The organism is Rhodanobacter sp. OR87 (assembly GCF_000473345.1).
In the GTDB taxonomy this organism is placed as follows: Bacteria; Pseudomonadota; Gammaproteobacteria; order Xanthomonadales; family Rhodanobacteraceae; genus Rhodanobacter; species Rhodanobacter denitrificans.
Genome location: NZ_AXBJ01000007.1, coordinates 1 through 109,674 on the forward strand (window position 1 = coordinate 1; position 109,674 = coordinate 109,674).

The window sequence follows — 109,674 nt, forward strand, 5'->3', positions numbered from 1 at the left end:
CGGCGCCTGGCCGATCGACAACAACCCCATCGAAAATGCCATCCGGCCGATCGCCATCGGTCGCAAGAACTGGCTGTTCGCCGGTTCCCAAAGCGCCGGCCAACGTGCCGCCGCCCTCATGAGCCTGCTCGCCACCGCCAAAGCCAACGGCCTCGAACCCCACGCCTGGCTCACCGACGTCCTCACCCGCCTGCCCACCACCAAAGACCGCGACATCACCACGCTGTTGCCGTTGGCATAGCCCGTGACATCCTTCAAGGTGGGGTGGGCGGACGCTTACGGTAGTGCGGCTGCTTGCCGCTGATCAGGCTGAACAGCACGAAGCCGGGCACGAACGCGGCCGCCACGAAGCGGTCCAGCATCCGGCTGCCACCGGCTGCGGCAGCCTCGCCGCGCCCGATTGCCGCCACCCACGGCAGCAGCATCGCCGGCAGGATCGGCAGGTACCACCACCACGGCCGGGCGTGCGCGAAGCTCTGCACCACGCGGCCCAGCGTCTGGCGCAGGAAGATCGCGTCCGCGTACTGCGTGCCGCTCGCCCTGGCCGCGGGCAGCGCCCAGGCCAGCGCCAGCAGCACGGCGCCGAGCAGCGCGGCGAGTAGCCGCAGCCAGGTCGCCAGCGGCCGCGTCTGCGGCCGCCACCACGGTGCCAGCAGCGCCGGCACGCCGCCCACCAGCAGCGCGACCGGCCCCTTGACCAGCGTCCCCGCACCCAGCGCCAGCGCCATCGCCACCACCGCGAGCGGCCAGCGCCGGCCGGTCAGCGCTGGCGTGGCCCGCCACGCCACCAGCGTGCACAGCGTGAGCAGCATGTCGAACATCACCGTGCCGGCGTACACCGCGAACGCGGCGCAGCCCAGCCACAGCCACAACGAGGCCTGCACGGCGGCGGGTGCGGCACCCAGCCGCCGGCCGAGCGAGGCGAGCAGCGGCAGCGTGGCCAGCGCCAGCAGCAGCTCTAGCAGGCGCGCCGCCCAGGCATGCACGCCGGTTACCGCCCACACCAGGTTGATCAGCCAGAACAGCAGCGGCGCCTTGTCCGAGTACGGCGCGCCGTCCAGCCACGGCACCAGCCACTGGCCGCTGAGGCGCATGTTCCACGCCACGGCGAGGTAGCGCGTCTCGTCGATCGGTACCGGAAACAGGAAGAACACCGGCGGCAGCAGCAGAAGCAGCGCCGCGAGCGCCTGCAGCCGTGGCTCCTCGCGGAACCGGCCGATGAAACCCGTGTGCGGTGCTGCCGTCATGGCGCCCCCCCCGGAACTGCGCGAGAATCCTCGCCGGCGCTTGCGTGCGGGCATCGGCGGAGCGGCGAGGCGGCGCCATTCTTGCGGGTGGAAGATTTCGTCCGCGTGAAATGCCGGCGGCAGCCGCGGCGCCGCCTCAGCCGTTGCCGAGCACGCCGCAGATCGTCTCGAAGTCCGCGTCGGTCAGCCACGGGCTGTTGCCGAGGCTGAGGCTGCGCGCGGCCAAGTCGCGGGCGTGCGGCACGTCCGCGGCGGGAACCACGTCGGCGAGATAGGGGTAGTCGGGCAGGGCGTGGATGAACAGCCGGCTGGCGCCGTAGCCGGCCGGCCACAGCTGCGCTAGCGCGGCGTCGCGGCGCCGGCGGTCGGGCAGCAGCAGCAGGAAGAATGGCCAGGTGCCGCAGGCGCCGGCGGGGTCGTCGAGCACGTCGATGCCGCGGATCTCGCGCAACCGCGGCAGGCGACGTTGCGCCTGCGCGGACAGCTGGGCGAGAAACGCCGGCAGCCGCGGCGCGGCATGCGAGCCCACCGCCTGCCGCCAGCGGCCGACGCGGTGCAGCGGGATCGTCGGCGGGAAGTCGTCGCCCACCGCGGCGATCTCGTCGCCGTGGCGCAGCGCGCGGCGCAGCGGCGCGCCGTAGGCCAGGCGCAGGCCCCACGGCCGGTACAGCGCGGCGTAGCCGAGCAGTTCGAGGCGGCGCCGCCACTCCCAGTCCGGCCGTTGCGGCACGCCCGCGGCGGCGCGGGCCAGCCGCTCGCGCAGCGCGGGGTCGCGCGCAGCGAGCAGGCCGCCCTCGTAGATCGACAGGCCCTTGCCGGCGGCCAGGCTGAAGAAGCCCGCGTCGCCGGCCAGCCCCACGCTGGTGCCGTCGGCCCGGCGTGCGCCCAGCGCCTGCGCGGCATCCTCGATCACGTACGCGCCGACCTGGCGCGCCACGGTGAGCGCGTCGTCCACGTCGGCGACGCGGCCGGCCAGGTGGGTGGGCACGATCGCCAGGGTGCGCTCGTCGCAGGCCGCGCGCAGCGCGGACGGGTCCATGTCGTAGTGGCCGGGCCGCAGGTCGCACAGCTGCAGCTCCAACCCGGCATGCCGCACGGCGATCGCCACCAGCGGGCAGGTGTACGCCGGCACCACCACGCGGCGGCGGCGCGGCGCCAGCTCGCGCAGCGTGGCCAGCGTCAGCAGCAGCGCCGCGGTGCCGGAACAGGTCAGCTGCAGCGGCGGCGTGCCCAGCAGCGCGGCGATGTCGTCGGCCAGCGTCGGCGCCCCGGGGCGCAGGTCGGCGAGGCGCAGCGGCAGGCCGGCGGTGGGCGGCAATTCGTGGCGGCGACGGAGCAGCATGCGCGCAGCGTAGCGCGGGCGCCTAGCCGCGCGCCGGCTCGGCATCGGCTTCCGCTGGGTGTTCGCGGCTCTCGGCCAGCCCCAGGCAGACGATGCCGGCGATGATCGCCAGCGCACCCAGCGCGCGGGCAAGGGTGAGCTGTTCGTCGAACAGCCAGATCGACAGCAGCATCACCGACACCACTTCCAGGTGCGAGGCGGCGAAGGCGGGGCCGATCGGCGCACGCTTGAGCAGGGCCATCCAGGTGAAGAAAGCGCCGATGTAGCCGATCACCGCGCCGTAGACCCAGGGCTGGCCGAACACGCGCAGCAGCCACGCCAGGCTGGCCTGCACCGGCAGCGCCTGGCTGCCGGCATACTTGAAGCTGATCTGGGCGAGGGTGTCGAAGCCCATCAGCAGCAGGAAGCCGAGCAGGTAGAAGCGCTTCACGTGCCCAGCCCCACGATCGCCACGCCCAGCGTGACCAGCAGGATGCCGGTGACCCGCAGCCGGGTCAGCTTTTCGCCGAACAGGAAGCGTCCGGCGACCATGATCGCCACGATGTTGATCGAGCCCAGCAGCACGCCTTCGGACAGCGGGATCAGCGACAGGAACGCGATCCACACCAGGAACTCGATCACGTAGCTGGCCACGCCCAGCCATAGCCAGGGCCGTGATGCCATGTGCTTCCAGCGCGCCAGGCCATCACCGGCCGCTTCATCGCCGGCGGCGGCCTTGAACGCCAGCTGGCCGCCGGTGTCGAGCACGATGTTGAGCAGCCACAGGCCCGCCACGAGGGTGGAGATGGAGCCTTCCGCCGGCATCATCAGGCAGCGACGCGCTGCGTGCCGTTCGACGCGACGATGCCGTCGAAGAATGCCGCCGAGCGATCGATCAGGGTGCGCCGCTGCTTGTCGATGGTGATCATGTGGTAGCTGTCCTCGAGCAGCAGCAATTCGGTCGGTGCGCTGACTCCGCGCACCACCAGCTCGGCGTTCTTCGGGCTGGCGACGTCGTCGTCGCTGGCATGGGCGACTAGGCACGGCGCGGTCACCTGCGGCAGCTGACGCCGCACGCTGGCGGCCAGGCCGTACATTTCGGCCAGCGAGTACCACGGATTGCCGGGCAGGCCGGCGGCGGCGCTGTCGCCGCCGAGCATCGCCGCGCTGACCTGCGCGCGCAGGCGCTCGTCGCGGATGCCGTAGGGTGGCTGCTCCATGAAGCTGCGGTCGCGGCCGATGCCCAGTTTCTTCAGCAGTGGCAGCAGGAACGATAGCCGTGCCAGTTTCGGGATGCTCCAGCCGTCGTAGCGGAAGGTGGCGCCGTAGACGCCCACGCCGGCGATCCGCCCGGGCCGGTCCGCGGCCAGTTTCAGCGCCAGCAGCGCACCCATCGAGAGGCCGCCGACGAACAACTGGTCGACCTTGCCGAGCATCGCGTCGGCCGCCCGCTCGACGCTGGCATACCAGTCGCGCCAGCCGGTGGCGAGCAGGTCCTCGACGTTGCCGCAGTGGCCGGCCAGCTGCATGCCGTGCACGGTGAAGCCGGCGTTGTTCAGGCCCTTGCCCAGCAGCTTCATTTCCATCGGCGTGCCGGTGAGGCCATGGATCAGCAGCACGCCGCTGCGCCCGCCCTCGAGGAAAAAGTCGGTCTGCTGGATCACGCGCTTGCCTCGCTGGAACGAATTACGGCGATTTTCATGCCTGGCATGGTCGCAGCGGGCGGTTTCCTCAGTCTTTCGGCGCGCTGGCGGTGCCGAAGCGCACCGTCACGCGCTGGCCGATGCGCAGATCCCGGGTCGGCTCGGCGTCGGGCTGGTCGAACGCCAGCACGCATTCGACCGTGCGCGCGTTGGCGCGCACCTGCGGGTCGTTCTCCAGCGTGGCCGGCCCGTAGACCTGGCCGATGCGCAGCACGTGCGCGCGCCAGCGCGCGTGCGCGCCGCCGCTGTCGGCGACCACCTCGGCCGGCATGCCCGGGCGCACTGCCGCGGCGAAGCTGTCGTTGAGCTCGGCGCGGACGATCCGCGGTTTCTGCGGCAGCAGCACGAACAGCGGCCCGGACGCGGGCGACACGCTGGCGCCGGGCTGGGCCGACACCCGCACCACGTCGGCGTCGAACGGGGCGAGCAGGCTGCGCTGTTTCAGCTCGTAGCGGGCCTCGTCCAGTTTCTGGCCGGCGACGCTCAGGGCCGCGCGGGCGGCCTGCTGCTCCGCGTCGACCTGTGCCGCCGCCTCGTTCGCGTCGTCGGCGCTCTGGCCGTCGCCGGCACCGGCGTCGGCCGCGGCGGCCAGCCGCCGGGCGCGTTGCTTCGCCGCGGCCAGCTTGATCCCGAGCAGCTTCAGCTGCGCCTGCGCCTGTTCGCGTTGCGCCTGCGCCGCTTCGACTGCCAGTCGCGCCGGCTCGGTGTCCAGCGCCGCCAGCAACTGGCCCTGTTTGACGTGGTCGCCTTCATGCACGGCCACCGCGGCCAGCGTGCCCTCGCGCGGCATCGCCAGGCTCAGCAGGCCGCCTTCGATGTCGACCTTGCCGCGTGCCACCGCGACGTAGGCGGCCGCGGGCGAGGCGCTGCTGTCGGTCGGCGCCTGGCCGGCGGGCGAACAGGCCGGCAGCAGGCACGCGACGGCCAGCGCGAGGCCGCCGCGGCGGAGCAGTCGCGCGGCTTGCGTGCGCCGCGACGGGTGGAAGGCTGGCGGCTTCATGCGGGGTTTTCCTTGCTGTCGATGACCGCGGCGCGATTGCGCCGGTCGCTGAGGATACGGCCGTCTTCCATGGCCAGCACGCGATCGGCGTGGACGACCAGGCGCGGGTCGTGGCTGACGCACAGCACGGTGGTGCCGTGGGTATGGGCGATCCGGTGCAGGATGTCGATGATGATCTGGCCGTTGGCGGCGTCCAGCGCGCTGGTCGGTTCGTCGGCGAACAGCAGCTCGGGCTGCTTGGCCAGCGCGCGGGCGATCGCCACGCGCTGCTTCTCGCCGCCGGACAGCTCGGACGGACGCAGCTGCATGCGGTGCGCCAGGCCGACTTCCTCCAGCGACTGCTGCGCGCGCCGGCGTGCCTCGTCGCGCGACAGGCCCATGTGGTTCAGCGGCAGCTCGACCTGCTCGAACGCGGACAGCGCGGGAAACAGGTTGAAGCCCTGGAACACGAAGCCGGTGTGCTGCAGGCGGAAGCGTTCCAGCGCGCGCAGGTCGAGCTGGCCCAGCTCGCTGCCGAGCGCCCGCACGCGGCCGCTGTCGACTTTCTGCAGGCCGCTGAGGATCGCCAGCAGGGTGCTCTTGCCGCAGCCGGACGGGCCGGAGATCAACGTCAGTTCGCCGGCGTCGATGCTCAGCGACAAGCCGTCCAGCACCTGCGTGCGCTGGTGGCCGGAGACGAACGCCTTGCTGACGTTGTCGGCCTGCAGCGCGGGTGTGCCCAGCGGTTCGGCGACAGGGGCGGGATGCATCGCGGCTACCTCAGCAAGGTCGCGGGGTCGGCGCGGCGCAGGCTGCGCATCGCGGCCAGCCCGGAGACGGCAGCCAGGCCCATCACCAGGATGATGCAGGCCAGCGCCGCCGGAACATTGAGGATCACCGGCACGTCCTGGCTGCGGGCCAGCAGCATCAGCACGATGCCGAGCACGCTGGCGCCGAGCAGGCCCAGTGCGCCGACCCAGAACGCCTGCTCCAGCACCACCTTGCGCAACGCGCTCACGCCCACGCCGAGCGCGTTGAGCGTGGCGTATTCGCGGACCGAGCCGTTGACCGCGGCGATCAGGGTCTGGCTGGTGATCGCCGCACCGACCAGGAACACGATGCCGGCCAGGAACAGCACGCCGGCGCCGGCGCCGGTATCGAACAGCCAGTAGCGCACCGAGAGCCGGGCGAAGTCGCCGGCGCTCCATGCCGTGTACGGGCCGAAGGCGGTGTCGCCGCGCAGGCGCGTCGCCACCACGTCGGCCTGGGCCGGGTCGCGCAGTTTCGCCACCAGGTAGGTCGGCCCGGCATCGGTCGGGTCGTTGTCCAGCCGGCGCGCGGTGTCCAGCGAGCACAGCACGTTGACCCCGCCGAGTGCGCGCAGCCCCGTGCTGATGCCGACCACGCGCACCTGCTGGCCGTTGATGGTGGCGGTCTGGCCGACGTCGACGCCAAGCTGGTCCTGCGCGGAGCGGTCGATCACGATCGCGTCCGGTTCGGCCAGTCGCGCGCGCAGCGCCGGCGAAAGTGCCTTGGAGAACATCAGCCCGTCGGCGGCCGGATCGATGCCGGAAACGAACACCGAGACGCCACCGGTCTCGCGCGGCCCGCGCCAGTCGCCGTCGACCCACAGGTACGGCTCGACCTGCTGCACCGCCGGGTCCATCAGCAGGCGCGACTCCACGTCGGGGTCGATCGCGCGGCCCAGGCTCACGCTCTGCGTGCCGGGGTAGCCCACCCACACGTCGGCCGACGAGCCGGTGATGTACAGGCTGGTACTGCCGAAGATGCCCAGCACCAGCGCGATCTGCAGCAGCTGCAGCAGGCCGGCGAAACCGACCGCCAGCATCGCCGGCAGGAAGCGCCGCCACTCGTAGATCAGCGTCTTGCGCGCCAGGGCCACCATCAGCGGGAACCTCGGAAAACCAGCCCATTCCGCGTCATTCCTGCGAAAGCAGGAATCCAGCGTCTCTTGCCTTCAATGGTCCGACGGCAGTGGACCCCGGCTTTCGCCGGGGTGACGGCGTTGTTCGCGGTTCCCATCAGCGCGGCGCTCCGTGGGCGTCGGCGGGCGCCGGCGAGGCGGCCTGTTCGGTATCCGGCGCGGGCAGCGGTGCGCCGCCCAGCGCCTTGAACAGCGCCACGTAGGCGAGGCCGTGCGCGGCGCGCGCATCGGCCAGCTCGAGCGCGGCCTGGTCGGCGGCGACCCGGCTTTCGACGCGATCGAGCGGGCCGTCCAGGCGCAGCCGGGCGCGCACCTGCACGGCCTGGTCGGCGCGCTGCAGCGCCTGCCACGCCTGCCTGTCCTGCTGTTCGCGCTGGCGTTGCTGCTGCAGGCTGCCCAGCGCGGTTTCCACCTCGGCCACGCCCTGCAGCACGGCCTGCCGGTAGGCCAGCACGCTGGCCCTCAGCTCGTGCGCCTTGGCGTGCGTGGCGGCCAGCCGCATGCCCCAGTCGAACAGCGGGATGTCGATCATCGGGCCCAGCGAGGCGATGCCGTTCGGGGTGGTCGAAATGCGATGGTTGTTGTTGATGTCGGTGGCCCAGACCATCGAGGCGCCGAAGCCGACGCTGGGAAACAGCTCGGCGTGGGTCAACGCCAGTTCGCCGGCGGTGCGCAGCACGTCCGCCTCGGCGCGGGCGATCTCGGGCCGCGTGCGCAGCAGCTCGGCCGGGGTGCCGTCGAGTCGCCAGGCGCCCAGCTCGGGCGGCGCGCCCGCCTGCAGCCACGCCGGGTCGGGGTGGTTCTGCCCGAGCAGGACGGCCAGCCGCTGTGCACTGGCGTCGATCGCCTGACGTGGTGCCGCCAGTGCGGCTTCGGCCTGCGCCCAGGCGGCCTGCGCCTGGTCCACCGCGCCGGGCGCCGCCAGCTGCAGGCGCTGCCGCGTCTGCTGCAGTTCCCACGCCTGCCGGCGCTGCCGGCTGATCTGCTGCAGCAACTGCTCCTGCTGCTGCGCGGTGCGCAGGCCGATCCATTCGCGCACCACTTCGGCGACCAGGCTGACCCGCGCGGCGTGCAGGTCCGCCACGCCGGCATCCAGGGCGCCCTGCGATTCGCGCCGGGTGCCTTCGGCGCGACCGAACAGGCCCAGTTCCCAGCTGGCATCGAAACCGGCCATCAGGAACGAGGCGCTGGCGTCCGGATCGATCGCGTCATGGGTGCGCGCGTGCAGCTCCGGCAGATAGCGGGCGTGGGCGCGTTCGTGCAAGGTGCGCACGGCACGCAGCCGCTCGACCGCCTGCGCCACGTCGAGGTTGCCGGCCAGCGCGCGATCCACCAGCGCATCCAGCGCGGGGTCGGCAAAGGCGTGCCACCAGCCATGCAGGTCGGTCGGTCGCGCCGGATCCGCGGCGACCGCATGCTGCCAGCGCGCAGGCACCGGCGGCGCCAGCCGGGGCAGCGGCGCGGCGCAGCCGGCCAGCCCGCAGGCCACGGCACCGAGCAGGCAGGTAAGCCACCCGTGCTTCGAGGTTGTCTTGCTCAGTGGCCGTGGCACGGCGTGCGCTTTCCCGGGGTCATGATCGGACGGGATACCAAGGGAGGAGTGGATGGGAGGTCATCGCACGCCATTGTTGCCGAAAAATCTTTCTTCGTCCTGACGACCGCCGTAGCGGCGCGGCCGGCTCGCGGGGCGCAGCGGATCATCGCCGGTCGTTCTCATGCCGGTCGGTCGAGGATCGCCGGCGGGGCGGGGAAACGCACTTCCACGCACAGACCGCGCGACTCGCCGGGCCGGTAGACCACGTCGGCGTGATGCCGCTCGGCGATGCGCTGGACGATCGCCAGTCCCAGCCCGCTGCCTTCCTCGTTGTTGCTGGCGGCGCGGAAGAAACGCTCGCTCAGTCGCGGCAGCAGCTCGGCGGGCACGCCGGGGCCGTTGTCCTCGACGCTGAGGCTGGCGCCGCCATCGGCGCGTGCCGCCAGCCTGACAGTGACGGTGCTGCCGCGGCCGGCGTAACGCACCGCGTTGTCGATCAGGTTGTCCAGCAGGTCGTGCAGGCTGGCGGCGTCGCCGAGCACGAACAGTGCCTGCCCGCCGCCTTCGTAGCCCAGGTCCACGCCGGCCCGGATGGCCTCGTGGACCCGTTCCGACACCGCTCCGGGGATGAACCGGGCGAGGTCGAGCAGGGTGCGCTCCCCGGTCTCCAGCGACGGTGCCTGCGCGCGCGTCAGCGCCAGCAGTTGCGCGGACGTGCGCGCGGCGCGCCGTACCAGTCGCTGGATGTGGAGCAGGGCGTCGGCCACTATCTCCGGCTGCGGGTTGGCCATGGCATGTTCGACGTGCAGGCTCAAGCCGGTCAGCGGCGTGCGCAACTGGTGCGCGGCATCGGCGATGAAGCGGTCGTGCAGGATCAGCATGCCGCGCAGGCGGCCGAACAGCGCATCGATGGTCTGCGTCAGCGGCCGGATCTCCAGCGGTACGTCGGAGCCGTCGATCGGCGTGAGTTCGTCGGTGCGCGCGGCGAGTCGGGCGGTCAGCGGGTCGAGCACGTGCAGGCCGCGGCCGACGCCGAACCAGACCAGCGAAAGCACGCCGGCGATCAGCAGCGTCTGCGTCACGCTGGCCAGCAGCAGGATTTCGCGCGCCTGCTGGTGCCGGTCGTGCAGGGTTTCGGCGACGGTGACGACCAGGCTGTCGCCGGGGTCGCTGCGCATGGCGATGTGTACCGTGGCGGCGCGCAGGGCGTGCTTCGCCAGCTGCGCGTCGTACAGCGTCGGGCGGGCGCCGATGGCCGGCACCTGCGCGGGCTGCGGCAATTGCCCGTTGCTGGCCAGCAGGCCATGCCGGGCACTGCTCACGGTGAAGTAGCTGTGGCCGCCCGGATCGTATTCGAGCAGGAAGCGCGCCTGCGGGGTCAGTTCGCCATCGAACCGGTCGTTGCCGAGCATCGTGGCCAGGGTCAGGGCGTCGTTGCTGAGGTCGCGGTCGTGTACCCGGTTGGCGTAGGTGAGTGCCACGCCATAGGTCAGCAGCGCATCCAGCAGCAGCAGCACGCCGACCGGGACCAGCAGCGCCAGCAGCAGGCGCCGGCGCAGGCTGGGGCGCAGCGGACGCATGCGTGGCCGGTTCATGCCTGGCTGTTCCCGCTGTCGTCGGTTTCTTCCAGCAGGTAGCCCAGCCCGCGGATCGTGCGCACGCCGGTGCCGCTGCCTTGCAGCTTGCGGCGCAGCCGGTGGATCGCGATGTCCAGGCCGTTGTCGGTCAACTCCTGGTCCCAGTTGCACAATGCCGCGACCAGTTGGGCGCGACTGGTGACGCGATCGACCCGCGTGGCCAGCGCCTCGAGCAGGCCGAACTCGCGTGCGGTCAGTTCCAGCGGCGTTTGGCCAATCCAGGCGCGGTGCCCCGGTAGGTCCAGCCGCAATCGGCCCAGTTGCAGCTCCGGCTTGCCCTGGCTATTGGCCCGGCGCAGCAGTGCCCGCACGCGGGCTTCGAACTCGGCCAGCGCAAAGGGTTTCACCAGGTAGTCGTCGGCGCCCAGGTCGAGCACGCGGATGCGTTCGGCCAGGCCCTCGCGGGCGGTCACCACCAGCACCGGCATGCCGGTGCCGCGATGACGCAGGCGGCGCAGCACTTCGGTGCCGTCCAGCGCGGGCAGGCCCAGATCCAGCACCAGCAGGTCGTAGTCGTGATCGCGCAGTGCCACGTCGGCCAGGTTGCCCCGCGCGGCATGGTCTACCGCATGGCCGCCATGGCGCAGCGCCGCACAGAGGCCGTCCGCGATGGAAGGGTCGTCCTCGGCCAGAAGAATGCGCATGCGCTGGGTGCTCCCGGGATGCATGGAGATGGCTCGGCGCCAAGCTCGATGGGTTTGTTGAGATTGATTCTTGTTTGCGGTCTAATGATCGCCGGTGCAACCCGGGACACCGGATTCTGCGCTCATCGAGACCATCCATGCCGGCCGCAGTTCCCCGGGTGGCACGGGTGTGCGAATCATGGACAAGCATGGGTCAGTCGTCATCATCCGCCAACTTGCTTGAACCACGGCGCGGTACCTGCCGCGTGGGGGCGCGGCAGCCGTGGCCGCGATGAGCAGGCACGACGCGGCGATGGCATGGCGCGCGGCGCTCGGCAACGCGATCCTGCCGGCCGGGTGGGCGCTGCTGCCGGTGGCGCTGCTGCTGTGGCACACCGATGCGCGCGATCCGGACGCCGCACGCTGGCTTGGTGCGGCGCTGGTGCTGGCGGCGTGGCTGGGCCTGCTCGGCTGGTGGCGTCTGCGGCGCCCGCCGGCGCCGCGCAAGCCGCTGGCCGTGGCCGATACCGCCGCCGCTCGCGATCCGGTCGCGGTGGTTGCCGCGGCGCCGGTCGACGCTTCGCAGGCTGCGGTCGGCGTTCACGTGGTCTACGCCAGCCAGACCGGCTTCGCCGAACAACTCGCGCGGCAGACCCTGCAGAGCCTGCAGGCCGCAGGCATGCCGGTGCGGCTGCATGGCATCGACACCTTGACGCTCGAGGAGCTACGCCACGCCGGTCGCGTGCTGTTTGTGGTCAGCACCACCGGCGACGGCGAGCCGCCGGACAGGGCGCAGGCGTTCAGCCGTCTGGCCATGCGGCAACCGGCGCAGCTGGGCGGTTTGCGCTACGGCCTGCTCGCGCTGGGCGACAGCGACTACGAGAACTTCTGCGGCTTCGGCCGCCAGTTGCAGCGCTGGCTTGAGGCCAGCAACGCGCAGGCGCTGTTCGATCCCGTGGAAGTGGACAGCGAGGACGAGGCCAGTCTGCGTCACTGGCAGCACTGCCTGGCGATGCTCACCGGCATCAGCGACCTGCCGGACTGGCAGGCGCCGAAGTACCAGCGCTGGCGGCTGGCCGAACGGCGCCTGCTCAACCCCGGCAGCGTGGGCGAACCCTGCTTCCATCTCGAACTGCAGCCGCTGCAGGGGCGTGCGGACTGGCAGGCCGGCGACCTGGTCGAGATCGGGCCATGCCACGCGCCGGACCGGGTGGCGAGCTGGCTGGCGGCCAGCGGACTGGATGGCCGCGTGCCGGTGGCGTCGGGCAGGGAGCGGCTGCCGCTGGCCGAACTGCTGGCGCGCTGCCGGCTGCCCGAAGCTCACCAGATCGACGGGCTGGACGAGGAAGCCGTGGCGGCGACGCTGCAACGACTGCCGCACCGCGCGTACTCGATCGCCTCGCTGCCGGGCGACGGTGCGATCCACCTGCTGGTGCGCCAGATGCGCGGCCGCGGCGGCTACCTCGGGCTCGGTTCGGGCTGGCTGACCGCGCACGCGCCGGTCGGCGCGGCGATTGCCCTGCGCGTGCGCAGCAACGTCAATTTCCACGCACCGGCGAATGCGCGGCCGCTGCTCCTGATCGGCAACGGCACCGGGCTGGCCGCGTTGCGTTCGTTGCTGAAGGCGCGCATCGCCGCCGGCCACCGGCGCAACTGGCTGTTGTTCGGTGAGCGCCATGCGGCGCACGACTTCCTCTATCGCGAGGAGATCGAGCGCTGGCTGGCGGATGGCCGGATCGAGCGCGCCGATTTCGCCTGGTCGCGCGACCAGGCCGAGCGCATCCACGTGCAGCAGCGGCTGCGCGAAGCGGCCGACGAGCTGCAGCGCTGGGTCGACGCCGGCGCGGCGGTGTATGTCTGCGGCAGCCTCGATGGCCTGGCGCCTGGTGTCGATGCAGTGTTGCGCGACGTGCTGGGCGATGCGCGGGTCGAACAGTTGCGGGCGCAGGGTCGCTATCGGCGCGACGTCTACTGAACCCCGCGGCATGACCTATGGCCTATGCCCGGCATGGCCGCTTGGGTGCACTCTGCGGGGATTGCTCAGGGGAGTGGCAAGATGCGGCGAATCGTACGCAAGTGGGGGCGTCTGTGCGCTGTGGTCGTGTTCTGGCCCTGGCTGGCGGCGGCGCAACAGGTCGCTCCGGCCGCATCGGCCACGCCGCCGGCCAGTGCGGCCAGCGTAGCGCTACCCGACATTCCCTTTGCGGCCGCCGACGCCGCCGCGGTCAGCGTGCCCAGTGCTGCGGATGCCTGGGGTGGCGAGCGCAGCGGCAACGAGCCGACCCTGTCCGACCGTGTGGTGAGCTATCGCATCGACGCCACGCTTGACGCGGGGAAACATGTGGTAAGCGGCCAGCAGCACATGACCTGGCGCAACCGCAGCGACCGTCCGGTCAGCAAGGTCTACTTCCACCTGTACCTCAACGCGTTCCAGAACGAGGCCAGCACCTGGTTCGCCGAGCGCAAGGTGCTCACCGCGCACGGCAGTTCGCGTGGCGCGGCGGTGCTGAAGAAAGGCGAGTGGGGCTGGATCGAGCTGAAGCAGGTGAAGCAGGGCGACGCCGCGCTGAAATGGCGCTTCGTGCAGCCTGATGGCGGCCCGGCCACTGACCAGACCGTGGCGCAGGTCGAGCTGGCCGAGCCGGTGCCGGCCGGCGGCACGCTGACGCTGGACATCGATTTTCTGAGCCAGCTGCCGCGGGTGGTCGAGCGCACCGGCTGGTTCGGCGACTTCAACCTGGTGGCGCAGTGGTTCCCGAAGATCGGCGTGCTGGAACTGCCCGGCGAGCGCGGCGCCACCGCGCCGCGCTGGAACGTGCACGAGTTCCATTTCAACAGCGAGTTCTACGCCGACTTCGGCCTGTACGACGTACGCCTCACCGTGCCCGGCGACTACACCGTGGGCGCGGTCGGCAAGCTGCAGGGGCCGCCGGAGACGGCGAACGGCAAGAGCACCTACCACTTCGTGCAGGGCGACGTGCACGATTTCGCCTGGGTCGCCGCCAAGGGCTACAAGACGCTGGACGGCAGCTGGCAGGGGCCGGGCAGCCCGAAGGTCGACGTGCGGGTGATCTACCCCGCCGAATACGCGGCCAGCGCCGGGCCGGTGCTCAAGGCCACCACCGATTCGCTGACGTACTTTTCGAACTCGCTGGGCGCCTACCCGTACCAGACGGTGACGGCGGTGGTGCCGCCGTACAACGCGTCGGAGGCGGGCGGCATGGAGTATCCGACCTTCTTCACCGCCGATGGCTTCGCCAAGGTCGAGCCGGGCACGCTCACGCAGTACGCGATCGATTTCGTCACCATCCACGAGTTCGGCCACGGCTACTTCTACGGCCTGCTCGCTTCCAACGAATTCGAGGAGCCAATGCTCGACGAGGGCATGAACGAGTACTGGGACGGTCGCATGACGCGCGCCAGCGGCGAGAAGATCGTGCTGGCATCGGGCTGGATGAAGCGCCTCGGCATCACGCCGGCGATGACCGGCTTTGAAGCGGAGCGGCTCAGCGCCGGCCTGCATCAGCCGCCCGATCCGCTGGGCGCGAATGCATGGGATCGACTGTCCAGCAGCAGCTACGGCACGGTGTATTCGCGCACCGCCACTGCCATGCACGACCTGGAGGAGCGCCTGGGCACGCCGGTGCTGGAGCGCGCGATGCACGCGTACTACCGGCGCTGGCGTTTCCGCCATCCGTCGACGGCCGACCTGCGCGCCACCCTGGCCGAGGTCTCCGGCAACCCGCAGGCGGTCAACGAAATCTTCGACCAGTACGTCTACGGCACCGCGCAGATCGACGACCGGGTCGCCAGCATCGACGCCACCGAAGTGCTGCCGTTGGCCGGCAGCACGCTGAAGGACGGCAAGCGCAGCGAGCTCGACGACGATGCCCTCGACAAGCAGGTCGACGAACAGCGCAAGGCCTGGAACAAGGCCCATCCGAACGCGAAGCCGGGCAGCGGGCCGTTCCCGTGGCACAGCACCGTCACCGTGCGCCGTGACGGCGTGCCGGTGCCGCAGCTGCTGCGGGTGAAGTTCGCCGACGGCAGCAGCGAGGACGTGCACTGGAACGACGGCCGCCGCTGGGCCCGCTTCGATTTCACCCGGCCGTCCAAGGTGGTCGCAGCCACGCTCGATCCCGAGCAGAAGATCTACCTGGATGCGAACAAGCTCAACGACAGCCGGACGGCCAAGGCCGACGGCAGCGCCTCGCGCCGCTGGAGCGCGGACGCCGCGTCGCTGTTGCAGGTCTTCTACGCCTTGATGGGGTCACTGTGATGATGAACAGACACGCTTCCCGGCGGGTGGATCTCGGTGCCGTGGCACGCGCGCCGCTGGCCGCCATGCAGTGGCGCCTGCTGCTGCTGTGGACGCTGTTGCTGCTGCTGCCGACCGCGGTGGTCAGCCTGCCGCTATGGCGCAGCCTGAGCGGGCTGCTCGACCACTCCGTGCAGGCGCCGGCATGGGCTGCGCAGTTCAGTCCGGTGATGTTCGGCGACACCCTGTCGGCACTGCGCGACGATACCGGCTGGCTCAGCGGCGTGGCGATCCTCGGCCTGCTGCTGACCCTGTTGCTGACGCCGTTCCTCAACGGCATGTTGGTCGGCGGTGGACGCGCCAGCCGCGTGCTGGGTTTCGGCCACCTGCTCCAGTGCGGCATCGTCGAGTACGGCCGCATGTTCCGCCTGATGCTGTGGTCGATCGTGCCGTACGCGGTGATGGCGGCGCTGATCGGTGTGGCGTTGCACATGGCCGACGGAGTCGGCGACAAGGCGGTGCTGCAAGCGCAGGCCGACCGCGCGACGCACCTGGCCTTGTTCGTCGCTGGCGTGCTGTTCGTGCTGGCGCAGGCCATGGTGGAGTCGGGGCGGGCCGCGTTCATCGCGGACGGCAACCTGCGTTCGGCCACCCGCGCCTTCGGCCGTGGCTTCATGCAGCTGCTGCGGCGCCCGTTCAGCACGCTGCTCAGCTACGTGCTGATCAGTGTGATCGGTTATGCGGCGGCGCTGGCCCTCGGCGTGGGTCGCGTGCACACCCCGGTGCTCGGCACGACCGGCCTGCTGCTGGCGGTGCTGCTGACGCAACTGCTGGTGCTGGTGCTGGGCTGGGTGCGCGTGGCCCGGGTGTTCGCCCTGGCCGAAGTGGCGCGCTCGCTGTCGTCATCCCGGCGCGGCGGCTTGCCGCAGGCGCTGTAGGTCGTTCTTCACCGCCTTGCCGGCACCTGCCGGCGGGGCGCTGGGTCAGCCGTAGGCGCGGCGATGTTCGCGATGCGGCGGATAGTAGGCGAACACGTGGCTGTGGCTGCCGTAGAAGTCCATGTCCTCGATGTGTTCGCCGCCGAGCCGCTCGGCGACCCGGTCGGAGGCCTCGTTGCCGATCCGCACCAGGCTGATCACGCGCGGGGCGTGCAACTGGTTCCAGGCGAAATCGAGCACGGCGTTGCCCGCCTCGGTGGCGTAGCCGTGGTGGCGGTGCTCGGGCTTGAGCATCCAGCCCATTTCCAGGTCCGGCCAGCCGTCGGGATACATCAGGCCGGCGCGGCCGATGAACTCGCCGGTGGACTTGAGCTCCAGCGCCCACATGCCGAAGCCGCGCAGTTGCCAATGGCCCAGCAGCATCGCCAGCGAGCGCCAGGCATTGGTGCGGTCCAGCGGCTCGCCGTCGCCGATCCAGCGCGTGCTGTCCGGGTCGGCCAGCATCGCGGCGTAGTCGTCGAAATGGCGCTCGGTGAGCGCGGTGAGGCGCAGGCGCGCCGTTTCAAGGGTCGGGATATCGAACATCACGCTCAGCGGTGGGCGGCAGCCAGCAGTTCGGCCAGTACACGGGTGCTGTCGGCGAGGCTCTCCTGCCAGGTCAACCCGGTAATTGTCTCACCTGTGACCGAATCGACAAAATCCTCGGCCTGGCCGGGCGGCAGCAGGTGCCGGTAGTCCACCGTGATCTCGCTGCCGGCGGGCAGTTCGGCCAGCGCGAACACGAAACCCAGGTGCCACAGCCCGTTCGGCGTGAAGCTGTGGTTGATGTAGCACTCGTCCGGCCAGTCCGGCGACAGCGTGTAGTGATCCTCGAACCAGCGTGCGCTGGCGTGGAACTGCGCGCGGAGCTCAGGTGAGGCCATGATGTCGGCGTAGCGGAAGGTCTGCTCGATGCCATCCGGCGCGGTGATGATGCGCCCCGCCGCCACGGCTTCGTCGAGGAACAGGCCGTTGCCCGCACCGTGGATGGCAGAGGCGGCGATGTGGTAACGCGGCAGGATCATGGCGGCACGGCGACGGATTGGGCGCGCGAGTGTAGCGCAAGCGGCGCGGCCTGCCGTGGGTCGCGCCGCCCGGCTCCCGGCCGGCGGGAACCTTGGGCCGTGGCCTACTCCTCGGCGGCGGTCTCGGCCATGGCGGCCTTCTTGCTCCGCTGCGCTTTCTTGGCGGGGGCGTCCGCTCCGGCGGTGGCCGCGGCGGCGGAGCCATCGTCGGCGAGCAGGATGGCGGCGCGGTTGCGCTCGATGGTGGCCTTGCCGATGCCCTTGACGTGCTTGAGGTCGTCGGCCTTCTTGAACGGGCCGTGGGCTTCGCGCCAGGCCACGATGGCCTCGGCCTTGGCCTGGCCGATGCCGTCCAGCGACTTGGCGATGGCGGCCGCGTCGGCCTGGTTGATGTTGACCGGCGTGGCGGCCAGCAGTAGCCCGGGCAGGGCGAGGGCGAGCGCGAGGGTGGCAGCGACGAGTTTGTTGAACATGGCTTTTCTCCTTGGGCGATGGTGGTGGCGGCGTCCCGGGGCCGCCGGCGCACTATGGCGCCGCGGCGCCGGGACGCGCAGTGGGAGGCGCCAAGGGCCAGGCGTACGCGGTGGGAGCTTTCGCCTGTGGGCAGCTTCCGCTCGTGTGTCGGTGCACCGGAAGCGCGCTGTTACAATGCCGCTCTTGTCCGCCTGATGGAGTGAGCCATGGATACCGCCCGCCTTTCCCGCTACGTCAGCGGCCTGTGGGACGACGAGATCGTGCCGCAGCTGGTCGAATACATCCGTATTCCCAACAAGTCGCCGATGTTCGACAAGGACTGGGTGGCGCACGGCTACATGGATGCGGCGGTCAGGCTGATGGAAACCTGGGCGCGTTCCAAGCTGAGCCAACTGCCCGGCGCCACGCTGGAAGTGGTGCGGCTGGAAGGGCGCACGCCGCTCATCTATATCGAGGTACCGGGCCAGGGCGACGACACCGTCATGCTGTACGGCCACCTGGACAAGCAGCCGGAGATGACCGGCTGGGCCGACGGCCTGGGCCCGTGGACGCCGGTGCTCAAGGGCGACAAGCTGTACGGCCGCGGCGGCGCCGACGACGGTTATGCGATCTTCGGCTCGCTGGCGGCCTTGCTGGCGCTGCATGAGCAGGGCGTCCCGCATGCGCGCTGCGTGGTGATGATCGAGGCTTGCGAGGAATCAGGCAGCTACGACCTGCCGTTCTATGTCGACCACCTGGCCGCGCGCATCGGCAGCCCGTCGCTGGTGGTGTGCCTGGATTCGGGCTGCGGCAACTACGACCAGCTGTGGCTGACCACGTCCTTGCGCGGCATGACCGGCGGCAACCTCAGCGTGCAGGTGCTGGAAGAGGGCGTGCATTCGGGCGACGCGTCCGGCGTGGTGCCGTCGAGCTTCCGCATCCTGCGCGAGCTGCTGTCGCGGCTGGAGGATCCGGAAACCGGCACGATCAAGCCGAAGGAGCTGTACGTCGAGATCCCGCCGCAGCGCATCGAGCAGGCGAAGCTCTCGGCCGAGGTGCTGGGCGAGGACATCTACAGCAAGTTCCCCTGGGCCGAGGGCATGCAGCCGGTCACGAAAGACCTGGCCGAGCTGGTGCTCAACCGCACCTGGCGCCCGCAGCTGGCGGTCACCGGCATCGGCGGCATCCCGCCGCTGGAAAGCGCCGGCAACGTGCTGCGCCCGTTCACCGCGGTGAAGCTGAGCCTGCGCGTGCCGCCCACGCTGAACGGCGCCAAGGCCGGCGAGTTCGTCAAGCAATTGCTGGAGAAGGACCCGCCGTATGGCGCCAAGGTCAGCTTCACGCTGGAGAAGGACGGCTCGGGCTGGAACGCGCCGGCGCTGTCGCCGTGGCTGGAGCGGGCGGTGGCCGACGCTTCGCAGAACTATTTCGGCGCACCGGTCGCCTGCATGGGCGAGGGCGGCAGCATTCCGTTCATGGGCATGCTGGGCGAGAAATTCCCCAAGGCGCAGTTCCTGATCACCGGCGTGCTCGGCCCGCATTCCAACGCGCACGGCCCGAACGAGTTCCTGCACATCCCCACCGGCAAGAAGGTCAGCATGGTGGTGGCCGAAGTGGTGGCGAAGCACTTCAAGCAAGGCTGAGGGCGAGGAGTGAGTAGTGAAGAGTGAGAGATAGCCGCATCGCATGCCTCCGCTCCTCTCACTCCTCACTCCTCGTTTCTCACTCCTTGTTTTCCGCGCGGAGTCCGCAAGATGACCACCCCCTCCCACCTCGCCGCCAACTGGTCCGACATCCGCCGCCGGGTGGACGAGGCCTGCCGTGCCGCCGGCCGCGACCCGGCCGGGGTAGCCATCCTGCCGGTCAGCAAGACCTTCGGCCCGGAGCTGATCCGCGAGGGTGTGGCGCTGGGTATGCGCCGCTTCGGCGAGAACAAGGTGCAGGAGATCCGCGACAAGGCACCGCTGTTGGCCGACTGCGGCATCGCCTGGGTGATGATCGGCCACCTGCAGACCAACAAGGCGAAGGACGTGGCGCGGCTGGTCAGCGAGGTGCAGTCGCTGGACCGGCTGGAACTGGCCGAGGCGCTGGATCGCCGCCTGCAGCACGAGGGTCGCGCGATCGACGTGCTGGTGCAGGTGAAGACCTCCACCGAGCCCAGCAAATACGGACTGCTGCCTGAACAGCTGGCCAGCTTCCTGGACACCCTGCGCGGCTACGCCACCTTGCGCGTGCGCGGCCTGATGACCCTGGCGATCCACTCCACCGACCCGGTCGAAGTGCGCGGCTGCTTCCGCCGGCTGCGCGAACTGCGCGACCGGGCCATCGCGCAAGGCCATGACATCCCGCGGCTTTCCATGGGCATGAGCGGCGACTTTCCGCTCGCGATCGCGGAAGGGGCGACCGAGGTGCGGATCGGTACGGCGATCTTCGGCAGCCGGCCGTATCCGGACGCGTATTACTGGCCGGAACCGACAGCGAAGCCATAATTCAAGATGAATCAATGGCTTGGACGGAATGTGCGCGGTGTCGCCGTTTTTTGAAACGACAGGGTTCAGTTAACCTCGATCCAACATCTGGGCGTCCCCTTCTTGTTAAGTTCACCACTTCGTCACGTCGTCGGCTTCTGTCGGGCGGCCAATCCTGTGAACAACAAGGGATTTTCCCTGGCATGCCCATCAAGCCACTGACTGCCGCCGCCGCGCTCGTCTTCGTGTTGCTGGCATCCGGCCCGCTTCAAGCCAAGAGCCTCCCCGCTTCACCCGCCACCGGCAGCACGCCGGCCGCCACCCTCGATTCGCCCCTGCCGGTCCAGCTGCCGATCCTCGACCCGGCGACCGCGCTGGCGCGGTCGGTGCTCCCGGACGCCGCCTCGCTGCAGGCGCCGGCACAGCCGCTAGCCGATGCCGCGGACGAGCAGGACGCCGCCACGGCGGCGGCCAGCGCGAACATCACCGACCTGCGCAAGTCGCTGATCGCGATGGCGATGAAGCTGCGCGACACGCGCTACGTGCGGGGCGGTCGCGACCCGTCCACCGGTTTCGATTGCAGCGGCTTCGTCCGCTACGTGTTTGCCCACGCGGTCGGCATGCAGCTGCCGCGCAACTCCGCGTCGCAGTTCCTGGCCGGGCTCAAGGTCAATCGTGCCGACATGCAGCCGGGCGACCTGGTGTTCTTCCGCACGCATGGCAAGCGGCGCATTTCGCACGTGGGCATCTACATCTCGAATGGTCGCTTCATCCACTCGCCGGCCAGCGGCAAGTCGGTGGAGATCTCCAGCCTCAACGAGGGGTACTGGGCCAAGCGCTTCGCCGGCGCCAAGCGCCCGGAAGCGATGGCGCAGGTGGTCGACAAGGGCTGAACCTTGCCGGCGCCGGTGCCTCGCCAGGCCGCCGCAAGGCGGCTTTTTGCTGACCGCGGCGGATGAACCATCGCCGCCGGGCGCGGTCTGCCGGCGGTTGCGCCGTTATGCTGCTCCCTGATTCCACGGAAACCGCCCGATGCCTCTGGACCTGCCGCCTGTCACCCGCAACCTGCTGATTGCCAACGTGGCGGTGTTCTTCCTGCAGTTCGTGGCGGGCCAGTTCCTGCTGCTGCACTTCGCGCTGTGGCCGCTCGGCTCCGGCCTGTTCGAGGTATGGCAGATCGTCACCAGCGCGTTCATGCATGGCGGCGTCACCCACATCATGTTCAACATGCTCGCGCTGTACATGTTCGGCGGCACCATCGAGCGCACCTTTGGCGCGCGCGAGTTCACCGTCTACTACTTCGTCTGCGCGATCGTCGCCTCGCTGCTGCAGCTGGCGGTGCTGTGGTTCTTCCCACCGGCCCAGTACGGCCCCACGCTGGGCGCGTCCGGCGCGATCTTCGGCCTGCTGCTGGCGTTCGGCATGCTGTATCCGCACGAGAAGGTCATGCTGATCTTCCTGCCGATCCCGATGCCGGCGTGGTTGTTCGTGATCCTCTACGCCGCCGCCGAGCTGACCATGGGCGTGACCGGGATCGAGCCGGGCGTGGCCCACTTCGCCCATCTCGGCGGCATGCTCGGCGGCCTGGTGCTGATCCAGTACTGGCGCGGGCGGCTGCCGTGGAAACCGAGGCGCCGCCTGCTACGCTGAGCGCTTCCACGCCACGAATGCACCCATGACCCAGACCCTGCAGCGCCAGCTTACCCCGCGCCACATCACCTTCATGGCACTGGGCATGTGCATCGGCGCCGGTCTGTTCCTCGGCTCGGCCAGCACGATCCAGCTGGCCGGGCCGTCGCTGCTGTTCGCCTACCTGTTTGGCGGCACGATGATCTTCATCATCATGCGCGCGCTGGGCGAGATGGCCGCGCACGAGCCGATCGCCGGCTCGTTCAGCGCCTACGCGCACAAGTACCTCGGCCCGTTCGCCGGCTACCTCACCGGCTGGAACTACTGGATCCTGATGATGGGCGTGGGCATCGCCGAGAGCACGGCGGTCGGCATCTACATGAAGGCGTGGTTTCCGGCATCGCCGCAGTGGATCTGGGCGTTCGCCAGCGTGGCGATGATCGGCGGCCTGAACCTGATGGCGGTGAAGGTCTACGGCGAGCTGGAGTTCTGGTTCGCGCTGATCAAGGTGCTCACGGTGGTGGCGATGATCGCCGGCGGCTGCGCGATGATCTGGCTGGGCTGGGGCAACGGCGGCAAGCCGATCGGCCTCAGCAACCTGTGGACGCACGGCGGCTGGTTCCCGAACGGCATCACCGGCATGGTGCTGGCGCTGCCGGTGCTGGTGTTCTCCTTCGGCGGCATCGAGACGATCGGCATGGCTGCCGCCGAGGCGGCGCAGCCGGAGCGCACCATTCCGCGTGCGGTGAACTCGGTGATCTGGCGCATCCTGATCTTCTACATCGGCTCGCTGTTCGTGATCATGGCGATCTACCCGTGGAACGCACTGGGCACGCAGGGCAGTCCGTTCGTCACCACGTTCGCCAGGCTGGGCATTCCGCAGGCGGCGGGGCTGATCAACTTCGTGGTGATCACCGCGGCGCTGTCCAGCTTCAACTCAACGATGTTCAGCGGCAGCCGCATGCTGCACAGCCTGGCCACGAAGGGGCAGGCGCCGATGGCGATGGGGCGGCTGAGTGCGCAGGGCGTGCCGGTGCGCGGGGTGCTGGTGACGCTGGTGTTCCTGCTGTTCGGCGTACTGATGAACTACCTGGTGCCGGGGCGCATCTTCGGCATGATGATGTCGATCCTCGCCTTCAACACGGTGTGGACCTGGGGCATGGTGCTGGTGGCGCACTGGCGCTTCCGCCGCCAGCAGCCGGTGCCGCTGGCCTTCCGGTTGCGCTGGTTTCCGCTGAGCAGCGTGGTCTGCCTGGCGTTTCTGGCGTTCGTGCTGGTGATGCTCGGCTACAGCGCGGACACCCGCGTGGCACTGTACGTGGGCGTGATCTGGCTGGCGCTGCTGACGGTGGGCTACCGCGTGGGCGGCATCGAGCAGCGCATGCGCATGGCGTCGGCTTGAGCTGAGGGGTGCCGCGGCCTTCTCCGCACACCGGGGCGGGGTGGGCCTCAGCGCAACGCCAGGAAGTCCGCGCTGACCACGAAACGCACCGCATCCAGCCGCAGCCGCGATTGCGGCAGCGCGGCCAGCAGGGCGGCGCGCTCGGCGGCGATGGCGGCGATCTCCGCTTCGCTGACCGACGGGTTCACCGCACGCAGCGCCAGCAGGCGCGAGAGCTCGGCGTCCAGCGCCGCGGTGGCCAGCGCCACCGCCTCGTCGATGCGCGCCTGGCCGCGCGTGCCGGCCAGCGCCTCGGCGCGCTCCAGCATCGGCGGCACCAGCTTGGCCAGGAACTTGCGGTAGCGCGGTACCTCGATGTTGCGGTCGCCGGCCTTGCGCAGCGCGACCTCGCTGGGTGCGAAGTCGGCGCGCTCGGCCAGCCGGGTGTCGACGGTGACCGCGATCGGCAGCACCGGCAGGAAACGTTCGGCGTCGAGTTTCCGCTCGGCCACGCATTCGAGCAGGAACACCGCCTGCAGCAGCGCGGTGCGCGGCGGCAGCACGTCGTCGACCATGAAGGCGGCGTTGCCCTGTTCGCCCGACAGGGCCAGGTCCAGCGCGCCGGCGACCAGCGGGTGGTCCAGCCGCAGCAGCGGCAGTTCCTCGCGCGCCAGCGCCACCTCGCGCGCGAAGGTCACCGACTGCGGACCCTCGGCGAAGCCGGGCAGGGCGTCGGTGGACAGGTATTGCGGGTCGAGCAGCAGCACCTGGCCGCCGAGTTCCTCGGCGTGGATGCCGAACGCCTCCAGCAGGCGCTGCACGAAGGCATCGCGGCCGGGGTCGCGGTCTTCGCGGGCGAACGCCTGCTGCAGCTCGTCGGCGTGCAGGTCGCGGCTGGCGGCCAGCTCCAGCAGGCGGTCGCGGCCACCGCGGATCAGCGCGGCCATCTGCTCGTGGCTGGCGCGGGTCTCGGCCAGCAGCGCGTCCAGTTCCTGGTCGCGGTTGTCGTCGTCGCGCGCATGCTCGTCGGCCAGCCGGGTCAGCGGCTCGCCGTAGCGGCGCAGCAGCTCGCGGCCGTCGGCCGGGCTCGAGCGGAACGCGTCGACGCCCTCGTCGTACCAGCGCGCCAGCACGTGCTGGGCGCTGTCGGCCACGGCCAGGATGTGGATCGCGATGTCGTGCTGCTGGCCGATGCGGTCGAGCCGGCCGATGCGCTGTTCGAGCAAGTCCGGGTCCAACGGCAGATCCCACAGCACCAGCCGGTGCGCGAACTGGAAGTTGCGCCCTTCCGAGCCGATCTCCGAGCACAGCAGCAAGCGTGCGCCGTCGGGCTGGGCGAAATACGCGGCGTTGCGGTCGCGCTGCACGATGCCGAGGCCTTCGTGGAAACGTGCCACGCCGACGCCGCTCCTGGTGCGCAGCGCTTCCTCCAGCGCCAGCACCTTGGCCTGGCTGCGGCAGATCAGCAGGAACTTGTCCTGCGGGTGGGCGTCGAGCAGGGTGACCAGCGCATCCAGGCGCGGGTCGGCGGCGTAATCGACCTCGATCAGCGCGGGCGGCTGCTGGATGTCGGCGTGGAATTCGGCCAGCAGCGCCTGGCGTGCGCTGTCGTCGAGCGTCGTCATCGGCAGCAGGTGCCATTCGGGTCGGCGCTGCGGGAAGCCGCCGACGCCGGCGCGGTTGTTGCGGAACATCGCGCGGCCGGTGCCATGGCGGTCGATCAGCGCGGCCAGCAGTTCGCGCGCGTTGTCCGCTTTGGTCGGGTCGGCCAGCCGGGCGGTGAGCGCCTGGTCGCCATGGAAGGCCTCGGCCAGCGCGGCGCGCTGCGCGTCGTCCAGCGGCTGGCCGTCCTGCAGGCGGTCGGCGATCTTCGACAGCGCCAGGTAGCTGTCCGCTTCGGCCAGATAGCCGTCCAGGTCGTGGTAGCGCTGTGGGTCGAGCAGGCGCAGACGGGCGAAGTGGCCGCTGCGGCCGAGCTGTTCCGGGGTGGCGGTGAGCAGGACCACGCCGGGAATCGCCGCGGCCAGTTGCTCCACCATCGTGTAGCGCGGGCTGGCCGCTTCCGGCGACCACGCCAGGTGATGCGCCTCGTCCACCACCAGCAGGTCCCACGGCGCGTCCAGCAGCTGCCGCGCGTACTTCGGCGAACTTTCCAGGAAGCCGAAGTCGGCGATCACCAGTTGCTCGTCCTCGAACGGGTTGTCGGCGTCGCCGGATTGTTCCAGTGCTTCGCAGCGTTCCTCGTCGTAGATCGCGAAGCTGAGGTTGAAGCGGCGCAGCATCTCCACGAACCACTGATACACCAGCGTGTCGGGCAGCAGCAGCAGCACGCGCGAAGCACGACCGGCGGCGAGCTGACGCGCGATGATCATGCCCGCCTCGATGGTCTTGCCCAGTCCGACCTCGTCGGCCAGCAGCACTCGCGGCGGGCGACGGGCAGCGGCGATGCCGGCCACGCGCAACTGGTGCGGTACCAGTCCGATCCGCGCGGCGCACAGCCCCCACATCGGCGAACGGCGTGCCTCGGCACGTCGCTTCAGCCCTTCCAGACGCAGCTCGAACTGCGCCACCGCGTCGGTGCGCCCGCCTATCAGGCGGTCGTCGGCCTGGCTCACGCTCTGCTCGTCGTCGAGCTGGCCCTCGTGCAGTTCGCGGCCTTCGCCGCGGTAGATCAGCAGCTCGTCCTTGATCTCGACGCGCTCGACCAGGAACGCAATGCCCTTGCCGGCGACGCGCTGGCCGGCGCGGAACTCGGCGCGCAGCAGCGGCGCCGAATCGACCGCATACGGGCGCAGCACCCCGGCCTTGGCGAACAGCACCTGTACGCCGCGTCCCTCGACGCGCAGCACGGTGCCGAGGCCTAGCTCGGGTTCGGCGGAGGAGATCCAGCGTTGACCAGGGACGAACATGGGGCGACCGTGCGGCATCAAGGGCCGCCGATTATCCGCTCCACGGCCCGCGCTGGGAACCGCCGCGGCGCGGCCGCGCGCGGTTTCGGGGTGCCGCGCGGCGGCCAGCCGTCGGCATCGGTGCCGCCTGGCCCCGGCATGCGCAGGCGACGGAAAGAAAAACGCCGCGCAGTGGCGCGGCGTTTCCGGGCTGGCGAGCTGGCCGCCACGGCGGATGCCGTGGCGGCCGCGGACTCACCAGATCTTCACTTGCTTGTCGTCGGCACGCACCATGGCGTCGCCCGGCTTGCACTGGAACGCACTGGCGAAGGTCGGCATGTTCGACGGCGCGCCCATCGCGCGGAACTTCATCGGCGAGTGCGGATCGGCGTTCAGATAGACCATCTGCGCCTTCTCGCGGATGTCGCCGCGCCACACGCGGGCCCAGTTGAGGAAGAAGCGCTGGTCCTCGCTGTAGCCCTCGATCTTCTTGCCGGCTTCGGCCGGGTTCTTCTTCAGCGCGGTCTGCAGCGCGTCATAGGCGATGTTCAGGCCGCCCAGGTCGGCGATGTTCTCGCCCAGGGTCAGCGTGCCGTTGACGTGCAGTTCGGGGTGGTCGGCCAGCGGCGCGTAGGCGTTGAACTGGTCGACCAGCTTGCCGGTGCGCGCCTCGAACTGCTTCTTGTCGGCGTCGGTCCACCAGTTGACGTTGTTGCCGTCGCCGTCGAACTGGCTGCCCTGGTCGTCGAAGCCGTGGCTGGCTTCGTGGCCGATCACCGCGCCGATGCCGCCGTAGTTGATCGCGTCGTCGGCCTTGGCGTCGAAGAACGGCGGCTGCAGGATCGCGGCCGGGAAGTTGATCGTGTTGTCGGTCGGGTTGTAGTAGGCGTTGACCGTCTGCGGGGTCATGCCCCATTCCTTGCGGTCGGTCGGCTTGCCGATCTTGGCGATGTCGTACTCGTAGTTGAACTTGCTGGCCGCCTGCATGTTGGCGTAGTAGCCGTCCTTGCTGATGCTCAGGCCGTCCCAGCTGCGCCAGGTTTCCGGGTAGCCGATCTTGGGCAGGAACTTGGACCACTTGTCCAGCGCCTTGGCCTTGGTCTCCTCGCTCATCCAGTCCAGGTTCTGGATGCGCGTCTTCAGCGCGTCGCGCACGTTGGTGACCAGCTCTTCCGCGCGGGCCTTGGCCTCGGGGGTGAAGTACTTGGCCACGTAAAGCTGGCCCAGCGCCTGGCCCATCGCGCCGTTGACCGCGTTCAGCGAACGCTTCCACTGCGGCTGCTGTTCCGGCTGGCCGCGCAGGGTCTTGCCGTAGAAATCGAACTGCGCGTCCACGAACGGCTCGGACAGGGCGGTGGCGGCGTTGGAGATGGTGTGCGCCTTCAGGTAGGCCTTCCATTCGTCCATCGGCGCGCTGGCGACCAGCTTGTCGAACTCGGCGAAGAACTTCGGCTGCGACAGCGAGAAGCCCTTCTCGACGGTGACGCCCTGCCCAGTGAAGAACGCATTCCAGTCGAAGTGCGGGGTGACCTTGTTCGCCTCGGCGACGGTCGCGAAGTGGTACTGGTTCTCCGGCTTGCGCATTTCCACCCGCGGGATGGAGTGCTGCGCCAGGTCGGTCTCGAACTTCATCGCCAGCGCGGCCTGCTTGCTTGCGTCGGCGGCGCTGCTGCCGGTCATCTCGAACAGCTTGGCCAGGTACTTGACGTAGCTGTCGCGGATGTCCTTGTACTTCGCGTCGGTGTAGTAATCGGTGGTGGGCAGGCCCAGCCCGCTCTGCTCGGTGTAGGCGATCTGCACCTTGGCGTCCTTGTAGTCGGCGCCCGAGCCGAAGGCGAACACCGCGCCGTCACCCTTGGCGAAGGACTGGCTCAGCCATGCCGGCAGGTCCTTGTTCGACTTCAGCGCGTCGATGCCGGCGAGGTCGGCCTTGATCGGATCGAAGCTGGCCTTGTTGCGTGCGTCCATGTCCATGCTGGCGTGGTACAGCCAGCCGATCTTCTGCTCGATCGAACCGGCCTTGGCGCTGTCGGCGTTCTTTACCGCGTCGTCCACCAGCTGGTGCTGGTCGGCCAGGCTCTTTTCGTGCAGCAGGCTGAAGGCGCCCCACACGGTCTGGTCGGCCGGGATCGGGTTGGCCTTGACCCACTTGGCGTTGACGAAGCCGTTGAAGTCCTGGCACGCCTGCGCGCCGTCGCCCAGCTCGCTGACGTCGAAGATGCTCTTGCCGAGGTCGGCGGCGGCGGTGGTGCCGGCGGCGGCCGGCGCGGTGCTGGCCGGAGCCGGCGCGTTGCTGGCTGCCTCGTGCTTGCCGCAGGCGGTCAACGCCAGGCTGACGGCCAGCGCCAGCGCCAGCGGCTTCAGAAACTGCTTGGTCATGGATATCCCTCTGTGAATGGTGGGTGGTGTCATCAGGCCGCGTCGTCGGGTCCCCCCCTCGCAACGCGGACGTGGCCGTTCACGCTAGGCCAAACGTCATGGGGGGCACAGTGTCAAAGGTCAGGGTTGCGACGGACTGGAAGCGGTTGCCGAGGGCGCCAGTTGCCGCCACGCCGCCGCGTCCAGCCGCAGCACCGGGTAGGCGCCCACGTTTTGCGCGGCGTACCACGGCGAGCGCTCGAAGAAGTACATCAGCCGGGCGCGGCTGTCGGCGGCGAAGGCGGGGTCGTCGTGCAGCTTCTGCGCGAACGTGGCCTTGAGCGCCGGGTCCCGCGCCAGCATGTCGCGCGCCAGCTGTTCGACCACGCGCGGCTCGCCGTATTCCTTGGCCTCGAACACCGCGTCCAGAAAGCCCCAGCGCAGCAGCGAGTCCGGCGCCTGCGGCTCCAGCAGCTCGATCGCCACGTTCGCCGCGCGCTGGTCCAGCGGCACGATCGCCGAGCCGGCCGGCAGGGTCACCTCGCGCGGCACCGCGCGCAGGCGGAAGTCGCGCAGCATCAGGTGGCCCTCGAACGGCTTGCTCGCCCACACCGGATCGTCGAGCTGGTAGCCCTCGGCGCGGATCGTCAGCGGGCGCGCGGTGCGCCGGTAGGCGATGCCGTGCGCGTCGAGCCGCTCGATCACCGCCGTCCACGGCGCCGGCACCGCGTAGGCGGCCGGCGGCGCGATCGAGACGCCCGGCAGCAGGCCGTTCCAGTTGTCGATGGTGTAGCGCTTCGGCGTGCGCGGGTCGTAGCGGATCCACTCGCTGCCGGAAATGTCGCTGTGGCTCAGCGTGAAGGCGTAACCCTTCAGCTCGAACCTCGTCGGTTGCGGATCGGGCTCGAAACTCAGCGCCACCCGCGCGTTCGCGTCATGGGCGCGGGCGATGGTGGCGGCATCCGCCTGTGCGGTGGCGGCGAGCAGGGCGGCCGGGTGCGCGCCGACCTGTTCCAGCAGCAGCTCGACCAGGTCGTACACGGCGCGCACGCGGTTCGCGTACGGCTTCAGCATGTGCGTCTCGATCAGCAGCGCGGGGCGGTTCTGCAGCGCCGCGTAGCCGGTGGAGAAGCGCGGGCCGGAACCGAAATTGATGATGCCCTTGCGTGGGTCGCGGCCGTCCTTGAACTCCAGGTAGATCGAGGCGAGGTGGCCGCGCTTCTCGTACGCCGGCATCACGTGCTTGACGATGGCGTCGCGCTGCCACGCGCTCAGCGCGGGGTCGAGCTTGTGCGGGTCTTCGGTGTACCAGGTGAGGTCGTACTGGTAGTCGGCGCCGTCGGTGGTGTGCACGTCGATCAGGAAGTCCGGCAGCCAGCGCTGCCACAGCTTCAGCCATGCGCGCATTTCCGGCGCGTCGGCCTTCACGTAGTCGCGGTTGAGGTTGAGGTACTGCGCCTGGCCGCGGAAGCCCATGCGCTCCGGGCCGTTCTGGTTGATGCGGTGGTACGGCGAAGCATTCTCGTGGCCGTCCACGTTGAACACCGGGATGTAGACCAGCACCACCTGGTCGAGCAGGTGCGGGACCTTGCCGGTGACCGCGATATCGCGCAGCAGCATCAGCCCGGCGTCCTTGCCCTCGATCTCGCCGGGGTGGATGCCGGCCTGCAGCAGCACGACGGGTTTGTGCGCGGCGCGCGCGGCGGCCGGATCGAAGGTGCCGTCGGCGCTGGCGATCACCACCGTCATCGGTCGCCCTTGCGGCGTGCTGCCGAAGGTCTCCAGCCGGATCACGCCCGGCGCGGCCCGCTGCAGCCGCTGCAGGTACGCGAGCGTGTCGGCGTAGCTCGGCGTGGTGCGGAACTGCGCGGCCTCGGCCGGGGTGGTCCAGTCGGCGGCGCTTGCCGCAAAGGCGGCGAGCCCGAGCAGGGCAGACAACAGCAATCGGTGCATGGCGAGTCTCGGCTTGCTGCAGGAGCGCGCTTGCGCGCGAAGCTTTCCGGGGGTCGACGAAGAGCATCGCGCGCGAGCGCGCCCCTACGGGTTTTCGGCAGGCAGGCGGTGCGAGGCGGGCAACGTGTCCGGCGCCACCGCGCCGCCGGAGATGATGAACGCCATCGCCTGGTCCATGGTCCAGTCGGTCGGCGTGAGTTCGTCCAGCGGCACCACTTCCAGATAGCCGCCGGTGGGGTTCGGCGTAGTCGGGATGAACACCGCCGCCATCTCGCGGCCGCTGCCTTCCTCGATCATCACCCGGGTGACGAAGCCGACCACCGTCATGCCGCGACGCGGAAACTCCACCAGCACCACGCGCTGCACGCCGGACGGCTTGTTCTGCAGCACCGCCATCAGCTTCTTGGTGCCGCCGTAGATCGTCTGCACCAGCGGAATGCGCGCCAGCAGGGCGTCGAAGGCATTGAGGAAACGCTGGCCGATCACCCGGTTCGCCACGAAGCCAAGCAGGTACAGCGCGACCAGGGTGATCAGCAGCGCCAGTATGAAAACCAGCCATTCCACCTTGAGCGATTCGGCCGTATGCGGCGCCACCAGCGCCAGGCCGTTCAGCAGTGCAGCGACCATCGGCGCGCCGATGCCGGCCAGCAGCCCCAGCACGAACTTGAACACCAGCCAGGTCACCCACAGCGGCAGGAAGGTGAGCAGGCCGGTCAGCAGGTAGCGTTTGAAGCGCAGGCGGGGCATGGGGGTCCGGGGCGTGGGGGTTTCCCGGCATTGTAGGCCAGGCCTGCGGCGGGCTGTTTCCTGTTCTTTCCGGCTGGCCTGAAAAGAGGGCAGTTGAAACGCGGAAGCACGACAACACTTGTGTTGTGCGCAACACGAATGTTGTTATGCTGCGTGCGTGCCGACAAGGAAGAGGCCGATGAAGTACAGCGAGTTCCAGCGGTGGCTCAGGCAGCAGGGAGTGAGCTTCGAGCCCGGCAAGGGCAGCCACCAGCTGGCGCGCTACAGAGGCCGGACTTCCGTCTTTCCCTTCCACGGATCGAAAGAGATGCCCGAGCCGCTGCGCAAGAAGATCCTGAAGGACCTGGGTCTTTGAGTATTCGCGACACCACAGGATCAGGAGCCACGATGAAATTCCCCGTCAAGCTGACCCGTGCCGATAGCGTGGTGATGGTGACCTGTCCGGACCTGCCGGAGTTTTCCAGCGTCGGCGACACCGAGGGCGAGGCTCTGCGCGAAGCCGTCGACGGCATCGAAACCACACTGCAGGCGTACATGCAGGACCGGCGTGACATTCCGCCGCCGGGCGCGCGCAAGCGCGGCCAGCGGCTGGTGGAGCTGCCGCCGCTGGCGGTGGCCAAGCTCGGTCTGTACCGGGCCATGCGCGAACAGGGGTTGCGCAAGGCTGACCTGGCCCGCCGGCTCGACGTGCATCTGCCCCAGGTCGACCGCCTGCTCGACCTGCGCCACAGCTCGAAGCTGGAACAGGTGGAGGCGGCGCTCAACGCGTTGGGCTACCGGATCGAACTGGCGGTGCTGGCGGCGTAGGGCGGTGCCGCCCGCCGGCCTTTGCCCTGCGGTGTCGTGCCCGGAGCGGCGGATTGCCGCTCACACATACCGCACCGCTCCCCGCAAACGCGCCGTCGGTGTCGAGCTTTTCGCCCAGCATGCGCAGGTGGTTGAACTCGTGGGTGATGCTCTCGGCTGCCTGCAGCGCGGGAGAGCTTCAGAGCCAGGAGCTTTCGTCAGCCTGCGACAGCGTCAGCCACACCAGACGCGAGAGGGCCTGCGTTGCCTCAACTCGGGCATCCATGCCCTCGCCATGGCCCGCACTCGGTGTGCAACCGCTGCGCGGTTGCAGGAGCAGGAGAGCGGAGCGCGCCAAAAAGCGACGGCGCAGCACGGCCTGATGTGGTGTATGTAGACGTCATCAAAGGTTGATGAAATAAATCTCCGACGCGCTGCAGTCAGCGCACTCGCGATAGAACTGATCGCCCGCTTTTCGCAGTCGCGGCTTGTGGCCCGGTTGACAGGTGAACTTGATCGCGGTGTTGGCATTGCATGCCGCGCATTTGAAGTAATACCCGTATTTGCCGTACTCGATGCGGCCATCAACACTCTGACAACCCTTGCATCGCGGCCCGCTGCTTGAAGACAGCGTCGCCGGCGCAACGGCGGGGGCCACGCCATACGGTGCTGTCGGGGGTTCGCCGATTTTTTCGGAGCGGCCGTGTGCAGTTGCCGGGTTACCCACCGATGCCGTTGCTCCCGGCGTGGGCTGCATGTTGCCTGGTCGATGCAGTCTGGCCAGTTGCTGCGCCACATCGCGCACCGTATCCGAAGACACGATTTTTGCGACGGTCTTCGCGATGCCAACCAGCCCGTTCTCGTTGTCGATGTCGCGTGAGATTCGCTCGCGCAGTTGATCGGCTTTGATCACTCGGCTGGCGTCAAACTTTTTGGGTCGGTCAATACGTGCGGTCGGCGACACCAGCACCAGCGATTGAAAGGCGAGTTGGATACGTATGCCCAAGCGGGTAGGCAGATCTATCGCCTTCATCGCATCGCGCAGTACGGCGATATGCCGGTCGTTCTGCTCCAGCGGCGATGGCATCCCCTCGAAGGTGTGCTTGAAGCCGTTCCAGCGCATGAACTCGCCGTCCTCGGTGATCTTGACGCCGTCGCGAAAGTGCTTTGTCTCCAGCACATAGCACTCCATCCAGCGGTTGATCAGCAGATGGTCGATTTGCGCCACGCGGCCGTCGTACTCGATGCGAAGGTCATGGATCACCGTCCAGTTGGTCGATGACCCGAAATGGAAATCGATCAGGTAAGCCGACTCGGTCTCGCCCTTCATGCCTGCGCGGCGGATCGCGAGCTCCTTCTTTGCATGTATCGCCGCGTCCCCGCGGCCCGTCATGGTCAACCGTTCAAGTTCTGCCAGTTCTTCGCTGTGGTCGTCGGCTTTCTTGATCAACATGGGGTTTTACCCTCCTTGGCGGCTTGGGGTGGCCGCGTGCGTGCGCACGGGGCCTCAGATTATTCACACATACCGCAGCCGCTCCACCGCAAACGCGCCGTCGGTGTCGAGCCTCTCGCCCAGCTTGCGCAGGTGGTTGAAGGTGGCTTGCCCGCGTTCGCGGCCGACCATGAAGACCGGGCCGTAGTCGGTGTGGCGGGCGGTGGCTTTTTCCACTTCTTCGGTCTTGCCCCAGAACTGGTTGCCTTTGACTTCCAGCAGGGCGATGCCGCCGGGCGTTTCGCGCTCGGCCAGGCTCACCACGAAGTCGGGATAGAAGCCGTCGCCGTCGTCCCAGCGGTACAGGCCCAGCGCGTCGGGGTATCGGTAGTCCGAAGCGTTGCGGTGCCACCAGCGCACCAGCGGGCTGTCGTCCAGCAGCCGGGCCACGGCCTGCTCGTCGTCGTTCAGGCCCGCAGGCATCACGCCGTACAGCGCGCGTCGCGCGCTGGGCAGGCGCAAATCACTTTGCAGTTCGGCCCGCAGCGGCGCGTCCACGTCGACGACCTGATCGTGTCGCGCGCGCTTGTAGGCGGCGGCCAGCAAGGTCGGGTGGCGCACCAGCACGAAGTCCAGTTGCTGCATCAGGGTCTCGTCGTCGGCCGGTGCCTCGGCACCGGCCAGTTCGATCGCGCGGCGGAAGCGCTCCAGCAAGCGCAGATGCAACTCGCGGTCGTTGGACTCCTTCAGCCGCAGCCGGATCTGCTCGGCGCGTTCGGCCACGGCTTCGGGGGCGAGGTCGGCAAACAGATCCTTGCCGTCGTCGCCGACGTGGTTGCCCTGGAACAGATCGCGCTCGTCGCGGCTGACCCGCTCGCGCGTGCGGGTGCGGCTGTTCAGCACCTCGCCGCTGAAGTCCACGAAGTCGACCAGCCGCGCCTCGAAGTCGGACGGCGCCGGCGGCAGCCGTTCGCTGCGCAGCACGCTCGGGGCATCCGGCCGGCGCGGGTAGCGGTGCACGCTGGCGCGGGCCAGGGTCAGCAGCGGCCGCTGCGCATCCGGCGTCGCCGCCGGGGCGGTGCCGGCGACGCCGGCCAGTTGCAGCAGGTCGTGCGCTGCCGGCACCCACAGTTCGCGTTCGCCGCCGGCCACGTCGCCGCCGGTGGCGTCGGCGTTTTGTACCGATCCTTCCGGCGTCGGCGCGGCCTGCGTCTGCACGCCCTGCGGCGACACCAGCAGCGCCAGCGGCTCGCCGCTGCGCGCCACCTGCACCTGCGCCGTGTCGCCGATCACCGTGATGACGGTCTGCGTGCCTGTCTCAGGTGCGTGCGTGGTCAGCGCGTTGATCTGCGCGCCAGCGTCGAGCAGGCCTTCCTGCGACTCGGCGTTGGCGAGGAACACGTAGCCCTGGCTCAGCATCTCCGGCAGGTCGTCGCGTTCCTGCAGCAGCGCGTGCCGGCGCACGATGCGGCCGATCACCTGCACGCCGAACGCCTTGTCGCGCGCACCGCGCAGCGCGGCGAGGGTGAACGCACGCGGCGCATCGAAGCCCAGCGCCACCGCCATCTTGAAGATCAGCACCTCGACGGTCGGGTCGCTGGCCAGCGCGATCAGGTCCGGGTCGGGTTCCGCGGCGGTGTGCACGCGCACGGCGCTGTCGGCAAAGCCGAGCACGTCGACCAGGTAGCGATGCGCGTCCTTCTGTGCCTGCACGCCGTCGGGCACCTGCACCAGCATCAGCGGCGTCAGCGCGATGCCGGCCGTGCGCAGCGTGTGGTGGATGTGCCGGTGCATCGCCGCGCATTCGCGCAGCGCCAGGTGCTCGAAGTCGATCAGCTGCGCTGCATCGCCGTCGCGCGCCAGGAAGCGCACGATGCGCACGCCGCGCTTGAGCAGGCCCGCTTCCACGGCGGCGTGACGGCTCACCGAGGCCCAGTCGGCCGGCTCGCCGATGCGGTAGCCGGTGTCGCGCTCGAACGCCAGCGCGTCCGCATCGCGCGGGGTGGCGGTCATCATCAGCGTGTAGTCCGGCTTCAGCACCTCGCTGAAGAAGGCGCGCGCCTGCGCAGCCTTGTGGAAACCGTGGTGCGCCTCGTCCACCACGCAGCCGATGCGCACGCCATCCAAGCGCGCCTGCACGATCAGCGCATCCAGCGATTGGCCGTCGTCGCCCTTGCTGCGCGCGCGCCGACTCTCCGCGTTGCGCGCGGCCACCGAGCCCCAGGTGGTGACGAACACGCCGCCGCCGTCCACCGCGCCCAGCCGGCGGTCGCTGTCCAGATCCAGCAGGCGCAGCGACGGCGCGTGTGCGGCGATTACCGCGCGCGACTGCTCCACCAGCCCGGCGAACGGCGCAAACCAGAACCACAGTACGCGCCGCTCGCGGCTGAAACGCGCCAGCGCCTCGATCGCGATGATCGTCTTGCCGGCGCCGGTCGGTGCCTGCAGCACCACCGCGCCGTCGCGCTGGCGTACTTCGTCCACCACGGCGCTGTCGCCCAGGCGCGGGTCGTCGTACAGCGCGCGCACGTTGTCGAAGCGGGCCACGATGCCCGCGCACACTTCTTCCTGGAAGGGTTTGAGATTCAACGGCATGTCAGCGTCCAAAGCGTGCGCGCAGGGCTTGCGGAATGGGTTGCCAGTCGGCGTCCGGCGCCAGTTCGCGCACGCGCTCGGGTGACCAGCAGTAGATGGTGGGGCGGGCTTTTATTGAAGAGTGCGGCGACGGATCGCCGCCCTTTGACGTTTGCGCGCAGGGATGCGCGCACGGGTATGCCGCCAGCCAGTCGCGCAGGTGCGCGACGTGCGCCTCGCGGAAGTCGGCCAGATAGGCCAGCGCGCCGTCGGCGGCAAAGCCGATGTTTGGCCACGGCGACAGCGCGTGATCGTGCAGCAACTGCAGCGCGTGCCACACCTCGGCGTGCTCCAGCTTCACGCTCAGCCGGTGCGGTGCGATGCGCCGCGCGCGCAGGTAGGCGAAGCTGCCGCTTAAGCCCGCCACCGCTTCGCCCTTGGCATTGGTATAGCCGCCCATCACCCGGCGCACGCGCTCGGCGCAGACGTCGCGGCACAGGTTCTTGTCTGGCTGCTCGTCGGTGGCCTCGGTGCTGGAGACCAGGATGAAGCGTCGCTCGCCGCCGTCTTCGGCGTTGAGCTTGGCCACCGCCTGCGCCAGCGTGCCGGAGCCGGCGAAGAAGTCGAGGATGGTGTCGCCCGGATTGCTGGCGATGCGCAGGATGCGTTCCATCAACTGCACCGGCTTGGGGGTGGAGAACACCTCGCCGGACGACTCGAAACGCAGCACGTCGAGGAGCTGCTTCTTGGCATCTTGCGTATGACCCACTTCGCCGTAGGTCCAAAGCGTTTGCGGGACAACGCCCTGCTTTACTTCGGAGAGGAAGCGTTTGATAGCCGGAACGTTGTCGCCGTTCTTCCCCCACCAAATTCGATTGTCTACATCTAGTTCCGCAAATTTTTCCCGCGATACACGCCAGTACATCCCAGAGGGCGGTGCATTTATAAGGCGCCCGGAAGGACACTCGATCGAATAGGTTCCAGCGCCGTAGTAGTTGCGTGCAGACAAGTCGCTTGGCTTCCAAGGTCCCCTTGGATCGTTGTCCGGATTCTTGTAGGCCCTGTCTTGTGCCGCGTTGCGTGGAACCGGGTTCGGATGCCATTGATTCCGGTTGCGCGCATAGACCATCACGTATTCGTGATCGTCGGAGAAATGCTGCGCAGTGTTCTTGGGCGAATACACCTTCTGCCAGATCACATTGGCGATGAAGTTCCCCTCGCCAAACACCTCATCCATCAGCATCCCCAGCCGGAACAGCTCGTTGTCGTCGATGCTGACGAAGATCACGCCGTCGTCGGCGAGCAGGTCCTTGGCCAGGCGCAGGCGCTTGTACATGAACTCCAGCCACAGCGAGTGGCGGAAGCGGTGGCTCTTGTCGACGAAGCGGTCGTTGTAGACGAAGTCGCGGTTGCCGGTGTTGTACGGCGGGTCGATGTAGATGCAGCGGATCTTGCCGGCGTGGCTCATGCGCAGGGCGCGCAGGGCGTCGTAGTTGTCGCCCTCGATGATCAGGTTGCGCCAGGGCGCGTCGCCGTGGCTGAGCGCAGAGTCGAGGTCCAGCGCCACGTAGTCATCGTTGATCGCGGTGTCGGGGTCGATGTCATCCCTTTCCCACACCAGGCCGAGTTGACGCTCGGTGTCGCGACGGGTCAGCAGGCGTACCAGCGCGTCCTTGCCCAGGTGGTCATAGCGGGATGGCTGCGGCATCGCGCCGGGTTGGTTCGATGCCTTCGTTTTGTCTGGCGTCGCGGGTGACGGTGTTGGAGCCTCGACGCGATGTTCGGCGGCCTGCTCGGCCACGCGCGAGGTGAACAGGCCATGCTGCGGGTCACTGGAACCTGGCTGCCATTCCTCGGGAGTGGCGCGGTCGCGCAGGTCGGCACGCAACCCGTCGCTACAGCCGGACAGAAATGTTTCCCAGTCATGTGCCGATTTCAGGGTGGTCGGTGCGGCGGAGCCATGGATCAGCACGGCGGCCTTGCCGGCGCGCACAAGGCGCAGGACGTTCAGCACGGTGCCGGGGCTCTTGCCATCCCAGATCATCAGACCGAAGTCGGCAGCCTGGGCCATTTCGCGATCCTTGGCGGCATAGAACTGGAAGCCCTTGGCGGTCTTCGGCGGCGTGACGACCTGCAGGTTCCACTGCCCGAGGTTGTTGCGCGGGCGAGGCCCTGAGCAGTACACCGTGACCTTGCGGTAATCCGCTTCATGCAGGAACTTCTGCACCGCCCGGTCGGCACCGTTGGCGTCACCGACGACCACGTCATGGCCCTTGCTCATGACGTTGTCCAGCCGTTCCCTGACCTGACTGGACAGGTGCGACACGTGGCGCGAGCCACCGATGAAAATGGTGCTCAATGGTGACTCCGTGTGCGGGTGATGGTGAGCACGCTGACGCTCATTGCCTGACCAGCTTGCAACAGCACGTCCGTAATGGCGTTCAAGGTCGAACCCGAGCGGAACAGGTCGTCGAACAGCAGCACTCGCTTGCGCGCCGTGTGTCGGGCATCCACGGTGTAGAGCCCGTTCAGCAACTGCGCACGCTGGGTCGGATCTTCGACGCCCTTGAGCTGGGCGGGTGCCCGCGTGGTGCCAACACAGTCGATCACCGGCAGGCCGACAGCGGCTCCGATGCCGTGCGCCAGCAGGATGACTGGCTGCAGGGCGCGTGGCGTGGAAGGCGGGACAGGAATGATCACGTCGAATTTCGACCGGTATGGCTTCAGGTAGTTGGCAGCCGTAGTGATGATAGCTTGCGCAGCGCTGCGATCCTGCCGGTACTTGAGCCGGTACAGGAGTTCGGCGATTTCCGGCCGGCTGGTATCAAATTGCATGTGGCCCTGTGCGTTGGGGCCAATCGGTGTGCTGCGGGTCGTATGGAAATCAAGAGCCATGCCGGCCAGCCACTTGCCGGTGATTTTCTGCGGGTTGATCGCGATCATGGAAGCCCTCCTAGCCTGGGTGAACGCGATTCGATTGTATCCATCCGGGTTCCGCGCGGTTGCCCGTGGATTTGTGTGTGCGGAATCGCGGCAAGACCGATCCCCCGCCTCAGCCATCGCCTACATCACATCGCGCCCCAAGCCCGCAGCGGCCGGTTGCTAACCTCCTTCGCGCCGCCAATCGGGCGGCGTGAATCACGACAAGGAGTGTTTCCATGTCCAGCGACAATCGTATTTCGGCGGTGCTTTCGGATGAGGACGTGACGGCGGTGCAGGGTGCGCTGGCGGCGGCCCGCGCGGTGCTGCCGTTCCTGGTGACGCTGTCGGCGCAGGAGCGGCAGGCCTTGCCGCGGCTGGGGCCGAAGTCGGTGGGGTTCGACGAGAAGTGCGTGACCTACATGACGAACCGGGCGCAGTTCGTGCCGGGCTTCGTGGACCTGGCCGAGGTGCAGAAGGATCGCGCCCTGCGCAGCCAGCTGCTGCGTTTCGCGGCGGAGCTGCAGACGCTGGCCGCCAGCGTGGATGACACGCTGCAGCTGGTGGCCAGCGAGGTGTGGATGGCCGACCTGGCGTACTACCAGAGCGTGCGCGAGGCGGCCCACCGCGGCCGTGACGGCGCGCAGGACGTGTACGACGACCTGCGCCAGCGCTTCCCCGGCCCGCGCGCCAACCGTGCCGTGCCGGAACCGGCGGCGGCCTGAGTCGTGAACCCCGGCGGGGCGGTCGCCGACCGCGCCGCCGGGACTTTGCCGGTCGACACGGACCTGCGCTACCGCAGTCTCGCGGTTCGCCACCCCGGCGCCGCGCTTCGCCACCGCCCCGTCGACTTTCCGAACCTCCCCGCCGACCTGGGGCACGTCCCCGTCGAGGCTCGGAACCTCCTCGTCGCGCTTCGCTACCGCCCCGTCGACTTTCCGAACCTCCCCGCCGGCCTGGGGCACGTCCCCGTCGAGGTTCGGAACCTCTCCGTCGAGCTTCGCGACCTCCTCGCCGGGGTTCCGTACCTCCCGCCCGACCTGTGGAGCCTCCCGGTCGGGGTTCGCCATGTCCTCGCCGACCTTCGGAACCGCACCCGTTTCCCCATCGGTGTCCTGTGATTTTTTTCCGTACCCTGCGAATCATGGGGTGAACCGCGAGGAAGCAGGCGTCCATGACCGGCAGACAACACCAGCAACGTTTCGAGTCGCTGCTGCACGAGCATCGCAGGATCGTGTTCAAGGTGGCCGGCCTGTACAGCCGCAGCACCGCCGACCGCGACGACCTGGTGCAGGAGATCGGCGCGCAGCTGTGGCGGTCGTTCGGCGGCTACGACCCGGCGCGGGCGAAGTTTTCCACCTGGCTGTACCGCATCGCGCTGAACGTGGCGATCTCGCAGGCGCGGCGCTGGCCCGAGGCCGACCGCTTCGAGCCGCTGGACACGCACCACCTGGAAACCGTCGGCGGTGGCGAACCGATCGCCGAACAGGACGAGCGGCTGACCGCGCTGCACGCGTTCATCGGCCAGCTCGATCCGCTGAACCGCGCGCTGATCCTGCTGTACCTGGAAGACCGCAGCTACGCCGAGATCGCCGACGTGCTCGGCCTCAGCGAAACCAACGTGGCGACCAAGCTCGGTCGCATCAAGCAGAAACTGCGCGGCCAGATGACCGCCGCGCAGGCCACCGGAGCATGACGATGGAACTCGATGAGATGAAACAGGCGTGGGCACGCATGGACCTGCGCCAGGACGGCATGGAGGCGCTGTTGCGCCAGGACTTCCGCGACCGGCGGATGGACAAGGCGCGTTCGACGCTGCGCTGGAGCCTGCTGGGGCAGGCGGTCGAGATCGCCTGCTGGCTGGCCTTCGTGGTGTTCGTCGCCTCGTTCTGGGTGGCGCACCGGCAGGTCACGCACCTGCTGGTGATCGGCCTGCTGCTGCACGCCTACGGCATCGCCGGCATCTGGTCGAGCGTCACCCAGCTGTTCCTGCTCAGCCGCATCTATCTGTTCGATGCGCCGGTGCTGGTGCTGCAGCGGCGGCTGGCGCAGCTGCGCCGCTTCCGCATGGTCAGCACGCTGGCGCTGGGCCTGCCGTGGTGGTTCCTGTGGCTGCTGCTGCCGCTGGTGGTGCTGACCTGGTGGTCCGGGACGGACCTGTTCGTCGGGGCCTCGGGCTGGATCGGGGCCAACATGGCGGTCGGCGCCGTTGGCGTCGGCTTCAGCCTGTGGCTGGCGCGTCGCCTGGCCGGTCGCCCGCTCCGCTCGCCGTGGCTGCAGCGCGTGGTCGACGACATGAGCGGTTGCAGCCTGGCGCGCGCTTCGCGCCAGCTGGACGAGATCGCCCGCTTCGAGCAGGAGTGAACGGATGCGGCGGATGACCGCCGGCTGAATCCGTGCCGGCCATCGGCGTCATCCGCGCGCGGGGTCGCCTCGTTTGCTGCCTTCAACCCGCCACGGTGGCGGTGCGAGGGAGGGAACACCATGAACAGGTTCTACAGCAGGTGGCTGGCCGCCAGCATCGTCGTCGGCATCGGCCTGGGTGGCGCCATGGCCGCCGCGGCGCAGACCGCGGCCGGCAGCACCCAGCGTGACGTCAACCAGCAGCAGCGCATCGAACAGGGGCTGAAGTCCGGCCAGCTGAGCACGGCCGAGGCGGCGCGGCTGGAACAGGGCCAGGCGCACGTGGACCGCATGCAGCAGCACGCACTTGGCGACGGCAGCCTGAGTGCGGGCGAGCAGGCACGCCTCACGGCGGCGCAGAACCGCCAGAGCCGGGCCATCCATGCCGAGCGGCACGACGGCGTCGGCGGCAACCCGGCGTCGCGCTCGTCCGAGCGCATGCAGCGTGACGTGGCGCGCGACGCGCACCAGCAGGCGCGCATCGAGCACGGCGTGCAGTCCGGCGCGCTGACCGCGCACGAGACCGCCCGGCTGGAGGGGCGCCAGGCGCACGCCGCGCAGGTCGAGCAGCGCGCCGCCCGCGACGGCCACGTGGGGCCGCACGAGCAGCGCCACATCCAGCGCGTCGACCAGCGCGACAGCCGCAGCATCTACCGCAAGAAGCACAACGGGCGGGTGGTGGGCTGAGCGGCGGCGGCCATCCGCGTCAGGTTCGCGCCCCCGTGCCGTGCGCGGCGGGTGCGAACCTGGCGCTCAACGCGCCTTCGGCTTCAGCCGCACGTAGAGCTGCTTGCGCACGCGGGCGATGAGCTGGCCGGAAGCGGTGGTCACCTCGGTCTCGAACCAGCGCAGCACCTTCTCGCCGCCGGCGGCTGCGGTGCGCAACTCGTCGACCACGCTGGCCTCGAGTTTGAAGTGCGCGTAGACGTCCTCGTAGCCCGGCGCGACGAAGTCGATCGCGCCGGCCTTGTCCCACACGTAGTAGTCGCGGCCGAGCTGGTGCATCGCCAGCAGCATCCAGAACGGGTCGACCATCGCGAACAGGTTGCCGCCGAACTGGCTCTTCACGTAGTTGCGGTTCCACGGCCGCAGCCGCAGTACCACTTTCGCCTCGGTGTAGTCGTCGCTGAGCGACTGCAGGCGGATCGCGTTGACCAGGAACGGCGGCCACAGGTTGAGCAGGCGGCGGAAGGTCGATGCGCGCATGGGGAGGCTCGTTGGGGCGGGAAGGGGGCATCTTACCTAACCGTACCTTGCGGTATGGAGGCCCGGAAAAACTCCATGCAGCATGAATCCCGGCGAAGACCGGTAGCCAGTGACTTCAGCTCATTGGAAACGCAACGTCACGGGATTCCAGCTTTCGCTGGAATGACGAGCCTGAGGCGGGAGCGATGCGGGGTCAGAACAGCAGCGAGGCCATCCGCCGCCGGTAGCGGCCGACCAGCTCGGCGTCGTCGAGCGTGGCGAAGGCAGCGAGCAGGCGTTTCTTGGCCTGGCCGTCGTTCCAGTCGCGGGCTTTCTGCAGGATGACAAGGAACTGTTCCAGGCCGGCTTCGACGTCGCCTTCGAGCAGCAGATGCACGCCGAGCTGGTCGCGGGCGGCCCAGTCGCCGGCGTCGGCCTGCACGCGCTGCCGCAGTTCGGCGATGCCCGGCGCGTCTTTCAGTGCGTGGGCCAGCTCCAGCTCGCTGCGCAGGCGCACGGCGCGGGCGTCGGTGGCGAGGTTGGCCGGCAGCGCGGCCAGCTCGGCCTTGGCCGCGGCGACGTTGCCGGCGCGCATCAGCGCCAGCGCCAGATCGAGTTTCAGTTCGGGCCGGTTCGGTTCGGTGGCGATCGCCTGCTGCAGGCGGTTGATCGCCTGTTCGGCGGTTTCCGGCACGGTGGCTGCTTCGGCGGGTTCGGCTGATGCTTCCAGCGGCTGCACGTGGCGCGACAGGAATTCGCGCAGCTGGCCTTCGGGCAGCGCGCCGGTGAAGCCGTCGAGCACCTGGCCGTCCTTCACCAGCACCACGGTGGGGATGCTGCGGATGCCGAACATGCCGGCCAGCTCCTGCTGCGTGTCCACGTCGACCTTGCCCAGCCGGAACGCGCCGTGGTACTCGGCGGCGAGTTTTTCCAGCATCGGGCCGAGCGTCTTGCACGGCTCGCACCAGGTCGCCCAGAAATCCACCAGCACCGGCGTGGTCAGCGAGGCCTGCAGCACGTCGGCTTCGAAGGTCTGCTGATCCACGTCGAAGACGTGGGAAACGGCGGCGGCATCGGTCACGGGAAACTCCAGCTCGGCAGGTGCCGGTTCAGATCGGGGTTGCCGGGCAGCATATCAAGCGGCGCGTTCACGATAGATTTGCGAGAATCTGCGGATCGTCACGCCGAAGCAAGGCACCGGCTGCATGGGCACGAGCTCACCTGAAACGCTGCTGGTCTGCGAGCACTGCGACACGGTCTACCGCCGTCGTTCGCTGGCCCGCGGCGAGGTGGCGACCTGCGCCCGCTGCGGAGCGGAGCTGGAGCGCCACCACGCGTTGAGCGTGAACGCGATGCTGGCGCTGATCCTGACCGCGATGATCGTGTTCGTGCAGGCGAACATGTGGCCGATCGTGACGCTGGGCCTGAGCGGGCAGCAGAGCAGCACCACGCTGTGGGGCGTGATCCTCGCGATGTGGCGCGAAGAGGCCAAGGTGGTCTCGGTGCTGGTGGCCGCCACGCTGTTCTTCTTTCCGCTGCTGAAGATGTTGCTGCTGGGCTGGCTGCTGTGGTTCGGCAAGGCCGGGCGGCGCGCGCCGGGCTTCGTGCCGCTGATGGTGGTGCTGCACCGGCTCGGGCCGTGGACGATGAGCGAGGTGTTCGTGCTGGGCGCGCTGGTGGCGATCGTCAAGGCGCATACCTATTTCGACGTGACGCCGGACCCGGGCATCTACGCTTACGCGGCGCTGACCCTGCTGATCACCATCTTCGCCGGGGTGGACCTGCGCCAGCTGTGGGACCAGGTGCCGGAGCACGCCGCGTGAGCGCCCTGCCGCGCGCCGCCGAACTGGGCCTGATCGCCTGCACGGTGTGCGGGCAGGTGTGCCGCAACGTGCCCGGCGACCCGCAGCTGGACGGCGACGGCGTGGACGACGCGATGGCCTGCCCGCGCTGCGGCAGCACGTTGCGCCGGCGCAAGCCGCACAGCTACGCGCACACCTGGGCGCTGCTGATCGCCGCGTTCCTCCTGTACATCCCGGCCAACGTGCTGCCGATCATGCGCACCGCCAGCCTCAACGACGTGGACGACAACACCATCATCAGCGGCGTGGTGGAGCTGTGGGTGAAGGGTTCGCCGAACCTGGCGATCATCGTGTTCACCGCCAGCATCGTGGTGCCGGTGCTGAAGTTCCTCGCGCTGGGCACCTTGCTGGTGAGCAGCCAGCAAGGCAGCGACTGGGCGCGGCCGCAACGTGCAAGACTCTATCGGCTGGTCGAGCTGATCGGCTACTGGTCGATGCTGGACGTGTTCGTGGTGGCGTTGCTGACGGCGCTGGTGCGCTTCAGCGTGCTGAGCCTGGTGGAACCGCTGCCGGGCGTGATCTTCTTCGGCCTGACCGTGGTGCTGACCATGCTGGCCTCGATGAGTTTCGACCCCCGCCTGATCTGGGATGGCAAGGATACCGATGACTGACGACAACCCCATCGAACAGGCCCCGCCGGGCGGCGAGCTGCCGCGGCCGGTGGTGAAGCGGCGCCGCTTCAACGCCTCGCTGATCTGGCTGGTGCCGGCGCTGGCGGCGTTGGTCGGGCTGTCGCTGGTGATCAACAACTGGCTGCAGGCCGGGCCGCAGATCACCATCAGCTTCCAGAGCGCCGAGGGCCTGGACGCCGGCAAGACCCCGGTGAAGTACAAGAACGTGGTGATCGGGCGGGTCAACAAGATCCATCTGAGCAGCGACCGCAGCCACGTGCTGGTCAACGTGGCGCTGGAGAAGAGCGCCGAGGGCTTCGCCACCAAGGACACCCGCTTCTGGGTGGTGCGCCCGCGGATCGGGCTGGGCGGCGTGTCCGGCATCGACACCCTGCTGTCGGGCGCCTTCATCGGCGCCGACGTGGGCGATTCGAACGACTACCAGGACGAGTTCAAGGGGCTGGAGCTGCCGCCGGCGGTGAACCACGGCGCGCCGGGGCGCAGCTTCGTCCTGCACAGCGGCGACCTCGGCTCGCTCGACATCGGCTCGCCGGTGTACTACCGGCGCATCCAGGTCGGCCGGGTGGCGTCCTACCAGCTGGACCCGGACGGCAAGGGCGTCTCGCTGCAGATCTTCGTGGACGGCCCGAACGACAAGTTCGTCACCCGCTCCTCGCGCTTCTGGAATGCCAGCGGCGTGGACGTGTCGATCGGCGCGAACGGGCTGAAGCTCAACACGCAGTCGCTGGCCACCGTGCTGGCCGGCGGCGTGGCGTTCCAGGACCCGCCCGGGCCGCACGACAGCACGCCGGCGCCGGAGGACAACGCGTACACCCTGTTCGGCGACCAGGCCACCGCGATGGCGCCGCCGGACGGTACGCCGCACTACATCCGCATGCGCTTCGAGCAGTCGGTGCGCGGGCTGGCAGTGGACGCGCCGGTGGAGTTCCTCGGCATCAACATCGGCAAGGTGGTGTCGGTGCGGCTGGACTACGACGAGCAGAAGCAGCGCTTCCCGGTGCTGGTCGGCGCGGTGATCTATCCGCAGCGGCTCGGCGCCGCCTATGACAAGCTGGAGGCGCTGGCCAAGGCGCACGGCGAGAATCCGGACCTGTCGCAGATGATCGGCCGCCTGGTCGAGCACGGCCTGCGTGCGCAGGCGCGCACCGGCAACCTGCTCACCGGCCAGTTGTACGTGGCGCTGGATTTCATCCCGAAGACGCCGAAGGTGGCGTTCGACCCGGCCGCGAAACCGCTGACCATTCCGACCGTGCCGGGCAGCTTCGACAAGCTGCAGGAGCAGATGGCCGGGATCGTCGACAAGCTCGCCAAGGTGCCGTTCGACAGCATCGGGCAGAACCTGGACCGGAGCCTGGCCGGGCTCGACCGCACGCTGAAGCAGGTCAATGGCCAGACGCTGCCGGCGCTCGGCGACACCCTGCACGGCGTGCAGCGGACCATGGGCACGGCGAACGAGGCGCTGGCCGGCGACTCGCCGCTGCAGCAGAACCTGGGCGCCACGCTGGAACAGCTGCAGCGCATGGCACGCTCGCTGCGCGTGCTGACCGATTACCTGGGCGGCCATCCGGAGGCGCTGATCCGCGGCCGCCGCGCGGATGCGAAACCGGCCGACGCGAAACCCGTCACCACGCCCGCGGCGATGCCGCCGACGCAAGGGAGCAAACCATGATTCGTAGCGGAAGGCATCTGCTGGGCGTGGCGGCCGGCGTGCTACTGGCGGCCTGTGCCTCGGCGCCGTTGCACTACTACACCCTGGTTGCGCCGGCCGACGAGCCGGCTGGCGGCCTCGTTGCGCCGGCGGACGAGTCTGCCGGCGGCCTGGTGGCGCCGACGACTAGCGCGCCGTCGCTGCCGTTCGAGCTGCTGCCGGTCGGCGTGCCGGCGCAGGTCGACCAGCCGCAGCTGGTGGTGCGCGAAGGCGGGCAGGGCGTGGCCCTGCTCGGCAGCGAGCGCTGGATCGCCCCGCTCGGCGACGAGGTGCGCAGTGCGCTGTCGGCCGACCTGGCGCGCGAACTGCACAGCGCGGACGTCAGCGGCCTGCCCGGCAACGATAAGCCGCTGCTGCGGATCAAGCTGGACCTGCGCCGGTTCGACTCCGCGCCCGGCAGCTATGCGTTGATCGAGGGCGCATGGAGCGTACGCCTGCTGCACGGCGCACGGCCCGCCACGCTGGCTTGCACCAGCCGCGTCAATGAAGCGGTGAGCCCGGGTTATCCTGCCCTGGTACAGGGCCATCAGCGCGCGATCGCCCGGCTGGCGGCGCAGATCGCCAGCGCGGCGCGGGCGCTCGGCGAAGGCCAGGCGCCTGCCTGCCCGCCCGGCTGAAGGCCGCAAGCTTGGCGCCCGGCCTGCGCTGGGCTAGTCTGCCCAGTTCACTCAGCCGGCCCGGGCCGGCTCGCACCACTCGCACAACGGCAACGGAATCATGCAGGACATTCAAGCCCCGACCTCGCCCGAACAGGATGAAGCTGCCTATCGCCCCCAGGCGGTGGAAGCCGCCGCGCAGCAGTACTGGAATGCGCAGCGCGCCTACGAAGTGAAGGAGGATGCCTCGCGGCCGAAGTTCTATTGCCTCTCCATGCTGCCGTACCCGTCCGGCGCGCTGCACATGGGCCACGTGCGCAACTACACCATCGGCGACGTGATCAGCCGCTACCAGCGCATGAACGGCAAGAACGTGCTGCAGCCGATGGGCTGGGACGCGTTCGGCCTGCCGGCGGAGAACGCCGCGATCAAGAACGCCACCGCGCCGGCGAAGTGGACCTACGCGAACATCGAGCACATGCGCCGCCAGCTGCAGTCGCTGGGTTACGCGATCGACTGGAGCCGCGAGTTCGCCACCTGTCGCCCGGACTATTACCGCTGGGAACAGCTGATGTTCACCCGCCTGCTGAAGCAGGGCCTGGCGTACCGCAAGAACGCGGTGGTGAACTGGGACCCGGTCGACCAGACCGTGCTGGCCAACGAGCAGGTGGTCGACGGCCGCGGTTGGCGCTCCGGCGCGGTGGTCGAGAAGCGCGAGATCCCGCAGTGGTTCCTGAAGATCACCGACTACGCGCCCGAGTTGCTGGACGGGCTGGACACGCTGCCGGGCTGGCCCGACGCGGTGAAGACCATGCAGCGCAACTGGCTGGGCCGCAGCGAGGGCCTGGAGATCCACTTCGCGGTGGATGGCGAGGCCGCGCCGCTGACCGTGTTCACCACCCGCCCCGACACCTTGATGGGCGTCACCTTCGTCTCGATCGCCGGCGAGCATCCGCTGGCGCACAAGGCGGCGCAGGGCAATCCGCCGCTGGCGGCGTTCCTCGACGAGCTGAAGCACGGCGGCGTCTCCGAGGCGGAGCTGGAAACCCAGGACAAGCGCGGCATGGCCACCGGCCTGTTCGCGGTGCATCCGATCACTGGCGAGAAGCTGCCGGTGTGGGTCGCCAACTTCGTGCTGATGGGCTACGGCACCGGCGCGGTGATGGCGGTGCCCGGCCATGACGAGCGCGACTTCGCGTTCGCGCACAAGTACGGCCTGCCGATCAGGCAGGTGATCGCCGCCGGCGACGAAAGCTACGACCCGGCCGTCTGGCAGGACTGGTACTCGGACAAGACCCGCGTGGACATGCGCGTGGTGAACTCCGGTGCGATGGACGGCAAGGATTACCGCGCCGCGTTCGACCACATCGCCGGCGTACTCGAGGCCGAGGGCAAGGGCCAGCGCCGCGTGAACTGGCGCCTGCGCGACTGGGGCGTCAGCCGCCAGCGCTACTGGGGTTGTCCGATCCCGGTGATCTACTGCTCCGCCTGCGGCGCGGTGCCGGTGCCCGAGGATCAATTGCCGGTGGTGCTGCCCGAGGACGTGGCGTTCAGTGGCGTGCAGTCGCCGATCAAGGCCGATCCGGAGTGGCGCAAGACCAGCTGCCCGCAATGCGGCGGCGCGGCCGAGCGCGAAACCGACACGTTCGACACCTTCATGGAGTCGAGCTGGTACTACGCGCGCTACACCAGCCCCGGCGCGGACGCGCAGATCGACGAGCGCGCGAACTACTGGCTGCCGGTCGACCAGTACATCGGCGGCATCGAACACGCGATCATGCACCTGCTGTATTTCCGCTTCTATCACAAGCTGCTGCGCGACGCCGGCATGGTGCATTCGGACGAGCCGGCGCGGAACCTGCTGTGCCAGGGCATGGTGATCGCCGAGACGTTCTATCGCGACAACGCCGACGGTTCGAAGGAGTGGATCAACCCGGCCGCGGTCGAGATTCGTCGTGACGAGAAGGCGCGCGTGATTGGCGCGACGCTCAAGGCGGACGGTCAGCCGGTGCACATCGGCGGCACCGAGAAGATGTCGAAGTCGAAGAACAACGGCATCGACCCGCAGACCATGGTGGACAAGTACGGCGCCGACACGGTGCGCCTGTTCTCGATGTTCGCCGCGCCGCCGGAGCAGTCGCTGGAATGGAGCGAGGCCGGCGTCGAAGGCATGGCGCGCTTCCTCAAGCGGCTGTGGCGCGAAGTGACCACGCACGCGGCGGGGCCGGATCATGCGGCGACCGATCCCGCCACGCTGGATGCGGGCCAGAAGGCGCTGCGCCGCCAGCTGCACGAGACGATCCAGAAGGTCAGCGACGATTTCGGCCGGCGCCACGCGTTCAACACCGCGATCGCCGCGCTGATGGAACTCTTGAACGCGCTGGGCAAGTTCAACGACCAGAGCGAGCAGGGCCGCGCGGTGCGCCACGAGGCGCTGGAGGCGATGGTGCTGCTGCTCAATCCGGTGGTGCCGCACGTCAGCCACGCTCTGTGGCAGGCGCTCGGCCATGCCGAGAGCGTGCTGGAGGATCAGCCGTGGCCGCCGGTGGATCCGGCCGCGCTGGTGCGCGACACGGTCACCCTGGCGGTGCAGATCAACGGCAAGTTGCGCGCTACCATCGAGCTGGCCGCGCAGGCTTCGAAGGAAGAAGCCGAGGCGCTGGCGCTGGCCCAACCGCAGGTGGCGCACTTCCTGGCCGGCATGACGGTGCGCAAGGTCATCGTGGTACCCGGCAAGATCGTCAACATCGTCGCAGGATGAAACCCATGAGCTTCATGAAGGCGCACCGCCTGTTCCAGGTCTCGCTGCTGCTGGCCGCAACGCTCGTACTGGGCGGCTGCGGCTTCCATCTGCGCGAGAACGCCACCCTGCCATCCGAGATGCAGCGGGTGCACCTTGCCGCGAGCGGCGGCGGCGAGTTCGAGCGCCACCTGGCCCGCGCGCTGCAGACCTCCGGCGCCACCGTCGAGGACGACAGCGGCGCCGGCATCGCCGAGCTGCGTGTGCCGGTGGCGGCCTTCAGCACCGAGACGCTGAGTGCCGGCGGCTACGTGCGCGTCACCGAATATGCGGTGCGCTACCAGGTGCAGTTCGACGTGCTCGGCCCCGACGGACAGGTGCTGGTGCCGCACCAGCGCATCGACATGTCGCGCGAGTACAGCTACGACGCCGGCGACACCGTCGGCAACGCCTCGCAGGTGGAAGAGATCCAGCGCAGCCTCAACGACGACATGGTGCAGGCGATCCTGTTCCGCCTGCAGGCCGCCGGCAAGCATGAGCTGGCCGCACCGGCCGGCGCCGCCAGCACGCACTGATGCCGCTCAGCCCCGGCCAATGGCAGAAGGCGCTGGCGGCGGACAGCCTGCAGCCGGTCTACCTGCTCGCCGGCGAGCAGTTGCTGGTGCTGGAAGCCGCCGATGCCTTGCGCGCGCAGGCGCGCAAGCTCGGCTACAGCGAACGTGAAGTGCTCGAAGTCGGCCAGCATTTCGACTGGAACGACCTGGCCCGCGCCGCGGCGGGCATGTCGCTGTTCGCCAGCCGCCGGCTGCTCGACCTGCGCCTGCCCAGCGGTCGTCCCGGCATCGACGGCGCCAAGGCGATCGGCGCGTTCTGCGCCGACCCGCCGCCGGACGTCACCTTGCTGATCACGGCGATGGAATGGAGCAGCAAGCACGACGGCGCCTGGAGCAGGAAGCTCGACGCCAGCGGAGCGATGGTGGTGTTCAGTTCACCGCGGCCGGACCAGTGGCGGGTGTGGATCGGCGCGCGGCTCGCCTCGCGCGGACTCACCGCCACGCCCGATGCGGTGGCGCTGCTGGCCGAACGCGTCGAAGGCAACCTGCTCGCTGCCGCGCAAGAGGTCGACAAGCTCGCCGTGCTGCACGGGCAGGGCCGCGTCGACGCCGCCGAGATGGAGAACCTGGTCGCCGACAGCGCCCGCTACGACGTGTTCAAGCTCACCGACGCGGCCCTTGCCGGCGACGGCGCACGCGCGCTGCGCATCCTCGCCGGGCTGCGTTCCGAGGGCGACGAACTGCTGGCGCTGATGGGCTGGCTGGTCAATCAACTGCAGCTGGCGCTGCGCCTGGCCAATGCCGCGGACTTCGCCGCGCAGGCCAAGGCCGAGCACCTGTGGGACAGTCGCGCGCAGCAGTTCCGCCAGGCCCTGCGCCGCGCGCCGCGCGAGCACTGGCTGCAGTGCCTGGCCCGCGCCTCGCGCATCGACCGCATGGTCAAGGGCCGCGAGCAGGGCAACCCGTGGCAGGAAGCCGAACGGCTGATCGCCGCCATCGCCGAGCCGCGCGCGGCCCGGGCGCTCGCATGACATTTGACCGCCCCGTCGGGCAGCAAGGGGCCGTGACTTGCTCCCGCCCCTGCCTGCAGCGGCGGGTTGGGGAGGGGTAAGGCTCTTGCCGCAGACATCTGCCAGGCCACTCGCCATCTTCGGCGGCACCTTCGACCCGGTGCACCTGGGCCACCTCAGCGTGGCGTGGGAAGCGGCCGAACTGCTCGACGCCGAGGTGCGCCTGCTGCCGGTCAGCGTGCCGCCGCACCGCGCACCGCCGATAGCCACCGCGGCGCAGCGGGTGGCGATCCTGCGTGCCGCGCTGCGCGGCCAGTCACGGCTCGTGCTGGACACCCGCGAACTGGATCGCGAGGGCCCGTCGTACACCATCGACACCTTGCACGAGCTGCGCGCGGAGCAGGGCGAGCGCCCGCTGGTGCTGCTGCTCGGCGCGGACGCGTTTGCAGGCCTCGCCAGCTGGCATCGCTGGCGCGAGCTGTTCGCGGCGGCACACATCGGCGTGCTACGCCGGCCGGGTGTTTCCGCCAGCCTGTCGGAGGAACTGGAACGCGAAGTGGCCGGCCGCCGCATCACCGAGCTGTCGGCATTGCGCAGGTTGCCCGCCGGCAAGGTCGCCGAGCTGGCAGTGACCCCGCTGGAAATCTCCGCCACCCGCATCCGCGAACTGCTCGCCGCCGGGCGCGACCCGCGCTACCTGCTGCCGGCGGGATTGTTCGACGATCCCGCACTTTTGGCGCCTTACCGGTGCTGATCCGCCCACACGCTGTTCGCTGCGCCGGTGCGGCCGCGGCGAGCCGTCGCACGTGCCAGTGCGCCGAAACCGATGGCCAATGCCAGCGTGCCGATGTCGATGGCAAACAGCGCGCCGTGTCCGGCCGCGGCGCTGCGCCAGAACCACCAGCCTGTGGCGAGGCCATGCGCCAATGGAATGAGCGCGGTGACGAGGGCAGCCAGCCACAGCAGTTCCTGCGCCGCGTGCAACGGCGCGCGCCACGACGCCCATAGCGCGCACAGCGCCCAACTGCCGAAGCAAACCCAGCGCTCGCCCGCGCCCGCGTTCCCGCCCAGCCAGGGCAGCAGTTGCGCCGCGACGAAGGCGGCGGAGACCGCCACGCAGACGCCGATGCAGATGCCCACGGTGGCCCGCGCCATGATGATCGACGAGCGGCCCTGTTCCGGCTGGCGGCGCTTGCGCCGCGATTCGATCCACAACAGGTTGCCCGAGTAGAACAGGAACGCGCCGCCCAGCCCGAGCAGGAAGTACAGCCATTGCACCGCGACGTTGCCGTAGTCGCCGAAGTGCAGCGCATACACCGCGGCCAGGGTGGCGTGGTTGGCGTCGCGTGCGCCGGGCAACTGGGTGGCGAGTACGGTGCCGCTGGTGGCATCCAGCGCCACCGCGCCGCCGCCCAGCCCGCGCGGCGCGGTGCCGGTGATCTCGACCACCGCGTGTGCGTTGCCGGCATGCGCCAGCTTGAGGTAGCCCGGCGCGAAGTCCGCGATGCCCTGGTCGCGCGCCACCTCGATCGAACGTGCATGCCAGCTCGCCAGCGGCGACAGCGGCCTAGTGATGTCGGCCTTCTGCATGATCGGCGCGGTGTTCATCGCCGCCGCCGAGGCGGCCATCAGCTTGCCCTCGTAGATCAGCGGGTTCAGCGCCAGCATCAGCACGAACATCAGGCACAGCAGCGCGCCGGTGACCGCGAACACGATGTGGAACGGCAGGCTCAGCACGCCGATCACGTTGTGCGCGTCCTGCCAGAAGCGTTTGAGGTTGCGCCCGGGCCGCAACGCGAACAGGTCCTTGGCCAGCCGCGGCAGATGGATCACGAAACCGGACACCAGCGCGATGCCGTACAGCAGGCTGACGACACCCATCAGCCAGGTGCCCGCGACGGGAATGCCCAGCGTGTAATGCAGCTGGTTGATCAGTTCGGGCAGGTTGGCACCGGGCGGGGTCGAGCTGCCGGCCAGGTTGTCCGGGGTGGCGAACAGCCAGGTGCCATGGTGGTCCTGCCAGTACGCGGTGGGCTGGGCCAGTTCGTAGCCGGGGAACGTCATGCCCACGTGCTCGCGCGTTTCCGGATGCCGTGCCAGCACATCGTCGAGCAGACGTTGCGTGTCGTCGAGTGAGCCGATGGCGGCGGTGTGCGGTGTCGCCCATTGCTGCAGCGGCTGATGGAACACCGTGATCGCGCCGGCGTAGAACGCCACGAACAACGCGAAGCCGGCGACCAGCCCCATCCACGAGTGCAGCATGGTGAAGGTGCGCAGGGTGGCGGGTTGCAGTTTCATGCGGCCGATCTCAACGAACCCAGCCGGACGTCTGCAGCAGCCACAGCAAGCCCAGCGCGAGCAGCGCCCATCCGCCCAGCCATCGCCATGCGCGTCTGCCGCTGGAGAACCGGAACGCGGCGCAGATCAGCCCGATCCACAACGGGAAGAACGCGGCCAGCCCGGCTACGATGGTCGATTCCCACGGTCCGGGAAGCAGCCAGCCGACCAGGCCGACCAGGGCGGCGGCAAGGAAGAAGCCCGGCAGCACGCCGGCGCTGGCACGGGCCCACATCAGTCCTTCTCCACCGCGGCGACATCCGCCTCCGGCGTGCCGACGAACCATGCCAGGTACGGCTGCACCATCAACGCCAGCATCCAGCTGGCCAGCATCGCGCACAGCCCGACGGCGGCGCCGAGCGCGCCGATCCAGCTGGCCAGCGACAGCAGCGCCAGCACGCTGCCGGCGCCGCACGCCGCACGCGGGTGGCCGCGCAGCGCGAGCCACATGCAGTGCGGCGAGGCGGCGTACCACGCGATGGCGGAACACGCTGCGAACACGAAGGCCAGCAGGCTGATCATGCCTTACCAGCGGTAACGCGCGCTGGCGGTAACCGTGCGCGCGTAGCCGTAGTAGCACCACGCGGCGCTGTTGCAGGCCGAGACGTACTCCTTGTCGAACAGGTTGCTGGCATTCAACTGCAGCCGCCAGCCGCCCACGTCGTAGTGCACGGCGGCGTCGAACAGGGTGTAGGCCGGCGTCTTCCAGTCGTTGTGGATGTCGCCATAATGCTCGCCCACGTAGCGCACGCCGCCGCCGAAACCGAGCCCGGCCAGCGGACCGCCGACGATGGTGTAGTCGGCGCCCAGTGCGGCCTGCTGCTTCGGCAGCAAGGCGATCTGCTTGCCCAGCGAGGGCAGGTCGTTGGTGCGGGTGACTTTCGAATCGCTGTATGTGTAGTCGCCGTACACGCTGAGGTTGGGGCCGATGTTCCAGCGCCCTTCCAGCTCGACGCCGCGTAGGCGGGTCTCGCCCTGCTGTACCTGGAACAGCGTGTGGTCGGGGTCGATCGTCAGCGAGTTCTGCTGGGTGATCTGGTAGGCGGACAGGGTAAGCAGGCCGTTGCCGCCGGCCGACTGGTACTTCAGGCCGGCTTCGTACTGGTTGCCGGTGGTCGGCTTGAAGGCCTTGCCGGCGAAGTCGGTGCCTACGGTGGGCTGGAACGAATGCGACCACGACACGTACGGTGCCAGGCCATTGTCGAACAGATAATTGACGCCGACGCGGCCGGAGAACGCGTCGTCGGTCTGGTGCGCAGTGCTGCTGCCGAGCAGGTTGTCGGTATCGGTCTTCACGTGATCCTGGCGGCCGCCGACGGTGATGCCCCAGCGCCCCAGCTTGATCTGATCCTGCAGGTACACGCCCAACTGCGACTGCGTCTGCACGGTGTGGCTGGTGTACGCGGGAACGGCCACCGGGCTGCCGTAGACCGGGTCGAACACGTCCAGCCCGGCGACATTGAAGCCGAATGCAGAGGCGTAGTCGTCCTTCGCGCGGCGGTAGTCGACGCCGGCCAGCACGATGTGCTGCACGCTGCCGCTGTCGAAGACGTATTGCAGGTTGTTGTCGACGCCGAACGTTCTGGTGTGGTTCTCGTTCGGGAACAAGTAACGCAGCAGGGTGCGGCCGTCGCCGAGCAGGCCGAACGCGCCCACGTTGCCGCCGTCGTTGTCGACGTCGGCCTTGCCGTAGCGCAGGTTCTGGTTGAACGCCAGGCCGCTGGCGAAGTCGTGGTGGAACTCGTAGCCGATCGAGGCGATGGTCTTGTCGTAATCGTTCTGCCCCGGCTCGCCGGTGAAGCGGTCGCGCGGAATCTTGCCGTTGGGGTTCGGCAGCAAGGTGCCCGAGGCCGGCAGGAAGCCGCCGCCGGAGGCGGTCTCGGCTTTCTGGAAATGCGACAGCACGGTCAGCGAGGTGGTGTTGCTGGGCTTCCAGGTCAGCGCCGGCGCGAGGTAGTAACGGTCGTCCTTGATATGGTCGACCATGGTGTCGCTGTTGCGTGCCAGGCCGGTGAGCCGATACAGCAGCGTGCCCGAATCGTTCAGCGGGCCGGCGAAATCGAAGGTGCCCTGGCGCAGGTCGAAGCCGCCGACCTCGACGCCCACTTCACGCAGTGGCTGCCCGGTCGGCCGCTTGCTGACCATGTTGACCATGCCGCCCGGCGGCATCGCGCCGTAGACCACCGACGACGGCCCCTTCAGCACTTCCAGCCGCTCCAGCCCGTACGGCTCAATGCGGGTGATGCCGGTGCCCGAGCCGTCGGCCAACGCCAGCCCGTCCATGTAGCGCGCGGGGGTGAAGCCGCGCACCAGCAGCCAATCGCTGCGTGAGTCGGGGCCGTAGCCGCCACCCTGCGCACCGGCGGTGTACCACACCGCTTCCTCGATGCCCTGGATGCCGCGCAGGCTCATCTGCTCGTCGGTGATCACCGAGACCGACTGCGGGATCTCGATGATCGGCGTCTCGGTCTTGGTCACCGAGTCGCTGTCCTTGGCGATCGGCGCGGTGACCTGCACGCTTTCAAGCGTTTTTGCGGCTTTCTGCTGCGCGTCGGTCGTTGCGTCGGCAGCGTACGCGGGCAGCGCCAGTGCCGCCAGCAATGGCAAGCCGGACAGCGCCGCGCGGATCGCACGCGGCAATGCGGAAGGGCGGCGCGTGGCTGCGGCGCTCGGAACGGACAAAAAGGGAAACGGTGACATCGGGAACCTTGTGGGCAGGCTTGCGTGGATCGGGCTGGCTGTTCGCGCCGGTGCGGGTCATGGTCGAGATCGGCCAGCCGCCACCGTGCGATGGCTGTCTTTCTGCACTGGCTGGCGCTGCTCGCGGGTACGAGGCTGCGCCAAGTGAGAATGATTCTTATTGTAGAGAGGGGCGCGCCGTTCAGCAATCAGGCTCTTGAGCGTGCGTCGGCGGACAGTCGCGGGCTGGAGCGTGACGCGCGTTCCCGGTAACGCGAGCACACCGCAAGCTTGGACAAGTTCATGGCCCGTCGATGGCGCTGTTCCCGCGAAGCCGTGAAGCGAAATTTCGCCGAAGCCGAACATCATCGCCACGACGATGGTGGTCCGCAGCAGGGGGAGACCGCTTTCTGGGCACGCTCACCCGCGTTCCAGCTGTGCCGTCACCTCGTTGATCGAATCGCGGATGCGCCGGGAGAACATCGAGTCGAGGTGGTGGATCAGCAGCAGGTGTTCGGTGGCGCGGGTCATGGCGACGTAGAGCAGGCGCGCCTCGTCGGCTTCGGACTGGCCTTCCTTGGGCAGGCCACCGATGCCGGGAATGATCACGAACGGGAATTCCAGCCCCTTGCTGGAGTGCATGGTGACCAGCTTGACGCTGTCCTCGACCGCGAACAGGCTCTGCTTGCCGGTGTTGTCGGCGAGCCGGCTGGGGATGCCCAGGTCGCCCAGTACCTCGTGCAGTTTTTCGCCTTCCCACTGGTTGCGGTAGATCACCGCCATCTCGGAATACGGACGGCCATGCGCGTGCTCGTCGCGCAGCCGCGCAATCAGCACATCCATCTGCGCACGGGCGGTGTCGGTGCGCACCAGTTCGGGCACCGCGCCGCGGCGGCCGGCGCTTTCCGGCGCGACCAGCGGCACGCCGTCGCCGTCGGCGTCGTCGCTGCGCGAGGCGAGCAGGTCCTGCGCGAAGGTGCGCGCGACCGAGAGGATTTCCAGCGTGTTGCGGTAGTTGAGCTTGAGGATGGTGGTGCGGCCTTGCGCCTGCACGCCGAGGCTCTTCCAGCTGATCCTGCGGCGGTTCGGGTTGCCGTAGATGTTCTGCGCGTCGTCGTACAGCACCAGCAGCGAGTTGGTGACCGGGTCGATCATCTGCACGATCAGCTTGTACCAGTCCGGCTCGAAGTCGTGGCCTTCGTCGACCAGCACCGCGCCGTACTGCGCGCGCGGAATCCGGCCGCGGTCCACGCCGGCGATCACCGCCGGCGGCAGCGCTTCGACGAAGGCCTTGCCGCTGCCCGGCGGCAGCGGCTCGTGGTAGGCCACCAGCATCTTGCGGCACCACTTGTGGAAGTTGTAGACCTGCACCTTCTCGCTGAGGCCGCGCTCGCCGATCAACTGTTCCAGTCGTGCGGCCAGGGTCTTGTTGTAGCAGAGCACCAGGATCGGCTTGGAGAGCTCACGCGCGAGCTGCATGGCGCGGAAGCCGAGGATCATCGTCTTGCCGGAGCCGGCGACGCCGTGGATGATCCGGTGCTCGCCGCCGATCGAACGGGCGAGCTGTTCCTGCTGCGCGTCCATCACCTTGACCAGGTCGGGGATTTCCAGCGGCCGCACCGCGGCGTCGGTGGGACCGAACAGGCCGAACTGGCCGCTGCCGGCTTCCACCCGCAATTCCGGGAACAGGTGCCAGCGCACGCGATCGATCTGCGGCAGGGTCAGCGCCACCGGATACACCTGCGGGAACATCGCCCACAGCCGCTGCTGGAACGCTTCGGCGTCGACCGTCTCGTACAGCTCGTCGCGGCAGATCACCAGGTGCTCGGGCAGCACCTCGCCCAGCGCGCCCTCGTCGAACTGCTTGCGGGTGATGTTGGCCAGCACCACGCCCCAGCCCCACGGCATGATCAGCTTGCCGGCGTAACGCGAGCCTTCCGGGTGGCGCAGCGCGGGGTCGCGCTCCAGCACCACGCCGATCTCCAGCGCGTAGGCGCGCGCCTGCAGCAGCGGGTTGTTCTCCTTCACCAGGCCGCGCTCGGTGACCAGGGTGAACTGGGTGCTGTCGGCGTGGCGGAGGGTGTCGGCCTTCCAGTCCTTCACCTCCAGTACCAGCAGGCCGCGGCGCGGGTGGAACACCACGAAATCCGGGTGGCGCTGCTTCAGTCCGACCGGCACGTCGTACCACAGCAGGTAGTCGTCCTCCAGCTTCTGTTCCAGCCGCTCGGAAACGCGCTTCTCGCCGCCGGTCATCCGCGGCAGGCAGCTGTTGCGGGTCGGAATGAGTGTCGCCACGGAAGTCCTCGACTGACGCTGTCGCACGACGTTAGCCGATGGGATGACGCTGTCAATGCCGCCGGGCGGCGCAGTGCTACGCCCAGTGCCGCAGCTGCTCCGGCGGCATCTCCATGCGCCGGCAGGCGCGGCTGGCGATGCCGTCCTTCAGCGCGGCATGGAATACCGGCGCGATCGACCACAGCGCGTGCGCCGCCAGCCGCGCCTGGCGCCGCTGCCTTGGCGTGTGGTGCAGCAGCGCGAGCGCCCACTCTGGCAGCAGCGCGTGGCCGGCGTACAGGAACAGGTCGCGCGACAGCCCGGCCGCCGGCACCGGCAGGCGCACCTGCGCCAGCAGGCCGAGCACCACGCGCGAGCGTTCGGTGAAGGCCAGCTCGGGCCGGATGCGCCGGAAGTATTCCGCCACCTCGTGTTCGCTGGCCGGCACGTCGCGCGCGCCCAGCGCCTCGGCGATCTGCCGCACCTCGTCGTAGTAGCGGTCGGCCGCGCCGGGCGGCAGCGCGATGTGGCCGTAGCGGCGGTAGCCCTGCAGGAAGCAGCACGCCTCGCTGACGTGCACCCAGGTCAGCAGCTCGGGGTCATTGGCGCTGTAGGGGCGCCCGTCCTCGCCATGGCCGGCGATGTGGTCGTGGATCTGCCGCACGTGCGCGATCAGCGCCTCGGCCTGCGCGCGCGGCGCGTAGGTGGTGCCGCCGACGAAGGCGGTGGTGCGGCGCAGCCGGCCGAGCAGGTCGCCGCGGAAGTTGGAGTGGTCCCACACCCCGGCCAGCGCCAGCGGATGCAGGGTCTGCAGGGTCAGCGCGGCGAGGCCGCCGGCCAGCATGCCGGGGAAATCCGCGTGCACGCGCCAGGTCGCGCTGTGCGGACCGAACAGGCCCGGATCGCCGTGCGGATGGTCGTAGTCGAGGCCGCCGCTGTCGGCGCGAGGGAAGGCGCCGAGCACCCAGCGGCGGACCGCTTCGCGGGCAGGTCGGGTCAGCAGGTCGAGCGGCGAAGGCATGCCGCCAGTCTAGCCTCGTGCCGGCGGGGAGTTTGATTTGGACGTCCATTGTGTTATCAATGGCGACATGTCCTCTGCCACCGCTCGCCTGTATTTCTGGTTTTACGGCTACCCGAAGCCAATGGCGGCGGCGCGGACGCGATCGTTTTGATCTGATCGAAAGAACCACACCGAACCGCCATCCCAGGGCGGTTTTTTTATGGCCGCCACCTGAAAAACCTCCAGGAGAGCCGCCATGCACGCCACCGACGACCTGCGCATCCGCACCATCACCCGCCTCGGCACGCCGGCCGAGATCATGCGCGACTGCGCCGCCACCGAGACGGCGATGGCCACCGTGGAGGCTTCGCGGCGGGCGCTGCACGCCATCCTCGCCGGTGCCGACGACCGCCTCGCGGTGGTGATCGGCCCGTGCTCGATCCACGACCCGCGCGCCGCGCTGGAATACGCCACGCGACTGGCGCCGCTGCGCCGCGAGCTGGGCGACGCGCTGGAGCTGGTGATGCGGGTGTACTTCGAGAAGCCGCGCACCACGGTCGGCTGGAAAGGGCTGATCAACGATCCCGACCTCGACGGCAGCTTCCGCATCGACAAGGGCCTGCGCATCGCCCGCGGCCTGCTGCGCGACATCAACGCGCTGGGCGTGCCGGCCGGCTGCGAATTCCTCGACATGATCACGCCGCAATACATCGCCGACCTGGTGGCGTGGGGCGCGATCGGCGCGCGCACCACCGAGAGCCAGGTGCACCGCGAGCTGGCCTCGGGGCTGTCCTGCCCGGTCGGTTTCAAGAACGGCACCGATGGCAACGTGAAGATCGCGGTGGACGCGGTGCAGGCCGCGTCGCAGCCGCACCATTTCATGGCGGTGACCAAGGACGGCCAAGCTGCCGTGGCCACCACCAGCGGCAACGGCGACTGCCACGTGATCCTGCGCGGCGGCAAGGCGCCGAACTACGATGCGGCCAGTATCGACGCGGCTTGCACCGCGATCGGCAAGGCCGGCCTGCCGGCCCGGGTGATGATCGACGCCAGCCACGCCAACAGCGGCAAGAACCCGGAGAACCAGCCGCGGGTGGTCGAGGACATCGCTGCGCGGATCGCCGCCGGCGAGCAGCGCATCCTCGGCGTGATGGTGGAAAGTCACCTGCTCGGCGGTCGCCAGGACCTGCAGGCAGGCCAGCCGCTGCGCTACGGCCAGAGCATCACCGACGGTTGCATCGACTGGGACTGCTCGGTGCGGGTGCTGCAGCAGCTGGCACAGGCGGTGCGCCAGCGGCGGCGGGTCGAAGCCGGCGCGAGCCGGCCTTCCGCGCAGGAGATCGCCGCCTGAGTCAGCTTTCCAGCCGGGCGTCCAGCGTGATCGTGGCCTTCAGCAGCTTGGACACCGGGCAGGCCAGCTTGGTCGCCCGTGCGATACCGTCGAACGTGGCCGTGTCGATGCGCGGCACCCTGGCCCGGCAGGTCAGCGCCACTTCGGTGATGGCGAAGCCGTCGCCGTCCTTGAGCAGGGTCACCACCGCCGTCGTGTCGATGCTGTTGGCGGTGAAGCCGGCGTTGCCCAGCCCCAGCGACAGCGCCATCGAGTAGCAGCCGGCGTGGGCCGCCGCGATCAATTCCTCCGGATTGGTGCCGGGGCCGTCCTCGAAGCGCGATTTGAACCCGAATGGCGACTCTCGCAACACGCCGGTATCGGTCGACATGGTGCCCTGGCCGTCCGTGATGCCGCCGGACCAGTGCGCGGATGCGGTTCGTTTCATGGGACTCTCCCGTGGGTGGTGGCAGGCAGGCGCCCACGATGCCCGGCGCCACATGCAGCCGATGCGAATGAAGCAACGCGATCGCTTCACGCCCGTTTGCCTCGCGCGGGTCGTATGCTGTGGGGATTGTGTTCCGGCCAGGAGTTCGCATGCCGTTCGCCATCCTTCACGATCGCATGGCCCGTCGTTTCGAGACCCGCGTGGACGGCGTGCCGTGCCTGCTCGAGTACACCCTGGCCGACGGCGTGATGACGATCACCCATACCGGCGTGCCGGCCGCGGTGGGTGGGCGCGGCATCGCCGCCGCCCTGGTGCAGGAGGCGCTGGCGACGGCGCGCGCCGAAGGCTGGAAGGTGGTGCCGGCCTGCTCGTATGCTGCCGCGTGGATGCAGCGGCACCCGGAATACCACGACCTGCTCGGCTGAGCCCCTGACGCGGAGACAAGCATGGACGAATCATCAGGGCGCGCGGGCGAACGCGCGCCGCAGCGGCGCGGCTGGCGGCCATGGCGTTTCGTGAAGGGCCGCCGGTGGACGCTGCTGTCGCTGCTGATCTTCCTGGTGGCGCTGGCGCTGCTGCTGCATGCCGGCGTGCGTCCGGCCAATGCGGTGCTGCTGGGTTTCGACCTGGCCGCGCTGGTGTTCCTGGGCGTCTTCGCGCGCCTGTTCAGCCGGGCTTCGCCGAGTCACATGCGCATCCAGGCGCGGGCGCTGGACACCGGCCGCTGGGGCGTGCTGTGGGGCGGCGTGCTGCTCTCGGCAGTGGTGCTGGCGGCGCTGGGCAACGAACTGCATGCGGCCCGGGGCGGTGGCGTGCCGGCGCTGGCCGTCGGCGTGCTGAGCGTGGTGCTCAGCTGGCTGTTCCTCAACGTGATGTTCGCGGTGCACTACGCCCACGGCTACTACGGTGATTTCGGCGAGAAGCATGCCGGCCTGGAGTTTCCCGATACGCCCGAGCCGGACTACTGGGATTTCGCCTATTTCTCGATCGTCATCGGCATGACCTTCCAGGTCTCCGACGTGCAGATCACCAGCAAGTACCTGCGTCGCGTGGTGCTGCTGCACAGCGTGATCGCATTCTTCTTCAACGTGTTCATCATCGCCATCACGGTGAATATCGTGGCCGGGCAGGGCGGCTGAGCCGAGCGAGGTAACCGCCGGCCGGCGGGCGGCGAAGGAAGCGAGGGGGCGGCGTGGCCGTTCCCCTTTCTTTCTCCCGAGGATCTTCCGATGAACGCACGACTTGCCACTCTTCTCGCCGTATCCATGGCCTGCGGCCTCGCCACCGCGTCCGCGCTCGCACAGGACGCGATGGCCGCCAGCTCCAGCACCGCCATGGCGCACGACGCCATGCAGAAAACGACCATGAAGCATGACGGCATGAAACACGGTGCCATGAAGCACGATGCGATGAAGCACGAAGCGATGAAGCACGAAGCGATGAAGGGTGACGCGATGAAGAGTGACGCGATGAAGGGTGACGCCATGCAGGGCGACGCCATGAAGGGCGCGGCGATGAAGTCCGGCGGCTGAGCGCCTGCCGCCGGCAGGCGGAGCTGCCGGCGGCTTCTGCTGCGCGTGGCAGTGGCGGATACTGTGTCCGTTTCCGCCACGGGCCGCCACGCCATGGATACATCGTTCGCCAGCCGGCTCGGCATCGAGCATCCGCTGATCCAGGCCCCGATGTCCGGCTCGACGCCGCCGGCGCTGGTGGCGGCGGTGTCCAATGCCGGCGCGCTGGGCTCGCTCGGCGCCGGCTACCTGGAGCCGCAGGCGATCCTCGACCAGGCGGCGCAGATCCGCGCGCTCGGCGAGCAACCGTATGCGATCGGCCTGTTCGTGCTGCCGGACGAATTCGAGGCCGGCATGGCGGCGGTGGCGAAAGCGTGCGAGCAGCTTGATGCGCTGATGGTGCGCGAAGGCCTCGACGTGCGCACCAGCGTTCCGCCGCGCTGGGCGCCGCTTTTCTCCGAGCAGTTCGCCGCGCTGTGCGAGGCGCGTCCGGCGGCAGCGATCTTTACGTTCGGGGTGATCGCCCCGGCGCAGTTGCGCGAGCTGCATCGGCGCGGCATCTGCGTGATCGGCACCGCCACCACGGTGGCCGAGGCACGCGCCTGGGCCGGCGCCGGCGCCGACGCGGTGTGCATGCAGGGCGCCGAGGCTGGCGGCCATCGCGGCACCTTCCTGCACGAGGCGGAGGACGCGATGATCGGCCTGTTCGCGCTGCTGCCGCTGGCCGTGCGCGCGATCGACATCCCGGTGATCGCCGCCGGCGGCATCATGGACGGCCGCGGCATGCTGGCGGCGGAAGTGCTCGGCGCGGCGGCCAGCCAGCTCGGCACCGCCTTCCTCACCTGCCCGGAGTGCTCGGCCGCCGAGGCGTGGAAGCAGGATCTGCCGCAGGTCGAGGAGCACCGGGTCACCACCATCCGCGGCTTCTCCGGCCGCGCCGCCCGCGGCCTGCGCAACCGCTTCGTCGAGGCGATGCCCGAAGCGGCGCAGGGCTTGCCGTATCCGGTGCTGAACGCGCTCACCGCGCCGCTGCGGCGCGCGGCGGCCGCCGCCGGGCGCGGCGACCTGTTGTCCGAATGGTGCGGCCAGGCCGCCGCGCTGGTGCGCCCGCAGCCGGCCGCCGAGCTGGTGGCGCGACTGATGCACGAATACCGCTTGGCCAGGCGCTCGCTGGCGCACTGAACGGGCCTGTCCGTGACGGTGGGCACCTTGACGTGACGTTGCGGTTGCGCGGTTATACTGCGCCCGCGCCATTTTGCGCTGCGATCCCGCATCGAGGCCCACCCTCTTGAGCACAGCCCGTAGCAACAAGGCCGTCACCACGGCTACCCTGCGCAAGTCGGTCATCGACGCGCTCGAAGAACTGAAGGCCAAGGACGTGCGCGAGATCGACGTCCGCGGCAAGACCTCCATCGCCGACCTGCTGGTGATCGCCTCCGGCACCTCGGCCCGCCACGTCAAATCCATCGCCGACGAAGTGGGCAAGTTCGCCAAGAAGGCGGGCGTGATGCCGCTGGGCGTGGAAGGCGAAACGGAAGGCGAATGGGTGCTGGTCGACCTGGGCGACGTGATCGTCCACGTGATGCTGCCGCGCATCCGCGAGTTCTACGGCCTGGAGCGGCTGTGGACGGTGGGTGACCACGGGCAGGAAGTCGACGCTGCGCAAGCCAGCTGAGGCGAACCCACGGCATGCGCGCGCGCCTGATCGCCGTCGGTGAACGCATGCCCGGCTGGGTGGCGGAAGGCTTTGCCGAATACCGCAAGCGGCTGTCGCACGAATTGCCGCTGGAGCTGGTCGAGCTGAAACCCGGCAACCGCGGCAAGGGCCGCGACGATGCGCGGGCGATCCAGGACGAGGGCGCTGCGATCCTCGCGGCCTTGCCGCACGACATCCACGTGGTCGCGCTCGATGGCCGGGGCAAGAGCTGGTCCAGCGAGGAACTGGCCGCCCAACTGGCAGGCTGGCGCATGGCCGGGCGCGACCTGGCGTTCCTCGTCGGCGGCCCGGACGGCCACGCGCCCGAGGTGCTGGCGCGCGCCGACCAGCGCTGGTCGCTGGGCCCGCTGACCCTGCCGCACATGCTGGTGCGGCTGGTGCTGGCCGAACAGCTGTACCGTGCCACCACGATCGTGTCCGGCCACCCCTACCATCGCGCCTGAACTCCACGGAGCCCACCCGCCATGTCCTTCCACGTCCGGCAAGCCACCCTTCTCGACCTCGACCAGCTGGCGCCGCTGTTCGACGGCTACCGCCAGTTCTACGGCCAGCCGGCAGACCTGGCACGGGCGCGGGATTTCCTGGCGGAGCGCTTGCGCCAGCACGAATCGCTGGTGCTGCTGGCGCTGGACGAGCACGGCGCCGCGCTCGGCTTCACCCAGCTGTATCCGCTGTTCTCCTCGGTGCGCACCGTACGCACCTGGCTGCTCAACGATCTGTTCGTGGCGGCGACGGCGCGGCGGCAAGGTGTGGGAGCTGGGTTGCTGAAGGCGGCGGCGGAACATGCGCACGCCCTGGGCGCGGCCAGCCTTTCGTTGTCCACCGCACTGGACAATGCCCCGGCGCAGGCGCTGTACGAAGCGCTGGGCTGGCAGCGCGACTACCAGTTCTGCGAATACAGCCTGACGCTGTGAGCCCGAGGCTTTATCTCGCCTCGCAGTCACCGCGCCGGCACCAGTTGCTGGAGCAGCTCGGCGCGGACTTCGTCGTGCTCGACGTCGACGTGCCCGAGCAGCGTGCGCCGGGCGAATCGCCGCGCGACTACGTGAGCCGGGTGGCGCGCGACAAGGCGTGCGCCGGCCTCGCCGCGCTGGCGCACGCTGGCGACGCGCTCGTGCTCGGCGCGGACACCGAGGTGGTGCTGGACGACGACGAAGTGTTCGGCAAGCCGCGCGACGCCGCCGACGCGGCGGCGATGCTGCGCCGGCTGTCGGGCCGCACGCATGCGGTGGTCTCGGCGGTGTGGCTGGTCGGCAGCGGCGGCGAGCGGTGCGAGGTGTGCGTGTCGCAGGTGCGCTTCGCCACGCTGGACGAGCCGGCGATCGCCGCCTATGTCGCCACCGGCGAGCCGTTCGGCAAGGCCGGCGCGTATGCGATCCAGGGCCGCGGCGCGGCGATGGTCGAGCATCTCGACGGCAGCTATTCCGGGGTGATGGGCCTGCCGCTGTTCGAGACCGCGCGACTCCTGCGCCGCGGCGGAATCAGCCCGGCGGGTTGATCGCCACGAACCAGACGGCGACGGCCAGCAGGTTGTTGACGCCATGCGCCAGCACCGCCGGCCAGATCGAGCCCGAACGCAGCCGCAATCCGGCCAGCAGCAGCGCCAGCAGAAGCAGGTTCGGCAGCGCGTACCACTGGTAGTCCAGCCCCGGCAGGTGGACCAGCGCAAACAGCAGCGAGCTGCCGGCCACCGCCCAGCCGACATGCACGCGCTTCATCAAGGCCGACAGCAGCACGCCGCGGAACAGCAGCTCTTCCACCAGCGGCCCCACGCACACCACCACCAGCACCAGCGGAATGCGCAGCCCCAGCGGGGTGTTGCCGCCGATCTGCTGGATGTCCTGGGTCACCGTGTGGCCGTGGGCCAGCCACTCGGTCAACAGCGCACCGAGGAACGGCGCGGCCAGTCCGACCAGCACCGCCAGCGCGAAGAACAGGGGCTGGCGCGGAGGCACGAAGCCGAACCCCGGCGGCTGCGCCTGCGGCCACAGCGCCGGCCAGCTGCGGCGCATCAGCCACAGGGTCAGCGGCGCGGCCACGCCGAGCGAGAGGATCGCCAGCAGCGCCTGCATCGCCGGCTGCGCCAGCGTGGTGCGGATCGCCGTCTCGATGCCCGCGCCGTTGTTGCGCAAAGCCGCCGTCGCCGCGATCGCCGCCCCGAACAGGAAGCTGACGGCGAACTGCAGTGCGAAGTAGACGACGATGATGCCCACGCTGGCGCGCAGGCCGGGCGCGGTGCGGCCGGCATGCGGTGGGGGTGGCGAATCCGGAGGCGACAGGGGCGAGACCTCGGTGCTGCTGATCTGCATGCGGTGACCATGGCCTGTGGCAGGGAACGGTGCGAGCCCAAGCTAGTGGTTTGCAGGCCTGCCGCGCAAGCCGGTCGGCCGCCAGGATTGCCCGCGGCCTGCGGGCCGCGGGCTCAGACTAGCATCGCGCGGCCCACGCCGACGCAGGCCAGCACCAGCAGCGCGGCCCAGCCGAGCATGCCGACCATATAGCCGGGGCCGCGTTTGGCGGGATCCTTCAGGTAGGCCAGCGCGTACCACACGCGGCCGACGATCCAGACCAGCCCCGCCACGCCGGCCCAGCCGCTGAAGCCGTAGTTCGCCGCCAGCCACAGCGTGGGCAGGAACATCACCGTGCTCTCCAGCGTATTCATCTGCACCCGATAGGCGCGCTCGAATGCGGGGTCGCCGCTGGTGGCCGGTGCCTTGATCCCGTACTTGCCGCGGGCGTGGCCGACGGCCCACATGGTGCCGAACAGCAGCAGCACGGTGAGCAGGGTGACCAGGGCGGGCAGGTGGGTCATGCTGAAATCCTCACAAAAGGTCACCTACTTTAGCGGCAGCGCATGCCGTGGCGTGATCCCGGTCGACGCGCTATCGTCGCCACGCGGCGTCGGGGCGCGTGCATCGGTCAGCAAGGGATTCCTATGGATTGGCGAAAAGGCGGCAGCAGCAGCAATGTCGAGGTCGACAACGGTGGCGGCGGTGGCCCGCGTTTCGGTGGCGGTGGCCGCATGGGCCTGGGCGGCCTGATCGTGCTGGCGCTGCTGGGCTGGATCTTCTTCAAGAATCCGCTGGCACTGCTGGACCAGAGCGGCACCCCGCCGGGCGCACCGACACAGACCGGGCAGCCGGTCCAGGTCGATCCCGAGCAGCAGGCCTTCGTCAGCGCGATCCTGCATTCGACCGAGCAGAGCTGGGGCGCGATCTTCCAGGCGCACGGTGCCACCTATGTCGAGCCCAAGCTGCACCTGTTCAGCGGTGGCGTGAACACGGCCTGCGGCGGCGCCACCACGGCGGTGGGCCCGTTCTATTGCCCGGGCGACCAGAAGGTGTACCTGGACCTGACGTTCTTCCAGCAACTGCAGGACGAACTGCATTCCTCCGGCGACTTCGCCCGCGCCTACGTGATCGCGCACGAGGTCGGCCATCACGTGCAGAAGCTGACCGGCGTGTTCGACAAGGTCGACGAGGCGCGTCGCCGCGGCGTGCCGATGGATGGCGCCGATGGCCTGTCGGTGCGGCAGGAACTGCAGGCGGATTGCTACGCCGGCGTGTGGGCGAACCACAGCCAGCAGGAGCTGAACTGGCTGCAGCCGGGCGACATCGAATCGGCGCTCAACGCGGCCAGCCACATCGGCGACGACGCCCTGCAGCAGCAGGCGCAGGGCCGGGTGCGGCCGGATACGTTCACCCACGGCACCTCGGCGCAGCGGGTGAAGTGGTTCAAGGCCGGCTTCGGCAGCGGCGACATCGCCCGCTGCAACACCTTCGCCGGCGAGCCATGAGTAACCAAGCCGGCAGCCGCGCAGCGGTTGCCGGCTTTCGGAATCTCCTCCCCTGCTCGGCAGGGGAGGGCAGGGAGGGGTAGCGCTTGCTTCCCTGCTGCGCACCGGACGTCCGCTGCACTAGAATCCGCCTCCTGCGCGCCTCGGGGCGCCCACGGTCGATTCGATGCAACATCCCTGCCTGCGTTGCGGTGCCTGCTGCGCGTACTTTCGCGTGGCGTTCCACTGGTCGGAAGCGGAAGCCTTCCTCGGCGGCAACGTACCGCCGGAACTGACCGAGAAGCTCGACCCGCACCGCTTGGCGATGCGCGGCACCAACGCCGCGCAACCGCGCTGCGTGGCGTTGCAGGGCACGGTGGGCGAGGCGGCGCATTGCGGCATCTACCCGCAGCGGCCGTCGGTGTGCCGCGAGGTGCAGCCGTCGTGGGAGTTCGGCACGATCAGCCCGCAGTGCGACAAGGCACGCCTCGCCCATGGCCTGCCGGTGCTGACGCCGGAGGACTGGCTCGACCCGTTCGACGCCGGCGAACCGCCGCTGCCGCAGAGCGCCTGAGCGCGCTGCCGCGTCCGAAACAGCAGGAGAGAGCTGCCCGCCACCGCGATGGGTGACGGGCATGCTGGATAACCGGAACCGGTTTATTGGCAACCCGGGAACTTGAACGACGCAAGGCGCGTGTTCCAGTTGAACGAGCCGGTGCTCTTCAGGTACTCGGTGGTGTACCAGAACGTGCAGTCGTCGACCGGATCGACCGTCATCGCGCTGTAGTCGCCCCAGCGCGACAGGTTGCTGCCGCTTTGCGAGCCCTGGCCCTCGATGATGCTGTTCTCGGCCTGCATGGTGCTCAGCGCGTCGGTGCTCAGTCGCCCGGTGTAGCGGATCGCCGGGTGCAGCGCGCTGCTGGATGCGCTGTAGCCCAGCGCCATGTTTCCCTGCTTGTCCATCGCCACCGAGCCCATCCAGCGATAACTGGTGTCCGGCGAGAAGGTGGACTGCTGGTAGACCACCGGCGTGGTGCCCGGGCTGCGGATCTCGTACCAGCGCACCCCGGTGTAGGGGTTGTTGTGCTTGGCGCCGACCTGCACCGAATGGTTGACCACCAGCGACTCGTGGTCGCCGAAATTGCGGTAGGCCAGGCGGAACATCAGGCGATCGCCCAGCGAGTCCAGCTTTTGCCGCGTGCCGTACTGCGGGATGCAGCTGCCGCCCCGGCAGGCGGTGGCAAAGGCAGCCACCGGGATGTTGATCGGACCGCTCAGCGAGGTGTTGGCGCTGTTCGCCCAGTCCACATGGAATTTCCACAGGTTCAGCGAGTTGCTGGTGAAGTTCAGCATGTAGTTCGGCGCGCCGGCCGGCGGCGCGGTGGCGCCGTCGAGGTCCGCCGGCAGCACGCCGCCGTAGCTGGTGGACAACTGGAAGCACTGCTGGGTCGCCGCTTGGCCGCTCAACATCGCAGTGCGGTCATAGGCGCACAACTTGGCGCCCTGGAAGGTATTGGTGAACATGTTGAAGGTTTCGTAATAGCCGTCCGGCCAGACGCCCATCTTTGGATAGTCGGGAAAGACGCTGCCGTAGGAGAAGGCGTAGCGGTAGTACGCGCCGGTGGCGTCACTGGTGGCCGACACGGCCACGCACTGGTAGTACGGCGTGGCGCTGACGGCGAATTGCGAGACGACCCAGCGGTTGGCGGCCTTGTCGTAGACCACCACGGCGTCGCCGTCGTTGTCGGCCTCACAGGGGCCGCCGAAGCCGGACCATAGGGTGTTGCTCGGCACCGGACCGTAGATCACCGCCTTGCTGGCTTTGTCGAACACCGCGAAGCCGGTGTTGACGATCTGCAGGTACTGGGTCGCGCCCACGGCGCCATTCGTATCCGGCGGCGCGCTGTTGACGGTGAAGGTGCCCTGCGGGCCGCTGAAGCCCTGGCCGACGCCTTCGAAGCCGGCGCCCAGCGCGGGCGCAAACGCCCCGGTGACGGTGTGCTGCACGGCGCCGTCGGTCTGGTTGCCCGGAGCCAGCGGTGGCAGCGGATGCAGCGGATGAATGCGTGGACTCTTCGAGAAATCTTCCGGGCGCGGCATGGTGCCGCGCAGGGAGCGCAAGGTGTCGTGCTTCACGGCAGGCGTCACTTCCACCTTCGGCGCCGCGTTTTCGGCGAAGGCCTGGTGGCTTGCCGCCAGGCCGAAAACGGCGCCCAGCGCGATGCTCAGGCCGGTCAAGTTTCGTGATGACATGGGTTCCCCTCCACGAGGTAACGGCATCGGAAAGGATCGGCGCGTGCGACTGGCGTTGCGCTGCTTTTGTGGCCAGGCACGACGGGGATCCGACAACCGTTCCACCATCACGCGACGTCGGCATCGCACGCCCCCGGACTCCCTGGTGGAACGGCGGAGTCATAGCGCTTCGACGGGAATTTTTCGTGAAGAAGTCATCCGGCGCTGGATGGCGGACCGCCGCTTATCCCGCAAGCCGATAGATGTCCAAGGCCAGGAAACCCGTGTCGATGCCGGCGTCGATCCGTTGCGAAGGGGGCGTTCGCAGCGGCGGCGCCGCGTGCCACGAACGGCGGCAGCAGGTGTTCGTCGGTGGAGTGCACGCGTTTGGCGAACGCTGCGTTGCCTGCGCGAACGACCGGCGTGGGCTCCTAGCGGCTGAGCATCGGCAGGCCGAGGCCCAGGCGCAGCGGGTCGAGCCGGGCGCCGTAGCGGTCGGCGCGTGCCGTGTCGCGTTGCAGCGGCTGGCGTACCTGCGCGGCGCTGGCCGTGCGCACGCTGCGGCTGGCCTGGTGGTAGGCGAGGCAGGCCGGGTCGAACGGCAGGCCGCAGAATGCCAGCAGCGCACGGATCTCGCGCTCGGGCTCGGCCAGCAGCGCCTCGTAGCGCTGGAGGCGGATGCGCTGCGGCTCGGCCGCCTGCCACGCGTCCATGATCCGCTGGTAGTCGCGCAGGTAGGCGGCAATGTCGCTCAGCGTGCAGGCGAAATGCGGCAGCCGGTAGAACTGCTGCTTGTAGCAGGACCAGCCGGCTTCCAGCGCATCGCGCCGCGCGTCGACGATGCGCGCGCCCGGCAGCATCGCGCCCAGCACGCCGGCTAGCAGCCAGTTCGACGGCAGCTTGTCGGTGTGCCGCGGCTTGTGCGCTCGCCAGCGTGCGGTGCGTTCCAGGTAGCGTCGGCCCAGCCGCTGCCAGTCGTCGCCCGTTGCCGTGGCGAACCACTGCAGCAGCGGCTGGCGGCGGCGGGCGGATTCCTCGCCGAGCACCTGTTCCAGGTCCGGCAGCTCGCTGGCGCCTTCGACCTCGGGATGGGCGGCGAGGATCTGCTCGAACAAGGTGGAGCCGGAGCGCGGCAGGCCGACGATGAAGATCGCCTCATGGCCCAGGGCCGGATCCCTCGCCGTCGGCAGCCCGCTTGAAGCGGCAAACAGGGCATCGGCATGCGCCCGGAACGCGGCGGCGTTCCATGGATGGAGCTGGCGCAGTGCGGCATTGGCCTGGTCCAGGGCGGCGAAGGCCTGCTCGTAACGCTGCTGGTCCTCGCACACCTTGCCCAGCGCGAAGCCCATCGCGATACGGTCGGCGGGGTTCAGCCCGGGCAGGCGCAGCGCGGCCGTCAGGCGTTCGCGGTCGGCGTCCGGCAGCGGTCGCGTCTTGATGTTCGCCAGCCCGCGCCAGGCGTCGCCGCAGGCCGGGTGCAGCGCCAGCGCGGCACGGTAGCGGGCAGCCGCATCGTCGAAGCGGCCGGTGTGTACCAGCGCGTCGCCGAGCAGGATGAGTGCCGGCAGGAACTCCGGTGCCAGCGCGTGGGCCTGCTCAAGCGCCTCGATCGCCGCGGCGGTGTCGCCGTGCAGTTGCAGGTTGCGGCCGAGATTGAACCACGGCATCGGCGCGTGCGGCGCCAGCGCGCAGGCGCGCCGCCAGCTGGCAAAGGCCGCGTCCGCCTCGCCGGCAGCGAGCTGCGCGTTGCCCAGGTCGGCGTGCGCCAGCGCGTAGTCCGGCCATTGCGCCACGGCCTGCTGCAGGGCCGCGCAGGCTTCGGCATGGCGTTGTGCGCGGGCGTGCAGCAGGCCGAGCATGCGCAGCAGTTCCGGATGCGCCGGGGCGAGCGCGAGCGCCGCATCCAGCGCCTGGCGCGCGACCGCTTCGGCACCGTCGCGGATCGCATGGGCCGCCGCCTGCAGGTGCGGCAGGGCGGCCGGAGCCAGCCCATCGAGCCGCGGCTCGGCGCCGCGGGATGGGTGATGTTCGACGGTGGGGGTGGGCATGCGACGGCTTCACGGCGGCGGCGATGGTGCCGATCTTACGGGGCCGCGCCGCGGCTCATCGAGTGGCGGCTACTTGCGCCGCGGTGGCTTGCCGGCGCCGGGCCGCGGCTTGACGCCGGCGGGCTTCCTGAAGCCGCCCGGCTTGTGTGCCGGCGGCGCGCCGTTGCCGGCGTCGTTGCCGTCCCACTCGTGGATGCGCAGCTGCTGCTGCACCACCCACACCTTCTTCAGGTGCTCGAACACTTCCTGCGGCATGCCGTCGGGCAGGTCGATCAGGCTGTAGTGGTCGCGGATGCTGAGGCGGCCGATGTACTGGCTGTCCAGGCCGGCCTCGTTGGCGATCGCGCCGATGATGTTGCCCGGCTTCACGCCGTGCTCGTGGCCGACCTCGATGCGATAGGTGCGCTTGCCCTGCTCGGTGGCGTGCGCGCGCAGCGGGCGCTGGGCGGACTCGCGCGGCGGCGCACCCTCCTGCGGGCGCGGCTCGTGCGTACGCGGCTTGTGTTCGCGTGGGACCCGTGCGGGCGTGCCTTCGCGCTCGCGCGGCTTGTGTTCGCGCGCGGCCGGTTCGTACTTCTCGCGCTTCGGTGGCGGCGTCAGCAGCAGCGGTTGGTCGCCCTGGGCGATGCGCGCCAGCGCGGCGGCGATCTCGACCGCCGGCACGTTGTGTTCCTGCTCGTACTGCTCGATCAGCTGCTGGAACTGCTCCAGCTCGCCCTGCGCCAGCATGTCGCTGATGCGCTGCTTGAACTTGCCGATGCGCACGTCGTTGACCACCTCGACCGACGGCAGCTGCATCTGCTCGATCGGCTGCCGGGTGGCGCGCTCGATCGCGTGCAGCATGCCGCGCTCGCGCGGGCTGACGAACAGGATCGCCTCGCCGCTGCGCCCGGCGCGGCCGGTGCGGCCGATGCGGTGCACGTAGCTTTCGGTGTCGTACGGGATGTCGTAGTTCAGCACGTGGCTGATCCGCTCCACGTCGAGGCCGCGCGCTGCCACGTCGGTGGCGACCAGGATGTCGAGCTTGCCGTCCTTCAGCTGCTGGATCACCCGCTCGCGCTGCGCCTGGGCGATGTCGCCGTTGATCGCGGCGGCGGCCAGGCCGCGCGCCTGCAGCTTCTCGGCCAGCTCCTCGGTGGCCTGCTTGGTGCGCGCGAAGATGATCATCGCGTCGAACGGCTCGGCCTCCAGGATGCGGGTCAATGCATCGAGCTTGTGCATGCCGCTGACGAACCAGTAGCGCTGGTGGATGTTCGCCGCGGTGGTGGTCGAGGACTTGATGGTGACCTCGACCGGCTCCTTCAGGTGTCGCTGCGCGATCTTGCGGATCGGCGCCGGCATGGTCGCCGAGAACAGCGCGACCTGGCGCCCGGGCGGGGTGGCCTGCAGCACTTTCTCGACGTCGTCGATGAAGCCCATGCGCAGCATCTCGTCGGCTTCGTCGAGCACCAGGAATTTCAGCTCCGAGAGATCCAGCGTGCCCTTGTCCAGATGGTCGATCACGCGGCCCGGGGTGCCGACCACGACGTGCACGCCGCGCTTGAGCGAATGCAGCTGCGGGCCGTAGCTCTGGCCACCGTAGATCGGCAGCACCTGAAAGCCGGGAACGTGCGCGGCGTAGGTCTGGAACGCCTCGGCCACCTGGATCGCCAGCTCGCGCGTGGGCGCCAGCACCAGCGCCTGCGGCTTGCCGGGCCTGCGCTCGATGCGCGACAGGATCGGCAGCGCGAACGCGGCGGTCTTGCCGGTGCCGGTCTGCGCCTGGCCGAGCACGTCGCGGCCTTCCAGCAGCGGCGGAATGGTGGCGGCCTGGATCGGCGAGGGCGACTCGTAGCCGACGTCGGCCAGCACGCGCTGGACGTCGGGGTGCAGCGCGAGTGCGCCGAAGCCGGACGACACCGGGGTGTGGTCGGGAGCGGGGGACGACATGGGGGAACCTCGGGAAGGCAGCGCCGGGGTTGCGGCGCGCGGGTCGGCCATTCTACCAGTGTCCTCGGATGCGCGTGGCGATTCTGGCTGAACGCGAAAGGGCCGGCCGCGCGGTTATGCTCCGCGTTGCCTTTGCCAGCGGAGCGAAGACCACGATGGGCATGCTCGAAACGATCTCCGAACAGCGCTGCCACGGCGGCATCCAGGGCTTCTACCGCCACCACTCGGAAGCCTGCGCCGGCGCCATGCGTTTCGCCGTCTACCAGCCGCCGCAGGCCGGCCGGCAGTTGTGCCCGGTGCTGTATTTCCTGGCCGGACTGACCTGCACCGAGGAAACCGCCACGATCAAGGCCGGCGCACAACGGCTGGCCGCCGAACTGGGCCTGGTGCTGGTGATGCCCGATACCAGCCCGCGCGGCACCGGCATCGACGGCGCCACCGACGACTGGGAGTTCGGCGAGGGTGCGGGTTTCTACCTCGACGCCACCGAGGCACCGTGGTCGGCGCGCTTCCGCATGGCGAGTTACGTGGTGGACGAATTGCCCGCGTTGATCGGCGCGCAGTTCCCGGTGGATGCCGCGCTGAGCGGCATCTGCGGCCACTCGATGGGCGGTCATGGCGCGCTGACCCTGGCCCTGAAGCATCCGCAGCGCTACCGCTCGGTGTCGGCGTTCGCGCCGATCGTGGCGCCCAGCCAGGTGCCGTGGGGGCGCAAGGCCTTGCCGCGCTATCTCGGCGACGATCCGGCGGCGTGGGCCGACCACGATGCCTGCGAACTGGTGCGGCGGCAGACCTTTCCCGGCAGCATCCTGATCGACCAGGGCGAAGCTGACGGCTTCCTCGAGGCGCAGCTGAAACCCGAGCTGTTCGACCAGGCCTGCGCCGAGGCGGGGCAGCCGCTGCTGCTGCGCCGGCACGCCGGCTACGACCACAGCTACTGGTTCATTGCCAGTTTCATCGACGACCACCTGCGCCATCACGCGGCCGTGCTGGGTCTGCTCTGAATTTCCGGACGCCCGAGACGAACGTGGCGACCATCAGGCCGCCACGTTCGGTGTCATTCAAGCCATCGCTCAGGCCTTGGCGGCCGGACGATGGTTCGAGCGACGGCGCTGGTTGCCGGCGGCGTGCTCGCCGCGGCCCTGCGGCGCATAGCCGTTCGGCCGCGCCGCGCCGGCGGGCTTGCCCTGCCGCGGTGCGCGTTGCTGTTGCCGCTGACCGCCGCCGCCCTGCTTCGGACGCGGCGCGCCGGCATCCAGCCGCAGCGGGGCGGACGGCTCGTAACCGGCCACCGGGGTGATCGCGATGTCCTGTTTCAGCAGCTTGCGGATGTCGAACAGCAGCCCGGACTCGTCGTGGCTGACCAGCGACAGCGCGAGGCCTTCCATGCCGGCGCGACCGGTGCGGCCGATGCGGTGCACGTAATCCTCGGCCACCGATGGCAGGTCGAAGTTGATCACGATCGGCAACTGCTCGATGTCGATGCCGCGCGCGGCGATGTCGGTGGCCACCAGTACGGTGACGCGGCCGCTCTTGAAGTCGCTGAGCGCGCGGGTGCGTGCGTTCTGGCTCTTGTTGCCGTGGATCGCGGCGCTGCGCAGGCCCGAGGCGTTGAGGAAGGTGACCAGTTTGTCGGCGCCGTGCTTGGTGCGGCTGAACACCAGGCTCTGGCGGCGGCTGTCCTGCGACAGCACGTGCAGCAGCAGGTCGCGCTTGCGCGAGGCGTCCACTGGATGCACCTGATGGCTGACCAGGGTGGTCACGGTGTTCGGCGCCGAGACCGAGATCTCGCGCGGGTTGTGCATGAACTCCATCGCCAGCGTCTTGATCGCCGGCGCGAAGGTGGCCGAGAACAGCAGGGTCTGGCGCTTCTTCGGCACCGACTGCAGGATGCGCTTCAGTGCCGGCAGGAAGCCCATGTCGAGCATGCGGTCGGCTTCGTCCAGCACCAGCGTTTCCACCGCCGACAGGTCCAGCGTGCGCTGCTGCATGTGGTCCATCAGCCGGCCGGGGGTGGCGATGACGATGTCGACACCGCGACGCAGTGCGTTGATCTGCGGGCCCATGCCGACGCCGCCGAAGATGGTGGTGGCGCTGACCTGGATGTGCTTGCCGTAGTCGCGCATGTTCTCGTGGATCTGCGCCGCCAGCTCGCGGGTGGGAGTGAGGATCAACGCGCGCGGGCGGCGGGTCATGGTCTGGCCGCTGGTCGAGAGCTTCTGCAGCAGCGGCAGCGCGAACGCGGCGGTCTTGCCGGTACCGGTCTGGGCGGCGGCGAGCAGGTCGTGGCCTTCCAGTGCGGGCGGAATCGCGGCGGCCTGGATCGGGGTGGGCTGGGTGTAGCCGTAATCGGCAAGCGCACGCAGCAACGCGGGCGCAAGGCCCAGCGAATCGAAAGACATGGAACACTCCTGAGCAACCCGGAGTGTTCATACCGTGTTGCAGACTAAGGGGAAGGGGGCGACGGTGTGTCGCAGCACGCGTGAGGACGAGTGCAGGGACGAGTATAGCCGATCCTTCGCCGCTGCGTGCGCTGGCGGGACGTTAAGCTGAACGGCGCATCGCGATCATCTCAGCGGTGCGGTTGCGCCACGATCAGATAGCTGTTGAACGGCGTGTGCCCGCGCAGCGGTTCGATGCGCACCTCGAGCCCGGCGTCCTCCAGTGGCGCGCGCACTTCGCCGGCACTCGGATAGTGCTGCGCACCGCCGGGAATCCAGCCCGAAACGCGCAGGAAAAACTCCTCGACGCGGGTGGCATGGAAGCGCCAGGTCGGTTCGCGCAGCACGTTGCGGATGATCAGGCAGCCATCGGGCGCCAGATGCCGGACGGCTTCCCGCAGCAGGACGGGCTGGCGTTCGGCGGGCAGGTAGTGCAGTACGTCGAGCAGCGCGACGTGGCCGTGCATCGGCGGCAGTTCGGCCACGTCGGCATGACGCAGGCTGATCGAGGCGCCGAGTCCGGCACGCTGCGCGGCCCGTTGCCCGGCCGCGATCTTGCGCGCATCGTGATCCAGTCCGAGGTAAGGCTGGGCATGGTCCCGTGCGTGCAGGTACAGCCCGAGCAGGCCGATGCCGCAGCCGATGTCGAGCAGCGGCATCGCCGTGCCGGCCACCAGCGCGGCGGTGGCCGCGTAGACCGGGTCGCCGGCCAGTTTGCTCCGGACGTAGCCGCGCTGCAGAGGGCTGTCGTACAGCTGGGCGATGCGCTGGCGGCCGTGGCGATCCACATCCGGGCTCCGCTGTTCGGTGGTGACCAGCCTAGGCCATCGGGTGCACGAGTACCATCGTCGCCGGCACGCCCCGTGCGTGCAGTCCCGTTCGAGGAGAGACCGATGTCGCTGCTTGCACCCTTGCGTGAACTCGATACTGTCCAGCGGCACACGGTGCTGGCCAGTTTCCTGGGCTGGACACTGGATGCGTTCGACTATTTTCTGCTGACCTTCGTCATCGTCACGGTGGCGAAGGAGTTCGACGTGGGTACGGCGCAGATCACCTACGCGCTGTTCCTGACCCTGGCGGCGCGGCCACTGGGCGCGCTGCTGTTCGGGCGGTTGGCCGATCGTTTCGGGCGGCGGCCGATCCTGATGCTCGACGTGATCCTGTTCTCGCTGTTCGAATTCGCCACGGCGTTTGCCTCGTCGCTGACCGCGCTGCTGGTGCTGCGTTTCCTGTTCGGCGTCGCGATGGGCGGCGAATGGGGCATCGGCGCGTCGCTGGCGATGGAGTCGATCCCGGCGAAGGCGCGCGGCGCGGTGTCCGGCCTGCTGCAAAGCGGCTACCCGTGCGGCTTCTTTCTCGCCGCGCTGGCGAACTGGTTGCTGGTCGACCACATCGGCTGGCGCGGCCTGTTCGTGGTCGGCGCGCTGCCGGCGCTGCTGGTGCTGTACATCCGCCGCAAGGTGCCGGAGTCGGCGGTATGGCAGGAGGGCGCGCGGGCGGCGAAGCGGCCCGGCTTGCGGGAGGCCATGCGCGGGCACTGGAAGCTGGCGATCTACCTGATGCTGCTGATGATGGCGTTCAACATGTTCAGCCACGGCTCGCAGGACATGTACCACACCTTCGAGGAGGTGAACCTGCACCTGCCTACCGGCTCAGCCACGGCCTTCGTGCTGGTGGCGCTGCTCAATCTCGGCGCGCTGACGGGCGGTCTGTATTTCGGCGCGCTGTCGGAGCGGATCGGCCGGCGCAAGGCGATGATGATCGCCGCGTTGCTGGCGATACCGGTGATTCCGCTGTGGACGTACGGCGGCTCGCTGATCCTGCTGGGGTTGGGCGCGTTCCTGATCCAGGTGATGGTGCAGGGCGCCTGGGGCGTGGTGCCGAGCCATCTGAACGAGCTGTCGCCGGCCGCACTGCGCGGCACCTTGCCCGGGTTTGCGTACCAGATGGGCAACCTGCTGGCGGCGGTCACCGCCACCGCGCAGACCTGGCTGGCGCAGCGCCATGGCGGCGATTTCGCGTTCGCGATGGCGCTGTGGATGGTCTTGGTGGCGCTGCTGCTGACCTTGCTGCTGTGGCTGGGGCCGGAGGCGCGCGGGATAGGCTTCGGTCACCGCGAGTCCTAGCGTCGCCGGGCTACTGCTAGAATCCGCCGTTTGATCCCATCGACGAGACAGGCAATGAAGGCTGGCAAGGACAAGGTCATCGCACTCCACTACACGCTGACGGTGGATGGCGAAAAGGTTGAGAGCTCGCACGATCGCGACGAGCAGTTGTGGATCCTGCTGGGGCACGGCCAACTGATCCCGGGCCTGGAAACGGCGCTGGAAGGGCATGCGTCCGGCGAGACGCTGAGCGTGGACGTGGCGCCGGCCGATGCTTACGGCGAACGCCAGGAGGGCCAGATCCAGCGCATGTCGAAGAAGTACTTCCCGCAGGCGAACCGGCTCAAGCCGGGCATGACGACCGTGCTGCAGCTGAAGCAGGGCGGCCAGCGCGCGGTGACCGTACACAAGGTCGGCATGAGCGCGATCGACGTGGACCTGAACCACCCGATGGCCGGCAAGACCCTGCATTTCGACGTGGCCATCGGTGAAGTGCGCGACGCCACCGAGGAAGAGATCGCCCACGGCCACGCCCATGCGCCGGGCAGTGCAGAGCACTGACCCCGCTTCAATGAAGCCAACGCGATAACGGCGCCCTCGGGCGCCGTTATTCGTTCGCCCCTTCTCCAACCGGGAGAAGGTTGGGATGAGGGTGCCGGTCCGTCCCTCGATCTATCAGCTGCCTGCTTCGCTGTTTCGGAAGATTCGGGAAGGGCGCTCCCCGCACCACCCTCAATCCAGCACCCGCTTCCCATAGGCGAAATGGCCGCCCCAGTACGGCCCGTCGATGTCGTCCAGCCGCACCGTGCCGCCGCTGTTCGGCGCGTGCACGAAGCGGCCCTTGCCGACGTACACGCCGACATGGCTGATCGCGCCGCCGATGTCGAAGAACACCAGGTCGCCGCTGGCCAGCTGGGTCATCTTGCGCACCTTGCGGGCGTCCATCGAGGCCATGTCGCGCGAGGTGCGCGGCAGCTTGATGCCGGCGGCGGTGCGGTAGATGTAGTCGACCAGGCCGCTGCAGTCGAAGCCGCCGGCGGGCGTGTTGCCGCCCCAGCGGTACGGCGTGCCGACCAGGCCGATCGCGCGGAACAGGATGTCGTTCGCTTCCCCAGCGCTGGCGGCCGAAGGTGCGCGCGGCGGCAGCTCGGCCAGTGCCGAGTGCGAGGCTTTGTAAGTGGGCTGGCGCCGTTGCGGACTGCTGGCGCACGCAGCCAGCAAGGCGATCGCAGAGAAAAGCAGCACCCAGCGTGCGACCTGCGGCAGCGCTAACGACAAGGGAAATCGGGCGACGGGCTGCGGACTCACGAGACAACCTCGGCGTGGGGCGTGCCGAGGTTATCAATTCAATAATTCATATGCAAATCAATACGCTTTTTTGCATTTTAAATTCAGTTTCTCAACTCAATCCTTGTTGGCTCCGTCCGGAAGTGGCGTCAGGTCGAATTTGACCGGCACACGCGCATAGCCATCGACCGGCTTCCCGTCCTTCATCTGCGGATTGAAGTGCCATTGCCTTGCCGCATCACTGGCGGCGGCGATCAGGTCAGCAGACGTGGTGGTGCTGTGCTTAGGGTCGTAGGCGATGGTGCCCACCGTACCGTCGGCATGGACCTGGACCGTGAGCAGTACCGTGCCTTGCTCGTTGTTCTTGATCGCCGGAGCCGGGTAGCGGGGCTGGAGTTTTGCGTTGTAGGTCAGGTCCGATTCGGCTTGCCGATCGGACGATGGCCCAGTGCTGGCCTGGACCACGAATACGCCGCCTGCCATCAGCGTGGCGAGTGCAAGACAACCGATGCGACGGCGCAGGGCGCCGGGACGATGACGCTGGATCATGGTGAGTCGCTCCTTGAGTTGTGGCTCGGCGAGCCAGGGAATCAGCGCCGGTGCGGGGGACATGCCGGCGCTGTGCAGCAAGGTTTGCGCGTAGCCCGCTTCATCCTGCGGCGAGTGGCGCAGCACGCGTTCGTCGCAGGCCAGCTCCTGATCGAGCCGGAAACGCGGCAGCGCCAGCCACATCAGCGGATGGAACCACAACAGCGCGCCGGCCAGCTCGGCCAGCAGGTTCCACAGCGCATCGCCGCGACGCAGGTGGGTCAGTTCGTGACGCAATACCAGCCGACGCTCGGTGGCGCCGAAACGCTGCATGAAATCTGGCGGCAGCAGCAACAGGCTGCGTGGCGCCCATAGCACGGCCGGACCGGCCGGATGCAGACGCAGGCGGTGCGGGTCGAGCGTGTCCATTGCCGACCGCAAGGCCGGCTGCCATGCCTCCGGTAGCGGACGGCTGTGCCGATGAAGTTTCAGGTACTGCACGACCAGACGCAGCAGGCAGAACAGCACGCCAGGCAACCACGCCGACGCCAGCCAGATCCCTCGCGAGCCGTGGTGGGCCGGAGCGACGGCCATGGCGAGGTTGCCGGACAGCACCTCGATGCTCGGCAACGTCAGCAGAGGGGCTGGCAGTGTCGGTATCCAGGGTAGCGTTGCCATCAACGGCGGCAACAGCCACAGCGTGAAGGCCGGTCCCGCGCCGAAGCCGCGGCGCAGCGGGCGTCGCACCAGCAGCACCAGGAAAATCGCCGCGGTCACCAGCAGCAAGGAGCGCAGCGCGGCGGCATCCATGTCAACGGTCCTTCTTCTCGATGGCGTCGAGCAGCTTGCGCAGTTCGGCAATGTCCTTCGCGCCCAGTTTCTCGTGGGCACTGAAATGCACCAGCAGCGGCGAAAGCCGACCGCCGAACACACGATCGAGCAGACTGCGGCTTTCCTGCGATTGCCATTGCCCGCGGGTCAGCGTGGGCGAATAGAGGTAGCGCCGGCCATCCCGCTCGGCAGCTACCGCGCCCTTGCCGAGCAGGCGGCTGAGCAGGGTGCGGATGGTTTTCTCGTGCCAGCCGGTGGGTTGCAGCAGTGCGGCGACGATCTCCTCGGAGGTTCGCGGAGCCTGCTGCCACAGCAGCTCCATGACCCGGCTCTCGGCTTCGCTGATGGCAATGGGTTTGTCCGGCATGAGCGTCCCGCCATTGGATTACATGTGTAGTTCAAAACGAAGACTACGCGTGTAATTCTTTTGTGGCAAGCGTCTGCGCAACGCGCAGGAAAGCGGACGGATCGGGGCCGTGCCTGGACGGGGTTGGCGCGATGTCCCGGAAGAGCCAGGGAGTACCGCCGCGGACGGCAAGCTCTTGCCGCCTGGACGTCCCGGACATGTTTGAAGACACGCGGTGCCACGACAGAACCCTGGCAGACCAGGGTTGCACGATGGCCTTGCCGCGGCGGCCCAACGAGGAAACTCTCCGGGAACAACCTGCCCGCGACGATCTTCCGAGTTGCCGCGTCATTGGCGCCCGAGGCCGCAACCGACAACGAGCGGGCGAAATCGCCGGGCGTGGAACCGATGGCGCAGACCAGACCACCATCCGGGTCAATCGAGACGCCGCCGCCAGCAGGGTGCAAGCGGGTAGGCGCGCTGTTGGCGGCCGCAAGGCGGATCGAGTCAGGGAGTCGCGACCGCTATGGTGTGTTCGTTCATGGTCCGCCCGTCGGCGCCGATGCTGCGTAACCGGTAGGTGCCGGGGCGCAGGTAAAGTACATTTTTCGCATGGCGCAGGAAGAGATAGCGGTCGGCGGCAATGGCGTTGGCGGATTCCGTGGCGTAATGCGCCTCGACCAGACACGGAAATTTCTGCTCGCAGGACTCGCTGTCGACGGGCACGGCGACGCGCTGGCCGCCGAGCGAGAGCCAGTCGGGCCGGTGGCCGTTGTTGGCAGGCGGCAGCACGGCGCGCTTCTCGCCGTCGATCGACAGCCAGAGCGGGCCTTGCGTGTAATCGGAAGGCACCGGGTTGGCCGGCGGCAGAATGATGTTGAGGTCGTATGCGCCGGGCCTGGCACTCCATGGGGTGTGGTCGGCGGTCCGCAGAAGCGCGATCGGTCCGCTGGGGTGGAACGTGGCGACGATCCGGGTGTAAATACCGGTCACCGGGCGTGCCGGCAGGTCACCGGGGCCATTGGAGTTCAGTGATTGCCTGGCCGTTTGCGTGAGCGTCTCGTATTTCCGCAAGGCGTGCCGGAACGCGTGGTACGCCAAGGCTTCATTCTCCGGATTTTCTTCCCGGACGTCGGTCTGGTCGACCGACAGGGGATCGAGGCCGCTGAGCTTGCTCAATTGCATCGCCATCGGCCTGGTCGAGCCGATCCGGCCGCGCTGCTTGTCGATGTGGGCATAACCGGCGTGCACGAAGAGCTTCGCCTCGGGGTTGTGGGCAAAGACCTGCTCGTACAGGTTCCTGGCCTGGCCGTCCTCGCGGCCCTGCGGCGTGGCATCGACCGCTTCATAGGGAACGATGACGTAGCCCAGCCGGATGGCCTCGCGCACGATGTCGCCGTACAACGGCTCGTGGAGGTATTCGCTGCCGCTGCTGGTCACCGGGTAGCCGCGTTTCATGAGTGGAACATCCCGACGGTCGAGGGCTTCGGCGGCGAAGTGCGTGTAGCCTTCCGCACGCAGGCGCGGCAGCAGCATCAGGGTCAGCTCGCGGGTATGACCGTCGTGATGGGCCTCGTTCACCATCACCAGGCGCCGGTTGCGGGCCAGCGCGGCGATGGCATCGACCCCGTCCACCGCCTGCCAGCGATCGGCTTGCGGTGCGGTCAATCCTTTTGGCAGTTCGTTGCGCAGCGGGAAATCGCGAACCGCCTCGCTGTAAAGCCCCAGCTCGTTTTCGCTGAAGGCCAGCATCTGCTGGGCGAGCGACTGGTCGTTGCCGGTCAGCTGGGGCGTTGTCGCGATGAGGTAATCGTACCGGGCCAGTTCTCCGCTCAACGACTGCAGTTGATCGAACAGATTCGGCGGCGCTTCTTTTTGCGCGGCGTGAGCTCCGGTGCAGGCGATTGCAAGTGCCAGCAGGATCCATGTGGCGGCAGACGGGCGCTGATGCATGATTTTTCACCTGCGATGCGTTATCCGAATCCAGACTAGGTTTCCCCGATGTGCCACGCAAGGAACGTCATTGGGTTTTCCTGATGGCTTGACGTTCGTTGGTCGTGATGACCTGCTCGGACAGGGTTCTGCGGCGGATGTCCCATGCGCGCAGCCGGTAGTGGCCGGGCCTCACAGCTTGCTCACGGTGTCGTCCTGCATGAAGGCGTAGCGGTCGGCGGCGATCGCGCTCCCGTCTTCGTCGGCATAGTGCGCGTCGACGACGCAGGGCGTGGTGACGCGGCACAGGGTCGTGCTGGTCGTGTACGGGAGGCGTTCACCGTGCAGGGTGAGCCATTCCGGGCGCTGCGTGTTGACGAGGTGCGCCAGCATGGGCTGGTTGCGGACGGGAATCAATCGGAACAGCGCTCTGGCCGGCATATGCAACCCCCCGTGGATGATCCGGGGCTAGCGTGCCGGCGTATGCTCCGGCAGGCAAGCGCCTGCCGGCCCGGCGGGCGGACTGGGTACAATGCGCCGATGGCCCCATTCACCCTGCAGCGCGGTCGCGCACCGTTGTTGATCAGCCTGCCGCACGACGGCAGCTTCATTCCCGACGATATCGCCGCACGGATGCACTCGGCGGCGCGCCGTGCGCCGGACACCGACTGGCATGTCGGTCGGCTGTACCAGCCGTTGGCCGAAGCGTTGGGCGCCAGCGTGCTGAAGCCGCGGGCGTCGCGCTACGTCGTCGACCTGAATCGTCCCGCCGACGGCCATGCGTTGTATCCCGGGCAGCGCGAGACTGGCCTGGTTCCCTTGATTGGTTTCGATGGTAAACCCCTGTACCGGGACGGCGCCGAGCCGGATGCCGCCGAAATCCAACGGCGCATAAACGATTGCTGGCAACCCTACCATCAGGCCATCGCGCAGGAACTTGCACGGCTGTGCGCCGAGCATGGCCGCGCGGTGTTGTGGGAAGGGCATTCGATCCGCAGCCGGGTGCCCATGCTGTTCGAAGGTCGGTTGCCGGACTTCAACCTCGGCACGGCGGCTGGGGCCAGCTGCACCCCCGCGCTGCAGGATCGGTTGCAAGCCTGCCTGGCGTCGCAGTCGCGCTTCGATTTTGCCGTCAACGGCCGCTTCAAGGGCGGCTACATCACGCGCCACTACGGCACGCCCGCGACCGGCGTGCAGGCCGTGCAGCTGGAACTGGCCCAGCTCAATTACATGGACGAAGCGAGCTTCGCGTACGACGAGGCGAAAGCGCCCGAGGTGCAGGAGCTGATCGGCCGGATGCTGCAGCTCTGCCTGGCATGAGCGCAAGGAATTGCGGGCACGATCGGCTGCCGTGAAAGTCAAGATCCCGTGCGCCTGTCGCGCGGGAAAGTCCGTGTTCCATTCAGCCCTGGTATTCCCTCGCCGTCGCATCGTCGGTTCGTCGCGCCGCCCGAGTTGCCGGGTTCCGGCCGGGTCCGCGATACCTTCATTGTCCGAGGCTCGACATCATGATGCGTAAACTTCTGACCGCTGCCCTGCTCGTGGCGGGCGTTGTGCTTTCCGGTTCCGTGCTGGCCCAGGCCGCTGCTGCCCCGCAGGCAGCTGCTCCGGCGGCGCAGGCAGCCCCGGCGGCGGCTCCCGCTGCTGCAGCGGACGCCGCGCCGAAAACGGCCATGCACCACAAGTCGCACCACAAGTCCCATCATCACAAGAGCCACAAGGCGGCTGCAGACGCAGCACCGGCGCCTGCGTCGACGGCGGGTTGATGCGGTCGTAGCAGCCCGGAACCCCGCCGGAGCCATCCGGCGGGGTTTTTCATGTGCAGCTGGTTCGCGTGCCGCTTGCAGGGCTCAGTGCGGCGGCGCCGGCAAGGCGGCGATGCACTTCAGCTCGATCGCGATCGGCGTGGGCAGGGCGTCGATGCCCACCGTGGTGCGGCAGGCGTCGACGCCGGCGAAATACTCGGCGTAGAGACGGTTGTAGGCGGCGAAGTCGCGCTGCATGTCGGTAAGGAACACGGTGACGTCGACCAGGTCCTCCCAGCGTGCGCCGCTGGCTTCGAGCACGGCGCGCACGTTGGCGAACACCTGCCGGCACTGCGCCTCGATGTCGTAGCCGGCCAGGCGGCCGTCCGCGTCGTGCACGTTGCCGGGAATCGCATTGCTGCCGGGTTGGCGCGGGCCGACGCCGGACAGGAACAGCAGGTTGCCGACGCGCCGCGCGTGCGGGTAGGCGCCGACCGGCGCAGGGGCGGCGTCGGTGCGGATGCTGTCGCTGCTCACGCGGCGCCTTCCCAGCGGCGAGTGAGTTCGATCACTGCCTGCTGGTAGGCCTCAGGCAATTGTTCGCGGCTGCGCACGTCCAGGCCCAGGTCGTGGATATGCCCATTGTCGAGGCCATAGATCCACGCATGCACGGCCAGCTGCTGGCCACGCTCCCACGCCTCGCGCACCACCGTGGTGTGGCATACGTTGAGCGCCTGTTCCAGCGCGTTGAGTTCGCACAGGTGTGCATGCCGAATCGCGAACGATTGCGCCGGGTCGAGCTTGTCGGCGTGCTTCATGGCGATGTCGGTGATATGCCTGAGCCAGTTATCGATCAGGCCGAGGCGGCTTTCCTTCAGCACCGCACCGACGCCGCCGCAGCCGTAGTGGCCGACCACCAGGATGTGCTTCACCTTGAGCACGTCGACCGCGAACTGGATGGTGCTGAGCGCGTTGAGGTCGGTGTGCACCACCACGTTGGCGACGTTGCGGTGCACGAAGATCTCGCCCGGCGGCAGGTCGACGATCTGCGTGGCCGGCACGCGTGAATCCGAGCAGCCGATCCACAGGTAACGCGGCGCCTGCTGCTGCGAGAGTTGTTCGAAAAAGGTCGGGTCCTGCGCGGTGACCTGGGCGGCCCAGCGGCGGTTGTTGGCAAGCAGATCTTTCAGTGAATTCATCAGGACTCCATGGGTTCGCGCCAGCGTGTCCTAGCGCTGCGGCGGGGTCGCAGCGTAGGCAAGGCAGATGTTTTTCGGTTCGGTGAAAAAGTGCAGCGCTTCGCTGCCGCCCTCGCGACCAAGCCCGGATTGCTTGACTCCGCCGAACGGCGTGCGCAGGTCGCGCAGCAGCCAGCAGTTGATCCAGACGATGCCGAATTCGAGCAGGGCGGCGAGCCGGTGCGCACGCGCGAGGTCCTGCGTCCACAGCGAGGCGGCCAGGCCGTAGCGGCTGTCGTTGGCGATCGCCAGCGCCTCGGCTTCGTCCTCGAACGGGATCAGGCTGACCACCGGGCCGAAGATCTCCTGCTGGTTGGTCGGCGCCGCGGACGGCAGGCCTTCGAACACGGTCGGCGCGATGAACCAGCCGCCGGCGCAGCGGCCGGGCAGGCTGAGCGCGCCGCCACCGCAGAGCACGCGGCCGCCTTCGGCGCGGGCCTGTTCGATGCAGCCGAGCACCTTGTCGTAGTGCGCCTGCGAGACCATCGCGCCGAGGTCGCTGCCGGCGTCGTTCGGATCGCCCACGCGCAGTGCCTGCACGCGCGCCAGGTAGCGCTGGCGAAAGGCGTCGTAGATCGAGCGCTGCACCAGCAGGCGCGAGCCGCACAGGCAAATCTCGCCCTGGTTGGCGAAGCCCGAGCGCACGATGGTGTCCAGGTTTGCGTCGGACAGCTCGGCATCGGCGAACACGATCGCCGGGTTCTTGCCGCCCATCTCCAGCGAGACTTTCTTGAACTGCGCAGCCGCGATGGCGGCGATCCGTGCGCCGGTGGCCGTGCTGCCGGTGAAGGAGACCGCCTTCACCGCCGGGTGTTCCACGATCGCCTCGCCCACGCTAGGGCCGCGGCCCTGCACGATGTTCAGCACGCCGGGCGGGAAGCCGGCCTGGATGCTCAGCTCGCCGAGCAGGGCGGCGGTGCACGGCGTCACCTCCGACGGTTTGGCCACCACCGTGCTGCCGGCGGCCAGCGCCGGCGCGATCTTCCAGCTGAACAGGTACAGCGGCAGGTTCCACGGACTGATGCAGCCGACCACGCCGAGCGGCTGGCGCAAGGTGTAGTTGATCGCGCCGATGCCGCTGGCGCCGGCTTCCATCGCGTGCGATTCGCTGCCCCAGCCGACGATCGCGGCGGCGAAGTAGCGCAGGTTGCTGACCGCGCGCGGGATGTCGAGCCGGCGCGCGAGGCCCAGCGGCTTGCCGCTGTCGCGCGATTCCAGTGCGGCGAATTCCTCCAGCCGTGCCTCGACCAGGTCGGCCAGCCGGTTCAGGTAGTGCGCACGCTGCTCGATCGGTGTACCGGCCCATCCCGGCGCGGCGCGGCGGGCGGCGTCCACCGCCGCGGCGACATCCGCCGTCGACGAATCGGGGCAGTGCATGAAAACCTGACCGGTCGCCGGATCGTGCACATCGAGCCAAGCATCGAGGTGGGGCGCCTGCAGGCGACCATCGATCAGATTGGCTAGGCGCGGGGTGGACATCGTTGCAAGCTTAAAACCAGCGTGCCGCAATTGCACCGGACGCCGGCGTATGCGCCGGCAGGAAACGGGGCGACGACGACGGGTCGCTCAGCTCAACGCGCGGGTGCGGCCACCGTCCACCGCGATGCTGACGCCGTTGACGTAGGCGGCGGCGGGCGTGCACAGGAACGCGATCACCGCGGCCACTTCGCCGGCTTCGCCGAAGCGGCGGGCCGGCACCGAGGCCAGCATGGCCTGGGCGATCGCGTCCTCGTTGCGTCCGCTGGCCGCGGCCTGCGCGGCGAGCAGGCTGTCGAGGCGCTGGGTGCGGGTGTAGCCGGGCAGCACGTTGTTGACGGTGATACCGTCGGCGGCCAGTTCGGCGGACAGGGTCTTGGCCCAGCCGGCAACGGCGGCGCGCACAGTGTTGGACACGCCCAGCCCGGCGATCGGTTCCTTCACCGAGGTGGAGATCACGTTGACGATGCGGCCGTAGCCGCTCTGGCGCATGCCGGGCAGCAATGCCTGCAGCAGCACCTGGCCGGCCAGCAGGTGCTGCCGGAACGCGGCCTCGAAGGCCGCAGGCTCCGCGCTGTGGGCCGGGCCGCCCGGCGGGCCGCCGCTGTTGTTGATCAGGATATGTACCGGGGCGCGGGCGGCGAGGTCGGTGGCGGTGGCCTGCAGGCCGGCGGTGTCCAGCATGTCCACGCTGCGCCAGTCGTGCCGTTGCCCGGCATGCGTCCGTGGCAGGCTTTCGGCGGCGGCCTGGAGCCGGTCGCCCGAGCGCGCCAGCAGGGTGACGCTGGCACCCAGTTCGGCCAGCTCGATCGCGCTGGCGCGGCCGATGCCCTGCGAAGCGCCGCAGACCAGCGCGTGACGTCCACCCAGATCCAGTTGCATGTCCCTAGGCTCCTTCAGTGCACCCACAGCCGCATGGCCAGCGCGGCGAGCCAGCACAGCCAGCCCAGCCACTGACTGTAGCGCCACACCAGGCGCCAGCGGTTGATCGCGGCGTCGCCCAGCGCGGGCAGGGCCGGTGAGCGCAGCACCTGCTGCATGCTGGCCCATACACGGAACCCGGAGAGCCGGCCCTGCGCGGCGTTGGCGATGACCTGCCAGTGTTGCGGGTAGCGCGTGCGCAGCAGCGCGGCGACCCGGAACGGCGCCACGTACGACAATACGAACAGGCCGACGCCGCTCACCAGCAGGGCGAGATAGAGGACGATCATGGCGGACTGTGGCCGGTCTTGCCGGCGCTGCCGTTGCTCCAGGGCAGCGGCAACACGGTGCGCAGGGTGTTGAGCACGCCGTCGCCCTTCGCCGCCTTCTTGCAGATCGCGTTGTCGAGCGCCTTCTCGTAGGTCTTGTTCATCAGGCCGACCCACAGCGTACCGTCCGGTCCATGCGGGATGCTGAAGCTGCCGGTGGAATTCATCTGCAGCGAGGCGGCGCTGGAAGCGGAGAACGACGCCGGCGACTGCTCCCAGTAGGTCTTGCCCGACTGCTGCTCGGCCGAGCTGTAGACCAGCAGGTAGCGTGCCTGCGCGCTGTCGATGCTGAGGCTGCCGAAGGCGCCGGTGGTCTCGTCGCCCCAGCCCATGTGCTCGCACAGCCCGATGTCTTCCGAGCGGATCGGCTGGAAGCCCGCGTCCAGCAGCACCACGGTCGGTGCGAACAGGTAGCTGGCATGCAGCCAACGGCCGTTCAATTCCGACTTCATGGCCACCTTGTACGGCAGTTTCAGTTCGGTGGGCAGGCGGAAGGCGAGAAAATAGCTCTGTGTGCCGTTGAGGTTGGCCACCATGCTGCCGCGGCCCAGCACGAACTTCTGCGGTTGCCACGGCAGCAGGTTGCGGTAGGAAAAGTCGGCGAAGCTGCTGCAGCACGGGCTGGCCTGCATCAGCTGCAACTGGGCCAGCTTCAGCGCATCGCCGGTGTTTTCCGACGGCGGACGCAGGTTCGGCGGCAGCAGGGCCTTGGCGTTGTGGCAGCCGCCCAGCAGGGCGGCGAAGGCCAGTACGGCGGCGATGGCGGGGAGTCGAAGCGGCATGGGCAAGGGTCGCTCAGAAGTCGGCCGTCCCGGCGGCACGGGGGTAGGGAATGGCATCGCGGATGTTGGACAGTCCGCAGATGTACACCAGCAGGCGCTCGAAGCCGAGACCGAAGCCGGCATGCGGTACCGTGCCATAACGGCGCAGGTCGCGATACCAGCCATAGGCTGCCGGGTCGAGGCCGAACTGGACCATGCGGCGATCGAGGTAGTCCAGCCGCTCCTCGCGCTGGCTGCCGCCGATGATCTCGCCGATGCCCGGCGCCAGCACGTCCATTGCCGCGACGGTCTTCTCGTCATCGTTCAGCCGCATGTAGAACGCCTTGATCGCCTCAGGGTAGTTCATGACGACCACCGGGCGGCCGATATGTTTCTCGGCCAGGTAGCGTTCGTGCTCGGTCTGCAGGTCGATGCCCCAGGCTACGGGATACTCGAACTTCTGCCCGGACTTCTGCAGGATCGTGATGGCGTCGGTGTAGTCGATGCGCTCGAACGGCTTGGCGATGAACGCCTCCATCCGGCTGATCGCATCCGGCTGCACGCGCTCGGCGAAGAACGCCATGTCGTCCGGGCGCTCGTCCAGCACGGCCTTGAAGATCGCCTTGAGGAACGCCTCGGCGCAGTCCGCGTCGGCGGCGAGGTCGGCGAACGCGATTTCCGGCTCGACCATCCAGAACTCGGCCAGGTGGCGCGGCGTGTTGGAGTTCTCGGCGCGGAAAGTGGGACCGAAGGTGTAGACCTTGCTCATCGCCAGCGCGTACGCCTCGACGTTGAGCTGGCCGGACACGGTGAGGAACGCCTCGCGGCCGAAGAAATCCTTGCGGAAGTCGATCTTGCCGTCGGGCAGGCGCGGCAGGTTGGCCAGGTCCAGCGTGGACAGGCGGAACATGTCGCCGGCACCCTCGGCGTCGGAGGTGGTGATGATCGGCGTGTTGATCCAGAAGAAGCCCTGTTCGGTGAGGTGGCGGTGGATCGCCGTCATCATGGTGTGGCGCACCCGGGTCACCGCACCGAACAGGTTGGTGCGCGGGCGCAGGTGGGCCACCTCGCGCAGGAATTCCATGGTGTGCTGCTTGGGCTGGATCGGGTAGGTCTCCGGGTCGTCGACGAAGCCGGTGACCTGCACGCTGTCGGCCTGCAGTTCGAACGCCTGGCCCTTGCCCTGCGACGGCACCAGCGTGCCGCTGACGATCACGCCGGCGCCGGCGGTGAGGTGCTTCACCTCGCTGTCGTAATTGGCCAGCGTGGCCGGCACCACCGCCTGGATCGGGTCGAAGCAGGAGCCGTCGGTGACGTTGACGAAAGACAGGCCGGCCTTGGAGTCGCGGCGGGTGCGCACCCAGCCGCGCACGGTCACCGCGCTGCCGGCATCGAGCTTGCCGGAAAGAGCCTGCTTCACGCTGCATAGCGTCGGACTGACCACAGCCATCGGTTGAAACTCCTGCTGATGCGCCGCACGTCGGCGCGTAGATGATGAACGGCGCGCGCGGCGGCGCCGCAAGGCCAAACCGGCATGATAATGTAGGCATCGCCCGCGCCGCGACTTTCCGGGCCATCCATCGAGGTCGACACCCAGCGCCATGAGCATCACCATCACTCCCGCCGCCAACGAACGCATGCGCCACTTCCTGGCTGGCACGCCGACCGCGGCCGGCGTGCGTTTCGGGGTCCGCCGCAGCGGCTGCTCCGGCTTCGCGTACGTGGTGGATCTGGCCGATGCGGTCGGCGAGGGCGATTCCCTGGTCGAGGTGGACGGGCTGCCGTTGATCGTCGATGACAAGAGCCTGTCCCTGGTCGACGGCACGGTGATCGACTTTCAGCGGCAGGGACTCAACGCCAGCTTCGTGTTCCACAACCCGAACGCCACCGGCGAATGCGGTTGCGGCGAGAGTTTCACGGTGGGTTGAGCGAGGCGGTACTTGTGCGCTCATCCCTGGGCGCGAAGGTCAAAAAGCGGCCATCCGTGGCCGGACCTTTCAAGTCCCGTCTGCTCTTTCGTGGGCGCATGAGCCGGAAGGCGGTCATCCGTGACGGTACTCTTCAGATTCAGTCACTTGCGCGGCATCGCGCATTCCACGTAGAATTCCGCTTCTGTCCGCGCCCCAGCCGGCGCCGGCAGGACACTTGCCTCACCGCACCGGCGGGAGGCTGCGAGGCCGCAAGGCCGCATCCACAAGGAGTCAACCTACAATGACCCTGCGTCATTACGAAGTTGTGTTCATGGTCCATCCGGACCAGAGCGAGCAGGTCCCCGCGATGCTCGAGCGCTACAAGGCGCTGATCGAGACCGACGGCGGCAAGATCCACCGCCTGGAAGACTGGGGGCGCCGCCAGCTGGCCTACCCGATCGTCAACCTGGCCAAGGCGCATTACGTGCTGCTCAACATCGAAGTGAGCCAGAACGCGCTGAACGAGCTGGAGTCGGGTTTCCGCTTCAACGACGCCGTGCTGCGCCACCTGGTGATCCGTCGCGACGAGGCCGACACCGAGCCGTCCTTCATCCTGAAGTCGAAGGAGAAGGACGATGCCAAGTCCACCCGCCGTCGCGACGACGAGGGTGAGGGCGAGGGCCGCGGCCACGACCGCGACAACGATCGCGACAGCGACGACTGATCAGGAGCACAGCCATGTCCAAGTTTTTCCGCCGCCGCAAGTTTTGCCGCTTCACTGCCGAGGACGTGAAGGAGATCGACTACAAGGATCTCAACACCCTGCGCCAGTACGTCACCGAGAATGGCAAGATCGTGCCCAGCCGCATCACCGGCACCAAGGCCCGCTATCAGCGCCAGCTGGCCACCGCGATCAAGCGTGCGCGCTTCCTCTCGCTGCTGCCGTATACCGACAACCACGACGTCTGATTGAAAAGCAGGGAATAGGGAGCAGGGAATAGGGAGTTGGTTGCCTCGCGGCACCTGCTGTTCCTGTTCCCCATTTCCCCTTCCCGGAAATTCGGACAACCGTCCTCTGGCTGCGCCGGGCCACACCGGCGCTAACGAACAGGAAAGCATCATGGAACTCATTCTTCTGCAGAAGGTCCGCAACCTCGGTACGCTCGGCGACAAGGTCGTCGTGAAGCCGGGTTACGGGCGCAACTACCTGCTGCCGCAAGGCAAGGCCGTGCGCGTCAATGCCGCCAACCTGGCCGCGTTCGAGCAGCGTCGCGCCGAATACGAGGCGAAGGCCAACACCATGCTGGCCAATGCCGAGTCGCGCAAGGCCAAGCTGGCCGATGCATCGGTCACCATCGCCGCACACTCCAGCGCCGAAGGCAAGCTGTTCGGCTCGGTTGGTCCGCGCGACATCGCCGAGGCGCTGGTCGCCGCCGGCCACGAAGTCCACAAGAACGAAGTTATCCTGGGCGAAGGCCCGCTGCGCAACGTTGGCGAGTACGACGTGGTGGTGAGTCTGCACGCCGACGTGCAGACCACGGTCAAGGTGGTCGTGGTCGGCGACAAGTAAGCCGTACGCCATCCGCGTGGTGGAACGAACGGGCGCCGCGAGGCGCCTGTTTGTTTTTGGAGGCCGGGAATAGGGAATGGAGAATGGGAAACGGCCGGAGCGTCGCGGTTCCTGCCTTCGATTCCCCGTTCCGTGTTCACAGGTTTTATCCCCATCAACCCACAGCTTATCCACAAGGTTGTTGTATCGACGGTTGAGACGCCGCCGCGCATCATGGTGTCCGTGTGGCTACCCGCGACATGTCGGTGCATCGCGTGCCGCTCGCGGGGTAATTTTTCGAGGTAAGTCGATGTCCTTCGTGCCCGAGCGCAAACCTTCCTCTCCCGCCATCGAGGCACTGCGGGTGCCGCCGCATTCCATCGAGGCCGAGCAGGCGGTGCTGGGTGGCCTGATGCTGGCGCCGGATGCGCTGGACAAGGTGGCCGACCGGCTCGCCGAGGATGACTTCTACCGCAAGGACCACCGGCTGATCTGGCGTGCGATCAACGAGCTGGCGAACAAGGGCATGCCGTGCGACGCGGTGACCCTGGGCGACTGGTTCGAGAGCAACGGCCTGGCCGAGATGGTCGGCGGCGCCGGCTACCTGATCGAGCTGGCCAACAGCACGCCCAGCGCCGCCAACATCGCCGCCTACGCCGAGATCGTGCGTGAGAAATCGGTGCTGCGCCAGCTGATCGACGCCGGCACCTCGATCACCGAGGACGGCTACCGGCCCGAGGGCAAGAGCGTGCACGAGGTGCTGGAAAGCGCCGAGCAGCGCGTGTTCCACATTGCCGAATCCGGCGCGCGCGGCAAGAAAGACTCCGTCTCCATGCGCGAGGCGGTGAAGGACGCGTTCCGCTTGCTCACCGAGCGCTACGAGAACCGCGGCCAGCTGACCGGCGTCAGCACCGGCTTCACCGACCTGGACAGGCTCACCTCCGGCCTGCAGCCGTCGGACCTGATCATCGTGGCGGCGCGCCCGTCGATGGGCAAGACCGCCTTCGCGCTGAACATCGCCGAGGCCGCCGCGCTGGGCGGCAAGAAGGCGGTGGTGGTGTTCTCGATGGAAATGTCCTCCTCGCAGCTGGCATTCCGGCTGATCTCCTCGGTCGGGCGCATCCACCAGCAGCATCTGCGCAACGGCGACCTGCAGGAGGAGGACTGGCCGCGCGTGTCCAATGCGATCGCGCTGCTGTCCGAAGCGAAGATCTTCATCGACGACACGCCTGGCCTGTCGCCGGTGGAGCTGCGCTCGCGCGCGCGCCGGCTGCACCGCGAGCACGGCGGGCTGGGCCTGATCGTGATCGACTACCTGCAGCTGATGCAGGTGCCCGGCAACAAGGAGAACCGCGCCACCGAGATCTCGGAGATCTCGCGCTCGCTGAAGGGGCTGGCCAAAGAGCTGAACGTGCCGGTGATTGCCCTGTCGCAGTTGAACCGCTCGCTGGAGCAGCGCGCCGACAAGCGTCCGATGATGTCCGACCTGCGCGAATCCGGCGCGATCGAGCAGGACGCCGACGTGATCATGTTCATCTACCGCGACGAGTACTACAACAAGGAATCGCCCGACAAGGGCGTCGCCGAGATCATCATCGGCAAGCAGCGCAACGGCCCCACCGACACCTGCAAGCTCACCTTCCTCGGCCACTACACCCAGTTCGTGAACTACGCGTCGGATTCGTTCGTCGGCTCGTTCGACTGAGCGCAAGGAAACCGCGCGGCGAAAACGGACAGCTTTTCGCGCCGATACGTCTCGTCGCCTGCGATGATCGCGTGCCAAGCTCGCTTCATCCACGCATCCAGCCGGGAACCCGCATGGCCAAAGCCAAGACCGCCTACGTCTGCACCGATTGCGGCGCCGAACACCCGAAGTGGCAAGGTTCATGCGCCGAGTGCGGCGCCTGGAACACGCTCAGCGAGATCGTGCTGGCGCCGGCCTCGGCGGCGAAGCCGTCGGTGGGCGCGCAGCGCTCCAGCTACGCCGGTGCCGCCGCCGGCGCGCCGCGCATCACGCCACTGACCGCGGTGGCGCTGACCACCGAGGCGCGCACGCTGACCGGTATTGGCGAACTGGACCGCGTGCTGGGGGGCGGCCTGGTCGAGGGTTCGGTGGTGTTGATCGGCGGCGACCCCGGCATCGGCAAGTCCACCCTGCTGCTGCAGATGCTGGGCACGCTGGGCGCGCATCTGTCCAGCGTCTATGTCACTGGCGAGGAATCGCTGGCGCAGGTGGCCGCACGCGCGCAGCGCCTGGGCCTGCCGTTGGAGCCGCTGCAGGCGCTGGCCGAAACCTGCATCGAGCGCATCCTCGAACAGGCCGCGGCGATGCGCCCGCGAGTGCTGGTGATCGACTCGATCCAGACCATCTGGACCGAACTGCTAACCGCCGCGCCCGGTTCGGTGTCGCAGGTGCGCGAGTCGGCGGCCAAGCTCACCCGCTACGCCAAGGAGACCGGCACCTCGGTGTTCCTGGTCGGCCACGTCACCAAGGAAGGCGGCATCGCCGGCCCGCGCGTGCTCGAGCACATGGTCGACGCAGTGCTGTATTTCGAGGGCGAATCCGGTTCGCGCTTCCGCGTGCTGCGCGCGTTCAAGAACCGCTTCGGCGCGGTCAACGAACTGGGCGTGTTCGCGATGAGCGACAAGGGCCTGCGCGAAGTGCCGAACCCGTCGGCGATCTTCCTGTCCGCGCACGCGGGGCCGACTTCGGGCAGCGCCGTGATGGTCACCCGCGAGGGCACCCGGCCGCTGCTGGTGGAGGTACAGGCGCTGGTCGATCAGTCCTCGCTGGGCAACCCGCGCCGGGTCACCCTGGGGCTGGAGCAGAACCGGCTGGCGATGTTGCTGGCCGTGCTGCACCGGCATGGCGGCGTGGCGGCCTACGACCAGGACGTGTTCGTCAACGTGGTCGGCGGCATCCGCGTGCAGGAAACCGCCGCCGACCTGCCGGTGCTGCTGGCGGTACTGTCGTCCCTGCGCGACCGGCCACTGCCGGAGCACACCATCGCCTTCGGCGAAGTCGGCCTGTCCGGCGAGATCCGCCCGGTGCCGAACGGCGAGGAGCGCCTGAAGGAAGCTGCCCATCACGGCTTCCGCCGCGCCATCGTGCCGAAGGCGAACGCGCCGAAGAAGGGTCGCGTCGGCGAGATGGAGGTGGTCGGGGTGGAGCGCTTGAGCGAGGCGATCGACGCCTGCCGCTGAACGTTGCCGCTACATCCCCCGGTGCAGAATCAGTTCCAGCACCGCCTTGCTGCCGAAGAACGCCAGCACCAGCACGGCCATCCCGATCAGGGTCAGGTTGACTGCGCGCGCGCCGCGCCAGCCGTGCCGCCAGCGGCCGTACAGCAGCACGCCGAACACCAGCCAGGCGCCGATCGACAGCACGGTCTTGTGCGCCAGGTGCTGGCCGAACAGGTTGTCGACGAACAGCACGCCGGTGAGCAGGGTCAGCGTAAGCAGCACGAAGCCGGCGCTGATCAGGCGGAACAGCAGGGTTTCGGTCAGGGTCAGCGGCGGCAGCGCGCGCAGCCAGCGGCCGAACTGGCGATGGCGCAACGCCCGCTCCTGGAGCGCCAGCAGGATCGCCAGCGCCGCGGCGATCGACAGCACGCCGAACGCGAGCAGGGCCACCGTCACGTGCAGCTTGATCTGCCAGTCCATCGGCTGCGGCAGGGTGGGCGGCGCCAGGAAGCCATCCAGCGCGAGCAGCGCGGCGGTCAGCGGGAACACGATGACGCCGAGCGCGGCGACCGGACGCGAGGCGTTCACCAGCAGGGTCAGTGCCGAGACGACGAACGCGACCAGCGACAGCGCGGCGAAGAAGTGCAGGTCCAGCGCGCCGCGGTGCATGCCCAGCAGGATGCCGGCGTGGATCAGCACGGCGCTGCCGGCCAGCGCCAGCGCCAGCCGGTTCAGCGGTTGCCCGCCGCCCAGCAGCGGGCGCGCCAGCCCGGCAGCGGCGGCGAGATAGAGCACGATGGCGAGCAGGGCAAGAACGTGGAGGGTCATGGCCGCGCAGTGTCGCACAGGGTCGTGCCGGCATGCATGCGGAGCGGAGCGATCCGTCCGCTATAATCGGCCACTTTCCCGTTTGCCGGTTTCGCCATGTTCGAGTCGCTCAGCCAACGCCTTTCCACCACCGTCAATCGCCTGCGCGGTCGCGGCCGGCTGACCGAGGAGAACATCCGCGAAGCCCTGCGCGAGGTGCGCATCGCGCTGCTGGAGGCGGACGTGGCGCTGCCGGTGGTGCAGGCGCTGATCCAGCGCATCAAGGTACGCGCGGTCGGCCAGGACGTGACCAAGAGCCTGTCGCCGGGCCAGGCGCTGATCAAGGTGGTCAGCGACGAGCTGACCGTGGTGATGGGCACTGCCAACACCGAGCTGAACCTGGCCCAGCAGCCGCCGGCCGTGGTGCTGATGGCCGGCCTGCAGGGCGCCGGCAAGACCACCACGGTGGCCAAGCTGGCGCGATTGCTGACCGAGCGCAAGAAGAAAAAGGTGATGGTGGTCAGCTGCGACGTCTACCGCCCGGCCGCCATCGAGCAGTTGCGCACGCTGGCCGAGCAGGTCGGGGTGAAGTTCTTCCCGTCCGCGGCGGGTCAGGATCCGGTGCAGATCGCCAGGGACGCGATCGCCGCTGCGCGGCGCGAGGTGGTCGATGTGCTGCTGGTCGATACCGCCGGCCGCCTGCACGTGGACGAGGCGATGATGGCCGAGATCAAGGCGCTGCACGCCGCGGTCACGCCGATCGAGACCCTGTTCGTGGTCGATTCAATGACCGGCCAGGACGCCGCCAACACCGCCAAGGCATTCAACGAGGCGCTGCCGCTGACCGGCGTGATCCTGACCAAGACCGACGGCGACGCCCGCGGCGGTGCCGCGCTGTCGGTGCGCTACGTCACCGGCAAGCCGATCAAGTTCCTCGGCGCCGGCGAGAAGAGCGACGCGCTGGAGCCGTTCCACCCGGATCGCCTGGCCCAGCGCATCCTCGGCATGGGCGACGTGCTGTCGCTGGTCGAGGAGGTCGAGCGCAAGGTCGACCAGGACAAGGCGCAGAAGCTGGCCCAGAAGGTGATGAAGGGCAAGCGCTTCGACCTGAACGACATGAAGGACCAGTTGGAGCAGATGGGCAACATGGGCGGCCTGGCCGGCCTGATGGACAAGCTGCCCGGCGTGTCCAGCCTGCCGGACAGCGTCAAATCGAAAGTGAACGATGGCGAGATGAAGCGCATGATCGCGATCATCAGCTCGATGACGAAGAAGGAGCGCCGCCATCCGGATTTGCTGAACGGCTCGCGCCGCGCCCGCGTGGCGCGCGGTTCAGGCACCCAGCCGGCCGACGTCAACCGCCTGCTGAAGCAGTACATGCAGATGGAAAAGATGATGTCCAAGCTGTCCAAGGGTGGCAGCAAGGGCCTGCTGCGGCAGATGCGCGGCGCCATGAAGGGCATGGGCGGCATGGGCGGGCTGCCGCCGATGCGCTGAGGGCGGCGGCGCAGTCCGAGGCTGCTTTTCCGATGCCCTATTCCCTTTTCCCGATTACGCCCCTAAAATACCCCGTTTACCGCGCACGACTCTCGTGCGCCTGCCGCTGATTCGGCAATTCTGGAGTTTTACCATGGTCAAGATTCGTCTTTCGCGCGGTGGCGCCAAGGGCCGTCCGTTCTACCACGTCGTCGTGACCGATCAGCGCAACAAGCGCGACGGCCGCAACATCGAGAACGTGGGCTTCTACAACCCGGTCGCGGCGGGCAAGGACAAGCGCCTTGAGCTGAACGTCGCGCGCGTGCAGGAGTGGGTCGGCAAGGGTGCCCAGTTGACCGACAAGGTCGCCGCCCTGGTCAAGGAAGCCGGCAAGCAGCAGGCTGCCTGAAGTGGCGGCAGCCGGTCGGCGCGTCCTGATCGGACGCATCGTCGGGCTGTATGGCGTGCAGGGCTGGCTGAAGATCGAATCCTTCGCCGAGCCGCGCATGCGCATCTTCGACTACCAGCCGTGGCTGCTCGGTGCCGCGCCCGGCACGGAGACGCAGGTCAGCGGAGTGAGGGGTCGTGCGCAGGGCAAGGGCATGGTGGCCCATCTGCCCGGGGTGGACGACCGGGAGCAGGCAGCGGCGCTGGTCGGTGCCGACATCCATGTCGCCCGCGAGCAGCTGCCGCCGCCGGCGCAAGGCGAGTATTACTGGGTCGATCTCGAAGGACTTGAGGTCGTCACCACGGAAGGCGTGAAGCTGGGGCGGGTCAGTCACCTGTTCGCCACCGGTGCCAACGATGTGGTGGTGGTGAGGGACGGCGAGCGCGAGCGGCTGGTCCCCTTCGTCCAGGGTTCGTATGTGCGTTCGGTGGACTTGTCCGCAGGGCGCATGGTGGTGGACTGGGATCCCGAGTTCTGACGTCGCCGGGTCGCGGGCTGAGGGGGTCGAGGATCATGCGCATCGATGTCGTCAGCCTGTTTCCCGACTTCGTGCGCCAGTGCGCCGCCGTCGGTGTGGTGGGACGCGCGCAGCAACGCGAGCTGCTGCAGGTGGAAACCTGGAACCCGCGCGACTACGCCACCGACAAGCACCGCAGCGTGGACAGCGGCTCGTATGGCGGCGGTCCCGGGATGGTGATGATGATCGAGCCGTTGCGCACGACCCTGGCGGCCATGCGCGCGGCGGCACCGGAACCGGTGCATCTGGTTTATCTCAGTCCGCAGGGAGTGCGGCTGACGCAGGGCCGGGTGGAGGCGCTGGCGAAGTTGCCGCGCATCGCTCTGCTCTGCGGGCGTTACGAAGGTGTGGACGAGCGTCTGCTGGCGCACGAGGTCGACGAGGAGCTTTCCATCGGCGATTATGTGCTGTCCGGCGGCGAGCTCGCCGCGGCGGTGGTCATCGACGCGGTGGGGCGCTTGCAGGAAGGTGCGTTGCACGATGCACAGTCGGCCGAACAGGATTCGTTCGCCGACGGCCTGCTGGATTGCCCGCACTATGCGAGGCCGGTGCACGATGCACTGGGTAGCGTGCCGGACGTGCTGCTGTCCGGCGACCACGCGGCAATTGCCCGCTGGCGCCTGAAGCAGTCGCTGGGACGCACCTGGTTGCGCCGCCCGGACTTGTTGTCACAGCGTGGACTGGATGCGGCATCCCGGGCCTTGCTGGATGAATTCCGCCGCGAACATGCCCAAGCCGGGCGTTTGCGGCAAGACGATGCGGCCGAATGACGACCGCAGCATTGATATCGCTGAAGTGAACCGACAGGTGCGCCATGAACAAGATCATTGAACAGTTCGAATCCGAGCAGATCACCCGCCAGCTGCCGGAATTCAGCCCCGGCGACACCGTGGTGGTCAACGTCAAGGTGAAGGAAGGCAACCGCGAGCGCGTGCAGGCGTTCGAGGGCATCGTCATCGCCAAGCGCAGCCGCGGCCTGCATTCGGCCTTCACCGTGCGCAAGATCTCGCATGGCACCGGCGTGGAGCGCGTGTTCCAGGCGCACAGCCCGGCCATCGACTCGGTGACCGTGAAGCGCAGGGGCAAGGTGCGCGGCGCCAAGCTGTACTACCTGCGTGGCCTGGAAGGCAAGGCCGCCCGCATCAAGGAAGACGTCGCCGCTGCCGCCGCCGCCAAGGCGAACGCGAAGGCTGCCGCCGCCGAGTAATCCGCTGCGCCATCGCTGCATGAAAAACCCGCGGAGCGATCCGCGGGTTTTTTCGTGCTTGCGGGGTGGCGTGCGGCAGGTTTTGCCGGAAGGGGTTACTCCAGGCGCTGCGGCTGCTGCAGGAAGTTGCCCTGCACGAAATCCACGCCGCAGGCGAACAGCAGCGAGGTACTGGTGGCGTCCTCGACCCATTCGGCGATGGTCTGACGCTTCAGCTCGTGGGCCTGCAGGCAGATTTCGGAGACCTTCTTCTGGCTTTCCGGGTGCTGCGGCAAGTCGGCCATGTAGCTGCGGTCGATCTTCAGGTAGTCCGCGTCGATGTGGTTGAGCAACTGGAACGAGTTCAGGCCCGAGCCGAACTGCTCAAGCGCGAAGCGGCCGCCCAGCTTCTTCCAGCCGTTGACGAACTCCTGGGCCGGGCGCAGCAGGGTCATCACCTTGCTCTCGGTCATCTCCAGCACCAGCTGGCCGCGCTTCAGCCCCGCCAGCTTGAGCCGATCGCCCAGCCACGCCAGCAGGGTGTCGTCCTGCAGCGAGGCAGCAGTGAGCTTGACGAAGAACGTGGTCTGCTGGCCCTGGCCTTCACGATCCTGCAGCGCCTTGATGGTCTGGTCGAATACCCAACGGTCGATTGCGCCGGTGAGGCCGTGTTTTTCGGCGATCGGCATGAAGAAGCCGGGCAACACCTCGCCCTGCGGGCCGTTCATGCGCAACAGGATTTCCGAATAGTCGCCCTCGGCGTCCTGCAGGCTGATGGTCTGCTGGTGGTAGAGCAGCAGGCCTTCGCCGGTGAGTGCGTTGCGCAGCAGTTCCAGCCAGTAGCGCTCGCGTTCCTCGTCGGCCTTCTCGCGCGCGGCCGGGTCGTGCAGTTCCACCTGGCTGCCGCCGAGGCTCTGCGCGGTGCGCAGGGCCTGGCTGGCCTGGTTGAGCAACAGTTCGGTGTTCGCGTTCTTCTCGCCCAGCAGGCTGCCGCCGATGCTGGCGGTGACCGTGATCGAGCGCGAGCCGGCGTCGAAGATCTCGTTGCTGACGCTGTGCTGCAACTTGGCGATCCACTCCCTGATCGCCTCGTCCGGGCGCGAGTCGAGCACCACGCCCAGGGTGTGTTCGGCGAGCATGCCGGCGACGTCGTCGGCGCCGAGCAGCATGCGGATACGGTCGGCGAATCCGGCCAGCAGTTCGTCGGCCTTGCCCAGGCCGATGCCGCCCACCAGCGAAGCCCAGTTGTCCGGCTCGATCAGCAGCAGCGACTGGCCCTTCTTGCCCTTGGCCGCCGCGGTGACGGCGTCGTCGATGGATTCCAGCATGCGGGCGCGATTGAACAGGCCGGTGACCGGGTCGCGCTGCAGTTGCTCCAGCACGGCCTGGTCGACCTGCTGGCGACGGAACACGATCTGCAGGCAGGGTTCGCCCTCGAACGTGGCCGGCGCGAACTCCACCGTGGCGTCGAACTGGCTGCCGTCGGCGCGGCGCGCATGCAGGGTGAGCTGGGACGGCGTCTTCTCCTGCCGTGCGTGGCCGCGCAGCAGGGCCTTGAACTCGTCGGCATGGGTCGAGTCGATCATGTCCAGCACCGGCAGCCCGAGCAGGTCGTCGAAGCTGTCGTAGCCGAACGTTTCCAGGTAGGCCTGGTTGGCGCGCACGTGCATGCCCTCGTGCACGTACGCGATCGCGTCGGTGGACGAGTCGAGCAGCGCGTCGCAGCGCCGCTCCGATTCGCGCAGGGCGGTCTCCAGGCGGCGCACCTGGCGGCGCGTCTGCAGCGAGTCGAACTCGCGCTGCAGTACCGCGATCAGCTGCTTCGGCTGGCTGCGCGAGGCGACGCCGCGGGCGCCATGCACGAACAGCTCTGCCACAACTTGGTTGTCGATCGAGTTGACCAGGCCCAGCAGCGAGTAGTCGCGGCCGTAGGCATCGAGCACTTTGACGGCGTCCTCCAGGCTGATGCTGGTGATCGCCGGGTCGAACATCACCACGTCCGGTTCCAGCTCGTTCACCGCAGCCTGCATCTGTTCCACATTGGTGGCACGGGCCGGCCGCACGGCAATGCCGGTATTGCGCAACAGGCTGATGATCTGCTCGGCCTCTTCCAGCGAGCTTTCGACGAAGAGGATCTTGATGACGTAATCTTTTTTCATGGGGCGTGATGCTGTCCGTTGATCATCGCAGGCGGTACCGGGCGGTCTGCGCATTCAGCCGCGATGACTGTTTGTAACGGATTCCGCCGGCAGCCGCCAGCGGGAAAACCGTGCAACAGGCACCGCTGCCCGGTTTACAGGGGACGCTTGGAGGCGTCGCCGCCCACCTCGCGTACCAGCCGGGGCACCAGGTAGCCCGGCAGGCGGGCACGCAGGGCCTCCATCAGCGCCAGTGCGCGGCTGTCGTCGACCTCGAAGTGCGCCGTGCCCTGCACGCGGTCGAGCTGGTGCAGGTAGTACGGCAGCACGCCGGCGGCGAACAGCCGCTCGGATAGGTCGGCCAGGGTATCGGCACCGTCGTTCACCCCCTTGAGCAGCACCGACTGGTTCAGCAGCGTGGCGCCGGCTTCGCGCAGCCTGGCACAGGCAGCGTCCACGCTGGCGTCGAGCTCGTTCGCGTGGTTGGCGTGCAGCACCACCACTTTTTGCAGGGGCAGCGACGCCAGCCAGTGGATGAAGGCGTCGTCGATGCGCTCGGGCAGCACCACGGGCAGGCGGCTGTGGATGCGCAGGCGGGTCACGTGGGGGATGTCGGCCAGTTCCTGCGTCAGCTCCTCCAGCTTGCCGGTGGCCAGCGACAGGGGGTCGCCGCCGGAGAGGATCAGCTCGTTGATCGACGGCGTGCGGCGCAAGTGCTCCAGTGCCTCCCGCCAGTGGTTGCTGGCGGCCATTTCCTCACCGTAGGGAAAGTGGCGACGGAAGCAGTAGCGGCAATTCACCGCACAGCTGCCGCTGGCGATCAGCAGGGCGCGGCCCGCGTACTTGTGCAGCACGCCGCGTGCCTCGCGCGCCGCCATGTCGCCGACTGCGTCGACGACGAAGCCGGGCACCTCGTCCAGCTCGGCCAGTTGCGGCAGCACCTGCAGCAGCAGCGGGTCGCGCGGGTCGCCATGGCGCATGCGGGCGACGAAGCCGCGCGGCACGCGCAGCTGGAAACCGGCGTCTGCCGGCGGCAGCTGGTCGGCGAGGTGCTGCAGTCCGAGCAGGTCCAGCAGTTCGCCAGCGTCGGTGACGGCTTCGCGCCACAGCTGGCGCCAGTCGGCGGCCGGGGCGTCCGGTGTAATGCGTGCGGCAGGGCTTGCGGTTATCATGTGTGGCCTTGTCTGGGCCGGCCGGCCCGTCAAACCACCTATTTTAGCTGCCGGCAGCGGCGCAAGGGCCCGTTTCGGGCCCTTGAACATTGAAATTCACATATCGGAGCTCACTGCATGGCCACTTACGGTCTCAACGACGTCAAGAACGGGGTGAAGATCATCGTCGACGGCGATCCCTACGTCATCGTCGAGGCGGAGTTCATCAAGCCGGGCAAGGGGCAGGCGTTCACCCGCATCCGCATCCGCAACCTGCTCAACGGCCGCACCACCGAGAAGACGCTGAAGTCGAGCGAGTCGTTCGAAGGCGCTGACGTGGCCGATACCGACATGCAGTACCTCTACAGCGACGGCGAGTTCTGGCACTTCATGCAGCAGGAGACGTTCGAGCAGCATCAGGCCGACAAGGCGGCCGCCGGCGACGCCGCGAAGTGGCTGAAGGGCGAGGAGGAGTGCGTGGTGACGCTGTGGAACGGCCGGCCGATCGCGGTGCAGCCGCCGAACTTCGTCGAGCTGAAGATCGTCGAGACCGATCCGGGCGTGCGCGGCGATACCTCCGGCGGCGGCGGCAAGCCGGCCAAGCTGGAGACCGGCGCGGTGGTTCGCGTGCCGCTGTTCGTAGGCCAGGACGAGGTGATCAAGGTCGACACCCGCACCGGTGAATACGTCAGCCGCGTCAAGTGACGAACCGGCGCGCGGGCATTCGCCCGCGCCGTTGCCGGTGCGTCATCCCGGTGCAAGCCGGGATCCAGTGAAACACTCGTGCGCAGCGCGCCTCACTCTTTGCACAAGCAGCCGCAGCAACATGGGATCCGGACCTGGTCCGGGATGACGGACATGGGGCGGGCGCTGCACGGTGCACCGCCCTTTCTCGTGTCCACCCCTTGCACAGTGAGTGAACGATGAACCAGCCCCCCCAGCCCGTCGACCTCCTCATTGAAGCCCGCTGGGTGGTGCCGGTCGAGCCGCATGCCGTGGTGCTGGAGAACCATGCGGTGGTGGTGCAGGACGGGCGCATCGCGGCACTGCTGCCGATCGCCGAGGCGCATGCCGCCTACGCGCCGCGCGAGCGCGTTTCGCTTGCCGAGCACGCGCTGATCCCCGGCCTGGTCAACAGCCACACGCACAACCCGATGACCCTGCTGCGCGGCCTGGCCGACGACCTGCCGCTGATGGTATGGCTGCAGCAGCACATCTGGCCGGCCGAGGCGAAGGTGATGGGGCCGGAGTTCGTGCGCGATGGCGTCGAGCTGGCGGTGGCCGAAATGCTGCGCGGTGGCACCACCTGCGCCAACGAGAACTATTTCTTCCCCGACGTGATCGGCGCCACCTACCGCAAGCTGGGTTTCCGCGCGGTGGTCGGCCTGCCGGTGATCGAGTTCCCCACCGCATGGGCGAAGAGCCAGGACGAATACTTCGAGCGCGCCGGCGAAGTGCACGACAGCTTCCGCGGCGACGGCCTGATCAGCACCGCGTTCGTGCCGCACGCGCCGTACACGGTGTCGGACGAGAGCTTCGAGCGCATCCGCGTGCTGTCCGACCAGCTCGACATCCCGGTGCATCTGCATACGCACGAGACCGCGCACGAGGTCGAGGACGAGAAGGCCAAGAGTGGCCTGCGTCCGTTCCAGCGCCTGCAGAAACTGGGCCTGGTCAACGACCGCCTGATCGCGGTGCACATGACCCAGCTGACCGACGGCGAGATCGCCGCCTGCGCTGCCGCCGGCGTGTCGGTGGTGCACTGCCCGGAGTCCAACCTCAAGCTCGCTTCCGGCTTCTGTCCGGCCGAAAAGCTGCGCGCGGCCGGCGTCAACGTGGCGCTCGGCACCGACGGCTGTGCCTCCAACAACGACCTGGACATGTTCGGCGAGATGCGCACTGCCGCGCTGCTGGCCAAGGCGGTGGCCGGCGACGCTGCCGCGTTCGATGCGGCGTTCGCGCTGCGCGCGGCCACGCTCAACGGCGCCAGGGCGGTCGGACTGGAGGCGAAGATCGGCTCGATCGAAGTCGGCAAGCAGGCCGACTTCGCCGCCGTGCGATTGAGCGACCTGGAAACCCAGCCGCTGTTCCACGTCGTCTCGCAGCTGGTCTACGCCACCGGCCGCCACCAGGTCAGCGACGTGTGGATCGCCGGCAAGCGCAAGCTGGCCGCGCGCGAACTGACCGGCATGGACACCGCCGCGATCCTGGAGCGCACGCACGCCTGGCGCGAACGCATTGCCTCGGCCTGAACCGGAGTCTTTCGATGAACCGTTACCTGGTCCTGCTGATCCGCCGGCCGCACCTCGACCCGGCGGTGGTGCCGCTGCACCTGGCGTTCCTGCAGGGCTTGCGTGCAGAAGGCCGGGTGGAACTGTCCGGCGGCTTCAGCGACAAGTCCGGCGGCGCCTACCTGCTGCACGCGGCCGACCTCGCCGAGGCGACCGCGATCGTGCACGACGATCCCGCCCACGTCAGCGGCGGCTGGGACATCACGGTGTACGAGTGGCAGGTGGTTTGATCTTTGCGCTCCTCCATGGGTGCGAAAATCAGGAAGCGGCCATCCATGGCCGCACTTTCCAATAAACTCACAGGTTCACCGTGGACTCGAACATGACCGCCGCCAACGTCAACCCCGACGAGATCGCCCGCTTCGACAGCCTGGCGGCACGCTGGTGGGATCCCGACGGCGAGTCGCGCCCACTGCACGACCTCAATCCGGTGCGCGCCGCCTATGTCGCTGTCCGCGTCGACCTGCGCGGGGCGAACGTGGCCGACGTCGGTTGCGGCGGCGGCCTGCTCAGCGAGGCGCTGGCGCGCGCTGGTGCGAAGGTCACCGGCATCGACCTGGGCGAGAAGGTGATCGATGTCGCGAAGCTGCACCTGCATGAGTCCGGGCTCGATGTCGACTACCGCGTGCAGTCCTCGGCCGAGTTGGCTGCGGCCGAGCCGGCAGGTTTCGACGCGGTGTGTTGCATGGAGCTGATCGAGCATGTGCCCGACCCGGCGGCGCTGGTGAACGACCTGGCCGCGCTGCTGAAGCCGGGCGGGCGGCTGTTCATGTCCACCCTCAACCGCACGCCGGCCGCGTTCGGCGCGGCGATCGTGGGTGCGGAATACGTGATGCGCCTGCTGCCGCGCGGCACCCATCACTACGCGCAGTTCCTCAAGCCGTCCGAGCTGGGCCGCCTGCTGCGCCACGCCGGGCTGGAGCTGGAGGACGTCTCCGGGCTGGCCTACAACCCGCTCAACCGCAAGGCCCGGTTGAGTTCGACCACCGCGGTCAACTACGTGCTCAGCGCACGCAAACCGGCATGAAGCCCTTGCCCGGAAACATCCAGGGCGTGCTGTTCGACCTCGACGGCACCTTGCTGGACAGCGCACCCGACCTGTACGCCGCCTTGCAGGTGCAGTGCGCGGAAGAGGGCGTGCCGCCACCGCCGTATGCGCCGGTGCGCGAGGTGGTTTCGCGCGGTGCGCGTGCGGTGCTGCGCTGCGCGTTCGCCGATCGCGGCGAAGACGGGCTGGTCGCGCTGGTGCCACGCTACCTGCAGTTGTACCAGGACGTTATGGTGCGGCAGACGCGTGCGTTCGAGGGTATCGACGAGCTGCTGGCGCGGATCGAGGCACACGGCCTGCGCTGGGGCATCGTCACCAACAAGGCGGGCTTCCTCGCCGATGAGCTGGTGGCGCGCATTGGCTGGGCCGGGCGCGTCGACGCGGTGGTGTGCGGCGACACCCTGGCCGTGAAGAAACCCGATCCGGCGCCGGTGCTGCTGGCTTGCGAACGCGCCGGCGTAGCGCCTGCGCAAAGCCTGTTCGTCGGCGACGATCGCCGCGACGTGCAGGCCGGCGCGGCCGCCGGCCTGTACACGGTGGCGGTGAGCTGGGGCTACCTCGATGGCGGCGATCCGCACACGTGGGGAGCCGACGCCGTGCTGGACCATCCGGCCGAGCTGGCCGAACTGCTGAAATTGCAACCGGTGTCGGCATGATCGAATTGGTCGAACAGAACGCGGTGCTGCAGGGCTTCATCGACAAGTGGCTGGCGGTGCAGCCGCGCCAGCGCGTGGCGCTGGCCTTCGTCGACGGCCGGCGCTACCCCGGCCACATCGCGCTGGCCGCGCTGGAACAGGAACTGCTCGGCGCCGCCTACGGCATTCGCGAGCCGCAGGTGGCCACCGCCAAGCTCAACTGGTGGGCCGAGGAGCTGGCCGGCGCGCCGGCCAGCGGCGGACGCCATCCGCTGAGCCAGGTGCTGTTCGACGACGAGCGCGCGCATGCCATCGCCAGCGAGCTGTGGCTGGCGCCGGTACTGGCCGCGATGGCGCAACTGGAGCAGGGCACCGCCGCCGACTTCCCCGCGCAGGTCGAGGCGGCGTTGCCGCTGCACGGTGCGCTGGCCGCACTGGAAACCGCCTGGTGGTATGGCGCCGAGGCGTCGCCGGCGCGGGCATCGCGGGTGGCCGTGCTGAACCATTTGCTGCATGCGCTGTTGCGCTTGCCGCAGGATGTCGAGCGCGACCGCCTGCCGCTGCCGATGGCGCGGCTGGCGCGGCATG

Annotated in this window: 110 protein-coding genes (1 of these 110 only partly in view); 57 read left to right on the forward strand and 53 right to left on the reverse strand. The window is 68.7% G+C overall.

Translation table 11 applies throughout. The features are described from left to right. Positions 1–241, forward strand: a 241-nt coding sequence (locus tag RHOOR87_RS0108145; RefSeq protein WP_027484747.1) for a transposase domain-containing protein, incomplete at its 5' end; no start/stop codon positions are given. Between the two features lie 13 nt (positions 242–254). Here the strand turns inward: RHOOR87_RS0108145 and RHOOR87_RS19100 are convergent. The 11 genes from RHOOR87_RS19100 to RHOOR87_RS0108200 form a co-directional block, all read right to left on the reverse strand. Further along, the gene (locus RHOOR87_RS19100) at positions 255–1,247 is read right to left on the reverse strand and encodes a glycosyltransferase family 39 protein (RefSeq protein WP_231381746.1); all 993 of its coding nucleotides are present in this window, start codon (positions 1,245–1,247) and stop codon (positions 255–257) included. Between the two features lie 136 nt (positions 1,248–1,383). After that, positions 1,384–2,589 (reverse strand): DegT/DnrJ/EryC1/StrS family aminotransferase, encoded by a 1,206-nt coding sequence (locus RHOOR87_RS0108155; protein ID WP_027484748.1) that lies wholly within the window; start codon positions 2,587–2,589, stop codon positions 1,384–1,386. Positions 2,590–2,611: 22 nt separating this feature from the next. Continuing rightward, positions 2,612–3,019, reverse strand: a complete 408-nt coding sequence (locus tag RHOOR87_RS0108160) for an EamA family transporter (protein WP_007513328.1) — start codon at positions 3,017–3,019, stop codon at positions 2,612–2,614. Beyond that, complete coding sequence (locus RHOOR87_RS0108165) at positions 3,016–3,396, reverse strand: EamA family transporter (RefSeq protein WP_007513327.1); 381 nt, start codon at positions 3,394–3,396, stop codon at positions 3,016–3,018. Before RHOOR87_RS0108165 ends, RHOOR87_RS0108160 begins: the two co-directional genes overlap by 4 nt. Beyond that, on the reverse strand, positions 3,396–4,232 hold the full coding sequence (locus RHOOR87_RS0108170; protein ID WP_007513325.1) for an alpha/beta fold hydrolase: 837 nt from the start codon (positions 4,230–4,232) through the stop codon (positions 3,396–3,398). The genes RHOOR87_RS0108165 and RHOOR87_RS0108170 overlap by 1 nt, the downstream gene beginning before the upstream one ends. A gap of 67 nt (positions 4,233–4,299) precedes the next feature. After that, positions 4,300–5,271 carry an HlyD family efflux transporter periplasmic adaptor subunit gene (locus tag RHOOR87_RS0108175; RefSeq protein WP_027484750.1) on the reverse strand — a complete coding sequence of 324 codons (972 nt, stop codon included), beginning with the start codon at positions 5,269–5,271 and terminating at the stop codon, positions 4,300–4,302. Next, positions 5,268–6,020 carry an ABC transporter ATP-binding protein gene (locus RHOOR87_RS0108180; protein ID WP_027484751.1) on the reverse strand — a complete coding sequence of 251 codons (753 nt, stop codon included), beginning with the start codon at positions 6,018–6,020 and terminating at the stop codon, positions 5,268–5,270. The genes RHOOR87_RS0108175 and RHOOR87_RS0108180 overlap by 4 nt, the downstream gene beginning before the upstream one ends. Before the next feature lie 5 nt (positions 6,021–6,025). Continuing rightward, positions 6,026–7,156 (reverse strand): ABC transporter permease, encoded by a 1,131-nt coding sequence (locus RHOOR87_RS0108185; RefSeq protein WP_027484752.1) that lies wholly within the window; start codon positions 7,154–7,156, stop codon positions 6,026–6,028. Positions 7,157–7,292: 136 nt separating this feature from the next. Beyond that, complete coding sequence (locus RHOOR87_RS0108190) at positions 7,293–8,747, reverse strand: TolC family protein (RefSeq protein ID WP_027484753.1); 1,455 nt, start codon at positions 8,745–8,747, stop codon at positions 7,293–7,295. Between the two features lie 161 nt (positions 8,748–8,908). Then, a complete protein-coding gene (locus tag RHOOR87_RS0108195) occupies positions 8,909–10,324 on the reverse strand; it encodes a sensor histidine kinase (RefSeq protein ID WP_051357948.1) in 1,416 nt (471 codons plus the stop codon). Then, the gene (locus tag RHOOR87_RS0108200; RefSeq protein WP_007513313.1) at positions 10,321–11,010 is read right to left on the reverse strand and encodes a response regulator; all 690 of its coding nucleotides are present in this window, start codon (positions 11,008–11,010) and stop codon (positions 10,321–10,323) included. The genes RHOOR87_RS0108195 and RHOOR87_RS0108200 overlap by 4 nt, the downstream gene beginning before the upstream one ends. A gap of 271 nt (positions 11,011–11,281) precedes the next feature. Between RHOOR87_RS0108200 and RHOOR87_RS0108205 the strand changes: the two genes are divergently transcribed. The 3 genes from RHOOR87_RS0108205 (at position 11,282) to RHOOR87_RS0108215 (ending at position 16,185) form a co-directional block, all read left to right on the forward strand. After that, a complete protein-coding gene (locus RHOOR87_RS0108205) occupies positions 11,282–12,964 on the forward strand; it encodes a sulfite reductase flavoprotein subunit alpha (protein ID WP_027484755.1) in 1,683 nt (560 codons plus the stop codon). An 81-nt stretch (positions 12,965–13,045) separates the two neighbouring features. Then, positions 13,046–15,268, forward strand: coding sequence for a M1 family metallopeptidase (locus RHOOR87_RS0108210; RefSeq protein ID WP_043795440.1), 2,223 nt, complete (start codon positions 13,046–13,048; stop codon positions 15,266–15,268). After that, positions 15,268–16,185 carry a hypothetical protein gene (locus RHOOR87_RS0108215; protein ID WP_027484757.1) on the forward strand — a complete coding sequence of 306 codons (918 nt, stop codon included), beginning with the start codon at positions 15,268–15,270 and terminating at the stop codon, positions 16,183–16,185. The genes RHOOR87_RS0108210 and RHOOR87_RS0108215 overlap by 1 nt, the downstream gene beginning before the upstream one ends. Positions 16,186–16,230: 45 nt before the next feature. Here RHOOR87_RS0108215 and RHOOR87_RS0108220 read toward each other — a convergent pair whose 3' ends face one another. The 3 genes from RHOOR87_RS0108220 to RHOOR87_RS0108230 all read right to left on the reverse strand — a co-directional run bounded on the left by RHOOR87_RS0108220 (position 16,231) and on the right by RHOOR87_RS0108230 (position 17,722). Further along, a complete protein-coding gene (locus RHOOR87_RS0108220; protein WP_007513306.1) occupies positions 16,231–16,770 on the reverse strand; it encodes a GNAT family N-acetyltransferase in 540 nt (179 codons plus the stop codon). A 5-nt stretch (positions 16,771–16,775) separates the two neighbouring features. Further along, on the reverse strand, positions 16,776–17,249 hold the full coding sequence (locus tag RHOOR87_RS0108225) for an SET domain-containing protein (protein ID WP_007513303.1): 474 nt from the start codon (positions 17,247–17,249) through the stop codon (positions 16,776–16,778). A 104-nt stretch (positions 17,250–17,353) separates the two neighbouring features. After that, positions 17,354–17,722 (reverse strand): helix-hairpin-helix domain-containing protein, encoded by a 369-nt coding sequence (locus RHOOR87_RS0108230; RefSeq protein WP_027484758.1) that lies wholly within the window; start codon positions 17,720–17,722, stop codon positions 17,354–17,356. Between the two features lie 207 nt (positions 17,723–17,929). Here RHOOR87_RS0108230 and RHOOR87_RS0108235 point away from each other — a divergent pair, with 207 nt between their 5' ends. The 5 genes from RHOOR87_RS0108235 to RHOOR87_RS0108255 all read left to right on the forward strand — a co-directional run bounded on the left by RHOOR87_RS0108235 (position 17,930) and on the right by RHOOR87_RS0108255 (position 23,201). Next, positions 17,930–19,345, forward strand: a complete 1,416-nt coding sequence (locus RHOOR87_RS0108235; RefSeq protein ID WP_007513300.1) for a M20 family metallopeptidase — start codon at positions 17,930–17,932, stop codon at positions 19,343–19,345. A gap of 111 nt (positions 19,346–19,456) precedes the next feature. After that, entirely contained in the window at positions 19,457–20,191 is a 735-nt protein-coding gene (locus RHOOR87_RS0108240; protein ID WP_007513298.1) for a YggS family pyridoxal phosphate-dependent enzyme, read from the forward strand. A 182-nt stretch (positions 20,192–20,373) separates the two neighbouring features. After that, the gene (locus tag RHOOR87_RS0108245) at positions 20,374–21,063 is read left to right on the forward strand and encodes a C40 family peptidase (RefSeq protein ID WP_007513296.1); all 690 of its coding nucleotides are present in this window, start codon (positions 20,374–20,376) and stop codon (positions 21,061–21,063) included. A 139-nt stretch (positions 21,064–21,202) separates the two neighbouring features. Further along, the gene (locus RHOOR87_RS0108250) at positions 21,203–21,820 is read left to right on the forward strand and encodes a rhomboid family intramembrane serine protease (protein ID WP_007513294.1); all 618 of its coding nucleotides are present in this window, start codon (positions 21,203–21,205) and stop codon (positions 21,818–21,820) included. Between the two features lie 25 nt (positions 21,821–21,845). Then, entirely contained in the window at positions 21,846–23,201 is a 1,356-nt protein-coding gene (locus RHOOR87_RS0108255; RefSeq protein WP_015447150.1) for an amino acid permease, read from the forward strand. Positions 23,202–23,248: 47 nt separating this feature from the next. Here the strand turns inward: RHOOR87_RS0108255 and rapA are convergent, their stop codons facing one another. The 4 genes from rapA to RHOOR87_RS0108275 all read right to left on the reverse strand — a co-directional run bounded on the left by rapA (position 23,249) and on the right by RHOOR87_RS0108275 (position 31,126). Further along, the gene (gene rapA / locus RHOOR87_RS0108260; RefSeq protein ID WP_027484759.1) at positions 23,249–26,089 is read right to left on the reverse strand and encodes an RNA polymerase-associated protein RapA; all 2,841 of its coding nucleotides are present in this window, start codon (positions 26,087–26,089) and stop codon (positions 23,249–23,251) included. Between the two features lie 234 nt (positions 26,090–26,323). Further along, positions 26,324–28,447 carry a M13-type metalloendopeptidase gene (locus RHOOR87_RS0108265; protein WP_027484760.1) on the reverse strand — a complete coding sequence of 708 codons (2,124 nt, stop codon included), beginning with the start codon at positions 28,445–28,447 and terminating at the stop codon, positions 26,324–26,326. Positions 28,448–28,567: 120 nt separating this feature from the next. Next, the gene (locus RHOOR87_RS0108270; RefSeq protein ID WP_027484761.1) at positions 28,568–30,379 is read right to left on the reverse strand and encodes a M14 family metallopeptidase; all 1,812 of its coding nucleotides are present in this window, start codon (positions 30,377–30,379) and stop codon (positions 28,568–28,570) included. Positions 30,380–30,463: 84 nt separating this feature from the next. After that, positions 30,464–31,126 carry a DUF502 domain-containing protein gene (locus RHOOR87_RS0108275; RefSeq protein WP_027484762.1) on the reverse strand — a complete coding sequence of 221 codons (663 nt, stop codon included), beginning with the start codon at positions 31,124–31,126 and terminating at the stop codon, positions 30,464–30,466. Between the two features lie 178 nt (positions 31,127–31,304). Here RHOOR87_RS0108275 and RHOOR87_RS0108280 point away from each other — a divergent pair, with 178 nt between their 5' ends. Together RHOOR87_RS0108280 and RHOOR87_RS0108285 are read left to right on the forward strand one after the other, a co-directional pair. After that, positions 31,305–31,481 carry a type II toxin-antitoxin system HicA family toxin gene (locus RHOOR87_RS0108280; protein WP_007513282.1) on the forward strand — a complete coding sequence of 59 codons (177 nt, stop codon included), beginning with the start codon at positions 31,305–31,307 and terminating at the stop codon, positions 31,479–31,481. A 32-nt stretch (positions 31,482–31,513) separates the two neighbouring features. Then, entirely contained in the window at positions 31,514–31,933 is a 420-nt protein-coding gene (locus RHOOR87_RS0108285) for a type II toxin-antitoxin system HicB family antitoxin (RefSeq protein WP_027484763.1), read from the forward strand. A gap of 382 nt (positions 31,934–32,315) precedes the next feature. Here the strand turns inward: RHOOR87_RS0108285 and RHOOR87_RS0108290 are convergent, their stop codons facing one another. The 4 genes from RHOOR87_RS0108290 to RHOOR87_RS0108305 form a co-directional block, all read right to left on the reverse strand. Next, positions 32,316–33,365 (reverse strand): nuclease-related domain-containing protein, encoded by a 1,050-nt coding sequence (locus RHOOR87_RS0108290; protein WP_027484764.1) that lies wholly within the window; start codon positions 33,363–33,365, stop codon positions 32,316–32,318. Between the two features lie 63 nt (positions 33,366–33,428). Next, positions 33,429–35,939 carry a DEAD/DEAH box helicase family protein gene (locus tag RHOOR87_RS0108295; RefSeq protein ID WP_027484765.1) on the reverse strand — a complete coding sequence of 837 codons (2,511 nt, stop codon included), beginning with the start codon at positions 35,937–35,939 and terminating at the stop codon, positions 33,429–33,431. Between the two features lies 1 nt (position 35,940). Beyond that, a complete protein-coding gene (locus RHOOR87_RS19105) occupies positions 35,941–37,626 on the reverse strand; it encodes a site-specific DNA-methyltransferase (protein WP_027484766.1) in 1,686 nt (561 codons plus the stop codon). Positions 37,627–38,273: 647 nt separating this feature from the next. Beyond that, complete coding sequence (locus RHOOR87_RS0108305) at positions 38,274–38,861, reverse strand: ComF family protein (protein ID WP_007510375.1); 588 nt, start codon at positions 38,859–38,861, stop codon at positions 38,274–38,276. Between the two features lie 215 nt (positions 38,862–39,076). Here RHOOR87_RS0108305 and RHOOR87_RS0108310 point away from each other — a divergent pair, with 215 nt between their 5' ends. From RHOOR87_RS0108310 to RHOOR87_RS0108330, 5 genes are all read left to right on the forward strand, one after another. Beyond that, positions 39,077–39,562, forward strand: coding sequence for a hypothetical protein (locus RHOOR87_RS0108310; protein ID WP_015447158.1), 486 nt, complete (start codon positions 39,077–39,079; stop codon positions 39,560–39,562). A 3-nt stretch (positions 39,563–39,565) separates the two neighbouring features. Beyond that, positions 39,566–39,958, forward strand: coding sequence for a hypothetical protein (locus RHOOR87_RS19110; protein ID WP_027484767.1), 393 nt, complete (start codon positions 39,566–39,568; stop codon positions 39,956–39,958). Between the two features lie 53 nt (positions 39,959–40,011). Further along, positions 40,012–40,533, forward strand: a complete 522-nt coding sequence (locus tag RHOOR87_RS0108320) for a sigma-70 family RNA polymerase sigma factor (protein ID WP_015447160.1) — start codon at positions 40,012–40,014, stop codon at positions 40,531–40,533. Between the two features lie 2 nt (positions 40,534–40,535). Further along, positions 40,536–41,201 (forward strand): hypothetical protein, encoded by a 666-nt coding sequence (locus RHOOR87_RS0108325; protein ID WP_007510379.1) that lies wholly within the window; start codon positions 40,536–40,538, stop codon positions 41,199–41,201. A gap of 120 nt (positions 41,202–41,321) precedes the next feature. Continuing rightward, a complete protein-coding gene (locus RHOOR87_RS0108330) occupies positions 41,322–41,927 on the forward strand; it encodes a hypothetical protein (protein ID WP_027484768.1) in 606 nt (201 codons plus the stop codon). 66 nt (positions 41,928–41,993) lie between these two features. Here the strand turns inward: RHOOR87_RS0108330 and RHOOR87_RS0108335 are convergent, their stop codons facing one another. Next, positions 41,994–42,446: a DUF4442 domain-containing protein gene (locus tag RHOOR87_RS0108335; RefSeq protein WP_007510381.1), complete on the reverse strand. Its 453-nt coding sequence runs from the start codon at positions 42,444–42,446 to the stop codon at positions 41,994–41,996. A gap of 193 nt (positions 42,447–42,639) precedes the next feature. Beyond that, positions 42,640–43,506 carry a thioredoxin gene (trxA, locus tag RHOOR87_RS0108340; protein ID WP_027484769.1) on the reverse strand — a complete coding sequence of 289 codons (867 nt, stop codon included), beginning with the start codon at positions 43,504–43,506 and terminating at the stop codon, positions 42,640–42,642. 124 nt (positions 43,507–43,630) lie between these two features. Between trxA and RHOOR87_RS0108345 the strand changes: the two genes are divergently transcribed. From RHOOR87_RS0108345 to nadD, 8 genes are all read left to right on the forward strand, one after another. After that, positions 43,631–44,248 carry a paraquat-inducible protein A gene (locus RHOOR87_RS0108345; protein WP_027484770.1) on the forward strand — a complete coding sequence of 206 codons (618 nt, stop codon included), beginning with the start codon at positions 43,631–43,633 and terminating at the stop codon, positions 44,246–44,248. Beyond that, on the forward strand, positions 44,245–44,898 hold the full coding sequence (locus RHOOR87_RS0108350; RefSeq protein WP_007510384.1) for a paraquat-inducible protein A: 654 nt from the start codon (positions 44,245–44,247) through the stop codon (positions 44,896–44,898). Before RHOOR87_RS0108345 ends, RHOOR87_RS0108350 begins: the two co-directional genes overlap by 4 nt. Then, positions 44,891–46,588, forward strand: a complete 1,698-nt coding sequence (locus RHOOR87_RS0108355) for an MlaD family protein (protein ID WP_027484771.1) — start codon at positions 44,891–44,893, stop codon at positions 46,586–46,588. Before RHOOR87_RS0108350 ends, RHOOR87_RS0108355 begins: the two co-directional genes overlap by 8 nt. Beyond that, positions 46,585–47,244: a PqiC family protein gene (locus RHOOR87_RS0108360; RefSeq protein ID WP_007510386.1), complete on the forward strand. Its 660-nt coding sequence runs from the start codon at positions 46,585–46,587 to the stop codon at positions 47,242–47,244. Before RHOOR87_RS0108355 ends, RHOOR87_RS0108360 begins: the two co-directional genes overlap by 4 nt. Before the next feature lie 100 nt (positions 47,245–47,344). Next, complete coding sequence (gene leuS, locus RHOOR87_RS0108365) at positions 47,345–49,984, forward strand: leucine--tRNA ligase (protein WP_027484772.1); 2,640 nt, start codon at positions 47,345–47,347, stop codon at positions 49,982–49,984. A gap of 5 nt (positions 49,985–49,989) precedes the next feature. Next, a complete protein-coding gene (gene lptE / locus RHOOR87_RS0108370; protein WP_027484773.1) occupies positions 49,990–50,538 on the forward strand; it encodes an LPS assembly lipoprotein LptE in 549 nt (182 codons plus the stop codon). Continuing rightward, on the forward strand, positions 50,538–51,548 hold the full coding sequence (gene holA, locus RHOOR87_RS0108375) for a DNA polymerase III subunit delta (RefSeq protein WP_007510389.1): 1,011 nt from the start codon (positions 50,538–50,540) through the stop codon (positions 51,546–51,548). Before lptE ends, holA begins: the two co-directional genes overlap by 1 nt. An 85-nt stretch (positions 51,549–51,633) precedes the next feature. Further along, positions 51,634–52,281 (forward strand): nicotinate-nucleotide adenylyltransferase, encoded by a 648-nt coding sequence (nadD, locus tag RHOOR87_RS0108380; protein ID WP_007510390.1) that lies wholly within the window; start codon positions 51,634–51,636, stop codon positions 52,279–52,281. Here the strand turns inward: nadD and RHOOR87_RS0108385 are convergent. From RHOOR87_RS0108385 to RHOOR87_RS0108415, 6 genes are all read right to left on the reverse strand, one after another. Next, positions 52,269–53,825, reverse strand: a complete 1,557-nt coding sequence (locus RHOOR87_RS0108385; protein WP_007510392.1) for a PepSY-associated TM helix domain-containing protein — start codon at positions 53,823–53,825, stop codon at positions 52,269–52,271. The genes nadD and RHOOR87_RS0108385 overlap by 13 nt on opposite strands. Before the next feature lie 10 nt (positions 53,826–53,835). Then, positions 53,836–54,099, reverse strand: a complete 264-nt coding sequence (locus RHOOR87_RS0108390) for a hypothetical protein (RefSeq protein ID WP_007510394.1) — start codon at positions 54,097–54,099, stop codon at positions 53,836–53,838. Beyond that, positions 54,099–54,386, reverse strand: coding sequence for a hypothetical protein (locus tag RHOOR87_RS0108395; RefSeq protein ID WP_007510396.1), 288 nt, complete (start codon positions 54,384–54,386; stop codon positions 54,099–54,101). Before RHOOR87_RS0108395 ends, RHOOR87_RS0108390 begins: the two co-directional genes overlap by 1 nt. Positions 54,387–54,389: 3 nt before the next feature. Beyond that, entirely contained in the window at positions 54,390–56,564 is a 2,175-nt protein-coding gene (locus RHOOR87_RS0108400) for a TonB-dependent siderophore receptor (RefSeq protein WP_037114998.1), read from the reverse strand. Positions 56,565–56,963: 399 nt separating this feature from the next. Continuing rightward, complete coding sequence (locus RHOOR87_RS0108410) at positions 56,964–58,838, reverse strand: 3'-5' exonuclease (protein WP_027489887.1); 1,875 nt, start codon at positions 58,836–58,838, stop codon at positions 56,964–56,966. Between the two features lie 76 nt (positions 58,839–58,914). Continuing rightward, positions 58,915–59,838: an oxygenase MpaB family protein gene (locus tag RHOOR87_RS0108415; RefSeq protein ID WP_007510402.1), complete on the reverse strand. Its 924-nt coding sequence runs from the start codon at positions 59,836–59,838 to the stop codon at positions 58,915–58,917. 235 nt (positions 59,839–60,073) lie between these two features. On the opposite strand from RHOOR87_RS0108415, the gene RHOOR87_RS0108420 reads away from it, so the two are divergent. Further along, positions 60,074–61,168, forward strand: a complete 1,095-nt coding sequence (locus tag RHOOR87_RS0108420; RefSeq protein ID WP_007510404.1) for a 3-deoxy-7-phosphoheptulonate synthase — start codon at positions 60,074–60,076, stop codon at positions 61,166–61,168. A gap of 1 nt (position 61,169) precedes the next feature. Here RHOOR87_RS0108420 and RHOOR87_RS0108425 read toward each other — a convergent pair whose 3' ends face one another. Next, the gene (locus RHOOR87_RS0108425) at positions 61,170–61,595 is read right to left on the reverse strand and encodes an OsmC family protein (protein ID WP_007510406.1); all 426 of its coding nucleotides are present in this window, start codon (positions 61,593–61,595) and stop codon (positions 61,170–61,172) included. Between the two features lie 149 nt (positions 61,596–61,744). Here RHOOR87_RS0108425 and RHOOR87_RS0108430 point away from each other — a divergent pair, with 149 nt between their 5' ends. From RHOOR87_RS0108430 to RHOOR87_RS0108465, 8 genes are all read left to right on the forward strand, one after another. Then, positions 61,745–62,020, forward strand: coding sequence for a GNAT family N-acetyltransferase (locus RHOOR87_RS0108430; RefSeq protein ID WP_007510407.1), 276 nt, complete (start codon positions 61,745–61,747; stop codon positions 62,018–62,020). A gap of 21 nt (positions 62,021–62,041) precedes the next feature. Then, entirely contained in the window at positions 62,042–62,734 is a 693-nt protein-coding gene (locus RHOOR87_RS0108435; protein WP_007510409.1) for a DUF1345 domain-containing protein, read from the forward strand. Positions 62,735–62,824: 90 nt separating this feature from the next. After that, the gene (locus RHOOR87_RS0108440; protein WP_027484776.1) at positions 62,825–63,127 is read left to right on the forward strand and encodes a pentapeptide MXKDX repeat protein; all 303 of its coding nucleotides are present in this window, start codon (positions 62,825–62,827) and stop codon (positions 63,125–63,127) included. 93 nt (positions 63,128–63,220) lie between these two features. Beyond that, entirely contained in the window at positions 63,221–64,288 is a 1,068-nt protein-coding gene (locus RHOOR87_RS0108445; protein WP_015447175.1) for a nitronate monooxygenase, read from the forward strand. A gap of 106 nt (positions 64,289–64,394) precedes the next feature. Beyond that, complete coding sequence (gene rsfS / locus RHOOR87_RS0108450; RefSeq protein WP_007510416.1) at positions 64,395–64,781, forward strand: ribosome silencing factor; 387 nt, start codon at positions 64,395–64,397, stop codon at positions 64,779–64,781. 14 nt (positions 64,782–64,795) lie between these two features. Next, positions 64,796–65,266, forward strand: coding sequence for a 23S rRNA (pseudouridine(1915)-N(3))-methyltransferase RlmH (gene rlmH, locus RHOOR87_RS0108455; RefSeq protein WP_027484778.1), 471 nt, complete (start codon positions 64,796–64,798; stop codon positions 65,264–65,266). A gap of 21 nt (positions 65,267–65,287) precedes the next feature. Next, positions 65,288–65,737 (forward strand): GNAT family N-acetyltransferase, encoded by a 450-nt coding sequence (locus RHOOR87_RS0108460; protein ID WP_007510421.1) that lies wholly within the window; start codon positions 65,288–65,290, stop codon positions 65,735–65,737. Beyond that, positions 65,734–66,321, forward strand: coding sequence for a Maf family protein (locus RHOOR87_RS0108465; RefSeq protein WP_027484779.1), 588 nt, complete (start codon positions 65,734–65,736; stop codon positions 66,319–66,321). Before RHOOR87_RS0108460 ends, RHOOR87_RS0108465 begins: the two co-directional genes overlap by 4 nt. On the opposite strand, the gene RHOOR87_RS0108470 is transcribed toward RHOOR87_RS0108465, so the two are convergent. Next, a complete protein-coding gene (locus RHOOR87_RS0108470; protein ID WP_015447179.1) occupies positions 66,305–67,132 on the reverse strand; it encodes a CPBP family intramembrane glutamic endopeptidase in 828 nt (275 codons plus the stop codon). The two genes, RHOOR87_RS0108465 and RHOOR87_RS0108470, sit on opposite strands and share 17 nt — an antisense overlap. A 113-nt stretch (positions 67,133–67,245) precedes the next feature. Continuing rightward, entirely contained in the window at positions 67,246–67,635 is a 390-nt protein-coding gene (locus RHOOR87_RS0108475) for an MAPEG family protein (RefSeq protein ID WP_007510431.1), read from the reverse strand. 123 nt (positions 67,636–67,758) lie between these two features. Here RHOOR87_RS0108475 and RHOOR87_RS0108480 point away from each other — a divergent pair, with 123 nt between their 5' ends. After that, positions 67,759–68,619: a neutral zinc metallopeptidase gene (locus tag RHOOR87_RS0108480; protein ID WP_027484780.1), complete on the forward strand. Its 861-nt coding sequence runs from the start codon at positions 67,759–67,761 to the stop codon at positions 68,617–68,619. Positions 68,620–68,785: 166 nt separating this feature from the next. Next, on the forward strand, positions 68,786–69,172 hold the full coding sequence (locus RHOOR87_RS0108485) for a YkgJ family cysteine cluster protein (protein ID WP_015447182.1): 387 nt from the start codon (positions 68,786–68,788) through the stop codon (positions 69,170–69,172). Between the two features lie 83 nt (positions 69,173–69,255). Here RHOOR87_RS0108485 and RHOOR87_RS0108490 read toward each other — a convergent pair whose 3' ends face one another. The 3 genes from RHOOR87_RS0108490 to RHOOR87_RS0108500 form a co-directional block, all read right to left on the reverse strand. Then, positions 69,256–70,851: a hypothetical protein gene (locus tag RHOOR87_RS0108490; protein WP_027484781.1), complete on the reverse strand. Its 1,596-nt coding sequence runs from the start codon at positions 70,849–70,851 to the stop codon at positions 69,256–69,258. A 410-nt stretch (positions 70,852–71,261) separates the two neighbouring features. After that, complete coding sequence (locus RHOOR87_RS0108495) at positions 71,262–72,878, reverse strand: sulfotransferase (RefSeq protein WP_027484782.1); 1,617 nt, start codon at positions 72,876–72,878, stop codon at positions 71,262–71,264. A 69-nt stretch (positions 72,879–72,947) separates the two neighbouring features. Further along, the gene (locus RHOOR87_RS0108500) at positions 72,948–74,807 is read right to left on the reverse strand and encodes a DEAD/DEAH box helicase (protein ID WP_027484783.1); all 1,860 of its coding nucleotides are present in this window, start codon (positions 74,805–74,807) and stop codon (positions 72,948–72,950) included. A gap of 155 nt (positions 74,808–74,962) precedes the next feature. On the opposite strand from RHOOR87_RS0108500, the gene fghA reads away from it, so the two are divergent. Then, a complete protein-coding gene (gene fghA, locus RHOOR87_RS0108505) occupies positions 74,963–75,811 on the forward strand; it encodes an S-formylglutathione hydrolase (protein WP_027484784.1) in 849 nt (282 codons plus the stop codon). Positions 75,812–75,880: 69 nt separating this feature from the next. Here fghA and RHOOR87_RS0108510 read toward each other — a convergent pair whose 3' ends face one another. Together RHOOR87_RS0108510 and RHOOR87_RS0108515 are read right to left on the reverse strand one after the other, a co-directional pair. Next, the gene (locus tag RHOOR87_RS0108510; protein ID WP_027484785.1) at positions 75,881–77,209 is read right to left on the reverse strand and encodes a DEAD/DEAH box helicase; all 1,329 of its coding nucleotides are present in this window, start codon (positions 77,207–77,209) and stop codon (positions 75,881–75,883) included. Positions 77,210–77,379: 170 nt separating this feature from the next. After that, a complete protein-coding gene (locus tag RHOOR87_RS0108515; RefSeq protein WP_027484786.1) occupies positions 77,380–78,036 on the reverse strand; it encodes a class I SAM-dependent methyltransferase in 657 nt (218 codons plus the stop codon). Positions 78,037–78,141: 105 nt separating this feature from the next. Here RHOOR87_RS0108515 and RHOOR87_RS0108520 point away from each other — a divergent pair, with 105 nt between their 5' ends. Further along, complete coding sequence (locus RHOOR87_RS0108520; RefSeq protein ID WP_027484787.1) at positions 78,142–79,374, forward strand: MFS transporter; 1,233 nt, start codon at positions 78,142–78,144, stop codon at positions 79,372–79,374. Between the two features lie 54 nt (positions 79,375–79,428). After that, positions 79,429–79,914 (forward strand): peptidylprolyl isomerase, encoded by a 486-nt coding sequence (locus RHOOR87_RS0108525; protein WP_027484788.1) that lies wholly within the window; start codon positions 79,429–79,431, stop codon positions 79,912–79,914. A gap of 171 nt (positions 79,915–80,085) precedes the next feature. Here RHOOR87_RS0108525 and RHOOR87_RS0108530 read toward each other — a convergent pair whose 3' ends face one another. From RHOOR87_RS0108530 to RHOOR87_RS20735, 5 genes are all read right to left on the reverse strand, one after another. Beyond that, positions 80,086–80,631: a C40 family peptidase gene (locus RHOOR87_RS0108530; RefSeq protein ID WP_027484789.1), complete on the reverse strand. Its 546-nt coding sequence runs from the start codon at positions 80,629–80,631 to the stop codon at positions 80,086–80,088. 126 nt (positions 80,632–80,757) lie between these two features. Further along, positions 80,758–81,978: a TonB family protein gene (locus tag RHOOR87_RS0108535; RefSeq protein WP_015447189.1), complete on the reverse strand. Its 1,221-nt coding sequence runs from the start codon at positions 81,976–81,978 to the stop codon at positions 80,758–80,760. 1 nt (position 81,979) lies between these two features. After that, the gene (locus tag RHOOR87_RS0108540) at positions 81,980–82,366 is read right to left on the reverse strand and encodes a BlaI/MecI/CopY family transcriptional regulator (protein ID WP_015447190.1); all 387 of its coding nucleotides are present in this window, start codon (positions 82,364–82,366) and stop codon (positions 81,980–81,982) included. A gap of 486 nt (positions 82,367–82,852) precedes the next feature. Next, positions 82,853–84,298 carry a hypothetical protein gene (locus tag RHOOR87_RS0108545; RefSeq protein WP_015447191.1) on the reverse strand — a complete coding sequence of 482 codons (1,446 nt, stop codon included), beginning with the start codon at positions 84,296–84,298 and terminating at the stop codon, positions 82,853–82,855. 171 nt (positions 84,299–84,469) lie between these two features. After that, entirely contained in the window at positions 84,470–84,670 is a 201-nt protein-coding gene (locus RHOOR87_RS20735; RefSeq protein WP_027484791.1) for a hypothetical protein, read from the reverse strand. A gap of 147 nt (positions 84,671–84,817) precedes the next feature. On the opposite strand from RHOOR87_RS20735, the gene hutG reads away from it, so the two are divergent. Then, complete coding sequence (gene hutG, locus RHOOR87_RS0108555) at positions 84,818–85,597, forward strand: N-formylglutamate deformylase (protein WP_015447193.1); 780 nt, start codon at positions 84,818–84,820, stop codon at positions 85,595–85,597. A gap of 188 nt (positions 85,598–85,785) precedes the next feature. Beyond that, entirely contained in the window at positions 85,786–86,043 is a 258-nt protein-coding gene (locus RHOOR87_RS19800) for a hypothetical protein (protein WP_155950211.1), read from the forward strand. 84 nt (positions 86,044–86,127) lie between these two features. Here the strand turns inward: RHOOR87_RS19800 and RHOOR87_RS0108560 are convergent, their stop codons facing one another. The 7 genes from RHOOR87_RS0108560 to asnS all read right to left on the reverse strand — a co-directional run bounded on the left by RHOOR87_RS0108560 (position 86,128) and on the right by asnS (position 92,197). Further along, positions 86,128–86,559: a Rid family hydrolase gene (locus RHOOR87_RS0108560; RefSeq protein WP_015447194.1), complete on the reverse strand. Its 432-nt coding sequence runs from the start codon at positions 86,557–86,559 to the stop codon at positions 86,128–86,130. Next, the gene (gene can / locus RHOOR87_RS0108565) at positions 86,556–87,221 is read right to left on the reverse strand and encodes a carbonate dehydratase (protein ID WP_015447195.1); all 666 of its coding nucleotides are present in this window, start codon (positions 87,219–87,221) and stop codon (positions 86,556–86,558) included. Before can ends, RHOOR87_RS0108560 begins: the two co-directional genes overlap by 4 nt. A gap of 30 nt (positions 87,222–87,251) precedes the next feature. After that, positions 87,252–88,739, reverse strand: coding sequence for an aldehyde dehydrogenase (locus tag RHOOR87_RS0108570; protein ID WP_027484792.1), 1,488 nt, complete (start codon positions 88,737–88,739; stop codon positions 87,252–87,254). A gap of 87 nt (positions 88,740–88,826) precedes the next feature. After that, positions 88,827–89,618 carry an SDR family NAD(P)-dependent oxidoreductase gene (locus RHOOR87_RS0108575; protein ID WP_007510479.1) on the reverse strand — a complete coding sequence of 264 codons (792 nt, stop codon included), beginning with the start codon at positions 89,616–89,618 and terminating at the stop codon, positions 88,827–88,829. Between the two features lie 14 nt (positions 89,619–89,632). Further along, entirely contained in the window at positions 89,633–89,947 is a 315-nt protein-coding gene (locus RHOOR87_RS0108580) for a hypothetical protein (RefSeq protein WP_027484793.1), read from the reverse strand. Then, a complete protein-coding gene (locus tag RHOOR87_RS0108585; RefSeq protein ID WP_027484794.1) occupies positions 89,944–90,768 on the reverse strand; it encodes a MalM family protein in 825 nt (274 codons plus the stop codon). The genes RHOOR87_RS0108580 and RHOOR87_RS0108585 overlap by 4 nt, the downstream gene beginning before the upstream one ends. Positions 90,769–90,781: 13 nt before the next feature. Then, complete coding sequence (gene asnS / locus RHOOR87_RS0108590; RefSeq protein ID WP_015447199.1) at positions 90,782–92,197, reverse strand: asparagine--tRNA ligase; 1,416 nt, start codon at positions 92,195–92,197, stop codon at positions 90,782–90,784. A 151-nt stretch (positions 92,198–92,348) separates the two neighbouring features. Here asnS and RHOOR87_RS0108595 point away from each other — a divergent pair, with 151 nt between their 5' ends. The 6 genes from RHOOR87_RS0108595 (at position 92,349) to radA (ending at position 97,410) form a co-directional block, all read left to right on the forward strand. Continuing rightward, complete coding sequence (locus tag RHOOR87_RS0108595) at positions 92,349–92,675, forward strand: iron-sulfur cluster assembly accessory protein (protein WP_007510487.1); 327 nt, start codon at positions 92,349–92,351, stop codon at positions 92,673–92,675. 283 nt (positions 92,676–92,958) lie between these two features. After that, positions 92,959–93,381 (forward strand): 30S ribosomal protein S6, encoded by a 423-nt coding sequence (gene rpsF, locus RHOOR87_RS0108600; RefSeq protein ID WP_007510489.1) that lies wholly within the window; start codon positions 92,959–92,961, stop codon positions 93,379–93,381. Positions 93,382–93,395: 14 nt separating this feature from the next. Continuing rightward, positions 93,396–93,626, forward strand: a complete 231-nt coding sequence (rpsR, locus tag RHOOR87_RS0108605) for a 30S ribosomal protein S18 (protein ID WP_007081973.1) — start codon at positions 93,396–93,398, stop codon at positions 93,624–93,626. A 151-nt stretch (positions 93,627–93,777) separates the two neighbouring features. Then, positions 93,778–94,227 carry a 50S ribosomal protein L9 gene (gene rplI, locus RHOOR87_RS0108610; RefSeq protein ID WP_015447200.1) on the forward strand — a complete coding sequence of 150 codons (450 nt, stop codon included), beginning with the start codon at positions 93,778–93,780 and terminating at the stop codon, positions 94,225–94,227. A 289-nt stretch (positions 94,228–94,516) separates the two neighbouring features. Further along, a complete protein-coding gene (locus RHOOR87_RS0108615) occupies positions 94,517–95,911 on the forward strand; it encodes a replicative DNA helicase (protein WP_007510500.1) in 1,395 nt (464 codons plus the stop codon). Between the two features lie 113 nt (positions 95,912–96,024). Then, on the forward strand, positions 96,025–97,410 hold the full coding sequence (radA, locus tag RHOOR87_RS0108620; protein ID WP_007510503.1) for a DNA repair protein RadA: 1,386 nt from the start codon (positions 96,025–96,027) through the stop codon (positions 97,408–97,410). A 9-nt stretch (positions 97,411–97,419) separates the two neighbouring features. Here radA and ccsA read toward each other — a convergent pair whose 3' ends face one another. Beyond that, a complete protein-coding gene (ccsA, locus tag RHOOR87_RS0108625) occupies positions 97,420–98,217 on the reverse strand; it encodes a cytochrome c biogenesis protein CcsA (RefSeq protein WP_007510505.1) in 798 nt (265 codons plus the stop codon). 96 nt (positions 98,218–98,313) lie between these two features. Between ccsA and ffh the strand changes: the two genes are divergently transcribed. The 5 genes from ffh (at position 98,314) to rplS (ending at position 101,844) form a co-directional block, all read left to right on the forward strand. After that, complete coding sequence (ffh, locus tag RHOOR87_RS0108630) at positions 98,314–99,693, forward strand: signal recognition particle protein (protein ID WP_015447204.1); 1,380 nt, start codon at positions 98,314–98,316, stop codon at positions 99,691–99,693. A 133-nt stretch (positions 99,694–99,826) separates the two neighbouring features. Beyond that, a complete protein-coding gene (gene rpsP, locus RHOOR87_RS0108635) occupies positions 99,827–100,081 on the forward strand; it encodes a 30S ribosomal protein S16 (protein WP_007510510.1) in 255 nt (84 codons plus the stop codon). Position 100,082: 1 nt separating this feature from the next. After that, positions 100,083–100,598 carry a ribosome maturation factor RimM gene (gene rimM / locus RHOOR87_RS0108640; protein WP_007510513.1) on the forward strand — a complete coding sequence of 172 codons (516 nt, stop codon included), beginning with the start codon at positions 100,083–100,085 and terminating at the stop codon, positions 100,596–100,598. 35 nt (positions 100,599–100,633) lie between these two features. Beyond that, positions 100,634–101,407: a tRNA (guanosine(37)-N1)-methyltransferase TrmD gene (gene trmD / locus RHOOR87_RS0108645; RefSeq protein ID WP_007510515.1), complete on the forward strand. Its 774-nt coding sequence runs from the start codon at positions 100,634–100,636 to the stop codon at positions 101,405–101,407. 44 nt (positions 101,408–101,451) lie between these two features. After that, positions 101,452–101,844, forward strand: coding sequence for a 50S ribosomal protein L19 (gene rplS / locus RHOOR87_RS0108650; RefSeq protein WP_007510517.1), 393 nt, complete (start codon positions 101,452–101,454; stop codon positions 101,842–101,844). Between the two features lie 95 nt (positions 101,845–101,939). Here rplS and RHOOR87_RS0108655 read toward each other — a convergent pair whose 3' ends face one another. Both RHOOR87_RS0108655 and epmB read right to left on the reverse strand, forming a co-directional pair. Next, entirely contained in the window at positions 101,940–103,982 is a 2,043-nt protein-coding gene (locus tag RHOOR87_RS0108655) for a GGDEF domain-containing phosphodiesterase (RefSeq protein ID WP_027484795.1), read from the reverse strand. A gap of 134 nt (positions 103,983–104,116) precedes the next feature. Next, positions 104,117–105,133 carry an EF-P beta-lysylation protein EpmB gene (gene epmB / locus RHOOR87_RS0108660; RefSeq protein ID WP_027484796.1) on the reverse strand — a complete coding sequence of 339 codons (1,017 nt, stop codon included), beginning with the start codon at positions 105,131–105,133 and terminating at the stop codon, positions 104,117–104,119. Positions 105,134–105,250: 117 nt separating this feature from the next. On the opposite strand from epmB, the gene efp reads away from it, so the two are divergent. The 6 genes from efp to RHOOR87_RS0108690 form a co-directional block, all read left to right on the forward strand. After that, entirely contained in the window at positions 105,251–105,817 is a 567-nt protein-coding gene (gene efp, locus RHOOR87_RS0108665) for an elongation factor P (protein ID WP_027484797.1), read from the forward strand. Positions 105,818–106,035: 218 nt separating this feature from the next. Continuing rightward, positions 106,036–107,364: a TRZ/ATZ family hydrolase gene (locus tag RHOOR87_RS0108670; protein WP_027484798.1), complete on the forward strand. Its 1,329-nt coding sequence runs from the start codon at positions 106,036–106,038 to the stop codon at positions 107,362–107,364. Positions 107,365–107,378: 14 nt separating this feature from the next. Then, positions 107,379–107,633 (forward strand): YciI family protein, encoded by a 255-nt coding sequence (locus RHOOR87_RS0108675; protein ID WP_007510534.1) that lies wholly within the window; start codon positions 107,379–107,381, stop codon positions 107,631–107,633. A gap of 92 nt (positions 107,634–107,725) precedes the next feature. After that, on the forward strand, positions 107,726–108,430 hold the full coding sequence (gene ubiG / locus RHOOR87_RS0108680) for a bifunctional 2-polyprenyl-6-hydroxyphenol methylase/3-demethylubiquinol 3-O-methyltransferase UbiG (protein WP_007510536.1): 705 nt from the start codon (positions 107,726–107,728) through the stop codon (positions 108,428–108,430). Next, positions 108,427–109,107: a phosphoglycolate phosphatase gene (gene gph / locus RHOOR87_RS0108685; protein WP_007510538.1), complete on the forward strand. Its 681-nt coding sequence runs from the start codon at positions 108,427–108,429 to the stop codon at positions 109,105–109,107. The genes ubiG and gph overlap by 4 nt, the downstream gene beginning before the upstream one ends. After that, positions 109,104–109,674 carry the 5' portion of a squalene/phytoene synthase family protein gene (locus RHOOR87_RS0108690; protein ID WP_007510540.1) on the forward strand. It continues 284 nt past the right edge of the window, so the window shows 571 of its 855 coding nt (coding positions 1–571); the start codon lies at positions 109,104–109,106; its stop codon lies off the right edge, out of view. Before gph ends, RHOOR87_RS0108690 begins: the two co-directional genes overlap by 4 nt.

Coding starts and splice junctions, on each gene's coding strand:
- RHOOR87_RS19100 (WP_231381746.1), bottom strand. CDS start 1,247: ATGACGGCAGCACCGCACACGGGTTTCATCGGCCGGTTCCGCGAGGAG.
- RHOOR87_RS0108155 (WP_027484748.1), bottom strand. CDS start 2,589: ATGCTGCTCCGTCGCCGCCACGAATTGCCGCCCACCGCCGGCCTGCCG.
- RHOOR87_RS0108165 (WP_007513327.1), bottom strand. CDS start 3,396: ATGATGCCGGCGGAAGGCTCCATCTCCACCCTCGTGGCGGGCCTGTGG.
- RHOOR87_RS0108175 (WP_027484750.1), bottom strand. CDS start 5,271: ATGAAGCCGCCAGCCTTCCACCCGTCGCGGCGCACGCAAGCCGCGCGA.
- RHOOR87_RS0108180 (WP_027484751.1), bottom strand. CDS start 6,020: ATGCATCCCGCCCCTGTCGCCGAACCGCTGGGCACACCCGCGCTGCAG.
- RHOOR87_RS0108185 (WP_027484752.1), bottom strand. CDS start 7,156: ATGGTGGCCCTGGCGCGCAAGACGCTGATCTACGAGTGGCGGCGCTTC.
- RHOOR87_RS0108195 (WP_051357948.1), bottom strand. CDS start 10,324: ATGAACCGGCCACGCATGCGTCCGCTGCGCCCCAGCCTGCGCCGGCGC.
- RHOOR87_RS0108200 (WP_007513313.1), bottom strand. CDS start 11,010: ATGCGCATTCTTCTGGCCGAGGACGACCCTTCCATCGCGGACGGCCTC.
- RHOOR87_RS0108205 (WP_027484755.1), top strand. CDS start 11,282: ATGAGCAGGCACGACGCGGCGATGGCATGGCGCGCGGCGCTCGGCAAC.
- RHOOR87_RS0108210 (WP_043795440.1), top strand. CDS start 13,046: ATGCGGCGAATCGTACGCAAGTGGGGGCGTCTGTGCGCTGTGGTCGTG.
- RHOOR87_RS0108215 (WP_027484757.1), top strand. CDS start 15,268: ATGATGAACAGACACGCTTCCCGGCGGGTGGATCTCGGTGCCGTGGCA.
- RHOOR87_RS0108220 (WP_007513306.1), bottom strand. CDS start 16,770: ATGTTCGATATCCCGACCCTTGAAACGGCGCGCCTGCGCCTCACCGCG.
- RHOOR87_RS0108225 (WP_007513303.1), bottom strand. CDS start 17,249: ATGATCCTGCCGCGTTACCACATCGCCGCCTCTGCCATCCACGGTGCG.
- RHOOR87_RS0108230 (WP_027484758.1), bottom strand. CDS start 17,722: ATGTTCAACAAACTCGTCGCTGCCACCCTCGCGCTCGCCCTCGCCCTG.
- RHOOR87_RS0108235 (WP_007513300.1), top strand. CDS start 17,930: ATGGATACCGCCCGCCTTTCCCGCTACGTCAGCGGCCTGTGGGACGAC.
- RHOOR87_RS0108240 (WP_007513298.1), top strand. CDS start 19,457: ATGACCACCCCCTCCCACCTCGCCGCCAACTGGTCCGACATCCGCCGC.
- RHOOR87_RS0108245 (WP_007513296.1), top strand. CDS start 20,374: ATGCCCATCAAGCCACTGACTGCCGCCGCCGCGCTCGTCTTCGTGTTG.
- RHOOR87_RS0108250 (WP_007513294.1), top strand. CDS start 21,203: ATGCCTCTGGACCTGCCGCCTGTCACCCGCAACCTGCTGATTGCCAAC.
- RHOOR87_RS0108255 (WP_015447150.1), top strand. CDS start 21,846: ATGACCCAGACCCTGCAGCGCCAGCTTACCCCGCGCCACATCACCTTC.
- rapA (WP_027484759.1), bottom strand. CDS start 26,089: ATGTTCGTCCCTGGTCAACGCTGGATCTCCTCCGCCGAACCCGAGCTA.
- RHOOR87_RS0108265 (WP_027484760.1), bottom strand. CDS start 28,447: ATGACCAAGCAGTTTCTGAAGCCGCTGGCGCTGGCGCTGGCCGTCAGC.
- RHOOR87_RS0108270 (WP_027484761.1), bottom strand. CDS start 30,379: ATGCACCGATTGCTGTTGTCTGCCCTGCTCGGGCTCGCCGCCTTTGCG.
- RHOOR87_RS0108275 (WP_027484762.1), bottom strand. CDS start 31,126: ATGCCCCGCCTGCGCTTCAAACGCTACCTGCTGACCGGCCTGCTCACC.
- RHOOR87_RS0108280 (WP_007513282.1), top strand. CDS start 31,305: ATGAAGTACAGCGAGTTCCAGCGGTGGCTCAGGCAGCAGGGAGTGAGC.
- RHOOR87_RS0108285 (WP_027484763.1), top strand. CDS start 31,514: ATGAAATTCCCCGTCAAGCTGACCCGTGCCGATAGCGTGGTGATGGTG.
- RHOOR87_RS0108290 (WP_027484764.1), bottom strand. CDS start 33,365: ATGTTGATCAAGAAAGCCGACGACCACAGCGAAGAACTGGCAGAACTT.
- RHOOR87_RS0108295 (WP_027484765.1), bottom strand. CDS start 35,939: ATGCCGTTGAATCTCAAACCCTTCCAGGAAGAAGTGTGCGCGGGCATC.
- RHOOR87_RS19105 (WP_027484766.1), bottom strand. CDS start 37,626: ATGCCGCAGCCATCCCGCTATGACCACCTGGGCAAGGACGCGCTGGTA.
- RHOOR87_RS0108305 (WP_007510375.1), bottom strand. CDS start 38,861: ATGATCGCGATCAACCCGCAGAAAATCACCGGCAAGTGGCTGGCCGGC.
- RHOOR87_RS0108310 (WP_015447158.1), top strand. CDS start 39,077: ATGTCCAGCGACAATCGTATTTCGGCGGTGCTTTCGGATGAGGACGTG.
- RHOOR87_RS0108320 (WP_015447160.1), top strand. CDS start 40,012: ATGACCGGCAGACAACACCAGCAACGTTTCGAGTCGCTGCTGCACGAG.
- RHOOR87_RS0108325 (WP_007510379.1), top strand. CDS start 40,536: ATGGAACTCGATGAGATGAAACAGGCGTGGGCACGCATGGACCTGCGC.
- RHOOR87_RS0108330 (WP_027484768.1), top strand. CDS start 41,322: ATGAACAGGTTCTACAGCAGGTGGCTGGCCGCCAGCATCGTCGTCGGC.
- RHOOR87_RS0108335 (WP_007510381.1), bottom strand. CDS start 42,446: ATGCGCGCATCGACCTTCCGCCGCCTGCTCAACCTGTGGCCGCCGTTC.
- RHOOR87_RS0108345 (WP_027484770.1), top strand. CDS start 43,631: ATGGGCACGAGCTCACCTGAAACGCTGCTGGTCTGCGAGCACTGCGAC.
- RHOOR87_RS0108355 (WP_027484771.1), top strand. CDS start 44,891: ATGACTGACGACAACCCCATCGAACAGGCCCCGCCGGGCGGCGAGCTG.
- RHOOR87_RS0108360 (WP_007510386.1), top strand. CDS start 46,585: ATGATTCGTAGCGGAAGGCATCTGCTGGGCGTGGCGGCCGGCGTGCTA.
- leuS (WP_027484772.1), top strand. CDS start 47,345: ATGCAGGACATTCAAGCCCCGACCTCGCCCGAACAGGATGAAGCTGCC.
- lptE (WP_027484773.1), top strand. CDS start 49,990: ATGAGCTTCATGAAGGCGCACCGCCTGTTCCAGGTCTCGCTGCTGCTG.
- holA (WP_007510389.1), top strand. CDS start 50,538: ATGCCGCTCAGCCCCGGCCAATGGCAGAAGGCGCTGGCGGCGGACAGC.
- RHOOR87_RS0108385 (WP_007510392.1), bottom strand. CDS start 53,825: ATGAAACTGCAACCCGCCACCCTGCGCACCTTCACCATGCTGCACTCG.
- RHOOR87_RS0108390 (WP_007510394.1), bottom strand. CDS start 54,099: ATGTGGGCCCGTGCCAGCGCCGGCGTGCTGCCGGGCTTCTTCCTTGCC.
- RHOOR87_RS0108395 (WP_007510396.1), bottom strand. CDS start 54,386: ATGATCAGCCTGCTGGCCTTCGTGTTCGCAGCGTGTTCCGCCATCGCG.
- RHOOR87_RS0108400 (WP_037114998.1), bottom strand. CDS start 56,564: ATGTCACCGTTTCCCTTTTTGTCCGTTCCGAGCGCCGCAGCCACGCGC.
- RHOOR87_RS0108415 (WP_007510402.1), bottom strand. CDS start 59,838: ATGCCTTCGCCGCTCGACCTGCTGACCCGACCTGCCCGCGAAGCGGTC.
- RHOOR87_RS0108420 (WP_007510404.1), top strand. CDS start 60,074: ATGCACGCCACCGACGACCTGCGCATCCGCACCATCACCCGCCTCGGC.
- RHOOR87_RS0108425 (WP_007510406.1), bottom strand. CDS start 61,595: ATGAAACGAACCGCATCCGCGCACTGGTCCGGCGGCATCACGGACGGC.
- RHOOR87_RS0108430 (WP_007510407.1), top strand. CDS start 61,745: ATGCCGTTCGCCATCCTTCACGATCGCATGGCCCGTCGTTTCGAGACC.
- RHOOR87_RS0108435 (WP_007510409.1), top strand. CDS start 62,042: ATGGACGAATCATCAGGGCGCGCGGGCGAACGCGCGCCGCAGCGGCGC.
- RHOOR87_RS0108440 (WP_027484776.1), top strand. CDS start 62,825: ATGAACGCACGACTTGCCACTCTTCTCGCCGTATCCATGGCCTGCGGC.
- RHOOR87_RS0108445 (WP_015447175.1), top strand. CDS start 63,221: ATGGATACATCGTTCGCCAGCCGGCTCGGCATCGAGCATCCGCTGATC.
- rlmH (WP_027484778.1), top strand. CDS start 64,796: ATGCGCGCGCGCCTGATCGCCGTCGGTGAACGCATGCCCGGCTGGGTG.
- RHOOR87_RS0108460 (WP_007510421.1), top strand. CDS start 65,288: ATGTCCTTCCACGTCCGGCAAGCCACCCTTCTCGACCTCGACCAGCTG.
- RHOOR87_RS0108470 (WP_015447179.1), bottom strand. CDS start 67,132: ATGCAGATCAGCAGCACCGAGGTCTCGCCCCTGTCGCCTCCGGATTCG.
- RHOOR87_RS0108475 (WP_007510431.1), bottom strand. CDS start 67,635: ATGACCCACCTGCCCGCCCTGGTCACCCTGCTCACCGTGCTGCTGCTG.
- RHOOR87_RS0108480 (WP_027484780.1), top strand. CDS start 67,759: ATGGATTGGCGAAAAGGCGGCAGCAGCAGCAATGTCGAGGTCGACAAC.
- RHOOR87_RS0108485 (WP_015447182.1), top strand. CDS start 68,786: ATGCAACATCCCTGCCTGCGTTGCGGTGCCTGCTGCGCGTACTTTCGC.
- RHOOR87_RS0108490 (WP_027484781.1), bottom strand. CDS start 70,851: ATGTCATCACGAAACTTGACCGGCCTGAGCATCGCGCTGGGCGCCGTT.
- RHOOR87_RS0108495 (WP_027484782.1), bottom strand. CDS start 72,878: ATGCCCACCCCCACCGTCGAACATCACCCATCCCGCGGCGCCGAGCCG.
- RHOOR87_RS0108500 (WP_027484783.1), bottom strand. CDS start 74,807: ATGTCGTCCCCCGCTCCCGACCACACCCCGGTGTCGTCCGGCTTCGGC.
- fghA (WP_027484784.1), top strand. CDS start 74,963: ATGGGCATGCTCGAAACGATCTCCGAACAGCGCTGCCACGGCGGCATC.
- RHOOR87_RS0108510 (WP_027484785.1), bottom strand. CDS start 77,209: ATGTCTTTCGATTCGCTGGGCCTTGCGCCCGCGTTGCTGCGTGCGCTT.
- RHOOR87_RS0108520 (WP_027484787.1), top strand. CDS start 78,142: ATGTCGCTGCTTGCACCCTTGCGTGAACTCGATACTGTCCAGCGGCAC.
- RHOOR87_RS0108525 (WP_027484788.1), top strand. CDS start 79,429: ATGAAGGCTGGCAAGGACAAGGTCATCGCACTCCACTACACGCTGACG.
- RHOOR87_RS0108535 (WP_015447189.1), bottom strand. CDS start 81,978: ATGGATGCCGCCGCGCTGCGCTCCTTGCTGCTGGTGACCGCGGCGATT.
- RHOOR87_RS0108540 (WP_015447190.1), bottom strand. CDS start 82,366: ATGCCGGACAAACCCATTGCCATCAGCGAAGCCGAGAGCCGGGTCATG.
- RHOOR87_RS0108545 (WP_015447191.1), bottom strand. CDS start 84,298: ATGCATCAGCGCCCGTCTGCCGCCACATGGATCCTGCTGGCACTTGCA.
- RHOOR87_RS20735 (WP_027484791.1), bottom strand. CDS start 84,670: ATGCTGGCGCACCTCGTCAACACGCAGCGCCCGGAATGGCTCACCCTG.
- hutG (WP_015447193.1), top strand. CDS start 84,818: ATGGCCCCATTCACCCTGCAGCGCGGTCGCGCACCGTTGTTGATCAGC.
- RHOOR87_RS19800 (WP_155950211.1), top strand. CDS start 85,786: ATGATGCGTAAACTTCTGACCGCTGCCCTGCTCGTGGCGGGCGTTGTG.
- can (WP_015447195.1), bottom strand. CDS start 87,221: ATGAATTCACTGAAAGATCTGCTTGCCAACAACCGCCGCTGGGCCGCC.
- RHOOR87_RS0108570 (WP_027484792.1), bottom strand. CDS start 88,739: ATGTCCACCCCGCGCCTAGCCAATCTGATCGATGGTCGCCTGCAGGCG.
- RHOOR87_RS0108575 (WP_007510479.1), bottom strand. CDS start 89,618: ATGCAACTGGATCTGGGTGGACGTCACGCGCTGGTCTGCGGCGCTTCG.
- RHOOR87_RS0108580 (WP_027484793.1), bottom strand. CDS start 89,947: ATGATCGTCCTCTATCTCGCCCTGCTGGTGAGCGGCGTCGGCCTGTTC.
- RHOOR87_RS0108585 (WP_027484794.1), bottom strand. CDS start 90,768: ATGCCGCTTCGACTCCCCGCCATCGCCGCCGTACTGGCCTTCGCCGCC.
- asnS (WP_015447199.1), bottom strand. CDS start 92,197: ATGGCTGTGGTCAGTCCGACGCTATGCAGCGTGAAGCAGGCTCTTTCC.
- RHOOR87_RS0108595 (WP_007510487.1), top strand. CDS start 92,349: ATGAGCATCACCATCACTCCCGCCGCCAACGAACGCATGCGCCACTTC.
- rpsF (WP_007510489.1), top strand. CDS start 92,959: ATGACCCTGCGTCATTACGAAGTTGTGTTCATGGTCCATCCGGACCAG.
- rpsR (WP_007081973.1), top strand. CDS start 93,396: ATGTCCAAGTTTTTCCGCCGCCGCAAGTTTTGCCGCTTCACTGCCGAG.
- rplI (WP_015447200.1), top strand. CDS start 93,778: ATGGAACTCATTCTTCTGCAGAAGGTCCGCAACCTCGGTACGCTCGGC.
- RHOOR87_RS0108615 (WP_007510500.1), top strand. CDS start 94,517: ATGTCCTTCGTGCCCGAGCGCAAACCTTCCTCTCCCGCCATCGAGGCA.
- radA (WP_007510503.1), top strand. CDS start 96,025: ATGGCCAAAGCCAAGACCGCCTACGTCTGCACCGATTGCGGCGCCGAA.
- ccsA (WP_007510505.1), bottom strand. CDS start 98,217: ATGACCCTCCACGTTCTTGCCCTGCTCGCCATCGTGCTCTATCTCGCC.
- ffh (WP_015447204.1), top strand. CDS start 98,314: ATGTTCGAGTCGCTCAGCCAACGCCTTTCCACCACCGTCAATCGCCTG.
- rpsP (WP_007510510.1), top strand. CDS start 99,827: ATGGTCAAGATTCGTCTTTCGCGCGGTGGCGCCAAGGGCCGTCCGTTC.
- trmD (WP_007510515.1), top strand. CDS start 100,634: ATGCGCATCGATGTCGTCAGCCTGTTTCCCGACTTCGTGCGCCAGTGC.
- rplS (WP_007510517.1), top strand. CDS start 101,452: ATGAACAAGATCATTGAACAGTTCGAATCCGAGCAGATCACCCGCCAG.
- RHOOR87_RS0108655 (WP_027484795.1), bottom strand. CDS start 103,982: ATGAAAAAAGATTACGTCATCAAGATCCTCTTCGTCGAAAGCTCGCTG.
- epmB (WP_027484796.1), bottom strand. CDS start 105,133: ATGATAACCGCAAGCCCTGCCGCACGCATTACACCGGACGCCCCGGCC.
- efp (WP_027484797.1), top strand. CDS start 105,251: ATGGCCACTTACGGTCTCAACGACGTCAAGAACGGGGTGAAGATCATC.
- RHOOR87_RS0108670 (WP_027484798.1), top strand. CDS start 106,036: ATGAACCAGCCCCCCCAGCCCGTCGACCTCCTCATTGAAGCCCGCTGG.
- RHOOR87_RS0108675 (WP_007510534.1), top strand. CDS start 107,379: ATGAACCGTTACCTGGTCCTGCTGATCCGCCGGCCGCACCTCGACCCG.
- ubiG (WP_007510536.1), top strand. CDS start 107,726: ATGACCGCCGCCAACGTCAACCCCGACGAGATCGCCCGCTTCGACAGC.
- gph (WP_007510538.1), top strand. CDS start 108,427: ATGAAGCCCTTGCCCGGAAACATCCAGGGCGTGCTGTTCGACCTCGAC.